At 64.2% G+C, this 112,006-nt stretch carries 85 protein-coding genes and 2 riboswitches; of the genes, 35 read left to right on the forward strand and 50 right to left on the reverse strand.

Going from position 1 to position 112,006, the window contains the following annotated elements:
* Positions 1 to 274: 274 nt before the first annotated feature.
* Positions 275 to 2,692 (reverse strand): glucose/quinate/shikimate family membrane-bound PQQ-dependent dehydrogenase, encoded by a 2,418-nt coding sequence (locus BVH03_RS19355; RefSeq protein ID WP_075962706.1) that lies wholly within the window; start codon positions 2,690 to 2,692, stop codon positions 275 to 277.
* A 224-nt stretch (positions 2,693 to 2,916) separates the two neighbouring features.
* A complete protein-coding gene (locus BVH03_RS19360; protein ID WP_075962707.1) occupies positions 2,917 to 3,693 on the reverse strand; it encodes an AraC family transcriptional regulator in 777 nt (258 codons plus the stop codon).
* 501 nt (positions 3,694 to 4,194) lie between these two features.
* Here BVH03_RS19360 and BVH03_RS19365 point away from each other — a divergent pair.
* From BVH03_RS19365 to BVH03_RS19395, 7 genes are all read left to right on the forward strand, one after another.
* Positions 4,195 to 5,829, forward strand: coding sequence for an APC family permease (locus BVH03_RS19365; RefSeq protein WP_075962708.1), 1,635 nt, complete (start codon positions 4,195 to 4,197; stop codon positions 5,827 to 5,829).
* 28 nt (positions 5,830 to 5,857) lie between these two features.
* Complete coding sequence (locus BVH03_RS19370) at positions 5,858 to 6,871, forward strand: Ldh family oxidoreductase (RefSeq protein ID WP_075962709.1); 1,014 nt, start codon at positions 5,858 to 5,860, stop codon at positions 6,869 to 6,871.
* Positions 6,872 to 6,897: 26 nt separating this feature from the next.
* Positions 6,898 to 7,824 carry a 4-hydroxyproline epimerase gene (locus BVH03_RS19375; protein ID WP_075962710.1) on the forward strand — a complete coding sequence of 309 codons (927 nt, stop codon included), beginning with the start codon at positions 6,898 to 6,900 and terminating at the stop codon, positions 7,822 to 7,824.
* An 81-nt stretch (positions 7,825 to 7,905) separates the two neighbouring features.
* Positions 7,906 to 8,853: a dihydrodipicolinate synthase family protein gene (locus tag BVH03_RS19380; RefSeq protein ID WP_075962711.1), complete on the forward strand. Its 948-nt coding sequence runs from the start codon at positions 7,906 to 7,908 to the stop codon at positions 8,851 to 8,853.
* A 77-nt stretch (positions 8,854 to 8,930) separates the two neighbouring features.
* On the forward strand, positions 8,931 to 10,214 hold the full coding sequence (locus BVH03_RS19385) for an FAD-dependent oxidoreductase (RefSeq protein WP_075962712.1): 1,284 nt from the start codon (positions 8,931 to 8,933) through the stop codon (positions 10,212 to 10,214).
* Positions 10,215 to 10,328: 114 nt separating this feature from the next.
* Positions 10,329 to 11,909 carry an aldehyde dehydrogenase (NADP(+)) gene (locus BVH03_RS19390; RefSeq protein ID WP_075962713.1) on the forward strand — a complete coding sequence of 527 codons (1,581 nt, stop codon included), beginning with the start codon at positions 10,329 to 10,331 and terminating at the stop codon, positions 11,907 to 11,909.
* Between the two features lie 403 nt (positions 11,910 to 12,312).
* Positions 12,313 to 13,626 (forward strand): MFS transporter, encoded by a 1,314-nt coding sequence (locus BVH03_RS19395; RefSeq protein WP_075962714.1) that lies wholly within the window; start codon positions 12,313 to 12,315, stop codon positions 13,624 to 13,626.
* A 4-nt stretch (positions 13,627 to 13,630) separates the two neighbouring features.
* On the opposite strand, the gene BVH03_RS27095 is transcribed toward BVH03_RS19395, so the two are convergent.
* Together BVH03_RS27095 and BVH03_RS19410 are read right to left on the reverse strand one after the other, a co-directional pair.
* On the reverse strand, positions 13,631 to 17,134 hold the full coding sequence (locus BVH03_RS27095) for a TonB-dependent receptor domain-containing protein (RefSeq protein WP_305883694.1): 3,504 nt from the start codon (positions 17,132 to 17,134) through the stop codon (positions 13,631 to 13,633).
* Positions 17,118 to 17,507: a hypothetical protein gene (locus BVH03_RS19410; RefSeq protein ID WP_075962716.1), complete on the reverse strand. Its 390-nt coding sequence runs from the start codon at positions 17,505 to 17,507 to the stop codon at positions 17,118 to 17,120. The genes BVH03_RS27095 and BVH03_RS19410 overlap by 17 nt, the downstream gene beginning before the upstream one ends.
* A 143-nt stretch (positions 17,508 to 17,650) precedes the next feature.
* On the opposite strand from BVH03_RS19410, the gene BVH03_RS19415 reads away from it, so the two are divergent.
* Together BVH03_RS19415 and BVH03_RS19420 are read left to right on the forward strand one after the other, a co-directional pair.
* The gene (locus BVH03_RS19415; protein WP_075962717.1) at positions 17,651 to 18,604 is read left to right on the forward strand and encodes an AraC family transcriptional regulator; all 954 of its coding nucleotides are present in this window, start codon (positions 17,651 to 17,653) and stop codon (positions 18,602 to 18,604) included.
* A 63-nt stretch (positions 18,605 to 18,667) separates the two neighbouring features.
* Complete coding sequence (locus tag BVH03_RS19420; RefSeq protein WP_075962718.1) at positions 18,668 to 19,426, forward strand: hypothetical protein; 759 nt, start codon at positions 18,668 to 18,670, stop codon at positions 19,424 to 19,426.
* Positions 19,427 to 19,437: 11 nt separating this feature from the next.
* Here BVH03_RS19420 and BVH03_RS19425 read toward each other — a convergent pair whose 3' ends face one another.
* From BVH03_RS19425 to BVH03_RS19435, 3 genes are all read right to left on the reverse strand, one after another.
* Positions 19,438 to 20,805 (reverse strand): leucine-rich repeat-containing protein kinase family protein, encoded by a 1,368-nt coding sequence (locus BVH03_RS19425; protein ID WP_256574759.1) that lies wholly within the window; start codon positions 20,803 to 20,805, stop codon positions 19,438 to 19,440.
* A 67-nt stretch (positions 20,806 to 20,872) separates the two neighbouring features.
* Positions 20,873 to 21,622, reverse strand: coding sequence for a VWA domain-containing protein (locus tag BVH03_RS19430; protein ID WP_256574760.1), 750 nt, complete (start codon positions 21,620 to 21,622; stop codon positions 20,873 to 20,875).
* Positions 21,547 to 22,554, reverse strand: a complete 1,008-nt coding sequence (locus BVH03_RS19435) for an ATP-binding protein (RefSeq protein WP_075962719.1) — start codon at positions 22,552 to 22,554, stop codon at positions 21,547 to 21,549. The genes BVH03_RS19430 and BVH03_RS19435 overlap by 76 nt, the downstream gene beginning before the upstream one ends.
* Before the next feature lie 112 nt (positions 22,555 to 22,666).
* Here BVH03_RS19435 and BVH03_RS19440 point away from each other — a divergent pair, with 112 nt between their 5' ends.
* From BVH03_RS19440 to BVH03_RS19445, 3 genes are all read left to right on the forward strand, one after another.
* On the forward strand, positions 22,667 to 23,245 hold the full coding sequence (locus tag BVH03_RS19440) for a TIGR00730 family Rossman fold protein (protein WP_075962720.1): 579 nt from the start codon (positions 22,667 to 22,669) through the stop codon (positions 23,243 to 23,245).
* Positions 23,246 to 23,505: 260 nt separating this feature from the next.
* Positions 23,506 to 23,637 (forward strand): hypothetical protein, encoded by a 132-nt coding sequence (locus BVH03_RS26975; protein ID WP_256574761.1) that lies wholly within the window; start codon positions 23,506 to 23,508, stop codon positions 23,635 to 23,637.
* 271 nt (positions 23,638 to 23,908) lie between these two features.
* Complete coding sequence (locus BVH03_RS19445) at positions 23,909 to 24,997, forward strand: 3-deoxy-7-phosphoheptulonate synthase (protein WP_075962721.1); 1,089 nt, start codon at positions 23,909 to 23,911, stop codon at positions 24,995 to 24,997.
* Between the two features lie 92 nt (positions 24,998 to 25,089).
* Here the strand turns inward: BVH03_RS19445 and BVH03_RS19450 are convergent, their stop codons facing one another.
* From BVH03_RS19450 to cobW, 3 genes are all read right to left on the reverse strand, one after another.
* On the reverse strand, positions 25,090 to 26,700 hold the full coding sequence (locus BVH03_RS19450) for an ATP-binding cassette domain-containing protein (protein WP_075962722.1): 1,611 nt from the start codon (positions 26,698 to 26,700) through the stop codon (positions 25,090 to 25,092).
* Positions 26,701 to 27,049: 349 nt separating this feature from the next.
* A complete protein-coding gene (gene cobN / locus BVH03_RS19455; protein ID WP_075962723.1) occupies positions 27,050 to 30,775 on the reverse strand; it encodes a cobaltochelatase subunit CobN in 3,726 nt (1,241 codons plus the stop codon).
* A gap of 12 nt (positions 30,776 to 30,787) precedes the next feature.
* Positions 30,788 to 31,837: a cobalamin biosynthesis protein CobW gene (gene cobW, locus BVH03_RS19460; protein ID WP_075962724.1), complete on the reverse strand. Its 1,050-nt coding sequence runs from the start codon at positions 31,835 to 31,837 to the stop codon at positions 30,788 to 30,790.
* 95 nt (positions 31,838 to 31,932) lie between these two features.
* Positions 31,933 to 32,115: riboswitch (cobalamin riboswitch) on the reverse strand.
* Between the two features lie 346 nt (positions 32,116 to 32,461).
* Positions 32,462 to 32,664: riboswitch (cobalamin riboswitch) on the forward strand.
* Between the two features lie 94 nt (positions 32,665 to 32,758).
* Between cobW and BVH03_RS19465 the strand changes: the two genes are divergently transcribed.
* The 4 genes from BVH03_RS19465 (at position 32,759) to cobM (ending at position 34,970) form a co-directional block, all read left to right on the forward strand.
* A complete protein-coding gene (locus tag BVH03_RS19465) occupies positions 32,759 to 32,944 on the forward strand; it encodes a CbtB domain-containing protein (protein ID WP_075929053.1) in 186 nt (61 codons plus the stop codon).
* Positions 32,945 to 32,954: 10 nt separating this feature from the next.
* Positions 32,955 to 33,665 (forward strand): CbtA family protein, encoded by a 711-nt coding sequence (locus BVH03_RS19470; RefSeq protein ID WP_075962725.1) that lies wholly within the window; start codon positions 32,955 to 32,957, stop codon positions 33,663 to 33,665.
* A complete protein-coding gene (locus BVH03_RS19475; RefSeq protein ID WP_075962726.1) occupies positions 33,662 to 34,069 on the forward strand; it encodes a cobalamin biosynthesis protein in 408 nt (135 codons plus the stop codon). Before BVH03_RS19470 ends, BVH03_RS19475 begins: the two co-directional genes overlap by 4 nt.
* Before the next feature lie 127 nt (positions 34,070 to 34,196).
* The gene (gene cobM / locus BVH03_RS19480; RefSeq protein WP_075962727.1) at positions 34,197 to 34,970 is read left to right on the forward strand and encodes a precorrin-4 C(11)-methyltransferase; all 774 of its coding nucleotides are present in this window, start codon (positions 34,197 to 34,199) and stop codon (positions 34,968 to 34,970) included.
* On the opposite strand, the gene BVH03_RS19485 is transcribed toward cobM, so the two are convergent.
* Positions 34,933 to 35,238, reverse strand: a complete 306-nt coding sequence (locus BVH03_RS19485; protein WP_075962728.1) for a hypothetical protein — start codon at positions 35,236 to 35,238, stop codon at positions 34,933 to 34,935. The genes cobM and BVH03_RS19485 overlap by 38 nt on opposite strands.
* Positions 35,235 to 37,967, reverse strand: coding sequence for a PAS domain-containing protein (locus tag BVH03_RS19490; protein WP_075962729.1), 2,733 nt, complete (start codon positions 37,965 to 37,967; stop codon positions 35,235 to 35,237). The genes BVH03_RS19485 and BVH03_RS19490 overlap by 4 nt, the downstream gene beginning before the upstream one ends.
* 53 nt (positions 37,968 to 38,020) lie before the next feature.
* Here BVH03_RS19490 and BVH03_RS19495 point away from each other — a divergent pair, with 53 nt between their 5' ends.
* Positions 38,021 to 38,533, forward strand: coding sequence for a prepilin peptidase (locus tag BVH03_RS19495; RefSeq protein WP_256574762.1), 513 nt, complete (start codon positions 38,021 to 38,023; stop codon positions 38,531 to 38,533).
* A gap of 168 nt (positions 38,534 to 38,701) precedes the next feature.
* Positions 38,702 to 39,424: a response regulator transcription factor gene (locus tag BVH03_RS19500; RefSeq protein WP_075962731.1), complete on the forward strand. Its 723-nt coding sequence runs from the start codon at positions 38,702 to 38,704 to the stop codon at positions 39,422 to 39,424.
* A gap of 101 nt (positions 39,425 to 39,525) precedes the next feature.
* Here BVH03_RS19500 and BVH03_RS19505 read toward each other — a convergent pair whose 3' ends face one another.
* Genes BVH03_RS19505 through cpaB form a run of 8 tightly spaced genes read right to left on the reverse strand, consistent with a single transcriptional unit; the run spans position 39,526 to position 47,646 of the window.
* Entirely contained in the window at positions 39,526 to 39,804 is a 279-nt protein-coding gene (locus BVH03_RS19505) for a DUF3613 domain-containing protein (protein WP_075962732.1), read from the reverse strand.
* 35 nt (positions 39,805 to 39,839) lie between these two features.
* The gene (locus BVH03_RS26575) at positions 39,840 to 41,222 is read right to left on the reverse strand and encodes a tetratricopeptide repeat protein (RefSeq protein WP_075962733.1); all 1,383 of its coding nucleotides are present in this window, start codon (positions 41,220 to 41,222) and stop codon (positions 39,840 to 39,842) included.
* Positions 41,219 to 42,109 carry a type II secretion system F family protein gene (locus BVH03_RS19515; protein WP_075962734.1) on the reverse strand — a complete coding sequence of 297 codons (891 nt, stop codon included), beginning with the start codon at positions 42,107 to 42,109 and terminating at the stop codon, positions 41,219 to 41,221. Before BVH03_RS19515 ends, BVH03_RS26575 begins: the two co-directional genes overlap by 4 nt.
* The gene (locus BVH03_RS19520) at positions 42,109 to 42,990 is read right to left on the reverse strand and encodes a type II secretion system F family protein (protein ID WP_075962735.1); all 882 of its coding nucleotides are present in this window, start codon (positions 42,988 to 42,990) and stop codon (positions 42,109 to 42,111) included. Before BVH03_RS19520 ends, BVH03_RS19515 begins: the two co-directional genes overlap by 1 nt.
* Positions 42,991 to 43,020: 30 nt before the next feature.
* On the reverse strand, positions 43,021 to 44,262 hold the full coding sequence (locus BVH03_RS19525; protein WP_075962736.1) for a CpaF family protein: 1,242 nt from the start codon (positions 44,260 to 44,262) through the stop codon (positions 43,021 to 43,023).
* Positions 44,262 to 45,428: a pilus assembly protein gene (locus BVH03_RS19530; RefSeq protein WP_075962737.1), complete on the reverse strand. Its 1,167-nt coding sequence runs from the start codon at positions 45,426 to 45,428 to the stop codon at positions 44,262 to 44,264. Before BVH03_RS19530 ends, BVH03_RS19525 begins: the two co-directional genes overlap by 1 nt.
* A 9-nt stretch (positions 45,429 to 45,437) precedes the next feature.
* Positions 45,438 to 46,676, reverse strand: a complete 1,239-nt coding sequence (locus BVH03_RS19535) for a type II and III secretion system protein family protein (protein WP_075962738.1) — start codon at positions 46,674 to 46,676, stop codon at positions 45,438 to 45,440.
* Between the two features lie 19 nt (positions 46,677 to 46,695).
* On the reverse strand, positions 46,696 to 47,646 hold the full coding sequence (cpaB, locus tag BVH03_RS19540; RefSeq protein ID WP_075962739.1) for a Flp pilus assembly protein CpaB: 951 nt from the start codon (positions 47,644 to 47,646) through the stop codon (positions 46,696 to 46,698).
* A 392-nt stretch (positions 47,647 to 48,038) separates the two neighbouring features.
* Between cpaB and BVH03_RS19545 the strand changes: the two genes are divergently transcribed.
* From BVH03_RS19545 to BVH03_RS19555, 3 genes are all read left to right on the forward strand, one after another.
* Positions 48,039 to 48,257 (forward strand): Flp family type IVb pilin, encoded by a 219-nt coding sequence (locus BVH03_RS19545; protein ID WP_075962740.1) that lies wholly within the window; start codon positions 48,039 to 48,041, stop codon positions 48,255 to 48,257.
* 18 nt (positions 48,258 to 48,275) lie between these two features.
* The gene (locus BVH03_RS19550) at positions 48,276 to 48,665 is read left to right on the forward strand and encodes a response regulator (RefSeq protein WP_075962777.1); all 390 of its coding nucleotides are present in this window, start codon (positions 48,276 to 48,278) and stop codon (positions 48,663 to 48,665) included.
* Between the two features lie 117 nt (positions 48,666 to 48,782).
* The gene (locus BVH03_RS19555; RefSeq protein ID WP_075962741.1) at positions 48,783 to 51,497 is read left to right on the forward strand and encodes a DEAD/DEAH box helicase; all 2,715 of its coding nucleotides are present in this window, start codon (positions 48,783 to 48,785) and stop codon (positions 51,495 to 51,497) included.
* A gap of 12 nt (positions 51,498 to 51,509) precedes the next feature.
* Here the strand turns inward: BVH03_RS19555 and BVH03_RS19560 are convergent, their stop codons facing one another.
* The 3 genes from BVH03_RS19560 to hexR form a co-directional block, all read right to left on the reverse strand.
* On the reverse strand, positions 51,510 to 53,693 hold the full coding sequence (locus tag BVH03_RS19560; RefSeq protein ID WP_075962742.1) for a patatin-like phospholipase family protein: 2,184 nt from the start codon (positions 53,691 to 53,693) through the stop codon (positions 51,510 to 51,512).
* An 86-nt stretch (positions 53,694 to 53,779) separates the two neighbouring features.
* Complete coding sequence (locus tag BVH03_RS19565; protein ID WP_075962743.1) at positions 53,780 to 53,968, reverse strand: PA3496 family putative envelope integrity protein; 189 nt, start codon at positions 53,966 to 53,968, stop codon at positions 53,780 to 53,782.
* Between the two features lie 90 nt (positions 53,969 to 54,058).
* The gene (gene hexR, locus BVH03_RS19570; RefSeq protein ID WP_075962744.1) at positions 54,059 to 54,931 is read right to left on the reverse strand and encodes a transcriptional regulator HexR; all 873 of its coding nucleotides are present in this window, start codon (positions 54,929 to 54,931) and stop codon (positions 54,059 to 54,061) included.
* Between the two features lie 154 nt (positions 54,932 to 55,085).
* On the opposite strand from hexR, the gene zwf reads away from it, so the two are divergent.
* From zwf to BVH03_RS19610, 8 genes are all read left to right on the forward strand, one after another.
* Complete coding sequence (gene zwf, locus BVH03_RS19575; RefSeq protein WP_075962745.1) at positions 55,086 to 56,540, forward strand: glucose-6-phosphate dehydrogenase; 1,455 nt, start codon at positions 55,086 to 55,088, stop codon at positions 56,538 to 56,540.
* A 486-nt stretch (positions 56,541 to 57,026) separates the two neighbouring features.
* Entirely contained in the window at positions 57,027 to 67,373 is a 10,347-nt protein-coding gene (locus BVH03_RS19580; RefSeq protein ID WP_075962746.1) for an Ig-like domain-containing protein, read from the forward strand.
* 20 nt (positions 67,374 to 67,393) lie between these two features.
* Complete coding sequence (locus BVH03_RS19585; protein WP_143486013.1) at positions 67,394 to 68,644, forward strand: TolC family protein; 1,251 nt, start codon at positions 67,394 to 67,396, stop codon at positions 68,642 to 68,644.
* A complete protein-coding gene (locus tag BVH03_RS19590) occupies positions 68,634 to 70,790 on the forward strand; it encodes a type I secretion system permease/ATPase (protein WP_075962747.1) in 2,157 nt (718 codons plus the stop codon). Before BVH03_RS19585 ends, BVH03_RS19590 begins: the two co-directional genes overlap by 11 nt.
* Positions 70,777 to 71,955 carry an HlyD family efflux transporter periplasmic adaptor subunit gene (locus BVH03_RS19595; protein WP_075962748.1) on the forward strand — a complete coding sequence of 393 codons (1,179 nt, stop codon included), beginning with the start codon at positions 70,777 to 70,779 and terminating at the stop codon, positions 71,953 to 71,955. The genes BVH03_RS19590 and BVH03_RS19595 overlap by 14 nt, the downstream gene beginning before the upstream one ends.
* Positions 71,956 to 72,355: 400 nt before the next feature.
* Positions 72,356 to 72,823 carry a TadE/TadG family type IV pilus assembly protein gene (locus BVH03_RS19600; RefSeq protein WP_075962749.1) on the forward strand — a complete coding sequence of 156 codons (468 nt, stop codon included), beginning with the start codon at positions 72,356 to 72,358 and terminating at the stop codon, positions 72,821 to 72,823.
* Positions 72,824 to 72,873: 50 nt separating this feature from the next.
* Positions 72,874 to 74,901, forward strand: coding sequence for a pilus assembly protein TadG-related protein (locus BVH03_RS19605; RefSeq protein WP_168175649.1), 2,028 nt, complete (start codon positions 72,874 to 72,876; stop codon positions 74,899 to 74,901).
* A gap of 8 nt (positions 74,902 to 74,909) precedes the next feature.
* Positions 74,910 to 75,458: a TadE family protein gene (locus BVH03_RS19610; RefSeq protein ID WP_075962751.1), complete on the forward strand. Its 549-nt coding sequence runs from the start codon at positions 74,910 to 74,912 to the stop codon at positions 75,456 to 75,458.
* 11 nt (positions 75,459 to 75,469) lie between these two features.
* Here the strand turns inward: BVH03_RS19610 and BVH03_RS19615 are convergent, their stop codons facing one another.
* The 5 genes from BVH03_RS19615 to BVH03_RS19635 form a co-directional block, all read right to left on the reverse strand.
* The gene (locus BVH03_RS19615; RefSeq protein WP_075962752.1) at positions 75,470 to 77,362 is read right to left on the reverse strand and encodes a PhoX family phosphatase; all 1,893 of its coding nucleotides are present in this window, start codon (positions 77,360 to 77,362) and stop codon (positions 75,470 to 75,472) included.
* A 360-nt stretch (positions 77,363 to 77,722) separates the two neighbouring features.
* Positions 77,723 to 78,568 (reverse strand): alpha/beta hydrolase, encoded by an 846-nt coding sequence (locus BVH03_RS19620; protein ID WP_256574763.1) that lies wholly within the window; start codon positions 78,566 to 78,568, stop codon positions 77,723 to 77,725.
* Entirely contained in the window at positions 78,565 to 80,940 is a 2,376-nt protein-coding gene (locus tag BVH03_RS19625; protein WP_075962753.1) for a TonB-dependent siderophore receptor, read from the reverse strand. The genes BVH03_RS19620 and BVH03_RS19625 overlap by 4 nt, the downstream gene beginning before the upstream one ends.
* A gap of 176 nt (positions 80,941 to 81,116) precedes the next feature.
* Positions 81,117 to 82,043 (reverse strand): DUF4880 domain-containing protein, encoded by a 927-nt coding sequence (locus tag BVH03_RS19630; protein WP_075962754.1) that lies wholly within the window; start codon positions 82,041 to 82,043, stop codon positions 81,117 to 81,119.
* Entirely contained in the window at positions 82,040 to 82,558 is a 519-nt protein-coding gene (locus tag BVH03_RS19635) for a sigma-70 family RNA polymerase sigma factor (RefSeq protein ID WP_075962755.1), read from the reverse strand. Before BVH03_RS19635 ends, BVH03_RS19630 begins: the two co-directional genes overlap by 4 nt.
* 206 nt (positions 82,559 to 82,764) lie before the next feature.
* Between BVH03_RS19635 and BVH03_RS19640 the strand changes: the two genes are divergently transcribed.
* Both BVH03_RS19640 and map read left to right on the forward strand, forming a co-directional pair.
* Positions 82,765 to 82,974, forward strand: a complete 210-nt coding sequence (locus tag BVH03_RS19640; protein ID WP_075962756.1) for a ParD-like family protein — start codon at positions 82,765 to 82,767, stop codon at positions 82,972 to 82,974.
* Positions 82,971 to 83,738 carry a type I methionyl aminopeptidase gene (gene map, locus BVH03_RS19645; protein ID WP_075962757.1) on the forward strand — a complete coding sequence of 256 codons (768 nt, stop codon included), beginning with the start codon at positions 82,971 to 82,973 and terminating at the stop codon, positions 83,736 to 83,738. Before BVH03_RS19640 ends, map begins: the two co-directional genes overlap by 4 nt.
* A gap of 61 nt (positions 83,739 to 83,799) precedes the next feature.
* Here the strand turns inward: map and BVH03_RS19650 are convergent, their stop codons facing one another.
* The 22 genes from BVH03_RS19650 to rpmH form a co-directional block, all read right to left on the reverse strand.
* On the reverse strand, positions 83,800 to 84,447 hold the full coding sequence (locus BVH03_RS19650; RefSeq protein WP_075962758.1) for a YitT family protein: 648 nt from the start codon (positions 84,445 to 84,447) through the stop codon (positions 83,800 to 83,802).
* A complete protein-coding gene (gene glmS / locus BVH03_RS19655; protein WP_075962759.1) occupies positions 84,447 to 86,285 on the reverse strand; it encodes a glutamine--fructose-6-phosphate transaminase (isomerizing) in 1,839 nt (612 codons plus the stop codon). Before glmS ends, BVH03_RS19650 begins: the two co-directional genes overlap by 1 nt.
* 10 nt (positions 86,286 to 86,295) lie before the next feature.
* Positions 86,296 to 87,069 carry a DeoR/GlpR family DNA-binding transcription regulator gene (locus BVH03_RS19660; protein WP_075962760.1) on the reverse strand — a complete coding sequence of 258 codons (774 nt, stop codon included), beginning with the start codon at positions 87,067 to 87,069 and terminating at the stop codon, positions 86,296 to 86,298.
* A 135-nt stretch (positions 87,070 to 87,204) separates the two neighbouring features.
* Positions 87,205 to 88,569, reverse strand: coding sequence for a bifunctional UDP-N-acetylglucosamine diphosphorylase/glucosamine-1-phosphate N-acetyltransferase GlmU (glmU, locus tag BVH03_RS19665; protein WP_075962761.1), 1,365 nt, complete (start codon positions 88,567 to 88,569; stop codon positions 87,205 to 87,207).
* A gap of 198 nt (positions 88,570 to 88,767) precedes the next feature.
* Positions 88,768 to 89,196, reverse strand: a complete 429-nt coding sequence (locus BVH03_RS19670) for a F0F1 ATP synthase subunit epsilon (protein WP_070884871.1) — start codon at positions 89,194 to 89,196, stop codon at positions 88,768 to 88,770.
* 42 nt (positions 89,197 to 89,238) lie between these two features.
* Positions 89,239 to 90,615 carry a F0F1 ATP synthase subunit beta gene (atpD, locus tag BVH03_RS19675; protein WP_013793552.1) on the reverse strand — a complete coding sequence of 459 codons (1,377 nt, stop codon included), beginning with the start codon at positions 90,613 to 90,615 and terminating at the stop codon, positions 89,239 to 89,241.
* 46 nt (positions 90,616 to 90,661) lie between these two features.
* The gene (atpG, locus tag BVH03_RS19680) at positions 90,662 to 91,522 is read right to left on the reverse strand and encodes a F0F1 ATP synthase subunit gamma (RefSeq protein ID WP_027904139.1); all 861 of its coding nucleotides are present in this window, start codon (positions 91,520 to 91,522) and stop codon (positions 90,662 to 90,664) included.
* Positions 91,523 to 91,572: 50 nt separating this feature from the next.
* Positions 91,573 to 93,117, reverse strand: coding sequence for a F0F1 ATP synthase subunit alpha (gene atpA / locus BVH03_RS19685; protein WP_013793554.1), 1,545 nt, complete (start codon positions 93,115 to 93,117; stop codon positions 91,573 to 91,575).
* A 21-nt stretch (positions 93,118 to 93,138) separates the two neighbouring features.
* Positions 93,139 to 93,675 carry a F0F1 ATP synthase subunit delta gene (locus tag BVH03_RS19690; RefSeq protein ID WP_075962762.1) on the reverse strand — a complete coding sequence of 179 codons (537 nt, stop codon included), beginning with the start codon at positions 93,673 to 93,675 and terminating at the stop codon, positions 93,139 to 93,141.
* 14 nt (positions 93,676 to 93,689) lie between these two features.
* Positions 93,690 to 94,160 carry a F0F1 ATP synthase subunit B gene (locus BVH03_RS19695; protein ID WP_075962763.1) on the reverse strand — a complete coding sequence of 157 codons (471 nt, stop codon included), beginning with the start codon at positions 94,158 to 94,160 and terminating at the stop codon, positions 93,690 to 93,692.
* 58 nt (positions 94,161 to 94,218) lie between these two features.
* Complete coding sequence (atpE, locus tag BVH03_RS19700) at positions 94,219 to 94,476, reverse strand: F0F1 ATP synthase subunit C (protein WP_003097235.1); 258 nt, start codon at positions 94,474 to 94,476, stop codon at positions 94,219 to 94,221.
* A 152-nt stretch (positions 94,477 to 94,628) separates the two neighbouring features.
* Positions 94,629 to 95,498 (reverse strand): F0F1 ATP synthase subunit A, encoded by an 870-nt coding sequence (gene atpB / locus BVH03_RS19705; protein ID WP_075962764.1) that lies wholly within the window; start codon positions 95,496 to 95,498, stop codon positions 94,629 to 94,631.
* 31 nt (positions 95,499 to 95,529) lie between these two features.
* Positions 95,530 to 95,922, reverse strand: a complete 393-nt coding sequence (locus BVH03_RS19710; protein ID WP_075962765.1) for a F0F1 ATP synthase subunit I — start codon at positions 95,920 to 95,922, stop codon at positions 95,530 to 95,532.
* A 157-nt stretch (positions 95,923 to 96,079) separates the two neighbouring features.
* A complete protein-coding gene (locus tag BVH03_RS19715) occupies positions 96,080 to 96,952 on the reverse strand; it encodes a ParB/RepB/Spo0J family partition protein (protein ID WP_075962766.1) in 873 nt (290 codons plus the stop codon).
* Positions 96,953 to 96,963: 11 nt separating this feature from the next.
* Complete coding sequence (locus tag BVH03_RS19720; RefSeq protein ID WP_075962767.1) at positions 96,964 to 97,752, reverse strand: ParA family protein; 789 nt, start codon at positions 97,750 to 97,752, stop codon at positions 96,964 to 96,966.
* Positions 97,753 to 97,765: 13 nt separating this feature from the next.
* Positions 97,766 to 98,410, reverse strand: a complete 645-nt coding sequence (gene rsmG, locus BVH03_RS19725; RefSeq protein WP_075962768.1) for a 16S rRNA (guanine(527)-N(7))-methyltransferase RsmG — start codon at positions 98,408 to 98,410, stop codon at positions 97,766 to 97,768.
* Positions 98,410 to 100,302: a tRNA uridine-5-carboxymethylaminomethyl(34) synthesis enzyme MnmG gene (mnmG, locus tag BVH03_RS19730; protein WP_075962769.1), complete on the reverse strand. Its 1,893-nt coding sequence runs from the start codon at positions 100,300 to 100,302 to the stop codon at positions 98,410 to 98,412. The genes rsmG and mnmG overlap by 1 nt, the downstream gene beginning before the upstream one ends.
* 716 nt (positions 100,303 to 101,018) lie before the next feature.
* Positions 101,019 to 102,386: a tRNA uridine-5-carboxymethylaminomethyl(34) synthesis GTPase MnmE gene (gene mnmE, locus BVH03_RS19735; protein WP_075962770.1), complete on the reverse strand. Its 1,368-nt coding sequence runs from the start codon at positions 102,384 to 102,386 to the stop codon at positions 101,019 to 101,021.
* Positions 102,387 to 102,461: 75 nt separating this feature from the next.
* Positions 102,462 to 104,237 (reverse strand): membrane protein insertase YidC, encoded by a 1,776-nt coding sequence (gene yidC / locus BVH03_RS19740; RefSeq protein WP_075962771.1) that lies wholly within the window; start codon positions 104,235 to 104,237, stop codon positions 102,462 to 102,464.
* A gap of 2 nt (positions 104,238 to 104,239) precedes the next feature.
* Positions 104,240 to 104,485: a membrane protein insertion efficiency factor YidD gene (gene yidD / locus BVH03_RS19745; protein ID WP_075929009.1), complete on the reverse strand. Its 246-nt coding sequence runs from the start codon at positions 104,483 to 104,485 to the stop codon at positions 104,240 to 104,242.
* Entirely contained in the window at positions 104,478 to 104,879 is a 402-nt protein-coding gene (rnpA, locus tag BVH03_RS19750) for a ribonuclease P protein component (RefSeq protein ID WP_177344925.1), read from the reverse strand. The genes yidD and rnpA overlap by 8 nt, the downstream gene beginning before the upstream one ends.
* Before the next feature lie 15 nt (positions 104,880 to 104,894).
* A complete protein-coding gene (gene rpmH, locus BVH03_RS19755; protein WP_003213577.1) occupies positions 104,895 to 105,029 on the reverse strand; it encodes a 50S ribosomal protein L34 in 135 nt (44 codons plus the stop codon).
* A 522-nt stretch (positions 105,030 to 105,551) separates the two neighbouring features.
* Between rpmH and dnaA the strand changes: the two genes are divergently transcribed.
* The 4 genes from dnaA (at position 105,552) to gyrB (ending at position 111,854) form a co-directional block, all read left to right on the forward strand.
* A complete protein-coding gene (dnaA, locus tag BVH03_RS19760) occupies positions 105,552 to 107,054 on the forward strand; it encodes a chromosomal replication initiator protein DnaA (protein WP_075962780.1) in 1,503 nt (500 codons plus the stop codon).
* A gap of 35 nt (positions 107,055 to 107,089) precedes the next feature.
* On the forward strand, positions 107,090 to 108,193 hold the full coding sequence (dnaN, locus tag BVH03_RS19765; protein ID WP_075962773.1) for a DNA polymerase III subunit beta: 1,104 nt from the start codon (positions 107,090 to 107,092) through the stop codon (positions 108,191 to 108,193).
* Between the two features lie 136 nt (positions 108,194 to 108,329).
* On the forward strand, positions 108,330 to 109,433 hold the full coding sequence (gene recF, locus BVH03_RS19770) for a DNA replication/repair protein RecF (RefSeq protein WP_075962774.1): 1,104 nt from the start codon (positions 108,330 to 108,332) through the stop codon (positions 109,431 to 109,433).
* Between the two features lie 3 nt (positions 109,434 to 109,436).
* Positions 109,437 to 111,854, forward strand: coding sequence for a DNA topoisomerase (ATP-hydrolyzing) subunit B (gene gyrB / locus BVH03_RS19775; protein ID WP_075962775.1), 2,418 nt, complete (start codon positions 109,437 to 109,439; stop codon positions 111,852 to 111,854).
* Positions 111,855 to 112,006 lie beyond the last annotated feature (152 nt).

Below are 112,006 nucleotides of genomic sequence, written 5' to 3' on the forward strand. Positions count from 1 at the left end.
GGCGCAGCCCTGTGGAAGCGGGCGAGGACGCCTGGTCCATGCCCGCCATTTTTCGCGCGCATGGCGCGCTCCCAAAATGGATCGGGGAGCGGCCGCCTTTGCCTTGTAGTTGCCGCAAAGACGCATACAAGACGTTAAGCAGGCTGTTACGGGCTGTGGATAACTCGACCACCTGCGCTTCGAGGTAGATTCCCGCCAATACCGAGCAAAAATCGCCGACATGAAAAAGGCCGCATCCCATTAGGGATGCGGCCTCTGCCACTGCGCGTTGAGCTTACGGCAGCGCGTAAGCGATCACGTAGTCACCGCGATCCGGCGACTGCCGCGCGCCGCCGGCGGTCACCACGATGAACTGCTTACCGGTCTTCGGCGACACGTAGGTCATCGGTGTGCCCTGGCTACCGACTGGCAGGCGCTGTTTCCAGATTTCCTTGCCCGTGCCGCTATCGAAGGCGCGCAGGTAGTAATCCTGGGTACCGGCAAAGAACACCAGGCCGGACTGGGTGGCCAGGGAGCCGCCCAGGGTCGGCATGCCGACCGGCATCGGCAGGCGCATCTTGATGCCCAGTGGGCCAGTGTCCTGGACGGTGCCGACCGGTACCTGCCAGGCGATCTTCTGGGTCTTCATGTCGATGGCGGTCAGGGTGCCGAACGGCGGCGCCTGGCAGGGAATGCCGGCCAGCGACAGGAAGCGGTTCTTGTTGACCGCGTATGGCGTGCCCTTGAGCGGTACCGCGCCCATGCCGGTGTTCACCGCTTCGCCGCCGGACGAAGCCGGGCCACGGTTCTCTGCCGGAATCATCTGCACCCACAGGCCCAGGCGCATGTCGTTGACGAAGATGTAGTCATTGACCGGGTCGGTGGACAGGCTGCCCCAGTTCATTCCGCCCAGGGAGCCGGGGAAGCTTAGCGACACATCGGTGCCCGGCGCGGTGTACAGGCCCTCGTAACGCATCTGCTTGAAGCTGATGCGGCAGAGCATCTGGTCAAAGGGCGTGGCGCCCCACATGTCCGATTCGGTCAGGGTCTGCGCGCCGATCTGCGGCATGCCCACCGACCGCGGCTGCTCGAGCGCATATTGCTCGCCCTTGATGTCCGCGGCCTTGACGGGCACGTTGCGCACTTCGGTCAGCGGCTGGCCGGTGGCACGGTCGAGCACGTAGATCTGCCCGGCCTTGGTGCCGATCACCACGGCCGGCACCTTGCTGCCGTCGGCCCTGGGGAAGTCGATCAAGCTGGGCTGCATCGGCAGGTCGAAGTCCCAGAGATCGTTGTGCACGGTCTGGTAGACCCACTTCTGCGCGCCGGTGGTGGCGTCCAGCGCGAGGATGGATGCGCCGTACTTGTGGTTCAGCTCGGTACGCTCGGCGCCATACAGGTCGGTCGAGGAGCTGCCCATGGGCAGGAACACGGTGTTCATCGCCGGATCGTAGGACATCGGCGCCCAGGAGTTCGGTGTGCTGCGCACGTAGGTCCGATCGCCTTCCGGAGCCTGGCGTTGCTCGGGGTTGCCCGGGTCGAAGGCCCAGCGCATGGCGCCGGTGACCACGTCGAAACCGCGAATCACGCCGCCGGGCATGTCGGTCTGCACGTTATCGGCCACACGGCCGCCCACCACCACGGTGGTACCGGCCAGCAACGGCGGCGAGGTGAGCTGATAATGCGGATCCGGCGCGGCACCCAGGCCGGCCTTGAGGTCGACCTCGCCGTTGTCGCCAAAGCCTTCGCACAGCGCGCCGGTATCGGCGTCCACCGCGATCAGGCGGGCATCGATGGTATTGGTCAGCAGGCGGCGACGGCAGTTGGCGCCTTCGGCGATGGCCACGCTCGGCACCGCGGCAGCGCCCGCAGCGCTAGGCTGCTGCAGCGGCGCGTCGGCATCGAAGTAGGCCAGGCCACGGCAACGCTGCCACACCGAGGACTGGGCGTTGATGTCGTTGCGCCACAGCTCGCGACCACTGTCGGCATCGAGGGCGATAAGGTTGTTGTGTGGCGTGCAGATAAACACCTTGTCGCCGACCTGCAACGGTGTCAGCTGATCCTCGGCGCCGTTGCCATTGCTTTCGGCCACGTCACCGGTACGGTAGGTCCAGGCAACCTGCAGGTCCTTCACGTTGGCACGGGTGATCTGATCGAGCGCGGCGAAACGGCTGCCGCCCGCGGTATTGCCGTAATGCTGCCAATTCTTCTGCGCCTGGATCGGGTCGACCGGCTGCACGGCCGGGCCATCACCCGTGGCCGCCACGGTGGGATGGGGCACGAAGGTCGCCCCGAACCCGGCGACCAGCGACACTGCCAGTACGGCGGCCAGCGCATAGGCACCACGCCCGCCGTTATCGCCGGCGGCCTTTTTCAGCGCCGGATAGATAAGCGCCACGACCAGGGCGATCACCCCGAAGGTGAACAGGCGCGAGAACAGCGGCCAGAACACCAGGCCGACATCAGCCAGGGCCCAGGCGACGGTGGCGAGCATGGCCAGCGCAACTACCCAGGCGCCTGCCGGTTTACGCGCGGCGATCAAGCCACCTCCGACCAGCAGCGCCAGGCCCATGAGCAGGAAATACCAGCTACCGCCAAGGCTGGCGAGGTAACCGCCGCCACCGACCAGGACGACGCCGACCAGAGCGGTCAGCACGCCGACGATCAGCAGCACGGCCCGTGTGCCACGAGAGGCACCTTTACCATCGTTCATTTTTTGAGCGTTCCATTGATTTATAAAAACGAAGGCGCAGCGATGCCGCGTCTCGACCAGCAAAGAGCCAGCGCTACCGTTTTTTTGTAGTTGTGATGTGCAGAGGCGGCTTGCACCGAGGTGAATCGGACTGCGCGAGCAAATTAACCAAATGGTACATTTTATGCGACAGCTTGTCGCGGGCAGTCGCCAGTTGATGGCGCAAAGCGGTCGATAATCGAACGCTAGCGTTCGCCGGTGGCTTGCCGATATTGGCGCGGCGTGAAACCCGTGAGGGTCTTGAATTGCCGGGTGAATGCGCTGTGGTCGGTGTAACCGCACTGCATGGCCACTTCGGTGATCGGCAGATCGCCGAGCAGTAGACGATGGGCGTGTTCCAGGCGCACCTTGTGGATCATCTGCCGTGGCGTGAGGTGGAACACCCGCTTGCAGTAGCGCTCCAGCTGCGCCACGGACATGCCTGCGATTCGCGTCAATTCCTGCATGGTCACCGGCGCGTTGAAGTGGTTGCGGATGTAATCGTCCACAGCCGCCAGCCGGCCATAGGCCGGGTGGGTGTCGCCGGCGGCCTGCAGGTCGACCGAGATACCGACCAGGCCGATGATCCGCTCCTGGCGACCGCGGATCGGCCTTTTGTGCGTCAGGCACCAACCGGGCTCTCGGCTGCCGAACAGGTGCAGTTCCAGCTGATCCTCCAGCACCACGCCCTGTTGCAACACCCGGCGATCCTGCTCGGTATAACCGGGGCCTAGTTGCGCGGGAAACACCTGGGCACTGGTTTTGCCCAGCAAGGGCTGCAGCTGTTTCAAGCCGCAGCGCTGTACCAGTGTGCGGTTGGCCATCAGGTAACGCGCTTGTGCATCCTTGATGAAGATCGCGGCATTGGGGATGGCATCCAGAATCGGCAATAGCGGCGCCATGCCGGCGATCATCTGTTCGATGTTTTCCGGGCGATGTCGGGCATCGTCCAGGTTCAGCATTTCCAGCGGATTGAGCGTCATCGATGACCGGTCCCGAGCCATGGGTTAGGCGAGATTCGCCCTGCAGGCGGCTGCCCTCACCGTCTCGGACGCTCTGGGTCGCTCTGGGTCGCTGGCGAGCATTTTTCCGAGAGTTCTACAGAGCCCTTGCAGGGCGTGGCCTCCAGCGATCTGAAGCTGCACCGAAGACTAACCAAGTCGGATGCCGCAAGGAAGTACCGAGCCTCGGCAAAAGACGGACTATGCCAATTTCGTCATTGAACACGACGAAAACCATCAAGCCTCCGTTGGCCGACAGGTTCACTGTATGAGCCCTGTACGGGCCGCTGCAAAAACCGGTTTTCAGCGCCGAGTAAGTGCCGGGGCATGGGTGAGTTTCGCGCCGCCCTGCCCGGCGCTATCGATTGCAACTTCGAACAATTGAGCAGCCTCGATGCTGCCGCGTCATTGCGCTCTATCGCGATCCTGACGCATGCCACGAAATTACGACTGCCTATCCAATAACCCCAAGAAGGCGATGCGATGTCCAGCTCTGGCAAGTTCAAGAAACAGCTGTCTCTGACAGACCTCACGTTCATTGGCCTGGGAGCCATTTTCGGTTCGGGTTGGTTGTTCGCCGCCAGCCATGTGTCTTCCATCGCCGGCCCGGCTGGCATCTTTTCCTGGCTGCTCGGTGGCTTCGCCGTGCTGCTGCTCGGCATCGTCTATTGCGAGTTGGGCGCCGCCCTGCCACGCGCCGGTGGCGTGGTGCGTTACCCGGTGTTCTCCCATGGCCCGCTGCTCGGCTACCTGATGGGCTTCATCACCCTGATCGCCTTCTCCAGCCTGGTGGCCATCGAAGTGGTGGCGGCCCGTCAGTACGCAGCGGCCTGGTTTCCCTCGCTGACCCAGCCTGGTTCGAGCAACCCGACGGCCATCGGCTGGCTGGTGCAGTTCGCGCTGCTGTGTCTGTTCTTCGCCCTGAACTACTGGAGCGTGAAGACCTTCGCCAAATCCAACAACTTCATCAGCCTGTTCAAGTTCATCGTGCCGTTGCTGGTGATGGCCGTGCTGTTCAGCTTCTTCAAGCCGGAAAACTTCAGCGTGCAAGGCTTCGCCCCGTTCGGCCTGTCGGGCATCGAAATGGCGGTGTCGGCGGGTGGCATCATCTTCGCCTACCTGGGCCTGACGCCGATCATTTCCGTGGCCAGCGAGGTGCGTAACCCGCAGCGCACCATCCCGGTGGCGCTCATCCTCTCGGTGCTGCTGTCCACCGCCATCTACGCGGCGCTGCAGATCGCCTTCCTCGGCAGCATTCCCACCGAGATGCTGACCAACGGCTGGGCCGGGATCAGCAAGGAATTCTCCCTGCCCTACCGTGACATCGCCCTGATTCTGGGGGTCGGCTGGCTGGCCTACATGGTGGTCGCCGATGCGGTGATCTCGCCCAGCGGTTGCGGCAACATCTACATGAATGCCACACCGCGCGTGGTCTACGGCTGGGCACGCACGGGCACCTTCTTCAAGGTCTTCACCCGGATCGACGAGAAATCCGGCATCCCGCGCCCGGCGCTGTGGCTGACCTTCGCCCTGTCGGTGTTCTGGACCCTGCCGTTCCCTTCCTGGGAGGCGCTGATCAACGTGGTCTCCGCTGCCCTGATTCTCAGCTACGCCGTCGCCCCGGTGAGCGTTGCCGCGCTGCGTCGCAGTGCACCGCAGCTGGACCGTCCGTTTCGGGTCAGGGGCTTTGCGGTGATCGGCCCGCTGTCGTTCATCATCGCTGCACTGATCGTCTATTGGTCGGGCTGGAAAACGGTGTCCTGGCTGCTCGGCCTGCAGATCCTGATGTTCGTCGTCTACCTGGCCTGCAAGCGCCTGGTGCCCACCGACCACCTGAGCCTTGGTCAGCAGGTGCGCTCATCGGCCTGGCTGATCGGTTTCTACGCGGTGACCATCCTGCTGTCCTGGCTCGGCAGTTTCGGCGGGCTGGGGGTGATCGCTCATCCGCTGGATACCGCCGTGGTGGCTGCCTGTGCGCTGGTCATCTATTACTGGGGAGCGGCTACTGGTGTACCGGCGGCGCTGGTTCGCCTGGACGCCGACGAGGTGGAAAGCGACGGCGACGTCCCTGCCCCCCGCACCTTCGGCCAGCAGCCCGTGGCCGACGCCGTACGCTGATGCCCTTGCCGACTCTGGAGAACGACGCATGAACCCGTCCATCAACCTCAGCCTCGATCAGGTTCACGGCCTGGCCCTGGATGCACTCACCGCCAACGGCATGGGCGCCGATCACGCCGAGGCCGTGGCCGGGGTGATCACCCAGGGGCAGCGCGACGAGTGTCACTCCCACGGGCTGTACCGATTGCTGGGCTGCGTGCGTTCGCTGCGCTCGGGCAAGGTCGACGGGCATGCCGTGCCCGTCGTCAGTCAGCCGGCGCCTTCGATCGTCAAGGTCGATGCCCGGCATGGTTTTTCCCTGCTGGCGCTGCAGACCGGGTTGCCGCTGCTGTGCGAGCAGGCTCGCCATCTGGGCGTTGCAGCCCTGGTGATCCGCAACTGCTACCACTTCTCGGCGCTGTGGCCTGAAGTCGAAGCCATCGCCGAGCAGGGCCTGGTCGGCCTGGCGATGACGCCCAGTCACGCCTGGGTCGCGCCGGTCGGTGGCAGCAAGGGGGTATTCGGCACCAACCCGCTGGCGTTCGCCTGGCCACGGCCTGCAGGCCAGCCGTTCGTGTTCGACTTCGCCACCAGCGCCATCGCCCGGGGCGACATCGAACTGCACGCCCGGCAGAACAAACCCATCCCGCTGGGTTGGGCGGTAGATGCCCAGGGGGCGCCCACCACGGATGCCCAGGCGGCGCTGGCGGGTGCCATGCAGACCTTCGGCGGGCACAAGGGCTCGGCTCTAGCGGCGATGATCGAGTTGCTGGCTGGCGCGCTGATTGGCGACCTGACCAGCGCCGATTCCATGGCCTTCGACGACGGCGCCGGCGCTGCGCCCTTGCATGGCGAACTACTGCTGGCCTTCGACCCGGCCCGTTTTCTCGGTGATGACTTGGCGCCTGGTTTGCAGCGTGCTGAAAACCTGTTCGCCGCCATCACCGGCCAAGGTGCGCGACTGCCTTCGCAGCGCCGTTTCGAAGCGCGTCAGCGCAGCGAACGCGACGGCGTGTGGATCGACCGCGCGCTCTACCAGGACATCCAGGCCCTGCTGGCCTGACACTCTTCTTTGCATTGGACGATTACATGAAACAGATACGCGTCATCGACTCCCACACCGGCGGCGAACCCACGCGCCTGGTGATGCAAGGCTTCCCCGAGCTGCCCGCTGGCAGCATGGCAGACCAGCGCAATGCCCTGCGCGAGCAGCATGACCAATGGCGCCGCGCCTGCCTGCTGGAGCCGCGTGGCAACGACGTGCTGGTGGGGGCGCTTTACTGCGTGCCGGTCTCTGCGGATGCCACCTGCGGCGTGATCTTCTTCAACAACACCGGCTACCTGGGCATGTGCGGCCACGGCACCATCGGCCTGGTCGCCTCGCTGCATCACCTGGGCCTGATGGCACCGGGCGAGCACAAGATCGATACACCGGTCGGCCAGGTCAGCGCCACCCTGCACGACGATGGTGCGGTGACCATCGGCAACGTGCCGTCCTACCGCTACCGCCAGCAAGTGGCGGTGGAGGTGCCGGGCTACGGGCGTTTTCTCGGTGACATCGCCTGGGGCGGCAACTGGTTCTTCCTGGTCAGCGAACATGGCCAGGACCTGAGCCTGGGCAACGTCGAGCTACTCACCGATTTCACCTGGAAGATGCTGCGCGCCCTCGAAGACCAGGGCATCCACGGCGAAGGTGGCGAGCTGATCGACCACATCGAACTGTTCGCCGATGACGCCAGCGCCGACAGCCGCAACTTCGTCATGTGCCCTGGCAAGGCCTACGACCGCTCGCCCTGCGGCACCGGCACCAGCGCCAAGCTGGCCTGCCTGGCCGCCGACGGCAAGCTGGCCGAAGGCGAGCGCTGGGTGCAGGCGAGCATCACCGGCAGCCAGTTCGAAGGCCGCTTTCAGTGGGACGGCGAACGCATTCGCCCGTTCATCACCGGCCGCGCCCACCTGACCGCCGACGCCACCCTACTGATCGACGAGCAAGACCCCTTCGCCTGGGGCATCTGAATCTCAACGCACAGGCTGCATGCCACCTCTCTCAAGGCCTGCAGCCGGACATACGAACCTTCTGAACGACGGAGCAGCACCATGACCCGCAACATCTTTACCGGCACCATCCCCGCCCTGATGACCCCTTGCACCGCCGAGCGCAAGCCGGACTTCGACGCCCTGGTGCGCAAGGGCAAGGAGTTGATCGAAATCGGCATGAGCGCGGTGGTCTACTGCGGCTCCATGGGCGACTGGCCGCTGCTCACCGAGGCCGAGCGCCAGGAAGGCGTGGCGCGCCTGGTCGCTGCGGGCGTGCCGACCATCGTTGGCACCGGTGCGGTGAACAGCCGTGAAGCCGTGTCCCACGCTGCCCACGCGGCCAAGGTCGGCGCCCATGGCCTGATGGTCATCCCGCGCGTGCTGTCCCGCGGTGCTTCGCCGGCCGCTCAGGAAGCGCATTTCTCCGCCATTCTCGACGCCGCACCGAACCTGCCGGCGGTGATCTACAACAGCCCGTACTACGGCTTCGCCACCCGCGCCGAGCTGTTCTTCAAGCTGCGCCGCAAGTATTCCAACCTGATCGGTTTCAAGGAGTTCGGCGGCGCCGCCGACATGCGTTATGCCGCCGAGCACATCACCTCGCAGGATGAAAACGTGATCCTCATGGCCGGGGTCGACACCCAGGTGGTGCACGGCTTCGTCAATTGCGGCGCGACTGGCGCCATCACCGGCATCGGCAATGCCCTGCCGCGTGAAGTGCTGCAACTGGTGGAATTGAGCAAGCAGGCGGCCAAGGGCGACGCCGTTGCCCGCCGCCAGGCCTGGGAACTGTCCGAGGCACTGAACGTGCTGTCGTCGTTCGACGAAGGCACCGACCTGGTGCTCTACTACAAGCACCTGATGGTGCTCAACGGTGACCGGGAGTACGCCCTGCACTTCAACGAAACCGATGCCCTCAGCGATGCCCAGCGCAACTATGCCGAGACTCAGTACAAACTGTTCCGCCAGTGGTACGCCAACTGGACGGCGGCGCAGAACGTCGCCTGACCCACGCAGGCCGGGCAGGCATCGTCTGTCCGGCCACGTCTTTTTCTGTTCTATCCATTAGCTAGGCGGCCTTCTCGATGAGCACCACCCCGAGCACCGATGGCACATCGGCTCCCGCAGATATCGCCGTGATCGGTGCCGGCATCGTCGGTCTCACCTGCGCCCTGGCGCTGGCACGTCAGGGCCGGCGCGTGACCGTCATCGACCGCCAGGAACCGGGCATGGGCGCCTCCTACGGCAACGCCGGGCACCTGGCCACCGAACAGGTGTTTCCCATCGCCGACCTGTCGATCCTCAAGCGCCTGCCGGCCATGCTGCTGGACCCGATGGGCCCGCTGCGCCTGGACTGGAAGTACCTGCCCCAGGCGCTGCCCTGGTTCGTGCGCTTGCTGCTCAATCTGCGGCCCGCGCCGTTCCAGCGCAGCGTCGCCGGTATTCGTGCACTGAATGAAGGGAGCCTCGCCGCCTGGCAGCGTCTGTTGCACAGCATCGGGCGCAACGACCTGTTCAAACTCGACGGCTCACTGCTGGTGTTCGAGCGCAGCGAATCGCGCCAGGCGCTCGAAGCGCTGCAGGCGCGCATGGCTCAGCAGCAGGTGCCGGTGGCGTTCTGGGATGCCCAGGCGATACGCCAGGCGGCGCCGCAGCTCAGCGAACACCTGCAGGGCGGCTTGTTCTTCCCCGCGACCGGGCACTTCATCGATCCCTACCAGGTGATCCTTGCCCTGGTCGAGGCGTGCAAGAACAGCGGCGTGCAGTTTGTCCAGGCCCAGGTGAACGATGGCCGATTGGTCGCAGACGGCGTTTCGCTGATTACCGACCGTGGCGGCGTGAGCGCCGGCCAGGTACTGATCGCCTGTGGCGCCCATTCGGCGACGCTCACGGCCAGGCTCACCGGCAAGCAGGTGCCACTGGACACCGAGCGTGGCTATCACCTGATGCTGCCCGAGGAACACGAACGTTTGCCGTTCGCCGTCACTTCGCTGGAGCGCAGGTTCATCATGACGCCCATGGCGGGCGGCTTGCGGCTGGCCGGCACCGTGGAGTTCGCCGGCCTCGAGGCCGCGCCGAGCATGCAGCGGGCCTGGCAACTGCAGCGTTTGAGCGAAGGCCTGTTCAAGGACGCGCTGGATGTCGGGGGTGCGAGCCCGTGGATGGGCTTTCGGCCGTCGCTGCCGGACTCGCTGCCGATCATCGATCGGGTCTGCGATGGCAGGGTGTTGCTTGCCTTCGGCCATCAGCACCTGGGCCTGACCCAGGCGGCGGTGACGGCCGAGTTGGTGGCGAACATGCTGACGCCATCCCCTACGCTGGCATCGACATTGCCGAGTTTGACGCCTTACCGGATGTCGCGGTTCTGATGGCCAGACGCGCGTGATACCGCTCCGTGCATGGCAGACTTGCGCAACTTATCAGACATCGTACAATCAAAGCCTTTCCGTACGTGTTCATTACGTCCTCAACAGGAGCTAACAATGCCCGCTACCATCGGCCACAACATCATCGGCGGCGCGTTCAGCGCAGCCGGCTCCGTTATCCACAAGAGCCACGACGCCAGCACCGGCGAAGCGCTGCCCTACGACTTCATCCAGGCCACGCCCGAAGAAGTCGACGCCGCTGCCAAGGCAGCCGCTGCTGCCTACCCGACTTACCGCAGCCTGTCCGCTGCCAAGCGCGCCGAGTTTCTCGACGCCATCGCCGACGAGCTGGACGCCCTGGGTGACGAATTCGTCGCCACCGTAACCCGCGAAACCGCTCTGCCGACCGCCCGTATCCAGGGCGAGCGTGGCCGCACCAGCGGCCAGATGCGCCTGTTCGCCAAGGTGCTGCGCCGCGGCGACTTCTACGGCGCTCGCATCGACCGCGCCCTGCCGGATCGCCAGCCGCTGCCACGTCCGGATCTGCGCCAGTACCGCATCGGCCTGGGCCCGGTCGCGGTGTTCGGCGCCAGCAACTTCCCGCTGGCCTTCTCCACCGCCGGCGGTGACACCGCCGCCGCGCTGGCCGCTGGTTGCCCGGTGGTATTCAAGGCCCACAGCGGCCACATGACCACTGCCGCCCACGTTGGCGAAGCCATCCTGCGCGCCGCCGAGAAAACCGGCATGCCCAAAGGCGTGTTCAACATGATTTACGGCTCTGGCGTCGGCGAGGCGCTGGTCAAGCACCCGGCCATCCAGGCCGTCGGCTTCACTGGCTCGCTCAAAGGCGGTCGCGCCCTGTGCGACATGGCCGCGGCACGTCCGCAGCCGATCCCGGTCTTCGCCGAGATGAGCAGCATCAACCCGGTTATCCTGCTGCCAGAAGCCATCAAGGCTCGTGGCGAGAAGATCGCCGGCGAGCTGGCCGGCTCCGTGGTCATGGGCTGCGGTCAGTTCTGCACCAACCCGGGCCTGGTGATCGGCGTTCGTTCGCCTGAGTTCAGCACCTTCCTGGAAAACTTCACCGCCAAGATGGCCGAGCAGCAGCCGCAAACCATGCTCAACGCCGGCACCCTGAAGAGCTACGTGAAGGGCTTGGAAGCGCTCAACGCTCACTCGGGCATCACCCACCTGACCGGCGCCAAGCAAGAAGGCAACCAGGCCCGTCCGCAGCTGTTCAAGGCTGACGTAAGCCTGCTGCTGGGCGGCGACGAGCTGCTGCAGGAAGAAGTCTTCGGCCCGACCACCATCGTCGTCGAAGTGGCCGACAAGGCCGAACTGCTGGAGGCCATCGATGGTCTGCATGGCCAGCTGACCGCCACCCTGCTCACCGAGCCGGGCGACCTGGCCGGCAGCGAAGAGCTGTTCGCGCTGCTCGAGCAGAAAGTCGGCCGTGTACTGTTCAACGGCTACCCGACCGGCGTGGAAGTCTGCGACTCCATGGTGCACGGCGGCCCGTACCCGGCGACCTCCGATGCCCGTGGTACCTCGGTCGGCACCCTGGCCATCGACCGCTTCCTGCGTCCGGTGTGCTATCAGAACTGCCCGGACGCCCTGCTGCCGGAGGCGTTGAAGAACGCCAACCCGCTGCAGATCGCCCGTCTGGTGGATGGCGCCAGCAGCCGCGACGCGCTGTAAGCGCCCGCTTCGCTGCGACGAGAAAGCCGACCTCAGGGTCGGCTTTTTTGTGGGCGTTTGATCGGCGGTGGTTTTCCCGGGTGTCGCTGCGCTCGGCCCGGGCTACTCTGATTAATAGACCACCTCACGTGGAGCGCGCCAGGCGCGCGAATCGCGGGCATGGCCCGCTCCCACAATTGCTGCGTGCATTAATCAGACAGCCCGTAGGGTGGATAACGCGCAGCTTATCCACCACAACACTTGCAGCTCCAAGGCTGCCAAGGCCTGCGCTGTCGCTCACGACTACCCCCAGGTCGCACTCGAACCCCGCCATACCCGGCGAGCCACGTAGGTTATCCACAGATGGACGCCATGACCCGAACCAGGCGCGTCCGCACGTTGGAGCAATCGCGCGGAGGCTGCCATGAGCGTCACGACTTATCCACAATCGGCAACACCGGTCGACCTGCGCATCCTGCGCAAAGTGATCGCCGCCTCGGCCATCGGCAACTTCGTCGAGTGGTTCGACTTCGCGGTCTACGGCTTTCTTGCCGTGACCATCGCCTCGCTGTTCTTTCCGCCGGGCAACCCGACCCTGGCGCTGCTGCAGACCTTCGCAGTGTTCGCCGTGTCGTTCGCGCTGCGCCCGCTGGGCGGCATCGTGTTCGGCATTCTTGGCGACCGCATCGGCCGCAAGCGCGTGCTGTCGATCACCGTGCTGCTGATGGCCGGGGCCACTACCCTGATCGGTCTGCTGCCCACCTATGCCAGCATCGGCCTGGTCGCCCCGCTGCTGCTGGCCCTGGCGCGCTGCCTGCAGGGCTTCTCAGCCGGCGGCGAATACGCTGGCGCCTGCGCCTTCGTCATGGAGCACGCGCCCACCGAGCAGAAGGCACGCTATGGCAGCTTCGTGCCGGTCTCCACCTTCGCGGCCTTCGCCTGCGCGGCCGGGTTGGTGTTCGGCATGGGCATCTGGCTGGACGAAGCGCAAATGCAGGCCTGGGGCTGGCGCGTACCCTTCCTGATCGCCGCACCGCTGGGCCTGGTGGGCCTGTATATGCGCCTGCGCCTGGACGAATCGCCGGCCTTCCAGGCCCTGGCGGCGCAAGCCCATCCCGAACATTCGCCGCTGCGCGAAACCCTGCGCGAGCATGGCGGCACCGTGCTGTGCCTGTCGGCCTTCATCTCCGCCACGGCGCTGTCGTTCTACATGTTCACCACTTACCTGACCACCTACATGCAGGTGGTCGGCGGCGCAGCCAGGCCTACCGCGCTGCTCGCCAGCCTGGTGGCACTGTTCTTCGCCGCCCTGCTGTGCCCGTTCGTGGGCCGCTACTCGGATCGCGTCGGCCGCCGGCGCACCATCCTCACCGCCGGCATCGCGCTGATCGTCGCGGTGTACCCCGCCTTCACCCTGGCCGCTTCCGGCACCCTGTGGGCCTCGGCCATCGGCGCCATGCTGCTGGCCGTCGGCGCGGTGATCTGCGGGGTGGTGACCGCCGTGCTGCTCTCCGAGCAGTTTCCCACCCGCGTGCGCTACACCGCCTCGGCGTTTACCTACAACCTGGCCTACACGGTGTTCGGCGGCACCGCGCCGCTGGTCGCCACCTGGTTGATCGAGGTGACCGGCAACCGCATGTCGCCGGCCTTTTATCTGATCGCCATCGCCCTGCTGGCGCTGGCAGGCGGCCTGGCGCTGCCGGAGTCGTCGAAACGCTCGCTCGACTATCAGCCCTGAACGATCAGTACGCCACCGAGTAGCTGAGGCCGAAGGTACGCCCCTGCGCCGGCAGGCTGGAGATAGCGCCGTAAGTGGCTGCCGCCTGCTGGCCGTAGACGGTCTTGTAATCGCGATCGGCCAGGTTGTAGATGCCGAAGCCGACCTCGCCGCCAAGCCAGGGCGCATGGGCGATCAGGTCGACCACGGTGTAGCCCTGGATCTTGGTCGCCGGGGTGGCGCGAGTGGTCGGGCTGATCGCGGCGGCCTGGGCATCGTCGTAGGCACGCTCGCTACCGCCCACGGTAAGCGTCTGCAGCCGTAGGCCATAGCCGTCGGCGAAACGCCAGTCACTGTAGAGGGTGGCCTTGAGCGGCGAGACCCGGAAGGCGTTCAGTTCGCGCCAGTCGCCGGCAGCGTCCTTGTACTGGCCACGGGTGTAGGCCAGGGTGCCGCCCAGGGTCCAGCGCTCGGTGACGGGCACCTGCAGGTTGCCCTCGGCACCCCACACGCGCTCGTCGGTGTCGGCCACCGACACGCTGAAGTCACGGTTGAACTGCACCACCTTGTCGGAGGTGTTGTAGAACGCGGTCACCCCGGCATTCAGACCGCGGGCTTCGCCGAAGCGCCAGCCCAGCTCGTAATTGTTCACCTTGATCGAGTCGATGCTGCTGCTATCGATCACGAAGTTGGCCGGCACGTCACGCAACATGCGCTGGGTGTCGGGCAGGCTGAAGCCCTGGGAGAAGTTGGCGAACACCTGCTGAGCATCGGTCAGCGCGTACACGGCGCCGAGGTTGAACAGCGTTTCACTGTGGCGCACGTTGCCGCCCTCCAGGGTGCGCGCCCGGTAGCCGGCCACGGTCGCCGCGGTGACCGCCTCGCCATAGGGGATGGAAGCGTCGACCTCGTTGCGGATGGTTTCGCGGCGTACCCCGGCTTGCAGGCTGAGGCGCTCGGTGAGCGGGTAGTCACCCTGCAGGAATGCGCCGGTCTTGCTCACTTGCACGTCCGGGCCCATGGAGGAACCGAAGGTCTCGCGGTAATTCAGGCCATTGCTGGCAAAGAAGCGGTTGAAGTCATAGAACTGGCCGTCCTGACGATCCTGCTCACGCTCGTAATCGAGGCCATAAGTCAGTTGCAGGTCGCGTCCGCCCAGGGTGAACCCCTTCTGCAACGCGGTGCGCAGACCCCACACATCGATATCGGTGCTCGATTGCAGCACCACGTTGGCCACACCGCCGGGCAATGCGGTATTCGCTGCGCGACTGGCAAAGGGGAACCAGCGCGACTTCTCCTTGCGGTAGTAGGCCTCGGCCGTCAGCTGCTGGCCGCCAAACAGGTCGCGGTTGCGGTATTGCAGGTTGGCGCCGTAATGGCGGGTGCGTGGCTGGTCGTCGAGCTGCAGGCCATCCACCGCGGCATGACTAGGCTGGTAGTTGGGCACCAGCAACGCCGACAGGTTGGGGCCGTAGTCCGGGCCATAATCGCTATCCTGCTCGTCATCGTAGTAGCGCACGCCGCCGCTCAATTGCTGGTCGTCGTCGAGCTGCCAGGTCAGGCGGCCGTTGAAGTCGAAGCTGGTGGTGTCCTGGCGGTCGGTCTGGGCGATTTCCGGGCCGACGCGATCACCATGGGCATCACGGATCTCACCCTGCTTGGTGTAGCCCAATCCGGCGAAGCCGCTGACTGATCCCTGGTGGAAGGCGGCGGTCTGCGACGCCTCGTAGGCCATGGCGTCACGGGCGGCCTTGCCTGGTGTACGCATGCCGATTCGGCTGCTGAAATCGCTGGTCTCTTCGTCGGCATTGCGGGTGATGATATTGATCAACCCGCCGATGGCTCCTGCCCCATAGATGCTGGTAGCGCCGGAGATCACTTCGATGCGTTCGATCATCGCCGGGCTGATGCTGTTGAGCTGGCGCGAACCGTCACGCGAGCCGGTCAACGGTACGCCGTCGATCATCACCTGTACGGTACGCCCACGCATGGTCATGCCGTAGTTGCTGGTGGTGCCGCTGCTCGGCGCCAGCGACGGCACCAACTGGCCGAGGATATCGGCGGTGGAACGGCCAGCCGCCGCTTGCTCGGCGATCTGCTCACGTTCGATGCCGTAAACCGTGCCGGCGATCTCGGCGATGCGCTTGGCCGAGCGCGTGGCCGTCACCACCATCGGCTCCAGCTCCTGAACCTGGCTGCCGCCAACTGCCGGGCGCTCACCACTCTGCGCGAACACCTGGGCACTGACCGCCAGACTCAAAAGCGTGACCTGCATGGATGCCGAAAGATGCCGCATGATGTTCCCCTGTGGATAAGTTACAAAGCGAAGCCGGACGAGAGTTTTTTGATGAGCGGTTTGCAGACCAGCACGCTGAGCACCGACAGGCCCCCCAGCAGCAGGTAATAGCTTGCGTAGCCCAGGCCCTTGGCCAGGAACCCGGACAGCGAGCCGCCGATGAAGAACACCAGCAGCTCGAAACACACCAGCACGGTGAAGTCGGTACCGGCCTGCTGACGCGAACACAGGCGCATGAACAGGGCATAGAGGCTGGTCATCGCGCAGCGCCAGGGTGGCCAGCATCACCAGGCCGAGCCAGGGCGTCGCGGTGGCCGCCAGGCCGCTGGCCAGCAACGCGGCGAGCAGCAGGTAGATGCCGCTGCGCCACCAACCGGCGCGAATCAGCAATACCTCCGGCGCCTGGGTCTTCAGGGCCCTGGCGGTCAGCACTGCCGCCAACAGACCGATGCTGGCACCGGCCACCGACATCAGCACGCCGATCTGCGCCAGCGACCACTGCTGGTCCACCAGCAACGGCGTGAGCATGGCCATGGCCGGTGCTTCGACCGCCCGGTAGAGCAGGATCAGCAACAGCGCCCAGCGCATTTGCGGGCGTCGCAACGTGTGGATGAAGCTGGGCCGCTCGGCGCTCGGCGAATGACGTTCTTCGACGCGTGCCACTGCCAGCATGGGCAGTGCGGCCATCACTGCCAGCGTCAGCAACGCGGCCTGCCAGCCAGCGGTCGGGTACAGCCAGAGCACGCCGGCACCGCCGAACAGGCTGCCCAGTGCAACGCCCATGCTCTGCGCCATGCTGCCCAGGCGGTGATCTTCGGCTGCCAGCGACTCGACCGTATAACCGTCGATGGCGATGTCCTGGGTCGCGGCGAAGGTGGATATCCACAGGCCGATCAGCACGAACAACAGCAGGCCATGCTCGAGCCCGCTCACCGCCAGGGCCAGCAGGCCGGCCACCAGGGCGGCCTGGGTCAGCCACAGCCAGCTGCGGCGCCGGCCGAGCGCATGCAGGTAGCAGCGGTCGACCAGCGGTGCCCAGAGAAACTTGAAGGCCCAGGGGATGTACAGCAGGGCGAGCATGCCGATCCAGCGCAGATCGACGCCCTGGCTGCGCAGGATGGCTGGCAGCGCCACGTTGAAGAAATACAGCGGTAACGCGTGAGCCAGGTAGAGCACGACGATGACCGCCAGGCTCAGCCGCGTTACCGGCGTGAAGTCATTGGGCTGTTGCATCGCTCACCATGCGCTCGGTGATCCACTGAAAACCCTGCTCACGTTCCAGGGTCACGAAATACGGTACGCCCCAGGCGGCGTGCAGCGCCGGTGTATCCAGGCGCTCACGCTCCTTGGCGTCGGCGGCGATACGTACCAGGCCACGGCAGCAGCTCTGGAAGTCCGCCTTGTGGCGCTTGTACCAGGCCCCCTGCACGGCGCGGTAACCCTCGGCCAGACTGGCGCCGGCCTGGGTACTGGAGATGAAGTAGAACGCCTGGCGACGGGCGATCAGGCGCTCGATGCGCGCCAGCCAGTCGCGGATATCGTCAAGGCTGACGTCGCCTGCGAAAACCGCCTCGACCACGGCCTTTTCCGTGATGAACAACCCCATGGCGACACGATTCCCTTGAACGACTCGACGCAACCCCATCGGCTGCGACTGCATTGCACATGAGAATAATTCCGAACAAGCTTGCCCGCTTAGTCAAAAAAAAGGAAAAATTAGCCGCAAGCAAACTTCCCGAGAGACCCGCCATGACGGTCTTCACCTGCGGTCAGCTCAGCGATGTCGCCCATACCCTGGGTGGCAATCTGCATTTCCAGCGCGAGCTGCCAGGCGAGCAGCCGGTGCTCGATGGTGAACAACAGGTGCAGGTACTGAGCGATGGCCTGGTGCTGTACTTCAGCCAGAGCCGCGACCTGGTCGACGCCAACAGCGACAACCGCCTGGCACCGGGAATCACTGCAGCCTTCCTGCTCGGCGGCGAGGCCGAAGTCAGCCTGCCACGCCAGCGCCTGCACTTCGACGCCCGCCCTGGCGGCCAGCGCGCCATGCTGGTCAACCTCACCGCTGCCGATCAGTTTCAGCGCCACTGGCAACGCGAGCGTCAGGAAACCAAGGTGTGCCTGAGCATCAGCCCCGACTGGCTGCAACACTTCGCCCTCGGCAGCCAGTTGCGCAGTGACAACCTGCTGCGATTCAGCCGTAGCCACTGGCAAAGCCTGCTCTGGCAACCGTCTGTGGATATCTTGCAGCGTGCCCACCAGTTGCTCGAACGTGACGCGGGCTTGCCGCCGCTGCTGCAGCGCCTGCAACGGGAGAGTTTCGCCCTCGATCTGGCCAGCGACATCCTGCGCGGTATCGATGCGCCGCCGGAGAAACGCCTCGGCAGCCACCTCGAACGCTGCCTGCTGCGCCTCAGGGATTGGCTCGACAGTGGCGAAGCGAACGACCTCAGCATCGCCGAGATGGCCCGCCAGCTCGGCACCAACCCGGTCGATCTACAGAACGCCTTCCGCAGCCGCAACGGCATCACCATCGCCGCTTATCTGCGCAAACGCCGTCTGGCGCAGGCTTATCACGCCATCTGTCAGCAATCACTGTCGATCGAAGACGCTGCCAGCCTGGCCGGCTATGAACACCTCAGCAGTTTCAGCGCCGCCTTCAAGCGTCAGTACGGGTTTCCCCCCTCGCAAGCCAGGCACTGAGCAGGCCCCGGGCGGCAAGGGGACGCTATGATGGCGCCCTTCCTCGTTCCAATGGGTGCCCCCATGCGACTCGATCCCGTACCTGAACCCGACGGACGCCTGCTCGGCCAATGTTTTCAGCTGCACCAGCCGGCCTCGCTGCAGGCGCTGCTGAGCGCCTATGACGACGTGCCCGACGGGCATCGCCATCTGTTCACCCTGGACGATCTCGCCCAAGCGCTCTACACCGCGATGCATGCGAGCCACTGTCACGACCTGGACAGCGGCGACTGGCTGCAGGAGGCGGGGATCGCCGCGAGCTGGCTGCAAGACGGCTATCCACGCGACGACCTGTCGCTGCAGCAGCGTCTGCATATTCGCCGCATCGGCTTCGAACGTGCCCTGGAGGGAGTCTCTTTTGACGATCTATTCGACAAGGATCTGCGTCTGGACGACGACAGCCTCGCCGATCTGGTAGCAGCCAATACCGACCTGCTTTCAGTGCTCGATGGCGAATGCTACCTGCTGCGCATTCCGGTACAGCGCGCCTGCGAAGCAATTTACGGCTTCGCCAATGGCTACTTTTCCAGCGACCTGTCGCCTCAGGAGAACTTCCGCCTGGCCGAGCATCTGGAACACCACTACGGCTACGCCCTGTTCGGCATCGGCGCCAGCTTCGTCGCCTTCCGTCGCTCACGAGCGCTTGATGAGCACCAGACCGCCAGCCTGCTCGACCTGTTGAACCGCCTGTACGCTCGCGAGGATAACGGCGCTCAGGTTCGGGCACTGTTCGCGGACAGCATCGCCAACCGCGAGCTGCTGGTGCTGCGCTACACCGAATGACCGGGGGGAAATCAGATCGGCAGCAGATCCTTCCCGGCATCTGCGTTCGGCTCGTCACGGTTACTCGATTGCATGGCCAGCACGCGCGCCAGCGTCGTATCGATCTCCATGAAGTCCGGGCGGGCACCGACCTCCGGTTGCTGGCAGCGCCGCACCAGCTCGGCCAGCTGCGCGGCGTGCCCAGCCGGCACGTCGCAGCGCTGCAGCAGTTCCTCGAGCAGAATGCCGAACGCACGCACCTCGATGCGCTGCAGCAACGCCTGTTTTGTGGACGCGGCGGCAGGCAAGAAAGACGCCGCGCCGAAGTCGCCGAGCAGCGCATTGCCGGCCTCGTCGATCAGGATGTTATGGCCGTAGAGATCGCCATGGGTGACGCCGCGTTCGTGCAGGTGACGCAGCGCGGAGGCGATGCCACCCGCAGTGCGCAGCGCCTTCACGAACGGCGCACGCCAGTCGCTCGGATAGACATCGCGGCTGCAACTTTCCAGACTCGGCGGCCCGGCGAGAATGCTGAAACGCGGCTCGACCAGGCTCAGCAACAGGCCCTGCTCGCCTTGCGGATGGTCGACGACGCGGCCAATCGCGCCGATCAGATTGGCATGCTGGCCGACCGTGAGGCACGCGGCCATTTCGCTCTGCGGCGTACCATCGCTGGTCATCTGCCCCTTGAACAGTTTCAGGGCCACAGCTTCGCGCTGACCGTCGGGCCGCTGCCAGTCGGCGCGGTGGATGATGCCCGAAGCGCCCTGACCCAGCACCTCGCCCAGCTGCAAATCGGTGCAACGCACATCGGGCGTGTGAGACGCGGCGGCGCCCGCTGCATCGAAGAGGTTTCCGGCATGGGCCAGCCAGGCCAGGCTGGGCATTTGCAGCAGGAAATCCGGCAAGGTGGGCAGTTGGTTGGCGGCGATGCGCAGCAGCTCCAGCTTGTGCAGCCGCGCCAGGCTGGCCGGTAACTCTCGCAGGCGATTACCGGCCAGCATCAGCTTCTGCAGCTCGCTACAGTCGCCCAGCTCGGCAGGCAGGGTTTGCAGGCAGTTGTCGGTGAGAATCAGCCAGCGCAGACGTGGCGGCAGCGCCCTGGCGGACAGCTCGCGAATACGGTTGGACTTGAAACCGACCATGCGCAGTGACGGGCAGCGCCCTAAGGATTCGGGCACCTGCTCGAAGCGGTTGTTCGAACAGAACAACACCTGCAGGCGGTGCAGCCGGTGCAGATCCTCGGGCAGCTCGCTGAGCTGGTTATCGCTGAGGTTGAGCACTTCCAGGCTGTCGGCCAGGGTGAATATTTCCTCGGGAAAATGCGTGAGCGACGCGGACAGGTCGAGGCGGCTGATGCCCTTGAGCTGACCGGAGCGCAATTGATCGAGGGTGTGCATCGAGAAGCGGCCTGGTTGCGGAGTTGGCGTGCCAGTCTACGTCAACGCCAGGTGGCCAAGGAAACGCTCAGAGTCGCGGCAGTTGGGGCAGCGACTCGATATGGCAGTAGTCCGCACCCAGCTCACCCGCCAGTTGCACGGCGCGCCCCAGACGGATTGGCGCGCACTCGATATCCACCAGATTGGCCGGGCATGGGCTGGGCGCCAGCGTCGGCCATTCGCGCAAACGCCCGTCGGTGACCACCAGCAGGCGTTGCGACTCGCCGGGCTTGAGGCGTTGGCGGCGCTGCAGCCAGTCGTGGGCCTGCTGCAGCGCCGGGATCAGCGGGCTACCACCGCCTGCGCCGAGTCCGCTCAACCAGCCTTGCAGGGCGCCAGAGGCTTTCTGGCCCTGCCAATGCCATTGCGGCTGCTGGCCGTGGGCGTCGAGCACGGCGATGCGAGCACGCGCCCGGTAGGCGCGCTCGAACAGCTCGGCGAGCAGGCCCTTGGCTTTGCTCAGGGCGCCGTGGCGACGGGTCGAGGCCGAGGCATCGACGACGATCAGCCACAGCGGTGTAGGCGCACTGCTGCGCGGGCGGTGTTGCAGGTCGGCACGGCGCCTGGGCTTGCCTTGCAGCAAGGTGGCGAGCCAGTCGATGGCGCCGCTGTCGCCGCGCCGCTTGGCGCCGCTGCGCCCGCCTGCCTGTTTGCCTGGTGTCGGTCTGGCATCCGTCCCCGCCTTGGCACGCGGGGGAATGCCTAGGGCTTTTTTACCCAGCGTGGTGGCTCGCGGCGCTCGCTGGTACGTTGCGCCTGCACGGGCAATTCGCCCCATTGCCCTTCGCCTGCAGCGGGTTGCTCGCTTGGCGCCTGGGGCGGTGGGCTGGCTGGTGGCTGCGCCTGCTGTTGCGGCGGCGTGTGGCGACGACGGTGGCGCAACACGAAATCGGCCACGGCCTCGATATCTTCCTCGCTGATGGCGTCGGCACCGCGCCAGGCGGCATGGGCGCGGGCGGCGCGCAGCCAGACCAGATCGGCACGCAGGCCATCGACGCCGGCCGCGAAGCAGCGCTCGGTGATGGCGTCGAGCGCCCTGTCATCGAGGGCGATGCTCGCCACGCGCGCGCGCACCTGCCCGCAGCGCGCGACCAGGGCTTGCTGCTGCTCGGCCCACTTGGCACTGAACGCCTGGGGGTCGGCATCGAAGGCCAGGCGACGGCGGACGATCTCGGCGCGCGCGCCCGGCTGCGGCTGGCCATCCAGGGCCAGGTTGAGGCCGAAGCGGTCGAGCAGCTGCGGGCGCAGCTCGCCTTCTTCGGCGTTCATGGTGCCGATCAGGATGAAGCGCGCATCGTGGCGGTGGGAAATACCGTCGCGCTCGACGTGGTTGACGCCACTGGCCGCCGCATCGAGCAGCAGGTCGACCAGATGATCGGGCAGCAGGTTGACCTCATCGACATACAGCACGCCGCCATCGGCCTTGCTCAGCAGACCCGGCGAGAACTGCGCACGGCCTTCGCCGAGCGCCGCGTCCAGGTCGAGGGTCCCGACGATGCGCTCTTCGCTGGCGCCCAGTGGCAGGGTGACCAACACCCCGCTTTGCAGCAGCGCGGCCAGGCCACGGGCCAGGGTCGACTTGGCCATGCCCCGCGGGCCTTCGATCAGCACGCCGCCGATCGCCGGATCGACCGCCACCAGGCACAGCGCCAATTTCAGGGAGTCGGCGCCGACCACGGCGGCAAGGGGGAAATGGACGGTGTCGGTCATGGGACGATCCGGGCTGGACAAAGGCGGCATTGTAGCAGCGAGCGGTCGTGCGCTGCCCCGCTCGTCTGCTAAGGTCGCTGGTTTGGTAGGCCGAACCATCAGGGAGATTTCGATGCGCCTGTGTATTTTCTGTGGCTCCAACGCGGGCTCCAATCCCGTTTACCTCGAGGCCGCCACGCGCCTCGGCAAAACCCTCGCCGAGGCCGGCATCGGCCTGGTGTACGGCGGCGCGTCCGTCGGCTTGATGGGCGCCGTGGCCAACGCCGCGCTCGAAGCCGGTGGCGAAGTGATCGGGGTGATCCCGCGCTCGCTGTGGGAGAAGGAAGTGGCCCACACCGGCCTCGACGACCTGCGCATCGTCGACTCCATGCACCAGCGCAAAGCGCTGATGGCCGAGCTGTCGGATGGCTTCATCGCCCTGCCCGGCGGCGTCGGCACCCTGGAAGAACTCTTCGAGGTATGGACCTGGGCACAACTGGGCCATCACCAGAAGCCCTGCTCGCTGCTCAATATCAACGGTTACTACGACCGCCTCGCCGGGTTCCTCGATCACATGGTCGACGAAGCCTTCGTCAAGGCGCCACACCGCGAGATGCTGATCGTCGAACAGGATATCGACGCGTTACTGGCGGCGATCGATGGCTATGAGGCGCCGCAGGTGGGCAAGTGGATCGGCAGGCAGGAAACCTGAGCACCTGCCGGGCCTGAGCACAGCCCTGGCCAATGCAAGGCGATAACGGCCCTCCGGCGATCCACTGTGGGAGCGGGCCACGCCCGCGATTTCGCGCGCCTGGCGCGCTCCCACAAAAGCAGGCCGATGGCCGCTTGCGCCTTTTTGCGGCCATACATGAAACGGCGGCAAGCGGCACGCAGCAGATCGTGAGTCGACCCCAAGGCTTGCAATCGACCACCGCGATGAATTAACGTCGAGTCCATTCAACGGAGCCGCACATGTCCACATCCCCGATCCTGAACGCCACTCGCCTCGATGCAGCCTGCATCGTGATCGCGCGTGCCCAGGCATCCGTGGTCGCCGCAGCCGCGTATTTTTATGGGTATTGGTTTAGCCACAGGCGCGCCTGATACCCCACAGGCGCCCTAGCAACTCAGGGTCGCCACCAGACAGTTTCTCGAAACCCCCGGTCGGCCTCCCGACCGGGGGTTTTGTTTTTTCCGGCACATCGATCGTTCACAGAGGATTTCACCATGACTGCATACACCACCTACCAGACCTATTACCGCTATAGCTGGCGATTTACCGGCGCTCACGCCGCTCAACCACTCAATCGAACATCCCATCGAGCCCGATAGTGCGCCGCGCGCGGTAACGTCCGCGCCGGCCGAGGAAATCACCATGTCCGTAGCCGTCAATTCCCGCTCCACCGCCAAAGCCGTCGACCTGCATCTGGTCGCCGCCCCGAGCCGTCGCCACACCTCGCCTCTGCCCAGCGCCGCCCAGTTGCGCGAAGAGCTGCCACTCTCGACCGCCCTCGCCCGCCAGGTGCAGCAGCAACGCCAGTCGATCCGCGCCATTCTCGATGGCCACGACCCGCGCCTGCTGGTGGTGGTCGGCCCCTGCTCCCTGCACGACGATGCCGCCGTACTCGAATACGCCGAGCGCCTGGCCGCACTGAGCCAGCGCGTGGGCGATCGCCTGCTGCTGGTGATGCGCGCCTACGTCGAGAAGCCGCGCACCACGGTGGGCTGGAAGGGCCTGGTCTACGATCCGGCGCTGGATGGCAGTGGCGACATGGCCGAAGGCCTGCGTCGTTCGCGCAACTTGATGCTCAAGTTGCTGGAGCTGGGCCTGCCACTGGCCAGCGAGATCCTCCAGCCGCTGGTGGCCGGCTACTTCGACGACCTGCTCGGCTGGGCGGCCATCGGCGCGCGCACCAGCGAGTCCCAGGTGCATCGCGAGCTGGTCAGCGGCCTGGAGATGCCAGTGGGCTTCAAGAACGGCACCGACGGCAGCCTTGGCATCGCCTGCGACGCCATGCGCTCGGCGGCCCATACGCACCAGCACTTCGGCGTCGATACGCAGGGGCGCCCGGCCCTGGTACAGACCCACGGCAACCCCGACACCCACCTGGTGCTGCGCGGCGGCCACGGCGCGCCGAACTACGACGCCGCCAGCGTCGCCAATGCGCGGGCCGAGCTGGAGCGCCAGGGCATCGCGCCACGGATCATGGTCGACTGCAGCCACGCCAACAGCGGCAAGAACCCGCTGCGCCAGCCCGCGGTACTCAGCGACGTGCTCGACCAGCGTCTGGCCGGTGACGGCTCGCTGCGCGCGGTGATGATCGAAAGCCACCTGTTCGACGGCGCCCAGAGCCTGGGCGGCGAGCTGCGCTACGGCGTGTCGATCACCGATGGCTGCCTCGGTTGGGCCGGCACCGAACGCATGCTGGTCGACGCCGCCATCCGCATGCGTCATCTGGTCTGACCTCGTAGCCTGGCGTTGAGCGTAGCGATACCCAGGACAGCTTTCCCGGGTATCGCTGCGCTCAACCACGGGCTACCACGTGGATTTACGGATCACGCCCGCTCGTACCGCCAGGCCTGGGCCGTCCACTGCAGGCGGTCGGTGATCGCCAGGGCGTCGACGAAGGCGGCGTCATGGGACACCAGAATCAGCGCCCCGCGGAAGTCGCGCAGCAGGATTTCGACGGCCAGCAGCGAGTCGAGGTCGATATGGTTGTCGGGCTCGTCGAGCAGCAGCAGAGGCGCAGCCGATTCTCCGTCTATCACCCCGGCCAGGGCCAACTTGAGGCGCTCACCGCCGCTGAGCTGGCGGCACGGCAGCACGGCACGCCGGGCATCGAGCCCCAGGTGAACCAGTCGCGTACGGGCCAGTGCCTCGAGCAGCCCGGGGCTGCGGCGACGCAGGTGATCCAGCGCCGTTTCATCGCCCGGCAGGCAGGAAAGCTGCTGATCCAGATAGGCCAGCGGCACCTCGACCCGACACTCGCCGGCAACGGCGGCCAGCCGCCCGGCAAGCATCGCCAGCAGGCTCGACTTGCCACAACCGTTGGGCCCGCTGATGGCCAGCCGGCGCGGGCCGAACAACTCGATGTCCGGCAAGACGGCCCCTGAGTAGGGCGCCCGCACACCCCGCAGGCTGAGTACCCGCTTGCCCTCGGCCAGACCATCAGCCTTGCCGTGCAGCTGGATGGCCTGGCCTTCGTCCACCCGCTGCGCCGCATCGCGCACGGCATCGTCGAGGTCGCGGCTAGCCGCTTGCAGGCGCTGCTGCAACCGCCCGGCGCTGGCCTCGCTGCGGCCCTTCTGGCGATCCAGCAGAATCTGCGCCTGATTGGCATGCCGTGCATCTCGACCGGCGCTGGCGGTACGGCGCTGCTGGCGTTGCTGCTGGGCCTGCAGTTCACGCTCGCCGCGTTTGCGTTCGCTACGGGCATGCGCCAGGGCCTGCTGGGCAGCGTGCTCATCGCGTTGTCGCACCTCGCGGTAAAAACCATAGTTGCCGCCATACGTGCGCAGCCCGAGAGGCGACAACTCGACGATGCGCTGCATGCCCTCCAGCAACTCGCGATCGTGGCTGATCACCACCATGCCACCCGCCCACTGCTGCAGGCGCTGATAGAGGCGCAGCCGGCTGGCCCGATCAAGGTGGTTGCTGGGTTCGTCGAGAACCAGCAGGTCGGCATCGCCGAGAAATGCGCCGAGCAGCGCCACCCGCGTACGCTCACCACCGCTGAGCTGGGCGGCCGGGCCATGCAGAGCCAGATGCGCCAAGCCGTCGTCTTGCAGCGCCAGATGCAAGCGCTCGGCGATGTCCCAGCGGCCTTCGAGCAGCTCGATATCGTTCTCCCCCATGCGCCCGTCGGTCACCCGACACAGCGCATCGTAAGGTGCCGCGAAACCCATCAGGTCGACGACGCGTGTGGTGTCGTCCACGTCGACAGCCTGGGGCAGATAGGCAACCCGAGCCTGCCGCACGATGCGCCCGGCGCTTGGCTGCAAGAGCCCAGCGAGCAGCCGGCCGAGCACGCTCTTGCCGGCACCGTTGCGCCCTACCAGGCCGGTGTGGCGGGCATCGAAGGTTTCGCTCAGCTCATCGAACAGTGGCTGGCCATCAGGGAAATGAAAGGACACGCGCTCGAGCGCGATAACAGGCGAGTTCGTCATGAATGACTCCAGGCAATGCCGTGAAAACGCGCGGCACGAGGCCACGGCGGACGATCACAGGTCGTGCGAACACGACGGCATTACTGGCGCATTGGACGAAACTCCGGCGGGGAATGGACGGTTAGGCTAACCCCAAGGACAGGCCGGGGCAACCGAGGCGATTGGTAAAAACCGAAAAAGCGCTGAAGGTGGCTTCACGGCAGAAGCGGACATCGTTGCTTTACTTGTGGGAACGGGCCATGCCCGTGATTTTTAGCGGGCATGGCCCGCTCCCACAGATAATCACCAGTCCATCCCACGAGAACGACCGGCCGCTTGCGCCACTTTCCGGCCAATGCGCCAACAGGCCTCAGCTTTCTTCGCTATCGAGCAGCAGGTTTTCCAAGGCTTCGCGGTACTCGCCTGGCTCCTGCCACAGGCCGCGCTGCTGGGCTTCGAGCAGGCGTTCGATGATGTCCTGCAGGGCGCCGGGGTTGTGCTGCTGGATGAAATCGCGGGTGTCTCTGTCCATCAGGTAGGCGTCGGTGAGCAGGGCGTACTGGTGGTCGTCGACCAGCTCGCTGGTGGCGTCGAAGGCGAACAGGTAGTCGATGGTCGCGGCCAGTTCGAAGGCGCCCTTGTAGCCGTGGCGCTTCATGCCCTCTATCCACTTCGGGTTGGCCGCACGGGCGCGTACCACGCGGGCCAGTTCCTGCTTGAGGGTACGGATGCGCGGCGTGTCGGGCTGGCTGTTGTCGCCGAAGTAGCTGGCCGCCTTGCCCCCGCGCAAGGTTTCCACCGCCGCCAGCATGCCGCCCTGGAACTGGTAGTAATCGTTGGAATCGAGGATATCGTGCTCGCGGTTGTCCTGGTTGTGCAGCACCGCCTGCATGCGCTCCAGGCGCTCGGCGAACTGCTCGCGGGCCGGTGCGCCCTCGACGCCCTTGCCGTAGGCGTAGCCGCCCCAGTTCAGGTACACCTCGGCAAGATCCGCACGGTTTTCCCACAGGCGCTCTTCAATGGCGTTCTGCACACCGGCCCCGTAGGCACCTGGCTTGGAGCCGAAAATCCGCCAGCCAGCCTGGCGCCGCGCCTGGTGTTCGTCCAACCCGCCATCCTGCAGCGCCAGGGCTTCTTCCCAGACCCGGGCGGACAGCGGGTTCATGTCCGGTGCTTCGTCGAGGTCGGCAACCGCCTGCACGGCGTCATCGAACAGGCGGATCAGGTTGGCGAAGGCATCGCGGAAAAAGCCGGACACCCGCAGGGTCACGTCCACCCGCGGGCGACCGAGCTGCTCCAACGGCAGCACGTCGAAACGCTCGACCCGCCCGCTACCGGCCTGCCACACCGGGCGCACGCCCATCAGCGCCATGGCCTGGGCGATATCGTCGCCGCCGGTACGCATGGTCGCGGTGCCCCATACCGACAGGCCGAGCTGGCGCAGGTGGTCGCCTTCGTCCTGCAGGTGGCGTTCGAGCAGGCGATCGGCAGCTTGCACACCGAGGCGCCAGGCGGTGGGCGTGGGCAGGTTGCGCACGTCCACGGAGTAGAAGTTGCGTCCGGTGGGCAGCACGTCGGTGCGCCCGCGGCTCGGCGCACCACTGGGGCCGGAGGGCACGAAGCGGCCCTCGAGCGCGCTGAGCAGGCCGCGTATTTCAGCGTCACCGCAGGCGTCCAGCAGCGGGGCGATATGGCCGTGCAGACTGTGCAGCACGCGTTCGCTGAGCGGGCCAACCGACCCGGCCCCTTCGATCAACCGTAATCCGAGCAGCTCAAGGCGTTCGCGAGTATCCCCCACCGTGCGCCAGGGCTCATCGCCAAGGCTCACCAGTATTTCCGGCCGTGGGCCGGCCCAGGGCGCCGCCATGTCGCAATCGAGCGGATCGAAATCGAGTGCCAGGTCGCTGGCCAAGGCGCGCAGCAGGCTGGCATTGCCGCCCTGCCCGTCGCCACGCGGGATGCGCAGCAGCGCCAGCAGGGTGTCGCGGCGCAACGTGCCGGCTGGCGACTCGCCGAATACATGCAGGCCGTCACGAATCTGCGATTCCTTGAGGTCGCACAGGTAGGCGTCGAGCTGCGGCAACCAGCTGGCAGGGTCGTCACCCTGCAGGCCCAGTTCCCGATCGAGGCTGGACTCGCGCACCTTCTGCAGGATCTCGCCACGCAGCTCGCTGGCGCGGCGCAGGTCGAGCTGGCTGGCGTCGTAGTATTCGTCGGCCAGGCGCTCCAGATCGCGCAGCGGGCCGTAGCTTTCGGCGCGGGTCAGCGGCGGCATCAGGTGGTCGATGATCACCGCCTGGGTGCGGCGCTTGGCCTGGGCGCCTTCGCCGGGGTCGTTGACGATGAACGGGTAGATGTTCGGCAGCGCACCGAGAATCGCCGTAGGCCAGCAGCTTTCGGAAAGCCCGACGCTCTTGCCCGGCAGCCATTCCAGGTTGCCGTGCTTGCCGACGTGGATCACCGCGTTGGCCCGGTAGACGTGGCGCATCCAGAAATAGAAGGCCAGGTAGCCGTGTGGCGGCACCAGGTCCGGGTCGTGGTAGACCGCCGCGGCATCGACCTGATAACCCCGGGCCGGCTGGATGCCGACGAAGGTCAGGCCGAAGCGCAGGCCGGCGATCATCAGCCGACCCTCACGGAACATCGGGTCGCTTGCCGGCGAGCCCCAGCGCTCCAGCACCGCCTGGCGATTGGCCTCGGGTAGGGCCGCGAAGCAGCGCTGGTAGTCGTCCAGCGCCAGGCTCTGGGCGCAGGGCCGCAGGTCGAGATTGTCGAGGTCGTTGGTCACGCCGCCGAGCAGTTGGTGGATCAGCGCGGTGCCGCTGTCCGGCAGGCCCTCGACCGGATAGCCTTGGCTTTTCAGGGCGCGCAGGATATTCAGCGCCGCTGCCGGCGTATCCAGGCCGACCCCGTTGCCGATGCGGCCATCGCGGGTCGGGTAGTTGGCGAGCACCAGGGCAATGCGCTTATCCACAGTTAGCAGGCGCTGCAGGTCGGCCTGACGACGTGCCAGTTCGGCGACGAAATCCATGCCGGGCAGGTGCGCGCGGTAACAGACCACATCGCTCTGGCTGCGCTCGCTGCGCCAGGCCAGGCCCTTGAAGCTGATCGGCCGAGTGATCAGTCGGCCATCCAGCTCCGGCAGCGCGATATGCATGGCCAGGTCGCGAGGGCCGAGGCCCTGGGCGTTGCCTTGCCACTGCTCTTCGCTGTCCAGGGCGCAAAGCGCCTGCAGCACCGGCACGTCGCGGCGGAACGGACGCGCCTGGGGCGACTCCGGGTTGGACTGGGCGAAACCGGTGGTGTTGAGAATCACGCTGGCGCCCGCTTCATCGAGCCAGTCCTCCACCTGCGCCAGGCAGGCCGCCTCCTTGAGGCTGGCCACGGCGATGGGCAGCGGGTTGAGGCCCTGGGCCTGCAGGCGCTGGCAGAAGGTGTCGACGAACGCGGTGTTGGCGGCCTGCACATGGGTGCGATAGAACAGCAAGGCGGCAACCGGTGCATCCGCTTGCCAGTCGCCGCGCCAGTCCTGCAGCGAGATGTTGCCAAGACGCGGGTGGTAAAGGCCGACCCGCGGCAGGGCTTGCGGCGGCTGCCAGCCGTAGTCACGGCCCAGGTAATGATCGGCGATGCACTGGAAGAACTGCCGCGCGTTATCCACACCGCCCTGGCGCAGGTACTGCCAGAGCCGCTCGGCGTCCTCGACGGCCACATTGCCCAGCCCGGTCAATTGGGGATCGGGACTGTCGTCGCCGGGCACCAGGATCAGCGTCTTGCCCTGCCCCGCCAGCTCCACCAAGCGCTGAATGCCGTAGCGCCAGTAGCTGACACCGCCGTGCACGGAAATCAGGATGACCTTGGCGTGCCTGAGCACCTGCTCGACGTAGAAATCCACCGAGGCGTTGTTGCTCAGCTGCGCCGGGCTGGCCAGGCGCAGGCTGGGGTAATCCTCGGGCAGGTGCCGGGCAACCTCGGCCAGCAGCGACAGGTGCGAATCACCGGTGCACAGCACCACCAGCTCGGCGGGCGTCTGGCCGAGGTCGGCGATGCTGTCGGCCGGCAGCGACTGGCCGGGCTGGGTACGCAGCAGGTGCATGACGGGCGCCGGTTACGCCAGCGCCGCTTTCAGCTCGGCGGCGATGGCGGTGTGATCCAGCTCCTGGCCGATCACGATCAGGCGGGTCACTCGTGCTTCGTCAGGCTTCCATGCACGGTCGAAATGTTTGTCGAACCGCTGGCCGACGCCTTGCAGCAGCAGGCGCATGGGTTTGTTCGGCACGGCGACGAAGCCTTTCACGCGCAGAATGCCGTGTTTGCCGACCACATCCTTCAGCGCAGCGAGTAGTCGCGCCTCGTCCGCTTCCGGTAGTTCCACGTGGAACGAGTCGAATTCGTCGTGATCGTGATCGTCGTCTTCATCGTCGTGGTGAGTGCGGCGGCCCTCGATATGCAGCTCGGTCTCGCTGTTCAGACCCAGCAGCACATTGAGTGGCAGCGAGCCGCCATGGGCCTCGACCACCTTCACCGCTGGCGGCAGCTCCTCGGCCACTTCGGCGCGCACGGCGGCCAACGCGTCGGCATCGAGCAGGTCGGCCTTGTTGAGGATCACCAGGTCGGCGCTGGCCAGTTGGTCGGCGAACAGCTCGTGCAGCGGCGACTCGTGGTCGAGATTGGGGTCGAGCTTGCGTTGGGCATCGACCTGATCCGGGAAGGCGGCGAAGGTGCCGGCTGCGACGGCCGGGCTGTCGACCACGGTGATCACCGCATCGACGGTGCAGGCGTTGCGGATTTCCGGCCAGTTGAAGGCCTGCACCAGTGGTTTGGGCAGGGCCAGGCCGCTGGTTTCGATGAGGATATGGTCGAGGTCGCCGCGACGCTCCACCAGCTCGCGCATCACCGGGAAGAACTCTTCCTGCACGGTGCAGCACAGGCAACCGTTGGCCAGCTCGAACACGCGGCCGTTGGCTTCTTCCTCGGTACAGCCGATGGAGCACTGCTTGAGGATCTCGCCGTCGATGCCCAGCTCGCCGAATTCATTGACGATCACCGCGATGCGCCGGCCCTCGGCGTTTTCCAGCATGTGGCGCAGCAAGGTGGTCTTACCGGCACCGAGAAAACCGGTGACGATGGTGACGGGAAGTTTGGCGAGCGTTTTCATGGAAGCCCCTGGCGTCTGGAGAAACGGCGAGCGGGCAATAGGATGGCAGGCGCGGGCAACCCCATGCCGAGCATCACCGGATCACCCCGCCCGGTTGTCGAAAGCGTTATCGAGGCAGGTCTCCTGGCTGGCAGGTCATGGCGCGCGGCCGGCCTTCCCGGTTGCCCAGTGGCGATTGGCGACGCACTCGCTGCTTACAGTTGCGGGGGCAGCCACGGCGGTCCGTGTTCCCTCTTAGCTGCCTGATGACAAGCAGCACCTCGAAAACGCAAGGCTACGCAGAGCCTGCCGTACGGTCAATCGCAAGGGTCTGTGGACGTTTCAACGCGACCGCGCCGGAGCCAGTTTTAGCGCGAGGCAAGGCACGAGGTGCGAAGTTTAGCTAGCTAAATGAGTCACCGAGAAACGCAGCATCGCGCTAAAACTGGCCCGGCCCTTCGGGTGGGGCCGCCTAGGTTGCGCGGGAAATCTCGCCATGCGTCGTTAGAGGAATTGAAAAGGGAGCGCCATTTCCTGCGTCCTCCGCCTAGCCTGGCGGGATTTCTCGCAGCAACACGGTTCGCGCTGGAACGTCCACAGACCCTATACCTGCAACATATTGACGCACTTGCCGCTTCGTGGTGTTCTTGCCCGGTTGTTTCAGGTGTCTCACGCCGCCGTGCGTGAGGTGAAACGGGAAGCCGGTTCGAGTCCGGCGCTGCCCCCGCAACGGTAAGCGAATGCCAGGATCGTTTTGGCCACTGTGCGCATGCATGGGAAGGCCGATCCCCATCGCCGCAAGGTGATCATCGCGAGCCCGGAGACCGGCCTGGATCGTCTGTTTGGCAACCCGCGGTGGGCGGGCACGCGCCGATCGCTGCCTGCCTGTGCGGGCCGTCTCGCCGTGTTCTGCTGTGCCGTTTACCCCTGAGGTCTACGATCATGTCCAGCAGCGTCATTTCCACCTCCAGCGTTTCCACATTGCCCCTCTCACAGCGCATCCTGCTTGCTGTCGGCAGCTGCGTGCTGGGCGCCGTGCTGATTTTCTTCGCCGGCTTCTCCCACGTCGAAGCCCTGCACAACGCCGCCCACGACACCCGCCACAGCGCCGCGTTTCCGTGCCACTGAGGGCTTCGTGATGATCAAGCGTATTGCCCAGACCGCCGGCTTCGCCGGCCTGCTCGCCGCCATCGTGCTGACCCTGCTGCAGAGCCTGTGGGTCACCCCACTGATCCTGCAGGCGGAAGGCTTCGAGGTTGCGGAGTCTGCCGCCATCGAACACAGCCATGATGCCACCGCTACCCACGACCATGGCGCGAGCGGCCGTAGCCACGACGGCGAAGCCTGGGCGCCGGAAGACGGCTGGCAGCGGCTGCTATCCACAGGCCTGAGCAATCTGGTCGTCGCTGTCGGCTTCGCGCTGATGCTCGCCGGCCTGTTCACCCTGCGCGCCCCGGAAAAAACCTGGCAGGGCCTGCTCTGGGGCCTGGCCGGCGTCGCCACCTTCGTCCTGGCGCCCGCCAGCGGCCTGCCGCCGGAGCTGCCGGGCACCGCCGCAGCGGAACTGCTGCTGCGCCAGTACTGGTGGATCGGCGCGGCCGCTTCGACCGCTGCGGGCCTGGCGCTACTAGCGTTTGGCAGCAATGCACTGCTGCGTATTCTCGGTGTGGCGATTCTCGCCTTGCCGCACCTGCTCGGCGCGCCGCAGCCCGAGGTGCATGAAAGCCTGGCGCCCGAGGCGCTGGAGCATCAGTTCATTCTCGCCTCGCTGCTGACCAACGCTGCGTTCTGGGCGGCGCTGGGCCTGGCTGCCGCTTGGTTCCACGGCCGTGGGCGCCGGCAGCAGTGAGTGAGCGGCCTGCTCTCGTCGCCGGCCTGGGTTGCCGGCGCGAGTGCTCGCTCGAAGAGTTGCTGAGCCTGCTCGACAACACGCTGGCTGAGCATGGCTCGAGCACTGCCGAGCTGACAGCCCTGGCCAGCAGCGACCACAAGGCTGACGAGCCAGGCTTGCAGCAACTGGCTGCCCAGCTGAACCTGCCGATCCACTTCCTGCCCGCCGAGGTGCTGGCGGGTTACCATGGGCGCTTGAGCCAGACCTCGGCCATCGCCCAGCGTATCACCGGCAGCCCGAGCGTTGCCGAAGCCAGCGCCCTGGCCCTGGTCGAACAGCTGAGCGACCGACCCGCTCGCCTGTGGATAACCAAGCGCAAGAGCGCCAACGCAACACTGGCCGTTGCCCGCAGCGATCCGTAGGGTGGATCGGGACGCGTAGTCCACGCTTTCTCGATCCACGGGATGGCGATCCCCGCCTAACGACTGGATAAGCCGAACACCACGGTGGAAGAGAAAAGCGCCTTCCACCCTACAACTCAGGACTCGCATGACCGTCTATTTCATCGGCGCCGGCCCCGGCGACCCCGAGCTGATCACCGTCAAGGGCCAGCGCCTGATTCACAGCTGCCCGGTAATCCTCTACGCCGGCTCGCTGGTGCCCGAAGCGGTGCTGGCCGGCCACCGGGCCCACCAGTTGGTGAATACCGCCGAGCTGCATCTCGATGAAATCATCGCTCTGCTGCAGGCGGCCCATGCACGTGGCGAAGACGTGGCGCGGGTGCACTCCGGCGACCCTTCACTGTACGGCGCCATCGGCGAGCAGATTCGTCACTTGCGTGCGCTGGGCATCCCCTTCGAGATCATCCCTGGCGTCACCGCTACGGCGGCCTGCGCCGCGCTGCTGGAAAGCGAGCTGACGCTGCCCGCAGTGTCGCAGACGGTGATCCTCACCCGCTACGCCAGCAAGTCGCCGATGCCGGCGGGTGAGCAGTTGCATGATCTCGCCCGCCACGGCGCGACCATGGCCATCCACCTGGGCGTGCAGCACCTGCCAGAGATCGTCGCCGAGCTGCTGCCGCATTACGGCGCCAGTTGCCCGATCGCAGTGGTGCATCGCGCCACCTGGCCGGACCAGGACTGGGCGGTCGGCACCCTGGCGGATATCGAGGCCAAGGTCAGCGCCAAGGGCTTGCGGCGTACCGCGCTGATTCTCGTCGGCCGGGTGCTGGGAGCAGAAGACTTCGCCGATTCGGCACTTTACAACGAAGGCCACCGCCACCTGTTCAGGACAGGCGCTGCAGACGATACAGGCTCTCGCTGACCTTGCCGCGATTGTCGGCGATGACGATCTGCGCGCCGTAGCGGGCGAGGCGCCCATTGAGATCGCTGGTGTACAGCTGTTTGAGAAAGGCCGGGTACTCGAGGGCAACGCGCTCGCCGAACAGCCAGACGTGCAGCGCCGGCAGGCGGAAACTCCAGTGTCCTTCATCGCAGTCGAAACCGGACTCGCGCAGCCGGGCGATCACCTGCTGGTCGCCATGCAGCACCGCTTCGCAGCAGTTGTGCAGGGTGTCGAGCCAGGCACTCATTCGCCTGCAACCACTGGCAATTCGATGCGGAAGCAGGCCCCACCCTGCTGATTGCTCACGCTCAGCTTGCCGCCCATCTGGTTGACCAATCCATAGCTGACCGACAATCCCAGGCCTGTGCCCTTGCCCACCGGTTTGGTGGTGAAGAACGGGTCGAACACCCGATCCAGCAGCAGCGGGTCGATGCCGCCGGCGTTGTCCTGCACCTGCACGATCACCTTGTCGTCCTCGCGATGACTGCGCAGGAGAATGCTGGGCTCGAGCTCCGGGTGCTTGTCCCGCGCGCTGATCAGTGCGTCCTTGGCGTTGACCAGCAGGTTGATGATGACCTGTTCGAGCTGGTCGGCATGCCCGCGCACCTGGGGCGTGCCGCATAGCTGCAGGGTCAGGTCGATGTCGCGTACCAGTTCGCCTTCGCGGATCAGTGTCATGGCGCCTTCGATGGCTTCGTCCGGGCTGAACAGATCGTCCTCGACCTCGGAGCGCCGGCCGAAGATGCGCATGTGGTTGATGATCTTCGCCGCGCGGGTGATCTGCTGCTCGATACGGCCGAGCTTGTTCTTCAGGTACTCGGGGTTGGCCGAGCCGTTCTCCACGCCCTTGAGGGTGTTGGTGAGGGCGATGCGCATGACGTTGAGCGGCTGGTTGATCTCGTGAGCCAGCCCCGTGGCCATTTCGCCGAGCACCGCCATCTTGGCACTCTGGTTGAGCATCTGCCGGGCCTTCTGCAGCTCGGTATCGTCGCGACCGACGGCCTGCACCTCGATCAGCTTGCCCTGCTCGTCGAACACGCCGCGCTCGGACAATACCCACCAGATGTGCTCGCGGCCCGGCAGGTCCATGCGCACCAGCGCCGTACCGACTGGCTCACTGGGGGTCATCTGGCGGTGACGTTCGCGAAACTGGGTCAGTTCCTGGGCGGAAAGATAAGTGGCCAGGCTGGTGCCGGGCAAATTTTCCTGGCGAATGCCCAAGTACTGGGCCAGCGGTCGGTTGGCGTAGACCAGGGTGAGATCGGGGCGATAGCGGCAGATGATCGCCGGCGAATCTTCGACCAGGATGCGGTAGCGCTCCTCGCTCTCGCGCACCCGCTCGGCGGCCTGGGCGGCGTCGGTCACGTCCAGGCACAGGCCGACCGCTTCGATGGGGATGCCGCGCTCGTCGCGAAGCAACTTGGCCTCGTCCTGCAGCCAGTGGTAGCGACCATCACGGTCGATCAGCCGGTAGCGGCAGCTGGCCACGCCCTGGCTGAGCAGCGTGCGGGTGTGGGCGAAGTAGATGTCGCGATCATCGGGGTGGATGAAGTCGGCCACGCTGCGCTGCACGAAGTCATCCAGCGTCCAGCCCAGCAGCGCGCTACAGCTGTCGCTGCAGAACACCGGCACGAATACACCGTCGTCGTAGCGGTTCACGTAGATCACCGCCGGCGCGCTGGCGACCAGGCTTTTCAGGCGCGTGGTGGCGGCGTCGGCCTCGACCTCCTTGAGCTTCATGTCGTTGATGTCCAGCACGGCGCCGACGATGCGCCGCTGACCATTGGCATTGAGGATGCGCGTATGGATGCGGAACCAGCACAGCGCATCGTCGGCGTCACGCAGGCGCACCACCTGCTCGAACGCTCGGCCGCTCAGCTCGGCGTCACCCAGGCGGATGCGGAATTCGTCGCGATCCACCGGGCTGAGCAGTTCCAGCCAGTCGGCGAGGGTCACCGCCGCGTCCTGGCTGAAGCCGAAACGCTGGGTCAGGCAGGGCGCCAGCAAAAAAACACCGCTGCGCGGCACGTATTCCCACCAGCCGGTGCCCAGCAGGCTCTGCAGGATATCCACACGCTCGCCGTGCACCTTGCGATGCTGCTCATCGAGGCGTTGCAGCAACGGCGCGGCGATATGGGCGAAAAGGTCCAGCCAGTCACGAGTATTGAGCTCGGGCATGCTCTGGTGGGCGACGTACGGCGAGCACAGCAGCCAGGCGCGGATGCCCTGGTAGTCGGCGTATGGCACCAGCCACACCGAATCCGCGGCATGCCATTCGGCAACCCCGGCATCACCACGCAACCACTGCACCGGCTGGTCGCCAGCGTAATGCTGCAACTCCCGCGGCAGGTGCTGGCCGTCGTCCCAGAACACTGGCGTCAGGGCGTCGCGGTAATGGCCGACGACCTGCCAGCCGCCGCGCAGGGTATCCGGCAGGGCCAGGGCCACGCAGGCCAGGCGCAGCGCCTGAGCCATGGCGCCCAGCCAGTCATGGATATGCCGCGGAAATTCCACCCGCTCGGTGCCGCGCACGGTCTGCGCCACGGCGCTGATCTGCGAGAACACCTGCAGGCGCTGTTCGCAGGCATGCAGCCTGGCCAGAAAATCCCCCACCTCGAACGCCTGTAGCGACCAGCCCTGTATTTCCGCCTTGAGCCAGCCACGGGTGTGCAGGATGCCGCCATCACGGGTCACGAACGACAGATCGAGCATCTGCTGCACGAAGGCTGCCAGGTCAGTGACCAAGTAGCGGCTCTGCCCGTGCAGCAACTGCTCCAGCGGCACGACCTGGGAAATCGCGATCGGCAGGCGATCGGACAGGCTGCCGGACACCTCGAACACGCGCCCCAGGGCGTCGATGGACAGGTTCAGGCAGGGGCTGTTGGCCGATACGGGGGGCGCTGACGAGACGATACCTGTCTCGGGCGGCGCCTGGGGCTCCTCGCCGCGTTTGAACCAGTCCTTGAACACTTGCATTGTCCGGCCCACCTACCATGATTAGCGCCGCGGACGGATGAAACTCCGCCAACATGAATTGGGCTGCCACGCCCTTCTTTCCCTGGATGCCCGTTGTCGCCATGTCCTACTTCGTACTGCTCGGCTGGCTGGCCGCCTGCGCCTGGCAAGATGCCCAGTACCGCCGGATCAGCAACCTGCTGACCCTGGGCGCCCTCGCCGCCGCCCTGCTCCATCTGCTGGCCGTTGGCAGCAGCCTTGTTGGCGCCTCGGTTCCGGGCGCCACCCTGGCGATGAGCGTGGCCTGTCTGCTGTCGCTGCCCGGCTATCTGACCCGCCAGATGGGCGCCGCCGACGTGAAGATGCTGCTCGCCCTGGGCGCCGCCAGCGACAGCAGCCATGTATTGTTCAGCGTGATCGGCGCGGCCCTGGCGCAAATCGCCTGGCTGATGCGGCTGCATGCAAGACCAGGCATCGCTGCGGCACTTCCCGAGAAATGGGTATTCCTCAGAACGGCCACCGCGAAAAAGGCGCCCTACGCACCCTTTCTATTTGCAGGCTTCGCACTGACAGGTATCTGGTTATAGTAGTAGCAAATAGTCAGTGAGGATAACCAAGGGTTACACGTTCTCCTATTACACTAAAGTGATAGCTCAACTTTTGCGAAACCGGTACAACCGATAACTTTTGACACTAGTTTGGCCGCTGACTACGCTGCAGATTGGTACCTTTAACCCAATAGGCAGATGCCTCGCATGGAACGCATTGAAACCTTGCGAATAATGATCGTCGATGACGAACCCATCATTGTCGAGGAGCTCGCCGAGTTTCTTGACCAGTTGGGTTACGACGTGACCTCATGCCATAACACCCACGACGCGCTGAAGGCCTTTCAGGAGGATGAGCGCATCGCCATCGTGCTCAGCGATATGCACATGCCTGGGCTGACCGGCGTGCAGCTGGTGGGCGAGCTAGCCAGGCTGGCCCGCCCCGGGCGCCTTTATGAAACGGCCATCTTCACCGGCAGCACCAACAAGCAGGACGTGATCCTCGCCTTGCGCGCCGGGGTGAGCGACTACTACCAGAAGCCGGTGGACCTGCAGGAGCTGCAGGCGGGGGTGAAGCGCCTGCAGGAGCGGGTCGAGCAGAAAATCAAGGAACAGCAGATTCGCCAACAGATCCAGGACCTTGTCGCTTCGCTGCATGAAATGCACAGCGAGTTGATCCCGACCATAGCGATCAAGAACGTCGCGCAGATGAGCGCAACGGCCGACTCCATTCCCGAACCTTTCGACAAATTGTCACGTCGACAACTCGCCGTTGCGCAACTTATCGCCAAAGGAATGACCAATTATCAAATATCCTGCGAACTGGGTATTACCGAAAACACCGTCAAACTTTATGTTTCCCAAATATTGAGACTGACCCGGGTTCACAACAGAACTCAGTTGGCCCTCTCTTACCCTTCCCACGGGTAAAGTGTGTAAATACCTGTCCAACTTCCAGCGCTGTGCTGGTTATCAACTTGCCAAGACCGCTTGGCCGTAAACTTCGACCATGTCGATTACGGCCACTCGTTCTACTCGCCCAGTTTGCCTCCGGCATCCTGCTCGAAGAACTCCGGAATGGGATGCTTGTGGCCCTCCAGCCACCGCTGCAGCGCCAGCTCGCGCTCGGCAGGCGTGGAAACCTGCGGGTGAGGCGACGCCAGTTGCCCTTCACGCTGCAGCCGCAACCAATGACCGGTCTGGGTTTGCACCTCATCGCCCACCAGGGGGCGTCCCTGCCCTTCGTCCGCTGCCAGGCAGAAAGCCGGCAGGGCCGCCAGCACTACACAGCCGATGATCGATCCTTTCATGGTGCTTTCCTCCTGGCAGCCGGCCCGTGGCCGGTTCAGTTGACGCTGGCGGACGCTTCTTCGATCGGTACCACGCGCACGAAGCCGCCATCGTCCGGCACGATCAGACGGCCTGCACGCATCTCGATACCGGCGCGCACGGGCGGCTGCACAGTGGCGACAGGCGCTGGAGCGCTCGTCCTAGCGGGCGCACTGGCAACTACAGGTGCAGCGGGGGCAGGTGCTGGAGCGACTGGGGCACTAGCCGGTTTGGGCGCTGCCACCACCTGGCGCGGCGCTGGAGCGGCTGCCGGGGCGGGCCAAGGAGCTGCAACCGGAACCGGAGCCGGGGACGCGACAACCGGTGCTGGCGCGCGGGCGACAATGGGAGCGGTCGCTGCCGGAGCAGCTGGAGGACGAACGGCCGCAGGAGCTGGCGGCGTGACGGCGACCGGCGCCGGCTCGGCCTTGGCCAGAACGGTTCCCTGCGTGGCTGCCGGCTTCTCCGCATTACTGGCCAGCGACAACGGCACCACCGGGGTCGGTCGGAAATTGGACAGGCGTGGCGCCGGAACGGCAGGTGTCGCCTGCGCAACGGCTGGCTGCACGACGACCGCCGGCTCGGGCTTGCTGACTGGCGCTGCTTTTACCGGCGGCGGCGCAGCAGGGGCGAGCGGCGCAGCGCTGGCCTGCACGGTCGGCATCTGTGGAACCCCCCGCGCCACCGGCGCCTTGGCGGGCACTGCCGCGGGCGGCGGCGGTGTGGTGGCGTTCTTGCTACGCATCGCCTGGGCGCGTTCTTCGGCGGCGCGCAGCTGGCTGGCCGAAAAGCCCATGCGCTGGGCCAGGGCATCGGCCTGCGGGCGCATGCCCTGGTAGATCAACAGGGTCAGCAGGTTCAGCGCCGGCTGCTGTTCGGTTTCATTGAGTTCCAGAGCGGTCAGCAACTCGAAACGGGCTTCGTCCAGACGCCCAAGATTCATGTACACCACGCCGAGGTCGTTGCGAATCGCCGCACTGGTCGGGTCCAGGCTGGCGGCCAGGCCCAGGTGCTCGAGCGCCTCGGGGTAACGTCCCGCGGCGCTGGCGAGCTGGCCGAGGCCCTGTTCGCCCTGAGCCTTGAGGCAGGTGCGGGTCAGGCTGGCATACAGGTCGCCAGCTTCCGGGCGATTCAGCGAGCGCAGGATGCGCGCCTTGGCCAGACGCGCTTGCGGCAGGTTGCCGGGCAAACGCTCCAGGTTGGCCAGCGCCGCGTGCAGGCGCCCCTCCTCGGCGGTCTTCTGCGCGAGGTTCAGCGCCAGTTCCTGCTCCTGGCTCAACGGCGCACAGGCCATCGGGGTCGCATCGGCCTTGCTCGTCAACCAGGGCGACTGGGCCGGGCTGCTCGCGCACCCTGCCAACAGCCCCATCACCCCCACCACGGTCACAACACGTTTCATCTCAACTCCCCCAGAGCCCCGACGATTGCAATGAAGCCGGGCCCCGCCAATACGATCAACAACGCCGGAAACAGAAACATCATCATGATGACGGACATCTTGCCGGACAGTTTGGAAACCCTTTCCTCGAGCGCCGTGTGGTGGCGGTCGTCGATCAGCTCCTTGAGCCGCAACAACGAGGCCATGGCGCCGCCGCCCTGGACGATAAGCTGTTCGAGGATCACCACGCAATCGGTGACCTCATAGACTTCCAGCGCGGCCCCCATGTCACGTAACTCGCGGCCCAATTCGAGCCCCGCATCGACCCGCGCCAGCACCTGGCGCAGTTCGGCGCTGAGGTTGGGCAGGATGCTCTCGGCCTCCTTGGCCAACACCCGCAGGCCCTGCTCGACGGTCATGCCGACATCGAAGAGGATGCGCAGCAGCGGAATGAAAGTGGTCACCTCCTCGGCGAGCGCTTGCTGGCGATGCTTGGCGGCCCAGGCCAGCCAGCGCTTGGGCAGCAGGTAGCCGATGCCCAGGGCGAACACCGGCGCCAGCCAGACCGGCTGCGGCGGCCGGCTCATCAGCAGCTGGACGATCAGCACCAGCGCCAGCAAGACGATCGGCGTGCCCAGCTGGATGGCCGAAAACATCGACTGCTGGCTGCGCTTGCGCCAACCCAGGCGGTTGAGCAGCTGCAGGGTTTCGCTGTCCATGCTCAGGGTACGACGGCCCAGGGAGCTGCCGCCGATGCCGCGCATGACGCCGCCCCCGGAAACCCGCGACAGCGTACCCATACGCTGGCTGAACTGACGCCGCGCGCGCAGATCGGCATAGGCCAGGTACAGGAACAGCAGCGCCAGCGCCAATTGCAGCAGGGCACTGAGTATCAGCAAGGCGCTCATCACAGGCTCCTCAGCATGCGCCACAGCGCCAGGCTGCCGAGGGCCTGCAGGACGAACGCAAGAAACAGCACCATGCGCCCGGAGGATTCCTGCCACATGCCGAGCATGAACTGCGGGTTGGTGATGAAGATATAGAGCGCCAGGGCCAGAGGCAGGCCGCCCATCACGTAGGCGCTGATACGCGTTTCACCGGTCAGCGCGCGCAGCCGGCGAGCGCTGTGCTCGCGCTCGCGAATCAGCCGGATCAGGTTTTTGAGCAGCTCGCTGCTGTTACCGCCATAGCGCTGATTGACCCGAACCCCCAGGGCCAGCACCTGGAATTCGTCACGTTCGTAAAGGTCGGCGAAATCCTGCAGGGCCTCGCCCAGGCTCATGCCGCGCTGCACGTTGCGCCGGGTGCGGGCCATGGCGCCGAGCAGCGGTTGCGGGGCGGTTTCCATGGCCAGTAGCAGGGCATCGCCCAGCGGCCGGCCGGACTTGAGGCTGCGAATCACGTGATCGAGAAACACCGGCAACTGCTCGATCATGCGCAGCACCCGGCGTCGGTAACGCAGCGCGATGAACAGGCGGCCAACCAGCAGCGGGCCCAGCAGCATGATCAGCAGGCCCAGCCAGTGCCCGACGATCAGGCCCAGCACAGCGCCCAGCAACCAGACGAACAGCCACAGGCCCAGCCCCTGGCGCGGCTTGCTGAAGCCGGCACGCAGCAAGAGCCTGTCGAGGTGACTGATGGCGGCGCCCTGCAGGGGCTCCGGCTGATCGGCCAGCAGGCGCTGGATCACCTGCTCCGAGGCGGCCTGCTCGCGGCTCCTGCGCAGCATCAACAGGCCCAGCGCCAGCAGCGTGAGGCAGATACCGCCCAGCAGCATCGATGCGGTCATCACGGTACTCCTTTGCCCAGCGAATCGGCCTCAGTCACGGCGCAGCTTGTGCCCGGCCGGGTTCGGCGCATCGCGGCAGAAGGTGCCGCTGCCCGCACGGTCGAGACGGAACAGGGTATTGGTGACGTACTGGTCTTCGCGCAGGCCGAGCACTTCCACCACCTCGCTGATGCAGCGCCGACCATCGGGCAGGCGAGTCAGCTGGATCACCACGTCCAGCGCCGCGCAGATGGTCTGCCGCAAGGTGCGTTCGCCCACCTTGGCGCCGGAGAAGCCAACCAGGGTTTCCAGGCGCAGCAGGGCATCCTGGGCGTTGTTGGCGTGTACCGTGCTCATCGAGCCGTCGTGGCCGGTGTTCATGGCGGTCAGCACGTCGAGCACCTCGGCGCCGCGGATCTCGCCCAGCACGATGCGGTCCGGGCGCATGCGCAGGGCGTTGCGCACCAGTTCGCGGGCGGCGATCTGCCCGAAGCCCTCGGCATTGGGCGGCCGGGTTTCCAGGCGCACCACGTGGTCGTGCAGCAGTTCCAGCTCGGCAGTGTCCTCGATGGTGACGATACGCTCGCGGGGGTCGATCATCTGGCTGAGCATGTTCAACAGCGTGGTCTTGCCGGTGCCGGTGCCGCCGCTGACCATGATGTTGCAGCGTCGCCTGACCATCAGCTCCAGGCAGCTGAGAATCGCCTGGTCCAGCGAATTGCTGGCCAGCAGGTCGGCGCTGCGCAGCATGTCCTTGCGGAACTTGCGCACCGAAATGCACGGGCCGTCCAGCGCCACCGGCGGAATGATGGCGTTGATGCGGCTGCCATCGGGCATGCGCGCGTCGACCATCGGCGAGGATTCGTCCAGGCGCCGGCCCACCGGCGCGAGAATGCGCTGGATGACCCGCAGCACGTGCTGGTCGTCGATGAAGCGCAGATCGCTGAGCTGCAGCACGCCGCCGCGCTCGACGAACACCCGATGCGGACCGTTGACCAGGATTTCGCTGACCGCTTCGTCCTTGAGGAGAATCTCCAGCGGGCCGAAGCCGGTGAGTTCGTCGACCAGCTCCTCGGCCAGGCGATCCACCTCGTAACGGGAAATGGCGATCTGCCGGCGGCTGACGTATTCGCTGACCTGCTCAGCGACGAACATGGCCAGCGAGGTGCGCGTGCCCTCCAAGAGGTTTTCGCCCTTCTCTTCCAGCGCGTCGATCAGGTAACGGTGCAGCACCGGTTTGAGATCGTGCACGCCGATGCGCGCACTGGTACCGCCAAATGGGCCTATGGGCATCAGCTGTTCCTCAACAAGCGGCGCCACCATTGCCCTGCCGCAGTGTGGCGGGGCTCGAACAGCCCGTTGGCCAGTGTCAGCAGGCCCTGGGTCAGGCCGTCACGGGGGGCGAACTCGAACAGCGGTACGCCCTGATTCTTGGCCTTGAGCCGGGTGACCGGGCTCAGCGGCAGACCGGCCTCGAGCGGTAGCACGAAGGTCTTGCTCAGCTCCGACAGGCCGGGCGCCACGGCCGGCTGGTAGCGGTCGACCAACAGCCGCGCATGGTCGAGCTTAATGCCCTTGCTGCGCCACAGGTTGAGCAGCGCCAGGTTGCGCCGGCAATTGGGTACGCTCTGGTCGACGCACCAGAACAGCCGTTGCGCATGGTTGATGAACGAGCGCAGGCCGTCGCAGTCCGGTTGCCCACACAGGTTCACCAGCACATGCTGGAAATGCTGACGCAGGCTGCCCAGCAGCAGGAACAGCTCGCCCAGGCTGAAGCGATCCAGGGCGTCGTCATCCGGGCCGTGGGGCAACACGCGCAAACCATCGGGGTGACGGGCGAAGGCGCTTTCGATCAGGTTGGAATCCAGGCGGCGGATATGCCGCAGCGCATCGCCGAAGCAGAACGACGACTCCATGCCGAACAGCTCCAGGCTTTCGCCACGGGGAACGCCCAGATCGACGTACAGCGTGCGCTGGCCGCGGGCCTGAATCTGCAAGGCCAGGTGCACGGCCAGCAGCGCGGCGTCGGCATCGGGTTGCAGGCCGTAGAGCAGGGTCAGTTCGCCCTGCTCGCGGGACGGCGGCAGTTGCGGCAGGCGCTGGGTCAGGCGGCGCACCAGCCCCAGCACCTCGCTGCTGCGCGAGCCGTAGGCGATGAAGTCCCGCGCGCCAGCGCGCATGGCGTTGAGCACCAGCTGGTTGTCCAGGCCGTCACCCAGGGCCACCACCACGACCATCGGGCGCATGTCGAGCAGCGCCTCGATCAGGGCGCATTGGCCGGTTTGCCCCTCACGGCTGAGGCCGACGAACACCAGGCAGCTGCCGGTCATGTCCATCAGGCCCAACACCTCGTCGAGGGTTTCGCCGACGTTGAGCACCTGGCCCTGACCGGCCAAGGCCGCCTGCAGCCACTCCAGGTCCTGCTTGCGACGGGTCTGTGCGAGAAAGATCTGCTCCATGACCACTCCCTAGCGCGACAGGCCGTCAGCGCGATGAAAATCACCGTTTTCGAGAAACAGCTGGCGAAACACACCCGGGTCGTAATTGCGCAACTGCTCGCCCGGCAGGTCCGGCAGTTGCACGTTGGCTGCCAGGGGCTGCACCAGGTGCGGAGTGACCACCATCAACAGCTCGCGCTCCTCACGCTCGATGCGCGACGAACGAAAGAACGCACCCAGCACCGGCACGTCGCCGAGAAACGGCAACTTATCCACAGTCGAGATACTGTTGGTGGAGATCAGCCCGCTGATCACGAAGCTTTCGCCATCGGCCAGGGACACGCTGGTATCGCTGCGTCGTACATTGAGCGCTGGAACCTGGGTACCGGCGATGGTGATGCCAGCGGTGAAATCGAGCTCGCTGACCTCGGGGGCCACCTTCAGGCTGATACGATTGCGCCCGACCACGGTGGGCGTGATGGTCAAGCGCACACCGAACTCCTTGTACTCGATGGACAGCGAATCGCTGCCGCTACTGGGCACCGGGATCGGGAATTCGCCGCCGGCCAGGAAGCTCGCGCTCTGGCCGTTGAGCGCCACCAGGCTGGGCTGCGCCAGGGTGTAGGCGAAACCGCTGTTTTCCAGGGCGTCGAGGCCGAGCAGGAATTTGCTGCTGCCACCGCCCCAGAGGATGTTGAAGCCGTCCCTGACCAGCGGGAACGGCGCCCCGGAACCCACGCCGCCGACACCGCCAACCGGCACCGTTGCCGGCCCGGTACCAGGCGCGCCGATCAGAAAGTTGTTGGAGCCGGTGCCGAAGATGCGCATGCCGACCTCGCGCAGCTTACTGCGTCGCACTTCGACGAAGCGGATATCGGTCTGTACCTGGCTCGGCACGGCTTCCTCATCGAAACGCACCAGCGGCTCGGCCATCGCCGCGGTGGCGGCGCCCTGCACAATTACCTGAGTTTGCCGTGGCTCGCGGTCGCAGGCAGTCCAGACCATCAGGCTGGTGATGCCGCCGCGCTTGCCGACCAGCAGAAAGCTGTCCTTGCTGTGGAGGCTGACATCCGCTACCTCCGAGTCACCGATCGCCAGCCGGGTGATGGCCACGGGGAAGCGCAGCTCGCGCTGCATGCCCTGGGTCACGTCCAGCACCGCCGGCACCGGCTCCAGCCCCGCACAGGAAGCGAACGCCGCACCGGGCAGGGCGAGCATGAGCGTCACCAGGCTCGTCAGCAGACGGGAAATACGCAGGCCATCGTTCATCGCGTTGCATCCTTGCCGATCAGGGAGTTTGCCGGGTGGCGTCATTGCCGCGATACACCGGTATGCCGGCTGGCGCCTGCCGGGCCGGCTCGGGTTGCGCCTGCGGCGCGGGCGCCGCGCCGCGCACGGCCAGTTGCTCGAACTGGAACAACTGCCGTTGTGCCTCGCCGACATCGGCGACTGGCTCTTTTCCAGCGTAGTAATCAGCCAGGCGTTTTTCATCCACACTGCGAACCGCCAGACGCAGGCTGCCCACCTGGGTGGCGAGCATGAAACGCGTGAGCAGGGCCTCGGGAACGGCCAGCACGGCGGTCGATGGAGCGTTACGACGGCGCCGGCGCTCCTCGTCGGCATCGGTCGGCAGCTGGGCGGGCTCCCCTTGGTTGGTGATCCCCAGGGTGTCGCCGACGCTCAACAGGCGCAGCGCCGGAATCACCACCTGAGCGGTCTGCTCGGCATTGCCTTCGCCCTGGCGCAGATAGAGCAGCACATCGACGTAGTCGCCCGGGCTCAGGTGACCGCCGCCGCCGATCACTGCATCGACCGCCACGGCCAGGGCGCGCTCGTGGGGGCGAATCATTCGCGCCAGCGGGCCGGCCATGTCGAAGGCGGCCTGGTTCAGTACCGTGCCGGCCGGCATGGGCTGCCATAGCGTGCGACCGATCAATTGCTCGGGGCTGGCGAAACTGCCCGGCGGCGCAATGCGCAGGCGCTCCACGGCAAGATCGTCTCGGCTGATGGCCACCAGCGGCTGCACTGCCCTGGCCAGCACCACCACGTTGACGCGCTGCTGTTCATCGACCTGGGTTTGCAACTGATTACCGACCGCTGCAGCTGGCGTCACCCCAGGCGCAGATGGCAAGGCTACCGGCTGTGCGCTCTGACGACCGAGGGTGACGCCCCAATAGCCGGTAATCACTGCACCCACCAGCAGCACGCTGGCCAGCACCAGCGTTAATCGACTATTCATGACAGCACGCTCCTTGTTGCCTTACGCCGGCAAGCACCCGGTACAACCCGCCATGGATGGTGATCAATCAGAGACGACGTAGAAGTTCGCCTCATGTATCGGCACTTGGTTATTCTGGTTTAGAAACTTTTATTGTGAAACTTATAGCGGACTTCACCGTCAAGATAGAACATGCCGTTCGTCGCAATTGTCCTTCTACACCCTCCGCCATTAACTTGGCAGGCCGCCCGATAGTGCCTTAGTCCTTGAATTCACTAGAAGTAATAGTTGTATTTAATACTTTGTATGTAATAACAAGGTAAATTTGCGGACAGCACTTCTCCCTTTCAAACTTTCCCTGCAAGTCCCTGACACAGGCGTCCCTGCCTACCCTGGCTACAGAGGAAGTACCCATGTTCAAGCTCATCATCCTTCGCGAAAGAATTCGCGCCTTCTTTAAAAACGAAGAAGGCGCGTCGGCGATTGAGTATTCAATCATTGCGGCGTTGATTGCGGTGGTTATCGTTGGCGGCGCTACGACGGTCGGCACCGATATCAATAGCGTGTTCGGCTCGATATCGGACGCCCTGCAAGGCGCCACTTCAGCGGGCGGCGCAGGAACTGGCGGCTAATTATCAGGGGCGAAGATGATGCGTGAGCACATCCTATTGGTAGACGACGAGGCCGACGCGCTCGAAGAACTCGCCGAGTTGCTCGAGGGCGAAGGCTTCCAGTGTCATTGCGCCGACAACGTCGCATCCGCCATGGCCTGCCTGAGCAAATGGCCGAATATCGCGCTGCTGATCACCGACCTGCGCATGCCGGACGAAAGCGGCCTGCGCCTGATCCAGAACCTGCGCACCACGCCTCGTTACGCCACGCTGCCGATCATCGTCATGTCCGGACATGCCGACATGAACGACGTGATCGGCCTGCTGCCCTTGCAGGTCGTGGATTTCCTACCCAAGCCCATCTATCAGGAACGCCTGATCGAAGTGCTCAACCAGCGCTTTCCGGTCGCCAAGGTTGTCAACGCCTAGCAGCGCCTCTGCTGCCGTTCGACCTATCCCGTAGCGGCAATGCCCCATGCAGCGATGACATCGATGCCCGAGCAGCGGTAGAGTCGCCGGCTGAACCCCGGCCGCCACGGACACACGATGCAGGACCACGACGCACGGATCGCACGCCTGCTGGCCTTCTACCGCAGCGCTTACCTGGCCGACAGCCGCGACCTGAACCTCGACAATCTTTCCACGCTGCCAGCCGGTCGACTGGCCTGGCTCGAGGGTCGCGAAGAACTGGCCAGCGGTGCCCTGCCGCTGCTGGCCCTGGCGCCGGGTATCGGCGCCGAGCTGGAGCGTCAGCAGCGCCTTTATCAGCGCGAACTGCAGCTGGTCTACGGCGTGCTGCCGGTATGCGGGCGGCTCGCTGGCGCTGAGGGGCCAGCCACGGCGTTCTGTGCGCCGCTGGTTTACTACGAAGCCACCCTGAATAACGGCAGCGAAGGCGACGCCCACCTGCTGGCCATCGACCCGGGCCAGCCACTGGCGAACTGGCGCCTGCTGCGCCAATTGCTGATCGACGGCGACAACGCTTCGCTCGACGATCTGCCCCTGGCCGATGCGCCCATCGATGCCCATGTACTCGGCGACCTGCTGGGCTGGATCAGCCAGCGCACGCGAGTCGCCGACGTGCTCGCCGCCAGCGGTTTCCCGGCGCTGGAGGGCCAGGATGCGATGGCCAAAGCACAGCGCCGCCGTAGCCTGTCGCTGCGCGCTGCTGCCATCGTCGCTCTGGTGCCCCGCGGCAGCGGTAGCCGCGGCATCGTCCATGAGCTGCAGCAATTGCAGGAAGCCGGGGACTGGTCAGCGCCCTTGCACCAGTTGCTCGGCGAGTCCCAGCCGGTCCTGCGCCAAGGTGCCAGTGCCCCCCATGCGCTCCCGGCCCAACTCAGCAATGCCCAGAGCCAGGCGCTGGCCAACGCCGCACGCTACCCGCTGAGCCAGATCTCCGGGCCGCCCGGCACCGGCAAGAGCTATACCCTGGCGGCCCTGGCGCTGGATCGTTACCTGCATGGTGAATCGGTGCTGCTGGTCAGCCGCAGCACCCAAGCCGTGCGGGTCATCGGTCAGAAGCTGCGTGAAGACTTCGGCTTGCGCGACGCGGTGCTGGAAAGCGACGGCGGCAGCCTGCAGCAAACCCTGCGCGATCGCCTGGCCAGCCTGTTGCAGGGCCAGCTGCCGAATGCGCCAGCCGAGACCGAGGTGAATCTGCAACACGAGTTGCGCCAGCTGATCGATCAGGAACGTCGCCAGGCCAAGGCACTGGCCAGACGTGGTGAACAGGCGCTGCGCTGGAGCCGGCTGATCCTGCGGGCCGAACGCGGCACTCTGTGTTTCTGGCGCCGCCACCTGCTGCTGCACTGGGTCAGGCGCCGGGTGCGCGGCAGCGTGCGCCCCTGGGCGCTGCTCGATGAGCTGCGCGATTGCCAGCAGCGGCGTGAACGCCTCAGCCGTGACTACCTCAATACCCGTCGCGCCACGAGCCTGAGTGGCCTGCTGGCCGGCAACCGGCAGCTGTTCGTGCAGTATAACCAGGCGATTCGCGCGCGCCAGTCGCAACGGCAGCTGGCGCTGTTCGACGACATCGATCCACAGTTGCTGCTGACCGCTTTTCCGATCTGGGTGGTGACGCTGGACGAGCTGCATCGCCTGCTGCCACTCAAGGCCGGCCTGTTCGACGTGATGGTCATGGACGAGGCCACCCAATGCGATATCGCCTCGGCCCTGTCGGCCTTCCAGCGCTGCCGCCGTGCGGTGATCACCGGTGACGCCCGGCAGCTGCGCCACCTGTCGTTCCTGTCGCGCAACCGCGAGATCCAATTGCTCCAGCGCAGCGGCCTGCCAGGCGAGGAGCGTGAGCGCTGGAGCTACCGCGACAACAGCGTGCTCGATCTGGTGGGCCTGCACCTGCCGGAGCAGAGCGCACTGACCTTTCTCGACGAGCACTTTCGCAGCCGCCCGGCGCTGATCCGCTTCAGCAACCAGCGCTTCTATGGCAACCGCCTGCGGGTGATGAAGGAGCGCCCGGGCCTGGCCCACTGCGACAGCCTGCAGGTACAGCGGCTGGCAGGTGAACGGGCCGGCAATGGCGTCAACCAGGTGGAGCTCGAACGTGTGCTGCAGCTGATCGACGAACACATCGCCCGCTACGCCGACAGCCCGGTCAAGCCGAGCATCGGCGTGGTGTCGCCATTTCGCGATCAGGTCGAAGCCATCCGCCAGCGCGTCGCCGGCCTCGACTTGCAGCGCCTGCGCGACTTTCGCGTGCTGGTGGATACGCCCTATGGCTTCCAGGGCGAGGAGCGCGACCTGATGATCATCAGCTTCGCCCTCGACGCCCGTGCCAGTCAGGCCGCGGTGTACCTGAATCGTCCGGACATGTTCAACGTGGCGATCACCCGTGCCCGCGAACGCCAGGTGCTGCTGTTCAGTGGCGACGAGCGCCAGTTGCCAACCGACCACCTGCTGCGTCGCTACCTGGAAAGCGCCGCCGAACCGCCAGCGGCCAGTCACCAGCAACCCGAGCAGGACGATTTCGAACGCGCCCTGTGCGCCGCGCTGGCGGCACACGGGGTGGTCACCTGGACGCGCTATCCACTGGCCGGCCTGCTGCTGGACGTGTTCTGCCAGCGTGGCGACAGATGCCTGGCCATCGACCTGATCGGTTTTCCCGGCGACGGCGAAGGGTTTCTCGAACTGGAGCGCTACCGCGTGCTGGCGCGCGCCGGCCTGGAGGTCGTGCCGCTGAGCTACGGCCTGTGGAGCCAGGCGCCGGCGCGCGCGCTGCAGGCCTTGCTGCAGCGGTTATAGGCGCGGGCGCCCTCAGAACGTGTGCCCCAGGTTCAGGTACAGCGCCTTCTCGTTCTCGTCATTGAGGCCATAGCTGAAATTCAGCGGCCCCAGTGGCGTCTCGTAGCCCAGGAACACGCTGGCGGCGTTGATGTAGCCGCTGTCGAAGGCGTTGTCGTTGTTCCATGCCCGACCGCGCTCCAGAGAAGCGCCGAGGTAGATCGGGAAGTCCAGCGGCAGGAACGAACGTGGGGTCATGCGCCGGTAGTAGACCACCCGCCCGAGGCTGATGTTCTGCCCGGCCAGGGCATCCTGGCGAAAGCCCGACAGTTGCCGTGCGCCGCCAATCTGGAAGCTGGAGGTGACGATTTCGGCGTTATCGAGGGTGCGCCCGTAACGCCCGCCGATCACCAGGCTGTGCGGCCCCTGGCTGAACGCCTTGTTGAGCTTGATCTGCCATTGCCTGTAACGATCGTCGGCACCGAGGCTGGCGTCGTACTGGCGCAGGTTCAGGCTGATCTCCTCGCCCTCGTGGGGAAAGTCGACGTTGTCGAGGGTGTCGAAGGCGTACTGCAGCTCGTAGTAGCCCTCGGTGAAACTGAACTCCGGCTGATCGCGCTCGCCGATACGCACCTTGGCGTCGCCCCAGGCCTGGCCGACGCCGAAGCGCAGCTCGCCGTTGTTGGCGATCTGCCGGCCGATGTCGAATCCGTAGCCGTAACGCTGCACGCGGTATTCGGCGATCGGGTCGTTGTCCAAAAGCGACTCGACGTTCCACGCCTCGACTCGCAGGTTGGGCGCCACGAACCACCGTGAGCCGACGTCGAGTGGCTGGTAGAACTCGCTGAACAGCTCCTGGCGGTCGCCCAGTTGCACCCGGGTGAGCCACTCGGCGCCGAGCCGGTTGATGCCGTTCTTGCGGAAGCTCGCGCCCAGGTTGAAGACGCTGTCGCCGTTGAAATCGTCGGAGAGGTTGAGCCCCAGGCGCAGGTAGTCGGTACCGGTACGCTTCTCCCGCGCATCGATCACCAGGGTGTTGCGCTCCTCGCTGTTGACCACCCGATACTGCACGCGCTCGAAGTAATCGAGGCCATACAGGGTGCCCATGTCACGCTGCAGCGTCGCCATGTCCAGCGGCTCGCCGATGGGCTGGCGGATGTAGTTGCGGATCACCTCGTCGCCGACCTTGGAGTCGTTGTCCACCTGGATGGCGTGGATCACCGGAGTGCGCTGCTGGGCACTGCGCGCCAGAGTCAGCGCGGGATTACCACCACCACGCCGAACCAGCTCCGCGAGGCGCGGCTGCAGCGCGCGGGCCGCCTCGTAGCCCGCCTCGATCAGTTCTTCGCCGCGACCGAAATCGGTGACCCCGAAGCTGGCCATGTCCGGCTGGACCAGCACGTCGCCGTCACGCAGGGTCGCCAGCTGCTCCTCGGAATTGCGCCGGGTCATCATGGTGATCGACTGGTTGAGCACGTCGACCACGGTGAGCAGTTCCTTGCGCGGCTTCAGCGGCGTGCCGATGTCGACGACGATGACCCGGTCGACGCCCATGTCGCGGGCCACGTCCACGGGAATGTTGTCGACCATGCCGCCATCGACCAGCAGGCGGCCGTCCAGCTCGACCGGTGCGAACACCGCCGGAATCGACATGCTGGCGCGAATCACCTGCGGCAGGTGGCCGCTGCGGAACACCACTTTCTGATCGTTGGCGATATCGGTGGCCACGGCGCGGAACGGGATCGGCAGGCGGTCGAAATCACGCACGTCGCTGCTGCGCACCAGCAGCCGCTCGAGCAGCAGGGCCAGGTTCTGGCCCTGAATGACGCCTAGCGGCAGGCCGAGGCTGCCGTCGTCGCGAAAGCTCAGGCGCTGCTTGATGAGAAAGTCGCGGTCGTCCTGCTTGCGGCGAAATGGCACGTCGGTACGCGGCGGATCGTCGGAGAGCACCTGGCGCCAATCCATGGTCAGTGCCACGTCTTCGAGCTCGGCGATGCTGTAACCCGAGGCGTACAACCCGCCGATCACTGCCCCCATGCTGGTGCCGGCGATGGCATCGACACGCACGCCCTGCTCTTCCAGGGCCTTGAGCACCCCGATGTGCGCCAATCCACGCGCGGCGCCACCGGACAGCACGACACCGACCTTGGGCTGCGCCTCTTGGGCGATGCCGATAAGGGGGAAAAACAGCAGTAGCAGAATGAGCAGACGGCGCATGGCACATCCCTGGCGTCGGGTCGGAGGAGCGCCATTATAAGAGCCTCCTCGCCAGGGATGCGCGCGGCGAAACGTTCGGTTTGTAATCAGTGCAGGCGGCGCGCTTCGCCCATGAACGAATCGTGGAAGCTGGAGATTTCCGATTGCAGGCGACGATTCTCGCCATAGGCCTCGATGGCGCGGCGATAACGCATGCGCTGCTCGTCGAGCAGCTTGCGGCGGGCTCTCACCACGCTCTGTTCCGGGTGCAACGCTTCATCCACATGGCGAGCCATGGCAGGTCTCCAGGTTGAATTACGGGAGACCAGCTTCAGCGAAGGCGATGACAGTTTGAGGAAAAAAGCGTGACGCCGGGGTGACCGGACTCAGGCGCCTTCTTCGTGGGCTTTCACCGACTTGGCCGACAACCGCAGGCTACGCAGGCTGCGTTTGACGCTCTTGAGGTGATTGACCAGGCTCGGCCCTCGGGCCATAGCCACCCCCATGGCGAGTACGTCGATCACCACCAGGTGGGCGATGCGCGAGGCCAGGGGCGTGTAGATCTCGGTGTCTTCCTGCACGTCGATGGCCAGGTTCACCGTGGCCAGGTCGGCCAGCGGCGTCTGCCCAGGGCACAGGGCGATCAGCGAAGCGCCGGCCTCGCGCACCACGTTGGCAGTGATCAGCAAATCCTTGGAACGACCGGATTGGGAAATGCACACCGCTACGTCGGTAGGCTTCAGGGTGATCGCCGACATCGCCTGCATGTGCGGGTCGGAATAAGCCGCCGCGTTGAGCAACAGGCGGAAGAACTTGTGCTGGGCATCGGCCGCCACTGCGCCCGAGGCGCCGAAGCCGTAAAAGTCGATGCGCTGCGCGTTGGCACACAGGGCGATGGCTTTTTCCAGCGCCACCGAGTCGAGCTTTTCGCGCACTTCGATCAGGGTGTGCAGGGTAGTGTCGAAGATCTTCATGCTGAAGTCGGCGACCGAGTCGTCTTCATGGATCGCGAACTGACCGAAGCTGGCGCCGGCGGCCAGGCTCTGCGCCAGCTTGAGCTTGAGATCCTGAAAACCGCTGCAACCGATGGCGCGGCAGAAGCGCACGATGGTCGGTTCGCTGATGCCTACCGAGTGCGCCAGCTCGGCCATGGAGCTATGCATGACCGCTGCAGGATCGAGGAGCACATGATCGGCCACCTTGAGTTCCGACTTACGCAGGAGGTGACGTGACTGGGCGATGTGCTGCAACAAATTCACGGGCAGGGACTCGACTGGCAAAGGATGGTTACGTCGGCTGAGGTTGGAGCGCCATGACTCGGTTATGATCGAGGAACGCCGCCGGGCTGTAGCGATCTTGTAGTTATACTACAAGCCTGGCGACCTCGCACGGACAAACCGAATCGGAGTTCCCATGCAGAGCAATTGTTGCGACATGCTGGTTTTCGGTGGCACGGGCGACCTCGCCCTGCACAAACTGCTACCGGCCCTCTATTACCTGCATCGCGGTGGTCGTTTGCACCGCGACACGCGCATCCTCGCCCTGGCCCGCAGCCCCCACACACGCGCCGCCTACCAGGCCCTCGCCGAGCGCCATTGCCGCGCCCAGGTGGCCCGTGCCGATTTCGACGACGACACCTGGCGCAGCTTCGCCGAACGCCTGGACTACTTCCCCATGGACGCGTCGCAAAGCGCCGACTTCGGCCGTCTGGCCAAGGCCCTGGGTGCTGACCGGGAGCGCGTCAGGGTCTATTACCTGGCCACTGCACCGGACCTGTTCGAGGCCATCGCCTCGCATCTCAAGGTCGCTGGCCTGGCGGGCGCGGGTGCGCGCATCGTGCTGGAAAAGCCCATCGGCCATTCGCTGGCATCCGCCCAGGCGATCAATGCCGGTATTGGTGCGATGTTCGATGAGCCCCAGGTGTTTCGCATCGACCATTATCTGGGCAAGGAAACCGTGCAGAACCTGATGGCACTGCGTTTCGCCAATGCGTTGTTCGAGCCGGTATGGCGGGCCGCGCACATCGACCACGTGCAGATCAGCGTGTGTGAAACCCTGGGTGTGGAGAACCGCGGCGCCTACTATGACAACGCCGGCGCGATGCGCGACATGATCCAGAACCACCTGTTGCAGCTGCTCTGCCTGGTGGCCATGGAGGCGCCGGTGCGCTTCGATGCCGAGTCGGTGCGCAACGAAAAGGTAAAGATCCTCGAGGCCCTCAAACCCATCACTGGCCAGGACGTGCGCGACAAGACCGTGCGCGGCCAATACACCGCCGGCAAGATCGGCGGCCAGGAAGTGCCGGCCTACTATTTCGAGAAGAACGTCGACAACGACAGCGATACCGAAACCTTCGTCGCCGTGCAGGCCGAGATCAACAACTGGCGCTGGGCCGGCGTGCCGTTCTACCTGCGCACCGGCAAGCGCCTGGCTCGCAAGACCTCGGAAATTCTCATTCAATTCAAGCCGGTGCCTCACCAGCTATTCGGTAACGGCCAGGCCAACCAGTTGTTGATTCGTCTGCAGCCCGAGGAGCGCATCAGCCTGCAGCTGATGGCCAAGAACCCGGGCAAGGGCATGCGCCTGCAGCCGGTCGAGCTGGACCTGAACCTGGCCGATGCCTTTAACAAACAGCGGCGCTGGGAGGCCTACGAACGGCTGCTCCTGGACGTTATCGAAGGCGATTCGACGTTGTTCATGCGCCGCGACGAGGTCGAGGCGGCTTGGCAATGGGTCGACCCGATCATCAAAGGCTGGCAGCAGCATTATCAGAGCCCGCGTCCCTATGCGGCAGGCAGCAACGGCCCGGAACAGCTCCAGCATCTTCTGGAGCGGCATGGCCGCCAGTGGATTGAAGAGTCCGAATAAGTCAAATTTGCGGGCTGATACTTTCAGCCCGCACTTTTATGCAACCCGCCAATTAAGGCCATTAGCTGTAAGCCATTCGCTATCAATAGCGACGGATAAACCAGTCATCCGACCAAAATATCTGAACTCATTCGTCCCGCCGAGATGCATGAATAAGTTCAATTGTTCGCATCGAATCAGTGTCTACGGTGATAGTTAAAATTCATTAAATCTCGAGCCTATTTCACATTTACCTATAAACACATAAAATAATAACTTGCGTAAGTTTTCCTAACTACAGGTGACTATCTATTTTGTTTTAAATAACCTAATAGTAATCTTAATATATTTTTAAGCTCTAAAAGTTATTAATTTTTACTTTTCAAATGCCTCTCCGCCGCTAAGTTGAAAAATTGTCGAGTTCCATCCAGCGCAACTTCATATCGATATTGCCTGTGCAGGAAAGCAACTCGCTGAAGTTTCAAATTAGACAAAGGGAGATGCCTCATGGCAGTACAGGCGAAAGTCGCGCCCATCGGCCAACAGGTCGCTCAGGCAACCGAGCAGGTGGTCAGCAATACGCTGCCATTGTCCGAAAGCAGCCATGTAGCGCTCAATATCCCTCCCGAGGCAGTCACCCGTTATACCCGCGAAGAATCGGATCTCATCGTGCAGATGCACAACGGTGAGGTGCTGCGTATCGGCAATTTCTACGCACCCGCCGAGCAGCCCAGCCAGCTGTATCTGGTAGGCGAAGAAGAGCAGCTGGTCGCTGTGGATCTTTCCCAGGCCGCGGCAAGCGACGGCATTCTCGCTGCCTCCTACGCATCCGAAGGCACCCTTTCCGGCTTCACCTCGCTGACATCGGTGGCCGGCGCCGCAGGCGGTACCCTTGGCCTGGGCACGGCAGCGATTATCGGTGGCGTGGCCATCGTCGGCGGCGTCGCCGTGGCGGATGAAATCGACCGGCGCAGCGATAGCGGTAGCAACGATGGTGGTAGCTCGCAGCCTCCCGTCGATCCTGTGGATAACCAACCGCCGGCCGCTGCGACCAACCTGCAGCTCAGCCAGGACAGCCGGTTCCTCACCGGCAACGCCGAGCCCAATGCCACCGTCAGAGTGGACGTGAACGGCACGCCCTACACGGCGACTGCCGATGAAAACGGCGACTTCACCATTGCGTTCAACTCACCGCTGACAGGTGGCGAAACCATCACCGTGGTGGTCGTGGATGCTGCAGGCAATGCCAGCACACCGGCAACGCTGAATGCGCCGACGGTTGCCCAACCTTCGACGGTGGAGCCCAGCAACGGCGAGGAGCTGAGCGGCTCGGCAACATCTTTCTCGACGATTACCTTGATGCGCCCGAACGGCGAAGTGCTGGCCGTGACCACTGCCGATGCCAATGGCAACTGGTCGTGGACGCCGTCGCCAGCCTGGCCGGATGGCACCCTGATCGATATTCATACGGTGGCGCCTGGCGGCTTCCGGCCTCCGGTGATCCGCATAGTCATCGACAAAACGCCCCCAGCGGCACCCACCGTCGAGGCCAGTAATGGCGCTCAGCTCGTCGGCACTGCCGAAGCCAATAGCACCGTCAAGATCACGATCAACGGGAACACCGTTTCCGTCACCGCGGCGGCAGACGGCACCTGGTCTTATCAACCCGGCTCCACCCTGCCCGACACTACGTCCGTGACCATCACCGCCACCGACCGCGCCGGCAACGTCAGCCCGCCAACGAGCCTGACGATCGACGGCCAAGCGCCTAATCCGCCAACGGTCGGCAACAGCAACGGCACGGTTTTCAGCGGCACCGCGGAAGCAGGCAGCACGGTCATCCTGAGCAACGCCAATGGCGTCCTCGGCCAAACGCGGGTGGATGCCAACGGTAACTGGCATTTCACGGCCAGCCCGGCGATCGCCAATGGCGACGAGGTGAGCGTGGTGGCCCGTGACCCGGCCGGCAACACCAGCCCGCCGCAAACGGTGGTTGTGGATAACGCCCTACCCAACGCGCCGGTATTCACGACGAGCAACGGCACGGTGATTTCCGGCACGGCGGACGCCGGCAGCCTGGTCGTTGTCAGCGCGAATGGCGCCGAAATTGGCCGTGCCACAGCCGGCCCGGATGGTACCTGGTCGATTACACCATCACCCGCCCAGCCAAACGGCACGGTCATCACCGCTGTCGCCAGTACCTCCGCCGGCACCAGCGCCGCCGCCACGCTGGTCATCGACGCCGCGCAACCGCTGCCTCCCGACGTTCAACCAAGCAACGGCACGGAACTGAGCGGCACCGCCGAGCCCGGCGGCAAGATCATCCTCATCTACAACAATGGCGACCTGATCGGACAGACCGTCGCCGATGCGGACGGCAACTGGAACTTTATCCCTACCACTGCGCTTGCCGATGGTGCCAGCATCGAAGTCGTGGTGCGCGATGCCGCCGGCAACACCAGCGAGCCTACTGCGGTACAGATCGATCGGACACCACCGGCCGCTCCTCAGGTCGAGCCCAGCAATGGCAGCGTCCTGAGCGGCAGCGCCGAGGCTGGCAGCACCGTGGTGATCACCGGCCCAGGGGGAATCGTCCTCGCCGAGGTGCTGGCCGACGGCAATGGCGACTGGCGTTTCACACCGGATGCCCAACTGGGCAACGGCACGCCGCTGAGCATCACCGCCCGCGACCCGGCTGGCAACGTCAGCCCGCCCGGTACTGTGGTGATCGATTCCCAGGCGCCAGCGGCGCCAACATTGAACCCCACCAATGGCAACCTTCTGAGCGGCACCGCCGAACCGGGCAGCACGCTGATCATCCGCATCGGCACGTCACCCGCCACCGTGGTCGAAGTGCTCGCGGACGCCGACGGAAACTGGAGCCATGCCCCCAGCGAACCGTTAACCAACGGCACCTACCTGGAAATCAGCGCCCGAGACGCCAGTGGTAACGAAAGCGCCTCGACGACGGGCAGCATCGATGCTGCAGCGCCCGCAACCCCGGTGATAAATCCCAGTAACGGCGGCCTGCTCAGCGGTACCGCCGAGCCTGGTAGCACCATCACGATCAGCATGCCCGGCGCCCCCGCCCAGACCACGACCACCAATGCCGATGGTATCTGGACGTTCACACCGGCAACGCCAATTGCCAACGGCACGAGCGTCACCGTCACCGCTACCGATGCAGCCGGCAACCAGAGCCCCACCGCCAGCCAGACAGTCGATACCACGCTGCCGGCGAGCCCGACCATCGAGCCCAGCAACGGCAGCCAGTTCGGCGGTACGGCCACGGCAGGCGCGCTGGTGGTGCTGACCGGCCCTGGCGGCGTTGCGCTGGGCCAGGCTACTGCTGACGGCAATGGCAACTGGACGATCACGCCGCCTACCCCACAGCCCAACGGCACCAGTGTCAGCGCAACCGTGGTGGCCAACGGCGCCAGCAGCGCGCCAGCCACCACGGTGACCGACAATGTCGCGCCGCCCGTACCCACGCTGCAACCCAGCAACGGCAGCCTGCTCAGCGGAACGGCCGAAGCTGGCAGCACGGTGATTCTGACCGGACCGGGCGGCGCCGTTATTGGCCAGGCGATTGCCGATGCTCAGGGCAACTGGAGCTTCCAGCCGGCCACACCACTGGCCAATGCAACGCTGGTGAGCGCCAGCGCTCGCGATGCGGCGGGCAACGTGATCGGTACGGTCAGCACCACGGTGGATAACCTCGCGCCTCAAGCGCCGGTCATCCAGCCGAGCGATGGGACCCGGCTGGCAGGTACCGCCGAGGCCGGCAGCACGGTGATCATCAGCGATGCCAGCGGCCGGGTGATCGGCCAGGCGACTGCCGACGCCAACGGCAGTTGGTCGCTGACTCCGTCACCAGCACTGGCCGACAATGCCAGCCTCAGCGTGGTGGCCCGCGACGCCGCCGGCAACACCAGCGCACCTGCCAGCCTGACCATCGATGCGACAGCGCCCTCGATGCCCATCATCGAGCCCAGCAATGGAATCGTCCTGCGCGGTTTCGCCGAACCGGGTAGCACCGTTACCCTGCGCGACGGCGACGGCAACCTGATCGCCGCAACCACGGCCGCGGCCGACGGCACCTGGAGCACGACCCTCACCGCGCAACTCCCGGACGGCACCCGCGTCACCGCCACCGCAACGGACGCTACCGGCAACATCAGCCCTGCGGCCTCCCTGACCATCGACGGCGTGCCACCGGCGGCGCCCGCCATCAACCCCAGCAACGGTACGCAGCTGAGCGGCAGCGCCGAGCCCGGCAGCACGGTGATTCTTAGCGGTGCCAATGGTGCGGTGCTCGGCCAGGTCAGCGCCGACGCAGGCGGCAACTGGTCGTTCACCCCGGCCAGTGCCTTGCCCAACGGCACCCAGGTCAACGCCGTGGCCCGCGACGCAGCCGGCAACACCAGCGCCTCCAGCGGCGTGACCACCGACAGCGTCGCGCCCGCGGCGCCCACCATCGTGCCCAGCAATGGCGAACAACTGAGCGGTACCGGTGAAGCCGGCAGCCTGCTGATCATCAGCGTTGGCGGCGTGGTGGTCGGCCGGGTGCAGGTCAATGCCCAGAGCTCCTGGAGCTTCACACCCGACACAGCGTTGGCAGACGGCGCCGCGGTGAGCATCGTCGCCCGCGACCCGACTGGTAACCAGAGCGCTGCCGTCGGCATCACCATCGATGCCATGGCGCCCGACACGCCCACCATCCAGCCCAGCAACGGCGGCCTACTCCGCGGCAGCGCCGAAGCCGGCAGCACCGTCATTCTCACCGGGCCCGGCGGCGTCGCCATCGGCCAGACGACGGCCGACGCCAATGGCAACTGGTCCTTCACGCCGCCGAGCCCGCTGCTCGATGGCACCCAGGTCAACGTGGTGGCGCGCGACGCCGCCGGCAACACCAGCCAGCCCGGCAGCACCGTGGTGGATGCTCAGCCTCCCGCTGCGCCGACGATCTCGCCGAGCAGCGGATCGGGCGCGTTGAGCGGCATTGCCGATCCTGACAGCACGCTGTCGCTGACCATCGGCAATGCCGCGCCGGTAATCGTCCAGGTCAACGCGAACGGCACCTGGAGCTATCCCATCAACGGCCAATTGGCCAATGGCACCCAGGTGTCCGTGGTGGCCCGCGATGCGCTCGGCAACGCCAGCCCGGCGGCCATCACTACAATCGATGCCCAGGCGCCCGCTGCACCGGTAATCGACCCCAGTAACGGCACGCAGGTGACCGGCACTGCCGAAGCCGACAGCCTGATCACCATCACCGGCCCCAATGGCTTCAGCCAGACCACCACTGCCGATGCCAACGGCAACTGGTCGATCACCCCGGCCAGCGCCCTCCCCAATGGCGCCCGGCTGACGGTGACGGCCACCGACGGCGTGGGCAATCAGAGCCCACCGGCCAGCGTGACGATAGATGCAAGCCTGCCACCGCGCCCGACCATCGAGCCCAGCAACGGTGGCGAACTCAGTGGTACCGCCCTGGCGAGTGCCACCGTGCAACTGACCGACGGGACGGGCGCCGTCATCGGTCAGGCCGTCGCCGACGGCCAGGGCAACTGGACGTTCACCCCGCAGACGCCGCTGGCCAACGGCACTACCGTCAACGCCACGATTACCGTGGCTGGCCTGAGCAGTGCGCCGGCCTCCACGGTGGTCGACGGCGTCGCCCCCGACGCGCCGACCATCGCGCTCAGCAACGGCACGCAACTCAGCGGCAGCGCCGAAGCGGGCGCTACGGTGATACTCACCGGCTCGGGCGGCGTCAGCATCGGCCAGGTAATCGCGGACGCCAATGGCAACTGGACCTTCACGCCCACGCCCGCCCTGGCCGATGGGCTGGTGGTAACCGCCGTGGCACGGGACGCCGCCGGCAACAGCAGTGGCTCGGCCACCACCACCATCGATGCACAACCGCCGGCCACTCCGACGATCGATGCCAGCAATGGCGTACGGGTCACCGGCACCGCCGAGGTGGGCATTACCGTGGTCGTCAGCGATGCCAGCGGCCGGGTGATCGGCCAGACCACCGCGGCAGCCGATGGAACCTGGACGCTGTCACCCTCGCCGGCCTTGCCCAATGGCACGGTGGTCAATGCGGTCGCCCGGGACACGCTCGGCAACGCCAGTGGCTCGGTCAGCACCACCGTCGACACCGTGGCGCCAGTAGCGCCGACCATTTCGCCCAGCAATGGCGTCGAACTCAGCGGCACGGCAGAGGCCGGCAGCACCGTGCTGATCACCGGCCCTGGTGGGGCGACCAATGGCCAGGTAACGGCCGACACGGCGGGCACCTGGAGCTTCAAACCCTCTCCAGCCCTCGCCGACAGCACCGAGGTAACAGTGGTGTCACGTGATGCTGCCGGCAACACCAGCCCATCCGCCAGCACCGTGATCGATGCCCAGGTGCCCGAGCACCCCACCATCGAGCCGAGCAACGGCCTGACTCTGAGCGGTACGGCGGCGGCCGGCAGCACCATCATTCTCACCGGCGCCGGTGGCGTGCCGATCAATAGCGGCCCCATCACGGTTGGTGCCGATGGCAAGTGGAGCGTTATCCTGAGCCCGGCCCTGCCGGACGGCAGGCTGGTTACCGTGGTGGCCCGCGACACACTGGGCAATGAAAGCGCGCCAGCCAGCATCCTGATTGATGGTGTTGCACCGCTTGCCCCGGTGATCGCGCCGAGCAACGGCCAGGTCATTACCGGCACCGCCGAAGCTGGCAGCACCGTGACGATCAGAGCCGGGGGCACCGTGATCGGCACGGCGGAAGTCGCCGCCAACGGCAGTTGGACGTTCAATCCGGACAGCCCCCCAGGCAACGGCACCAGCATCACCGCGACGGCGACGGATGCCGCAGGCAACGTGAGTTCACCGTCGGCCGCCGTCACCATCGACACCCAGGCACCGCAGCCGCCCACACTACAACCCAGCAACGGCATCGTCCTGAGCGGCACGGCGGAGGCCGGCAGCACGGTGATCATCTCCGCTGTGGGCGGTGTCGTCATTGGTCAGGCGGTGGCCGATGGCAGCGGCAACTGGTCGTTCGTACCGCCAGTGGCCCTCACCAATAATACCCAGGTCACCGTGGTGGCCCGGGATGCGGCCGGCAACACCAGCGCGGCGGCGAGCCTGGTGATCGACACCGTACCGCCTGCCGCTCCGGTCGTTCAGCCGAGCAATGGCGTGCTGCTCAGCGGTACGGCCGAAAGCGGCAGTACGGTGATCATCACCGGTCCGGGCGGCGTGGTCATAGCCGAAGTCGCGGTGGGCCCAGGCGATGCCTGGAGCTTTCCTGTCAGCACGCCCTTGCAGCATGGCGCGGTGATCAGCGTCAGCGCTCGTGACGCGGCGGGCAATACCGGCCTGGCCGCGACCATCATCATCGATGCGCTCGCCCCCGTCGCACCGACCATCGAGGTCACCAACGGCTTGGCGTTGCGCGGTACCGCCGAGGCGGGCAGTACGGTGACGCTCACCGCCAATGGCAACACCATCGCCACCTTGACGGCCGACGCGGGCGGCAACTGGAGCTTCACGCCGGGCACTGCGCTGGCCAACGGCATAGTGGTGAGTGTCAGCTCGCGGGATGCAGCCGGCAACCAGAGCCCGATCGCGACTACCACGGTCGACAACGTCGCCCCGCTCGCGCCAGTCATCGCCGCCAGCAATGGCATGGAAGTCAGCGGCACCGCCGAGGCCGGCAGCACGATACGGCTGAGCGTGGGCGGGGTGCAGATCGCCACGGTGGCCGTGGACGCCAATGGCAATTGGTACTACCAACCCACGCTGCCGCTGGCCGACAACACCGTGGTCACGGCTATCGCCGTGGACGCTGCCGGCAACCTGAGCGGCGCCGCCAGCGTGACCGTGGATGACAGCGTGCCCGACCTGCCCGTTGTGCAGTCCAGTAACGGCAGCGTGCTCAGCGGCACGGCGGAGCCAGGCAGCATCATCACCATCCGCATCGCCGGTCAGGCAGATGTACAGGTCAACGCCGATGCCACCACGGGCGCCTGGTCACAGACCTTCTCACCCGTCATCCCCAATGGCACCTCGGTCAGCATCACCGCTACCGATGCCAGCAATAACGTCAGCGCGCCGGCCATCGTGGTGATCGATGGCGTGGCACCTGCTTTACCGACCATCATGCCCGGTAACGGCACCGTGCTGAGCGGCACCGCCGAAGCGGGCAGCACGGTGATTCTTACCGGACCGGGCGGCGCCGCTATCGGCCAGGCAATCGCTGACGCTCAGGGCAACTGGAGCTTCACACCGCTGGCGCCGCTGACCAATGGCACGCAGGTAAGCGTGGTAGCACGCGATGCTGCCGGTAACAGCAGCCCGCCCGCCAACACGACCATCGATAACGTGGCACCTGCCGTCCCGACCATCCAGGCCAGTAACGGCGTGGTGCTGGCCGGCACGGCCGAAGCCAACAGCACGGTGATCCTTACCGGCCCCGGCGGCATCCGCATCGGTACGGCGAGCACCGACGGCGCCGGCAACTGGACTTTCACATCGAGCCCGGCCCTGGCCAACGGCGTGGTGGTGACCGCCGTCGCCCGTGATGCCGCCGGCAATACCAGCGCCTCGGTCAGCACCACGGTCGATGCCGTGGCGCCCAACGCGCCGCTGATCCAGGCGAGCAATGGCACCTCACTCAGCGGTAGCGCCGAGGCCGGCAGCACGGTGCTTCTCACCGGCCCAGGCGGCACGCCCATCGGGCAGGCAACCGCCGCGGCCAACGGCACCTGGAGCATCACGCCATCCAGCCCACTTGCCAATGGCACGGTAGTCAACGCGGTAGCTCGCGATGCAGCTGGCAACACCAGCGGCTCGAGCAGTACCACCATCGATAGCGTCGCGCCTGCCAACCCGACCATTCAGCCTAGCCGAGGCCTGGTGCTCACCGGCACCGCCGAGGCAGGCAGCACGGTGATCCTCACCGCCAGCAACGGCGCAGCCATCGGTACGACCACCGCTGCCGCCAACGGCACTTGGAGTGTCACGCCGCCGGCACCACTGGCCAATGGCACGGTGGTCAACGCCGTAGCGCGCGACGCGGCTGGCAATACCAGCGGCTCGACCACCACTACGATCGACAGCCAGGCGCCAACTGCACCCAGCAACCTGTTCGTCAGCGCCGACGGCACCCTGCTCACCGGTAGCGCCGAAGCGGGCAGCCAGGTGCGTATCGTGGTCAACGGCAACGTGGCCAACCCGATCACGGTCACGGCCAACGCCAGCGGTACCTTCGCCGCCGTGCTGATCCCCGCGCTGGTGGCAGGCCAGGCGATCGCCGTGACCGCAACCGATGCCGCGGGCAACGTCAGCGTGTCGGCGGGCACCAATGCGCCCAACCTGTCGGCACCGATCATCAGCGTGCCGGAAGCCCTCGACACCTACATCAACGCGGCCGAGGCCGCCGACGGCATCCAGGTGCGCGTCGGGCTGGCCACAGGCGTGCGCGCCGGTGACACCGTCACCCTCACCTACACCGGTGCCGGGGGCTACACCTTCAACCAGACCCACACCGTTACCGCGGCCGAAGTGCTGGCCGGCAACACCGTGGTGTCGGTAGTGCCACCGGCAGGAAGTTTTCCACAGGGGGCCGCGTCGGTCACCGCACATATCAACAACGGCGCCAACTCTCAGGCCGCGAACTTCACGGTCGACACCATCGCGCCGTCTTCACCGGTACTGAATCTGGTTGGCAACCTGCTGACCATCTCGGGCGAACCGAACAGCGAGCTGACCGTGCGCATCGATCTCGGCGGCACGGTGGCCACCGCCACGGTCACCGCCAACAACGCCGGGATCGCCTCGGTGAACCTGTTGAGCGGCCTGAACATCGGCCTGACCTGGGACCAGTTGCTCAGCGCCCAGGTGTCCGTATCGGCGCAAGACCAGGCCGGCAACCAGAGCAACGTGGTAGCCCTGGGGCTGGGTAGCCATCTGCAGCAGCAGCCGATCACCCTCGGTAACCTGGCAGTGGACGCCAATCTCAGCCTGCTGAATCTGCCGGCCGCCCGGCTCGGCATCAGCGGCAAGACCGTGGCGGGCGCCGCGCTGGCCGTCGAGGTGCTGACCCCGGCGGGTTACATCGGCCTCACGCCACTGGCGGCCGATGCCAATGGCAACTTCTCCATCAACCTGCTCAGCGCCAGCGTGCTCAACCAGCTTGGCCTGTCGCTGACCAACCTGCTCAACCTGGGCCCCGACCTGGCATTGCGCATCACTGCCACGTCCGCCGGCAAGACCACCGGCCTCTACACCGTGGACCTCGACCCGCTCGGCCTGTTCGGCCTGACCATCGGCACCGTGCGCGTCGACGGCACGGCAGCCGACGACATCCTCTCCGGCAGCGCCACCATCGCCAATGAACGGATCTTCGCCGGCAATGGCAACGACCTGATTCTCAACGTGGGGGCCGGGGATCGCGTGGACGCCGGGGCCGGCAACGACACCATCCAGATCCGCGCCACCAATTTCGGCAGCATCGACGGCGGCGCCGGCTTCGACACCGTGGTGTTCGACGGCGGCATCGACATCAACTACGGAGCCGCCGGCATCGGCACGTTCAGCAATATCGAGCGCATCGACCTGGGCACCGGTGACTCGGGCAGCACCCTGACGCTGACCGCGGCGGCGGTGGACGCCATGACCGATTCGCGCAACACCCTGCAGATCACCGGCGAGAGCAACGACGTGCTGAACATCGGCAACAGCGCTGCCAAGACCGGAACGCAGTTGATTGAAGGCATCGTCTACGACGTCTATACCTACGCAAACACCACGTTGCTGGTGGAAGAGAACACAGTACAGGTCGTGGTCAGTTGATAGGGAAATCGTCGTACCGCATGCACAGGCCTCATTGTCGATGGGCCGCGCGCCTGGCACTCACCCTGTGGCTGCCGGCGGCGGCCATGGCCATGCCGCTGGACCAGGCCGTACGCAGCGGCCTGGCGATCCACCCGCAAGTGCGCGCCGCGGTAGCGGATGCGGCGCGTGCCGAGACCGAGGTGAAGATCGCCAAGGGCGGTTACTACCCCTCGCTGTCGCTGTCCGGCGGCCCGCAGGAGTTCGACATCGGCGAGACCGTCTACGACGTCACCGTCTCGCAGATGCTCTACGACTGGGGCCGCGTCGACAGCCAGGTGGACAGCGCCAGGGCGACCCAGCGCCAGCTGTCGGCCAGCGCCGAGGTGACCCGCGAAGACGCCGCCCTGGATATCGTCGAAACCTACCTGGACGTGCTGGTCGCGCAACGCCGTATCGATGCGGTACGCCGACACATCCGCCTGCTCGACGACATCCGTGGGATGACCGAAGCACGCGGCGCCGATGGTTATTCCGATCGCAGCGAACAGGACCGCGCCGGCCTGGAGATCGCCCGCGCCCAGGAGCAACTGGCTCTGGAAAAAGGCGCCCTGCTCGATGCCGGCAACCAGTTCGCGCTGCTCGTCGGGGCGCCAGCGCAAGGCCTGGCCGAACCGCGCCCACAGTCCATGCAGCGCTACCTGGCGACCCGCGATTTGCCAGGGCTGATCACCGGCTCGCCGCTGTACCAGCGCGCCCTTGAAGACACCAACCTGGCCCAGGCCGAGCTGCGCGGCACCAAGGCAGCGCTGCTGCCGCAACTGAACCTCGAGGCGTCGGCCACACGCAGAGAGATCGGCGGGCGCCTGCAGAACGATTCGATGGTCAACCTGCGCCTGCGCATGGACACCATCCAGGGCCTGTCCAACTTCCAGCGTCCCACCGCTGCCGCCCAGCGCCTGGAGTCCGCGAGCTGGGGCCAGGACGCCATCCAGCGCGACATTCGCCGCCAGTTGCAGAGCCTGTTCGACATCGGCGATTCGCTGCTCTGGCGCGAACATGCGCTGGCCGTGCAGGTGCGTGATTCCGAGCAGGTCGGCGGCCTGTACCGCGAGCAGTTCGAGGTGGGCCGCCGCGACGTCATCGACCTGCTCACCGTACAGCGCGAGCGTTTCGAAGCCGAGCGCCAGTTGATCGTCCTTCAGGTCGAGCGCCTGCGCCTGGAATACCGCGCTGCGGCGCAGATCGGCCTGCTCGGCCCCTTGCTGGAGAACGGCCTGAATGGATCCTGACACGCTGACCACGCCGGGCAAGAACCATGACCCGCTGCGCCAGGGCCTGGTGCTGCTGTGCCGGCAGCTCGGCCGCCCGCTGACCGACGCCGAACTGGCCGACGGCATCGCCCTGGAGCAGGGCCGCCTGCCGCTGCGCATGGTGCCGCGCGCCCTGCGCCGCGCCGATATCGTCGCCCAGGTCAGCGAAGAAAAGCTGCAACGTATCGACGACTACCTGCTACCGGCCTTGTTGCTGCTCAAGGACGCGCGCTGCGTGGTGCTGGTCGGCCAGCACGGTGAGCAGGCGGAGATCCTCGTGCCGCACAGTGACGGCGGCATGCAGCAATTGCCGATTGCCGATCTGGAATCGCTGTACAGCGGTATGGCGGTTTTCGCCAAGTGCCGCTATCGGCCAGATGGCCGCGCCGAAGAGTTCGCCAGCCCGACGCGCGAGCACTGGTTCTACGGTGCGCTCAAGCGCCTGCGGCGCTCCTATGTGGAAGTGGCCGTGGCGGCCTTCATCGCCAACCTGCTGGCCATCGCCGCCGCCCTGTTCGCCATGCAGGTCTACGACCGCGTGGTGCCCAACGCGGCCTTCGACACCCTGTGGGTGCTGGCCAGCGGCGTGGCCCTGGCCATCGTGCTGGAAAGCCTGTTGCGCGGGTTGCGCGCGCACCTGCTCACCACCCTGGGCAAGCGCCTGGATCTGCAGCTTTCGTCATTGCTGTTCGAGCGCGTGCTCAACACCCGCCTGGGCGCCAAGCCGGCCTCGGTCGGGGCTTTCAGCACGCAGATTCGTGAGTTCGAGTCGGTGCGCGAATTCTTCACCTCATCGAGCGCGGCGGTGATCAGCGACCTGCCCTTCGTGTTCATCTTCCTGTTGATCATCGCCCTGATCGGCGGCCATGTGGTCTGGGTGCCGGTGGTCGCCGCCGTGCTGATGATCCTCCCCGGCCTGCTCGCCCAGGGCCGCCTGGCACGCTTGTCGCGGCAGAACCTGCGCGAAGGGTCGGTGAAGAACGGCATCCTGCTCGAATCCATCGAGCACCTGGAAACGGTCAAGGCCAGCCGCGCCGAAGGCCGTTGCATGCACCTGTGGGAAACCCTCACCGCGCAGCTCGCCGGCAGCGCGATGAAAACCCAGAGCCTGACCTCGGCGCTCAGCTACGGGGTCAGCACCGTACAGCAGCTGTGCTACGTGGGTGTGGTGGTGTTCGGCGTGTACCGCATCAGCCACGGCTCCCTGAGCATGGGCGCACTGGTCGCCTGCTCGATCCTGGCGGCGCGCACCATCGCGCCGCTGTCGCAGATCGCCGGCATTCTCGGCCGCTGGCAGCACACCAAGGTCGCCCTCGAAGGCCTCGACCAATTGATGACCGGCCCGGTCGAGCGCCCGGCCGGGCAGCGTTTCGTGCGCAAGGAACACCTGGCCGGTGACTACCGCCTCGAGCAACTGCGCCTCGCCCATGACGACGCACCGCCCATCGTCGACATCAACGCCCTGAGCATCCGTGCGGGCGAGCGGGTCACCTTGCTGGGCGGCAACGGCGCCGGCAAATCCACCCTGCTGCGCTTGCTCGCCGGGCTGCTCGACCCGAGCGCCGGGCGGTTGATGGTCGACGACATCAGCCTGACCCAGATCGACCCCGCCGACCGCCGCCGGCATATCGGCTATCTGCCCCAGGACATCGCCCTGTTCTACGGCACCTTGCGCGACAACCTCAATCTGGAAGGCGCAGCGGTCAGCGACGAGGAGCTGTTCGAAGCCCTCGACGGCGTCGGCCTCGGCGCCTGGGTGCGCAGCCATCCGCTGGGCCTGGACATGCCCATCCAGGGCAATGCCAGCCTGTCCGGTGGCCAGCGCCAGGCGGTCGGGCTGGTGCGCGTGCTGGTGCAGGACCCGCCCATCGTGCTGCTCGACGAACCCACCTCGTCCTTCGACCAGACCAGCGAAAAGAACGTGGTCGAATACCTGCAGCACTGGGTAGACGGCCGTACCCTGATCCTGGTGACCCACAAGAAGGTCATGCTCTCGCTGGTCGAGCGTGCGGTGGTGATGCGCCAGGGCCGAGTGATCATGGACGGCGCGCTGGATCAGGTGGTGCAGGACAACGCGGTGAGCGCGCCGCAGGAGCCGAGGGGAGGCAACCATGCCGTCCAATGACCGCCTGCGCCGGCAGCTCGACGATCCCCTGCTGAGCGCCACCCACCCGCTGTTCAGGCCCTTGCTGTGGACGGTGCTGGCCACCGTGCTGCTGTTCATCGGCTGGGCCGCCTGGGCCGAGCTCGATGAAGTGACCCGCGGCGACGGCCGCGTGGTGCCCTTTACCCGTATCCAGAAGATCCAGAGCCTGGAGGGCGGCATTCTCGACCGCCTGCTGGTCGGCGAAGGCGATCTGGTCGAAGTCGGCCAGCCCCTGGTACGCCTCGATGAAACGCGCTTTCGCACCGCCTTCCAGGAATCGGCCAACCAGTCGGCGGCACTACGCGCCACCATCGCGCGCCTGGATACCGAAGTGCTGGGCAAGGAGCGCATCGACTTTGCCGAGGATATCGACCCGGCCAGTCCCCTCGCCCGCTCCGAGCAGGAGTTGTTCAAATCCCGGCGCGACAAGCTGCAGGACGGCATCAGTGCGATCAACCGGCAGATCCGCCTGGCACAGCAGCAGCTCAACCTGGTCGAGCCGTTGGTGGCCAAACGCGCCGTGAGCCAGATGGAGGCGCTCAAGCTCAGCCAGGAAATCGCCACGCTCAACGGCAAGCTGACCGAGCTGCGCAGCACCTACTTCCAGGACGCCTACACCGAGCGACAGAGCAAGAAAAGCGAGCTCAGCGCCCTGGAGCCCATCGTCGCGCAGCGCCAGGATCAGCTGCGCCGTACCGAGATCCTGTCGCCGGTACGCGGCCGGGTGAACACCGTGCTGATCAACACCCGCGGCGGGGTGATCCAGCCCGGCGAGCCGATCATGGAAGTGATTCCGGTCGAGGACCAGTTGCTCATCGAAGCCCGCATCAAACCGCGCGACGTCGCCTTTCTGGTGCCGGGCATGCCCACCAAGGTGAAGATCACCGCCTACGACTACAGCATCTACGGCTACCTGACCGGCACCCTGGAGCAGATCAGCGCCGACACCATTTTCGAGGAAACGGCCCAGGGCAAGGAGTTCTACTACGAGGTGCTGATCAAGACCGACGGCAGCCAGCTCAAACGCCGTGATGAAATCCTGCCGATCATTCCCGGCATGGTCGCGGAGGTGGACATTCTCAGCGGCAAGCGCACGGTGCTGAACTACCTGCTCAGGCCGCTGCTCAAGGCACAGCTTTACTAGAACCCGCTCACGATCTTTCTGGGCGTGCGTAATGGCAACTACGAGGCGGAAGCGGCCAGTGAGAATGTAGGAGGGGCTTTAGCCCCGAGCTTTATTAGCGCGCAAAGAGCTCGGGGCTAAAGCCCCTCCTACGGATTACGCGAACGACTCTCCCGCCACATAGCAGTCGATATGGATAAAGCCCGGCATAAAGACCGCGAACAGGTTCTTGGGCTCAAAAAGGAGAAAAACACCTCGCCGGATTAATCACAAAGTGCGGTGGAGAGTTGCATTCGCGCGTGCTATTACGAAGTCAGTGGCGCGTGCATCAGGCTTTTGGCAGTCGGCTTCGGGCCGATTATCCACAGGCTGATCACGCCGCCGGAACGCGTGGATCTAACCGCTTTCGGGGATCAGGGAAGTGCCTCACTCAGCTGGGACTGGCTCGGCTTACAGGCAGCGAGGCGCTGCCGCCGTCGAGTTCTCGATCGCCTTTATCATCTTTTTCCTGATTCTCTACGGGCTGGTCGGCTACAGCATCCCGTTTCTGCTCGGCGCCACCTATCAGGAGCTGGCCACCGAAGCCTTGCGTGACGCCATTCGCTCGCCCGATACCCGTGCCCCGTCACCCGAACAGATCGTCCTGTATCAGCAGCGCGTGCAACAGAGCGTGCACAACTCGTGGTTGCCGCCAGCCTGGGCACAACCGTGCGAAGGTTACGACGGCTTCCTGAAGACCGGGGCGGTGTGGAGCGTGTGCGTGCGCCATGGCGACCCGGAAAGCATCCTGCCGCCCTTCTCGATTCTCGGCTGGAAGGTGCCTCAGTTGCCGGACGAGATCCGCGGTGAAGCGAAGATCCGTCTGTACAGCAATGGCGCGGGGGGCTGAGCATGCATCGCGGTACGCCTGACCTTCACCGCCAGCGAGGCGCCTTCAGCATGCTGAGCGCGGCGACCCTGGTCATGGCCATCCTGTTTCTGGCCCTGGTGATCGACAGCGGCCGCCTGTACCTCGAACAGCGCAACCTGCAGAAGCTGGCGGACACGGCAGCCCTGGAATCCATATCGCGGCTCGCTTCCGGCAATTGCTCGCTGGATACCGCCCTTGCCCAGGTCTATGCCGTCGAGAATGCCGCGTCCTATGGTTTCGTCCAGGGCGCCGGGCGCACGCTGAGTTCGTCCTGCGTGAGCGTTTCGATCGTCGACGGCCTGCGCGCTCCAGTCGCCGACGCCGCCAATGGCCGGGCGGTTCGGGTGGTCACCAGCAGCCAGGTACCCGCCAGCCTCGTGGTGCGCACCGGCAGCCTGTTCGGGCTGACCGGCAGCGACAGCGTCAGGCTGCAAGCCGTTGCCGTGGCCGAGAAGGATAGCGCCCCGTTGACGGTGTTCAGCGTCGGCGCGCAATTGCTGGATCTCAATGCCAACGGGCTGGTGCCGAAGTTACTCACAGCCGCCGGCGCAAACGTCAGCGGGCTGACGGTGCTCGATTCCCAGGGCCTGGCGAACGCGCAAATCACCCCGGCTGGCTTGCTGCAGGCGCTGGGTGTGGAGGTCGGTATCAATCAGTTGAAGGCGCTTACGCCTGAAGGCCTGGCGAGCCTGGTGGATACCCGGGTCGGTGCGGTGGGCATCCAACGGCTGGTCGACGTTTCGGCCAATCTGGTGAATCACGATCAGGCATTGGCCGCCGACGTCAATGCACTGGGCGCCACACTGGGGAACTCGCAATTGAAGAATGCCACGGTAAATCTGCTGGCGACCGAGGAGCGCCCCGGCCTGCTCAAGCTGATAACCGGCCCCGGCCAGGCCGTAGGCTCCGCCCTGGACGCCAGGCTGGCGCTGGGCGAGGTGTTATCCACAGGCCTGATGACCGCGGTTCAAGGGCGTGGGTTGCTGGTGGATGAGCTCAATCTGCTCGGTGCAGTGAAGGTGAAGCTCGGCGTCGTGGAGCCACCGGCCATTGGCATCGGGCCAGTGGGCACCACGGCCTTCAATGCACAGACTCGCCTGCATATCGATATCGACAGCAACAATGTGCCCCTGGCGAGCTCCCTGCTGAATTTGCTCGGCACCTCGATCAAGCTGCCGATAATCGTCGATCTGGTCAGTGCCAAGGGCGAGCTAACCGCCATCGACTGCTCGCGCGCGGAGCCCGAGGCGACCATCGAAGTCGAGTCCACGGTCGGCAACATCTGCATCGGCGAGATGCCTGGCGGCGCGCTGTGGTCGACCCGAACCAGCTGCACCGAGTCCACCCTTCAGGACGCCAGTATCGTCAGGCTGCTGAACGCCGACCTGATCAAGGGCAAGGCCGCCGTGCCTCTGATCGCCACCGGCAACAATCCCGTGCGCGACGAACTGACCCTCGCCGAAGATGAATCCGACATCACTCAGGTCAATAATCTGAAGATTGGCGACTCGGTCGCCAACCTGCTCTCCCAGGTCAGCCGCATGATCGGTGTCGGCGCACCAAAGGACGCCAATGGCTATCCCCGCCTCACTTCTGGGCAAGCAACCGAGATCGCGGACAAATACCTGGCCACCTACCCCAACAAGGACGCCATTCGCGCCGCCATGAAAACGGACGGGTTGACCTGGCCCCGCCCGGTAGCACTGTTGCTGGACACGACGATGCCCGACGAGTGGCACAACAAGTTGCTGCTGAACAACTGCACCACGAACAAGATGCAATGCCGCACCGAACTGATTTCCTCGTTACAGACGCAACCGCAGGGCGGCCTGCTCAGCAGTGTCCTTACCGGCCTGGCCTCGTCCCTCGGCTTGAGCAGTAACTCCCAACCCCTTCTACTCACCATCCTCAATCCGGTTCTCGATGCGCTCAAGCCCGTGCTCAACGCCGTGGGCAGTGCCGTCAGCAGCCTGCTCACCAGCCTCGGCCTGGATCTCGGCAAAACCGAAATCAAGGTACACAGCATCAGCTGCGGCATCCCGCAGTTGATCCGCTGAGGTGAGTGATGAAACGTCCAGGGAAAAGCAGCCAGCAGGGCGCCGTGGCCATCGAGTTCGCCATGTTGTTCGCGGTGTTCTTCGTGGTGGTGTACGGGATCATCGCCTACAGCATTCCCATGCTGTTGCTGCTGACCTTCAAGCAGGTCAGCGCCGATGCGGCCCGCGCGACGTTGCAGGTCGACCCGGCCAATGCCGCCTATATCCAGCTGATCAGCCGGGAAGTCACAGCGGTTGTGCAACGCAGCTGGCTACCGGAAAGCTGGCGCGGTGGCCATTGCCCGGCACCCGAGCAGGATGCCGCCGGCCTGAACTGGAGCCCGTTGCCGGGCCACGCCGGCCAGCCGTCCTACGGCAACATCGCCCTCGATAATCGCGACCCGGCCGCACCGCGCTACGTGCTGCACGTCTGTCTGCAACGCGGCTACAACCACGACGGGCCCAGCGGCCAGCGAGCCATCGTGCCTACGCTGCGGCTGCTGGGGATAACGATTCCCAGCCTGCCCGAGGACGACGGTGAAGTGGTCATCCGTGGCGCCACCACCGTCACCCTTTGAGCTGGCCGTGATCAGGCGCCGATCACGCCGCCGTCGTCACGGGTGATGACCACCACCGTGGAGCGGGGATGCACGCCGGCCTGATGATCAGGGAAGCTCGAGCCGCCCTCTTCGCCCGGGTGCTGGATGCCCACGAACATGCTCGTGTAGTCCGGCGAAAAGGCCAGGCCGGTCACCTCGCAGCCCACCGGGCCGACCATGAAACGGCGGATCTCGCCCGTGTGCGGGTCGGCGCAGAGCATCTGGTTATTGCCCATGCCGGCGTAGTCACCCTTGTTGCTGTACTTGCCGTCAGTCTGGATCCACAGACGACCGCCGCCGTCGAAACCAACGCCATCCGGGCTGTTGAACATGTTGTCGGCGTTGATTGCATGGCTACCCGCCTGGGGCGTACCGGCATGCACCACCGGGTTGCCGGCGACCACGAACAGATCCCACTCGAAGTCCAGGGCGGCAGCGTCGTCAGCATGCTCGCGCCAGCGCAGGATCTGCCCGTACAGGTTGTTGGCGCGCGGGTTCGGGCCGCCGACCGGCTGCCCCGGCTCACCGCGCTTGCTGTTGTTGGTGAGGGTGCAGTAGACCTGGCCATCCTTGGGGCTGACGGTGATCCACTCGGGGCGATCCATGCGCGTGGCGCCGACGTGGGTGCCGGCCTGCCGCGCGCGAATCACCACCTCGGCCTGTTTGGCGAAGCCGTGCTCGGCGGTCAGGCCATGCTTGCCGGCGGTCAGCTCGATCCAGCGGCCGCGGCCTTTGGAGTGATCGGCATCACCGTTACCCTCGTCGAAACGCGCCACATACAGCGTGCCCCTATCGAGGATATGCCGATTGGCCTTGGCATCGCTGCGGTCCAGACGGTCGCGGGTGATGAACTTGTAGATGAACTCGCCACGCTCGTCGTCGCCCATGTACACGACCACGCGGCCATCGCGGGTGGTGGCCAGCGCCGCGTTCTCGTGCTTGAAACGGCCCAGGGCGGTGCGCTTGATCGGCTTGGCTTGCGGGTCGAACGGGTCGATCTCGACGATCCAGCCGTGGCGGTTCAGCTCATTGGGGTTCTTGGCAATATCGAAGCGCGGGTCGAAACGGTGCCACTCGTTCTCGGCGCTGGCGTGCAGCACGCTGAAACGCTTCTGATCAGGGCTGAATTGCAGGTTGGCATCACTGCTGCCAAAGCAGTCGCTGAAGTTCTCTTCGCAGGTCAGGTAGGTGCCCCAGGGCGTCTGGCCACTGGAGCAGTTCTGGAAGGTGCCCAGCGCCTCGATACCGGCCGGGTCGGCCTCTGTCTTCAGAAGCTCGTGGCCGCGTGCCGGGCCGCTCACCTCGATCGGCAGGTTGCCATGCACACGTCGGTTATAGGGCGAGCCCTGCACGAAGGCCCAGCCGGTACCACTGCGGCGCACCTCGATCACCGTCACGCCCTCGGCGTTCTGCGCCTTGCGCACGTCCTCGGCGGATTTCGGCAGGCCGCCATGGGCCAGCAGATAGCGGTAGTTCACGTATTCGTTGTTGATGGCCATCAGTGCGCGATCGGAGTCGCCCGGCCAGGGGAAGAAGCTCATGCCATCGGTGTTGTCACCGAACTGCAGCAACTGCTCGGCCGCGCTGTTGCTGCCATCGCCCTTGAAGGCCGGGCCGCCGGCCTGCAAGGGCTGGCCCCAGCTGATCAGCGGGCGGAACGAATAGCCTGGCGGCAGGGTGATGGTATCGGCCGTGGAGGCCGCCAGGTTGGCGAAACCCAGCAGAGGGCTGGGGACCGTGGCACTGATCGAATCGGCCAGTACGCTACGGCTCAGCAAGCCGCCGCCAAGAAACAACGCCGCGCCGGTCAGCGCTCCGGCTCCGATGAACCGGCGACGGGAGAGGGTCAGGCGTTCGAGGTCGGTCAATTGATCATCATGCATCACGGCGCTCCTGCGTTCTTCTGATGCGCAGGGACGCTATGTCACTGATGTGACGCTTGCATGACAGTTGATGCTACGCGCCTGGAATGCCGACAAAGTTATCGACAGGTAGGCCATGTTCACAAATACGGTTATCCAATCTGTGGATAACCTGGTAGCTCTCTGCCACAGGCCTCACAGCGAGGGCCTCTCAGAAGATTGTACAGAATTTGATCAGTAGCCAGGGTTTGTTCACAGGAGCCCTGGATAAAACCCATGAGTATTTGTGGATAAACCTTCAGGTGCCTTTTATTCCGCGCTTTACAGGGACCTGGACAATTTTTGCATACCCATATTCGTAGCGACCTGCCCTATTCCAAATCAGAATCGTCGTGTGCCGATCAGCTCGTCGAGTACCTGGGACGTTAGCCGGAACATTATCGATGTGTGGTCCTCGCCGGCCTCAATCTGGAAATCACTGCGCAACCCGTACTGCGAAAGAGCCTGCAAGCGCAGTTGTAGAGCGCGGGCATCCTGGATGCCCTGAGGTGCCTCGCGGTCACCGATCAACAAGGTAAGGCTGCTGTGGATAAGATTCAGCTGACCCGCGTGGGCGCGCTCGAAGAATGTCCGCTCGGGCGCCAGCAGATAGCGATCACGCCACCATAGCGTTGGGCTGACCGCTACCACGTGCTGGAACAGCGCGGGCCGAGTGAACAGCGTATAGATGCCGAACATCCCGCCAAAGGAGTGCCCCACCAGGCTGCGCTGGTCCTGGTCGACCTCGAAGCGCTTGGTGACCTCCGGCATCAGGCGCTCCTCGATGAAGTCGAGAAACAGGTCCTGCCCACCCTGAGGCGGCGTGTTGCGCTCGGGGGGTTGCGGCGGAGAAAGCTCGAATGCACGACGCTCGAAGTCCAGCGGCGTGTCGCTTGGATAGCCGATGGCCACCAGAATCGCTCCGCGCAGCCGCTTCTGAGCACGTTTGGCTGCGTGGAAGGCCGGAAAGTAGGCATTGTCGTCGAGCAGGTAGATCACCGGGTAGCCGCCGGTGTAGGGCATGTCCCCCTCCGGCAGGCTGATCATGATGCGGTACTCGCGCCCTTCGGCGCTTTTCATCTTCCATTGCTCGGTAGCGTCCAGCATCACCGGCTCGGCCTGGGCGGCCGCCAGGCTAGCCAGCAACAGTGCGCCGAACAACGCAACCCGTACGCCGATTGCGATCACCAGCTGTAACTCAGGCTGGTGACCACGCTGCGCGCTTCGCCGCGGTAGCAATTGCTGTCCTGGCAATTGATGTAGCGCTTGTCGGTCAGGTTGCGCGCATTGAGCGCCAGGCGCACGCCATCCAGGCCACCGCCGAAGTCGTAGTGCACTCCGGCGTCGATCAGGGTGTAGGCCTCGTTCTTCAGGGTGTTGTCACCGTTGCCATAGGTGCTGCCGGTGTAACGGGCACCGCCCGAGACACCGAGCCCGAACGGCAGGCGGTAATCCAGCCACAGCGACGCCAGATGGCGCGGTACGTTCTTCGGGGCCTTGCCCTGGTAGTCGCTGTCCTTGGTGACCTCGGCGTCGTTGAAGCTGTAGCTGGCCGTCATGCGCAGGCTGTCGCTCAAGTCGGAGACCGCTTCGAGCTCGAGGCCGCGAGAAACCTGCTCGCCGGTCTGCACCTGAAAGCTGCTGTTCGCTGGATCTCGCGTCACCACGTTGGTCTGGGTCAAGTGATACAACGAGGCCGTAAGCAGGGTGCTGGTACCCGGCGGCTGGTACTTGAGGCCAACCTCGTACTGCTCGCCCTCGCTTGGGGAAAATGGGTTGCCGGCGGAGTCGGAACCGCTTTGCGGCAGGAACGAAGTCGCGTAGCTGGCGTAGGGCGCCAGGCCGCTATCGAACAGGTAGAGCGCGCCGACCGAGCCGGTGGTGGCCGAATTGGTGATCTTGCTGTTGATGTCGCTACCGAACTGGTCGCCATTGGAGCGGGCATGCACCCAGTCGCGACGCAGCCCGGCGGACAAGCGCCAGCGATCGAGCTCGATCTGATCCTGCAGATAGACACCGGCGCGATGCTCCAGGCCATCCCTGTCGACCAACACGGTGTCGGGGCGAGAGATCGGTTGATGATAGTCGGGGGCATCGAGGTCGAGCGACGGTGCGCTGCCTGTGGCATACAGCAACTCGGTATCGAGCCAGGCATAGTCCACACCGCTGACCAGCGTGTGTTGCAGGTTGCCAGTGTCGAAACGACTGATCAGCCGGGTGTCGGTGGAGAGTGTGGCCATGTCCTCGTAGCTGCCTGCGGTGCTGCGAGGGAGTATGTTGTCGGCGCTGACCGGCCCAACATCCAGGTATTGATTGGTGGTGTCCAGCTGACCGTAACGCAGGTTCTGCTGCAGGCTGAAGGTGTCGTTGAAGGCGTGCTCGAACTCGTAGCCGACCGTCCACTTGCGCTGTTCGAGCTTGTCGAAATACTCGTCGCCCTGCCAGATGCCGGTGAGGTGATCACCATCCTGATAGAGCATCGGCGACGCCGCCGTCTGCCGCTCCTGGTACTGGGCCAGCAGCGTCAGGCTGGTATCCGGGTCGATCTGCCAGCTCAGCGAAGGCGCCAGCAGGCGCGTGTTGTTGTCCATCTGCTCGATGGAGTACTCGGCATCTCGATAGATGCCCACGGTGCGAAACAGCACATTGCCCGCTTCATCCAGCTTGCCGCCCACATCGAACTGGCCCTGCCGATGATCGTAGTTGCCAACCTGCACTTCTACTTCATTCTTCGCCAGCAGGCTTGGCCGCTTGCTGACCCGGTTCACCATGCCGCCGGGGCTGATCTGCCCATACAATACGGAGGCCGGCCCCTTGAGCACTTCGATGCGCTCCAGGCTATACGCCTCGAGGGTGGGCAAGGCCAACCAGCCACTGCCAGCCTGACGCAAGCCGTCCAGAAAATCGGCGGACTGGGTGGTCTCGAAGCCACGCACGTTGATGGTGTCGAAGCGCGGATCCAGGCCCGACCCGCCGACCCGCACACCCGCCGTGTAAGCGACCGCGTCCTCGACCCGGTTGACCTTGCGAGCGGCGATCTGCTCGGCCGTCACCACACTGATGCTTTGCGCGGTTTCCAGGATTGGCTTGTCGCTCTTGGTGGCACTGCTGGCGTTACTGGCGAAATAACCACCCGCCGGCTCGAAGGCATTCGGCGTCGCTGCCGCTTCGATGCTGGTTGCCTCGAGCTGCATACTGGCCTCGACCTTGCCCGGCAGCACCACGTAGCCCGACGTCGTCTTGTGGGCGACCAGGCCGCTACCATCGAGCAGCTTCGCCAGCCCGTCCTCCAGCGGGCCGCCACCTGAAAGGCCCGGGCTGCTAAGGCCACGCACCGTATCCGGCGAGTAGGACAAGGTGACCCCGGTGCGCTCGGCAAAGGTGCTCAGCGCCTGCTCCAGCGGCCCGGCCGCGATAGGCGGGGCGACGACTGCAGCGACTGGCTGGGCAGCCTGCACCGTCATGCTCGCCGTTGCACCAAGCAAGGCCAGCGCCAGGCAGATGGCGCCTGGCAACGTACGGGGCTGAAGCTGAAATGGCAGGGGGCTGGCAGCACGCATGAGGGTATCCATTGAGGGAGTGATTCCCTCTAACCGGATGAGCCGGAAAAGTCCGACATTCGATTTAGAAATCGGGGTTTCATTGGCGGTTATGGGGCGGTAGCGGACGTTTCCCGCTCCCACAGGTACTGCATCGATGGCCGCTTCTACCTTCGAACAGCCACTCGCGGTAGGCCTCAGGCCACCGGCACCACGCGTACCCACCAGCGCGTGCGCTCGACGATCCTCACCGGCAACAGGTGAGCAATGTTGCCCAGCATCGCGTCGGGCTCATCCAGGCGGAACACCCCGGAAAGGTGCAGTTCGGCAACGGCGTCATCGCAGGTCAGCCAACCCTTTCGATAACGACCTGCTTCGGCCAGGAAGTCAGCCAGGCGAATATCGCTGACCACCAGCAGGCCACGCGCCCAGGAGAAGGGATCGACAGGCCCCTTGCCGAGAGGCGTCATAGCCGCTGCGGACACCCCCAGCCCCTCGCCATCGCTTAGCCGCACCTGGCCGACCGCGGTGGACACCAGCGCCTCGCCACGCTGTACATGGATCTCGCTGTAACCATCATGTTCGCGCAGCAGCACGCTGGCGTTGCGGCCCTGGCAGGTGGCGAAACGGCAGCGGGCCTGCCAGTGCACGCCCTCCACCAACGCTTCGCCAGCACGCAGAATCAACTCCTGCCCCGCTACGTCCAGGGCACTTCCGGTGTTGAGCATCACCTCCGCCGCCACGCCCAGACTGATGCGGCGGCGCTCACCCGTCGCCGTGGCGAAATCGGCCCGCCAGGTAGGCGAGGTTTGCGCCACCAACGCCGTCGCACCACCCACCACCAGTCCAAGACCGAGCAACTTCAGCGTGCGTCGCCGGCTCAGGTCCGCTTCGGCACGGCGCAACAAGGGGATTGTTTGCGCCGCATCCGGCAACCGGCTGGCCTGGAACAGCCCACCCATCTCCTGCAAGCGCTGCCAGGCCAGACGATGGCGGGCATCGCACTCCAACCACTTTTGCAACTGCTGTTGCACATCGGTAACGGCGCCATGGTCACGCAAGCGCATCTGCCACTCGATGGCCGCGCAGACGATGGCCTCCGGCAAGCGCTCCGTCGTACTCACTGCGTGGTCTCGAAGCAGGCGCGATAGCAGTGCAGCAATGCACTCGCTACATGGCGCTCGACGGTACGGCTGGTAACCCCCAGTTGCTCGGCAATCTGCCGGTGAGTGAGGCCGCCGAGCTGGTAGAGCAGAAAGGCCTCGCGTATGGCGGGCTTGAGACCGTCGAGCAAGCCAGCGATTCGCTCCAGGCATTCCAGCGCCTCGTGACGCACGTCCGGCGGCGGGTAACTGGCTTCGGGCAACTGCGCCAATGCGTCGAGGTAGGCCCGCTCCAGCGCATCACGACGCCAGTGATCGATCACCAGGCCACGGGCGACACGAACCAGCAAGGCACGCGGTGCCTGATCGCTGATCGGCTTGCCACGCATCAGCAACCGCACGAAGGTGTCCTGAGCCAGATCCGCCGCCTGCTGCGAACAGCCGAGCGAACGCCGCAACCAGCCATTCAGCCAGCGGTGGTGCGTGCCATAAAGCACATCGAGCGGGACGATGGAATCCGTTTCAGGTAGCGACATGGACGCCCTCCGAGGCCGACAAGCGCGAAGAACAGCGTGGACAAGCTGGCGACCGCGCACATTATTCGCGAATCATTCTTATTACAACCTCTGGTGAGGATCAATCGACGGGCAGCCGCCATTAGCGCCGTCATTCGCACCCCGACATGACAGAAACGCGCGTATGGATATATGATCCATATATATTTCGTATATCAGGATTAACCATGGGTATCGTCAATATCGAAGACGAGCTGCACGACCAGCTTCGCCGAGCAAGCAGCGTGTCGCACCGCTCCATCAATGCCCAGGCCGGGTTCTGGATTCGCATCGGCATGCTCTGTGAAATGAATCCAACCCTCAGCTTCAACGAAGTGATGGCCGCCGAGCTGCGTGCTGCCGGCGTATCGGCGCCCGGGCTGGCGAACGCGTCATGATCAAGACGCCGGAGGAAATCACCTTGATGGCCGAAGCCGGCCGGCTATTGGCCTCGGTCTTCACTCACCTCGATCAGCTGAACCTGTGCGGGATGTCGACCCTGCAGGTCGACGGCTTTGTGGATAACTTCATTGTCCACAACCTCAAGGCGCGCCCGGCCAGTAAAGGCCAGTACGGTTTCGCCTATTCGCTCAACGCCTCCATCAACCAAGTGGTGTGCCACGGGGTACCGAGCGGCAAGGACATCTTGCAGAACGGCGACCTGGTAAATGTCGATATCACTCTGGAAAAGAACGGCTATATCGCCGATTCGAGCAAAACCTACCTGATCGGCAGCGTATCGCCGGAAGCGCAGCGCCTTACCCGCGTGACCTACGAGGCGCTGTGGAAAGGGATCGCGGCGGTACGACCCGGCGGCCGGCTGGGCGACATTGGCCATGCCATCGAACGCCACGCCCGCGCCCACGGCTATTCGGTGGTACGCGAGTATTGCGGTCATGGCATCGGCAAACAGATGCATGAAGCACCGGAAGTGCTGCACTGGGGCAAGGCCGGAACCGGCCTGACCCTGCGCGAGGGCATGACCTTCACCATCGAGCCGATGATCAACCAGGGCAAGCCCGGTACCAGGACCTTGCGTGACGGTTGGACGGTAGTCACCAACGATGGGCTGCTGTCCGCGCAGTTCGAGCACACCGTTGCCGTCACCGCCGATGGCGTCCGCGTGCTGACCCTACGACCGGATGAGACGCCGCTGCGCTGATACAGGTTTAACGTCAAAACCGGCCGGTCTACCTATTCAGCCGATGGCCGCATAAGTTCAATCAGCTATCGAGCCTGACCAGCACCCAAGGCAGCATCAGTTGGGTCAGCGGCCCAATGCCAAAGGCGAACAGCACGGTGCCGATGCCCAGCACTTTGTAGCCGGCGAGCAAGGTGCCGACCAGCAGCACGGCCAATTCGATGGCGGTGCGCATGGAGCGCAGCGAATAACCGGTTACCCGATGCAGGCCGGTCATCAGGCCGTCACGCGGGCCACGCCCCAGCTGGGCGCCGATATACAGTGCCGAGCCGAAACCGCAGAGCAGAACGCCGCCCAGGGTCAGCAGCAGGCGCCAGACGAAGCCTTCCGGCGCCACCAGCATCTGCAGGGTGAAGTCCGCCACCACGCCGATCACCACGGCGTTGGCGATGGTGCCGAGGCCGGGAATCTCCCGCAGCGGAATCCACAGCAGCAGCACCAGGAAGGACACGCCCACCACGATCCAGCCAAAGCTCAACGGCAGCAACTTGGCCAGCCCGACATGCAGCGCATCCCAGGGCGACAGCCCAAGGTTGCCGCGGATCATCATCGCCATGGAAATGCCGAAGAAGGCCAGGCCGACGAACAGCTGCAGCAGACGCTGCGGCAGGTGGCCGGCACGCAGTTGGGCGAGTGGCCCGAGCTGGGCCAGCACAGCCTTGTCGCCCATCACTCCACCGTGACCGACTTGGCCAGGTTGCGTGGCTGATCGACGTCGGTGCCGCGCAGCACGGCAACGTGGTAGGACAGCAGCTGCAACGGCAGGGTGTAGAGAATCGGGGCCAGGGCGTCGTGGATGTGCGGCATGTTCACCACGTGGGTACCCTCGCCATTGCTCATGGCCGCACTGGCATCGGCGAACACGATCAGCTCGCCACCCCGGGCGCGAACCACCTGCAGGTTGGATTTGAGCTTGTCGAGCAGGTCGTTGTTGGGCGCCACGGTGACGACCGGCATGTCGGCATCGACCAGGGCCAGCGGGCCGTGCTTGAGCTCACCCGCCGGGTAGGCTTCGGCGTGGATATAGGAGATTTCCTTGAGCTTGAGCGCGCCTTCCATCGCCACCGGGTACTGGGCGCCACGGCCGAGGAACAGGGTGTGGTGCTTTTCGGCGAACAACTCGGAAACCTTCTCGACGACCTTGTCCATCGCCAGGGCTTCATCCAGGCGCGCCGGCAGGCGGCGCAGCTCGTCGACCAGCTCGGCGGCAACGCCGTTTTGCAGCGTGCCCTTTACCTGACCGAGGGCCAGGGTCAGCAGCATCAGGCCGACCAACTGGGTGGTGAAGGCCTTGGTCGAGGCGACGCCGATTTCCGGGCCGGCATGGGTCAGCAGGGTCAGGTCGGACTCACGCACCAGCGAGCTGATGCCGACGTTGCAGATCGCCAGGCTGGCCAGGTAACCGCCATCGGCCTTGGCGTTACGCAGCGCGGCCAGGGTGTCGGCGGTCTCGCCGGACTGCGAGATGCTGACGAACAGGGTATCTGGCTGGACCGCGACACGGCGGTAGCGAAACTCGCTGGCCACCTCGACCTGGCAGGGAATGCCCGCCAGCCCTTCGAGCCAGTAACGGGCGACCATGCCAGCGTGGTAACTGGTGCCGCAGGCGACGATCTGTACGTTGCGCACCTTGGCGAACAGCTCGGCAGCCTGAGGGCCAAAGGCCTGCACCAGCACATGGTCACTGCCGAGGCGGCCTTCCAGAGTGCGTTGCACGACGGTGGGCTGCTCGTGGATTTCCTTGAGCATGAAGTGGCGGAACGCGCCCTTGTCGGCCGCATCGGCGCCTTCGTGGTATTGCACGGCTTCGCGCTGTACCAGGTTGCCGGCGGCATCCCAGATCTGCACGCTGTCGCGCTGGATTTCGGCGATATCACCCTCTTCCAGGTACATGAACCGGTCGGTGACCTGGCGCAGGGCGAGCTGGTCGGAAGCGAGGAAGTTCTCGCCCAGGCCCAGACCGATCACCAGCGGGCTGCCACTGCGCGCGGCCAGCAGGCGATCCGGGTTGGCCGCACTGATCACCGCCAGGCCATAGGCGCCGCGCAGTTGCTTGACCACGGCCTTGAGGGCGCCGGCCAGGTCGCTGTGGCTTTTCAGGGTGTGATCGAGCAGGTGCACGATGACTTCGGTGTCGGTATCCGAACTGAAGGTATAACCCAGGCCTTGCAGTTGCTCACGCAGCGGGCCGTGGTTTTCGATGATGCCGTTGTGCACCACTGCCAGTTGGTCACCGGAGAAATGTGGATGGGCATTGTTTTCGGTCGGCACGCCGTGGGTGGCCCAACGGGTGTGGGCGATACCCAGGCGGCCCGGCAGCGGTTCGCTGTCCAGTGCCGCTTCAAGCTCGCTGACCTTGCCGACGCGACGACGGCGCTGCAGGCTGCCCATGTCATCGAGCAGCGCCACGCCGGAGCTGTCATAGCCGCGGTACTCGAGGCGCTTGAGGCCCTCGACCAGCACGGCGGTGATGTTGCGTTCGGCAATGGCGCCTACGATGCCACACATAGCGTTCTCCTCAGGATGCGTCAGTGGCCGCGCAGATCAGCTGGATCCCGCGGGCCAAGAGTTGTTCGCGCGCCTCGCTGTCGAGACGCTCGTCGGTAATCAGGGTATGCACGCTGCCCCAGGGCAGCTCGAGATTGGGAATGCGCCGGCCGATCTTGTCGCTCTCGACCATGACGATCACCTCACGGGCCACCTCGGCCATGACCCGTGACAGGCCCAGCAATTCGTTGAAGGTGGTGGTGCCGCGCTGAAGGTCGATGCCGTCGGCACCGATGAACAGCTGGTCGAAATCATAAGAGCGCAGCACCTGCTCGGCGACCTGGCCCTGAAAGGATTCCGAATGCGGATCCCAGGTACCGCCGGTCATCAGCAGCACCGGCTCGTGCTCGATATCGCGTAGCGCATTGGCCACGTTCAGGGAATTGGTCATCACCACCAGCCCAGGCTTGTAGCCCAGCTCGGGAATCATCGCTGCCGTGGTGGTGCCGCTGTCGATGATGATCCGCGCATGCTCGCGAATCCTCGCTACGCCCGCCCTGGCAATGGCCTGCTTGTAGCGGGAAACCGGCTGGCTGCTCTCGACCATCATTTCCTGCGGCAGCGGCACCGCGCCGCCGTAACGGCGCAGCAGCAGGCCATTGGCTTCCAGCGCGGCAAGATCCTTGCGAATGGTGACTTCGGAGGTGGCGAAACGCTTGGCCAGGGCGTCGACGCTCACCTCGCCCAGCTCGGCGAGCAGGGCGAGAATGGTGTGGCGACGTTGCGGCGTGTTGCGTTTTGACATGCTTAAGTTTCGATTCGAAAGATAATTTCGCGAATCAAAACCTAACGACGCTTTACTGTCAAGCAGCTCAAGGGGTGTGGATAACGCATGGAGCTATTGTACTAGACCAGTTGTCAGGTTATCCACAGGCTGCGATCAAGGCTTCTTCTTGGTCGGACGCTGCCAACCATCGATATTACGCTGACGACCACGGGCAACGGCCAGGTTGTTGGCGGGCACGTCCGAGGTGACGACCGAACCGGCGGCGGTGGTGACACCATCACCCAGTGTTACGGGCGCAACCAGCGCGCTGTTGGAGCCGACGAAGACATCCTCGCCCATCACGGTCCTGTGCTTATTGGCACCGTCGTAGTTGCAGGTGATGGTGCCGGCACCGATGTTGCTGCGCGCACCGATCTCGGCATCACCCAGGTAGCTCAGATGACCGACCTTGGCACCCTCGCCGAGCACGGCGTTCTTCAACTCCACGAAGTTACCCACATGGGCCCTGGCGCCCAGCACGCTGCCGGCACGCAGGCGGGCGAATGGACCGCAATCGGCACCTTCACCCATTTCAGCGCCTTCCAGATGGCTATTGGCCTTGACGATGGCGCCCTTGCGCAGGGTGCTGTCCTTGATCACGCAGTTGGGGCCAATCTGTACATCGTCCTCGATCACGACACGACCTTCGAGGATCACGTTGATGTCGATGGTCACGTCACGGCCAACGGTCACTTCACCACGCACGTCGAAGCGGTGCGGGTCACGCAGGGTTACGCCCTGGGCCATCAGCCGACGCGCCATGCGCTGCTGGTAATGGCATTCGAGCTGGGAAAGCTGGATACGATCGTTGGCGCCAAGCACTTCCATCTCGTCGGCAGCGGTGGCGGTGGCCACTACCAGGCCGTCGGCGACTGCCATGGCGATCACATCGGTCAGGTAGTACTCGCCTTGGGCGTTGCTGTTCGAGAGGCGCCCCAGCCAGTCGCCCAGGCGCTTGCCGGGCACGGCGAGAATGCCGGTGTTGCCTTCGCGGATCTGCCGCTGTACCTCGCTGGCATCCTTGTGCTCGACGATGGCCTGCACGTTGCCCTGCTCGTCACGCACGATGCGGCCGTAGCCGGTCGGGTCGGCCAGCTCGACGGTGAGCAGGCCCAGCTGGTTGTCGTTGACCAGCTCCAGCAGGCGTTGCAGGGTCGCCGGCTCGATCAGCGGCACGTCGCCGTAAAGGATCAACACCGTGTCGGCACTCAAGGCCGCTTGTGCCTGGGCCACCGCGTGGCCGGTACCCAGCTGCTCGGCCTGAATGACGAAATTCAGATCATCGGCCGCCAAGCGCTCACGTACTTTCTCGGCACCATGGCCGATCACCACCTGGATGCTCTGCGGCTGCAGGCTGCGGGCGGTGTCGATGACGTGGCCAAGCATGGGCTTGTGAGCGACCGGGTGCAGCACCTTGGGCAGCGCAGAACGCATGCGGGTGCCCTGGCCAGCGGCGAGAATGACGATATCGAGGGACATGGCAGATCCAGATAAACGAGAGCGGAAAGAAAGAGGGTTCACAGCAATCCGTTGCGCGAGTGTCGATCAGAAAAGGGGTCATCGCGGCTGAAGCCGCTCTCACCTGATCGGGTTATCCACAACCTTGGTTAAATCGCAGGCAAGAAAAAGGGTAGCCAAGGCTACCCTTTTTCCAAGCAACGATGAAGAGCGTCGGTATCAGCTACCGCCGAACTTCTTGCGCATTTGCTGGACGGTGCGCAGCTGGGCTGCGGCCTCGGCCAGACGAGCAGCGGCGGAACCGTAGTCGAACTCGGCTCCCTGCTCGCTCAACGCCTTCTCGGCAGCCTTGACGGCTTCCTGAGCGGAGGCTTCATCCAGATCGGCAGCGCGTTGCACGGTATCGGCGAGTACCTTGACCATGCTCGGTTGCACTTCCAGGAAGCCACCGGAGATGTAGAACACCTCGGTATCGCCACCCTGCTTGACCAGACGAATCGGGCCCGGCTTGAGGTCGGTGATCAACGGTGCGTGGCCTGGGGAGATCCCCAGATCACCCAGGTTGCCGTGGGCGATCACCATTTCGACCAGACCGGAGAAGATCTCGCCTTCTGCGCTGACGATGTCGCAATGGACTGTCATAGCCATATCTAGCCTCACGTAAGCGCCCGTTGCCGGGCGCACGGGTGATTACAGTTTCTTCGCTTTCTCGATGGCTTCTTCGATGCCACCGACCATGTAGAACGCCTGCTCCGGCAGGTGATCGTACTCACCTTTGAGGATGCCGCTGAAACCAGCGATGGTGTCCTTCAGGGAAACGTACTTGCCTGGCGAACCGGTGAACACTTCAGCAACGAAGAATGGCTGGGACAGGAAGCGCTGGATCTTACGAGCACGCGATACCAGCTGCTTGTCTTCTTCCGACAGTTCGTCCATGCCGAGGATCGCGATGATGTCCTTCAGCTCTTTGTAGCGCTGCAGCACGTACTGAACGCCGCGAGCGGTGTCGTAGTGCTCCTGGCCGATCACGTTCGGGTCCAGCTGGCGCGAAGTCGAGTCCAGTGGGTCGACCGCCGGGTAGATACCCAGGGAGGCGATGTCACGGGACAGTACGACGGTGGCGTCCAAGTGGGCGAAGGTGGTCGCCGGGCTCGGGTCGGTCAGGTCGTCCGCAGGTACGTATACGGCCTGGATCGAGGTGATCGAACCGGTCTTGGTGGAGGTGATGCGCTCTTGCAGAACACCCATCTCTTCAGCCAGGGTCGGCTGGTAACCTACTGCCGACGGCATACGGCCGAGCAGTGCGGATACTTCGGTACCGGCCAGGGTGTAGCGGTAGATGTTGTCCACGAAGAACAGCACGTCACGGCCTTCGTCACGGAACTTCTCGGCCATGGTCAGGCCGGTCAGGGCGACGCGCAGACGGTTGCCTGGTGGCTCGTTCATCTGACCGTAGACCAGGGCTACCTTGTCGAGAACGTTGGAGTCCTTCATCTCGTGGTAGAAGTCGTTACCCTCACGAGTACGCTCACCCACACCGGCGAACACGGAATAACCGCTGTGCTCGATGGCGATGTTACGGATCAGCTCCATCATGTTTACGGTCTTGCCGACACCGGCACCACCGAACAGACCGACTTTACCGCCCTTGGCGAACGGGCAGACCAGATCGATGACCTTGATGCCGGTTTCCAGCAGCTCGTTGGAGCCGGATTGCTCGGCGTAGGTCGGTGCGGCACGGTGAATGCCCCAGCGCTCTTCTTCGCCAATCGGGCCCGCTTCGTCGATCGGGTTGCCCAGCACGTCCATGATACGGCCCAGGGTCTTGACCCCGACCGGTACCTGGATGCCAGCGCCGGTGCTGTCGACGTTCAGACCACGCTTGAGGCCTTCGGTCGAACCCATCGCAATGGTACGCACCACGCCGTCGCCCAGCTGCTGCTGAACTTCCAGCGTGGTTTCGGCGCCGACTACTTTCAGCGCTTCATAAACACTCGGCACCTTGTCACGCGGGAATTCCACGTCGATGACGGCGCCGATGATTTGAACGATACGTCCGCTACTCATCTTTGATTCCTCTGACTTGTTTCAACCGTTCTAGACGGTTGAACCGTTAAACCGCGGCAGCGCCGCCGACGATTTCCGAAATTTCCTGGGTGATCGCTGCCTGACGTGCCTTGTTGTAGATCAACTGCAGGTCTTTGATGAGGTCGCCCGCGTTATCGGTGGCGTTCTTCATCGCGATCATCCGTGCGGCCTGTTCGGCTGCATTGTTCTCGACCACTGCCTGGTACACCTGCGACTCCACGTAGCGCACCATCAGCCCGTCAAGCAGCTGCTTGGCGTCGGGTTCGTACAGGTAGTCCCAGTGGTGTTTCAGTTCCTGATCCGGATCGGCCACCAGTGGAATCAACTGCTCCACGGTCGGCTTCTGGGTCATGGTATTGATGAACTTGTTGGAAACCACGGACAAACGGTCGATGCGCCCTTCCAGGTAAGCATCGAGCATCACCTTGACGCTGCCGATCAGATCGTTGATCGACGGCTCTTCGCCGAGGTGGCTGATCGCAGCGACCACGTTGCCACCAAAGTTGCGGAAGAACGCCGCACCCTTGCTACCAACTACGCAGAGATCGATCTCCACGCCGCGCTCGCGGTTTGCCGACATGTCCTTGACCAGGGCCTTGAACAGGTTGGTATTCAAGCCACCGCACAGACCACGGTCCGAACTCACCACCACGTAACCGACGCGCTTTACTTCGCGTTCGATCATGAAGGGATGACGGTACTCGGGGTTGGCGTTGGCCAGATGACCAATTACCTGGCGGATACGCTCCGCGTAGGGACGGCTAGCTGCCATGCGCTGTTGTGCCTTGCGCATCTTGCTGACCGCCACCTTTTCCATGGCGCTGGTGATCTTCTGCGTGCTTTTGATGCTCGCAATCTTGCTGCGAATCTCTTTTGCGCCTGCCATTTCACACCTATCGGGTTAGCAGGCGGGCGTCTGGCGACGCCCGCTGCGGCTTACCAGGTTTGGGTGGCTTTGAACTTCTCGATACCGGCTTTGAGCTGGCCATCGATGTCGTCATTGAAGTCACCCTTCTCGTTGATCTTCGCCATCAGATCGGCGTGATCACGGTTGAAGAAGGCGATCAGAGCCTGCTCGAAGCTGATGATCTTGGCGACTTCGATGTCGGTCAGGAAACCACGCTCGGCGGCATACAGCGACAGCGCCATGTCCGCGATGGACATCGGAGCGTATTGCTTCTGCTTCATCAGCTCGGTAACGCGCTGACCATGCTCGAGCTGCTTGCGGGTGGCTTCGTCCAGGTCAGAAGCGAACTGGGCGAATGCCGCCAGTTCACGGTACTGAGCCAGAGCGGTACGGATACCACCGGAGAGCTTCTTGATGATCTTGGTCTGCGCAGCTCCACCCACACGGGATACCGAAATACCGGCGTTGACGGCCGGACGGATACCCGAGTTGAACATGGCCGATTCCAGGAAGATCTGACCGTCGGTGATGGAAATCACGTTGGTCGGAACGAACGCGGAAACGTCGCCAGCCTGGGTTTCGATGATCGGCAGAGCGGTCAGGGAACCGGTCTTGCCAGTCACGGCGCCATTGGTGAACTTCTCGACGTACTCTTCGGAAACGCGCGATGCACGCTCCAGCAGACGGCTGTGGAGATAGAACACGTCGCCTGGGTAGGCTTCACGGCCTGGCGGACGGCGCAGCAGCAGGGAGATCTGACGGTAGGCGACGGCCTGCTTGGACAGGTCATCGTAAACGATCAGTGCATCTTCACCGCGGTCGCGGAAGTACTCGCCCATGGTGCAGCCGGCGTACGGTGCCAGGAACTGCAGCGCAGCGGACTCGGAAGCCGAAGCAGCGACGACGATGGTATTGGCCAGAGCGCCAGACTCTTCGAGTTTGCGAACCACGTTGGCGATGGTCGATTGCTTCTGACCAACAGCGACGTAGACGCAGAAGATGCCGCTGTTCTTCTGGTTGATGATGGCGTCGACGGCCAGGGCAGTCTTACCGATCTGGCGGTCACCGATGATCAGCTCGCGCTGGCCACGGCCTACCGGGATCATGGCATCGACCGACTTGTAGCCGGTCTGTACCGGCTGGTCGACCGACTTACGCCAGATCACACCTGGAGCCACTTTCTCGACAGCGTCGGTAGCGGCGGTATTGATCGGGCCTTTGCCATCGATCGGGTTGCCCAGTGCGTCGACGACGCGGCCCAGCAGTTCCGGACCAACCGGAACTTCCAGGATGCGGCCAGTGCACTTGGCGCTCATGCCTTCGGCCAGGGTGGTGTACGCACCCAGGACAACGGCACCGACGGAGTCTTGCTCCAGGTTCAGTGCCATACCGTAGACGCTGCCCGGGAACTCGATCATTTCACCGTACATGACGTCGGCGAGACCGTGAATACGCACGATACCGTCGGATACGCTGACGATGGTGCCTTCGTTACGGGCTTGGGAAGAGACGTCGAGTTTCTCGATACGTCCCTTGATGATTTCACTAATTTCGGAAGGATTGAGTTGCTGCATAGCTCTGCTGCCCCTTCAAACTCAAGATTTCAATGCTTCGGCCAGCTTCGCGATCTTGCCGCGAACTGAGCCATCGATAACCAGGTCGCCGGCGCGGATCACGACACCACCAATCAAGGCGGCGTCCTCCGCAGCGTGCAGGCGCACTTCCCGGCCGAGCCGTGCACTGAGAACCTTGGCGAGTTTGTCTTGCTGTTCATCGCTCAATGCGAAGGCACTGGTAACGTCCACGTCGATCGACTTCTCCTGTTCGGCCTTGTACAGCTCGAACAGTGCGAAGATTTCCGGCAACAGGGCCAGACGATCGTTGTCTGCGACAACGTGGATGAAATTGCGTACCTGGGCGTCGAACTTGTCACCACACACCTCGACGAAGGTGGTGGCCTTGTCTGTACTCGTCAAACGCGGGGCCTTGAACACGCTCTGCAGGGTGGCGTCCTGAGACACCGCCGCTGCCAGGCCGAGCATGGCTGACCAAGAGGCCAGCTGCTGGTGGGCCTGGGCGTATTCGAAAGCCGCCTTGGCATAAGGTCGGGCCAACGTGGTCAGTTCTGCCATGATCGCGCCCTCGCTTAAATTTCGGCGGCCAGTTTGGAAACCAGCTCCGCATGCGCGTTTTGGTCGATGGATGCGCCCAGGATCTTCTCGGCACCGCCGACGGCCAGGGCACCCACTTGGGCACGCAGGGCGTCTTTGATGCTGTTGATTTCCTGTTCGATCTCGGCCTGAGCCTGAGCCTTCACACGATCCGCCTCGACGCGAGCCTGATCACGGGCTTCATCGACGATCTGGTTCGCGCGTTTCTTGGCTTGCTCAATGATTTCAGCAGCCTGTGTCTTGGCTTCGCGCAGTTGCTGACCCGCTTTCTCTTGGGCCAACTCCAGGTCACGAGCCGCACGACTGGCAGCGTCCAGACCTTCAGCAATCTTCTTCTGACGTTCTTGCAAAGCCGCAATGACCGGAGGCCATACGAACTTCATGCAGAACAGCACGAAGATGAAGAAGGCAACGGACTGGCCAATCAGGGTTGCATTAATGTTCACGCCAACACCTCGCTCGTTCGTTGTCCATCACACCAATCAACTCGAAAAACTCGAGTGATTAGCCAGCGATTTGACCAACGAAGGGGTTCGCGAAGGTGAAGAACAGTGCGATACCAACACCGATCATGGTCACGGCGTCCAGCAGGCCGGCGACGATGAACATTTTGACTTGCAGCATCGGAACCATTTCCGGCTGACGCGCAGCGCCTTCCAGGAACTTGCCGCCCAGCAGGCCGAAGCCGATAGCGGTACCCAGAGCGCCCAGGCCAATCAGCAGAGCAACAGCGATCGCGGTCAGACCAACTACAGTTTCCATCTTTCCTCCCGACTTTTTACGTCGTATTGGTTAAGGTTTTTCTAAGGGTAAAGCGGTAAAGCAAAACCGTTACTTCCAGTGCCCTTGCGGGCGTTCCAGCCGAGGCCGGATCCATCGACAACGCCGCGCGTCGGTGACGCGCGACACGTCCATCAATGGCTGTCTTCGTGCGCCATCGACAGGTAGACGATGGTCAGCATCATGAAGATGAAGGCCTGCAGCGTGATGATGATCAGGTGGAAGACTGCCCAGGCCCACTGCAGGACGCCTGCCAGTGCTGCCAACAGAATGCCGCCGCCGAACATGACCGCGATGAGGATGAAGATCAGCTCGCCGGCGTACAGGTTGCCGAACAGTCGCAGGGCCAGGGAAACCGGCTTGGCGATCAGGGTCACGAATTCCAGCAGGAAGTTGACCGGGATCAGCAGGATCTTGACGAAGATGTTCTTGGCGCTGAACGGGTGCAGGGTCAGCTCGCCCAGGAAGCCGCCGATGCCCTTGACCTTGATGCTGTAGAAGATGATCAGCGCGAATACCGACAGGGCCATGCCCAGGGTGGCGTTCGGGTCGGTGGTCGGTACGGCGCGGAAGAACAGGTGATCATCACCAGCGATCTTGGCGGCTGCAACCGGAATCCAGTCAACCGGCACCAGGTCCATCAGGTTCATCAGGAAGATCCAGACGAAGATGGTCAGAGCCAGCGGGGCGATCAGGGCGTTACGGCCGTGGAAGGTGTCCTTCACGCTGCCGTCGACGAACTCGACCAGCACTTCGACGAAGTTCTGCAGACCGCCGGGCTGACCGGAAGTGGCGCGCTTGGCAGCTGCCTTGAACAGGAAGATGAAGATCAGGCCCAGCACCACCGAGATACCCAGGGTATCGAGGTGGAATGCCCAGAAACCCATTTCTTTGGCTTCCTGGGCCGTGTGGGCGAACCCCCAGCCATTGACCGGGTGCTGACCGAAGGTCAGGTTCTGCAAGTGATGCTGGATATAACCCGAAGCGGTTTCTGCAGCTGCCATAAATTCCTCAAACGCTCTAAGGCTTTAAAAATCATCTCTTCATCAGCAAGGGTGCGAACCAGTTGACCAATTGGGTCAGCAGGAATACGCCGAACAAGGCCGCCGCATCCAAAGGCTTCACACCTGCAAACACCAGTGCGAAAAGCACCGCTGTCAAAACCAGTTTCCCTGCTTCGCCGGCGTAAAACGACCGGACGATGGCCTGGGCTGCCCGCGCTCCGGAAAACCGGAATGCCTTGTGGGCAAAGTACAGATTCGGCAGCCAGGCGATCAGCCCGCCGCACAATCCGGAATATCCTGCCGTCGTGCCCTTCCAGTACCAACAGGCAACAGCAAGAACCAACAGCACCAGCAATTGCTTCACGAGAATCGGAAACACCGGCAAGCGATGGAGCGGCAGGCGTTTTGGCGTGCGGATATCCATCAATTTTCCCGGGAAACACTCTGAGATATCGTTGCCAAGCTATTCAATAACTTGGCACATTTTGTGCCGTCGAAATGCGCGCAGAGTATAGGGGCGGTTCCCACCCCATTCAACTGCCCGAAAGTCTTTTCGCCGTGGTGCTCGAAGAGCAATTGTTTCAGCGAATGTGGGCTAGAACGCCCTGAAGTTCGTCGAGGGAATTGTAGCGAATCACCAGTTGGCCTTTGCCTTTCTGGCCATGCTTGATCTGCACCGGAGAGCCCAGCCGCTCAGCCAGGCGCTGTTCGAGCCGGCTGATATCCGGATCGACCTTGGTAGTGGCAGTTGGCCGCTCCTGGGTGTTCAACCACTGGCGTACCAGCGCCTCGGTCTGACGTACGGTAAGACCCCGTGCGACAACGTGTCGCGCACCTTCGGTCTGCTGTTCGACCGGCAGGCCGAGCAGCGCGCGGGCATGGCCCATTTCCAGGTCGCCATGGGAGAGCAGGGTTTTCACCTCCTCGGGCAGGGCGATCAGGCGCAACAGGTTGGTGATGGTCACCCGCGATTTGCCGACGGCCTCGGCGACCTGTTGCTGGGTCAGCTGGAATTCCTGCTGCAGGCGCTGCAGGGCCATGGCTTCCTCGATGGGATTGAGGTCCTCGCGCTGGATGTTCTCGATCAGCGCCATGGCGATGGCGGCTTCGTCCGGCAACTCGCGTACCAGTGCCGGGATGCGATCCAGACCGGCCTGCTGGGTAGCACGCCAGCGGCGTTCACCGGCAACGATCTCGAAACGCCCTTCGCCCACCGGACGCACCACGATCGGCTGCATCACGCCGTGGGCCTTGATCGACTGGCTCAGTTCCTCAAGCGCGGTGACGTCCATATCGCGACGCGGCTGGTACTTGCCGCGCTGAATCAGGTCCAGAGGCAGGTGCTGCAGCTCACGGGTATCGGCCTTGACCGCTTCCTGCTCGAGCGTATCGACGCTGGTGCCTCCCAGCAGGGCGTCCAGGCCTCGACCGAGCCCACGTTTCTTGGCAGCCATGCACAGTTTCCTTATACGGTTGCGGTGTGGGCGCTCGCGCGCTGGCGGCGAACCAGTTCGCCAGCCAGTGCCAGGTAGGCGATCGCACCACGGGATTGCTTGTCATAGACCAGCGCCGGCATACCGAAGCTGGGCGCTTCGGCCAGTCGCACGTTGCGCGGGATCACGGTTTGATAGAGCGTGTCGGGGAAATGTTCCTTGAGCTGGGCAGACACGTCGCTGGTCAGGCTGATGCGCGGATCGTACATGGTACGCAGCAGGCCTTCGATCTTCAGCGTCGGGTTGAGCAGCTTGCCGATGCGCTGGATGCTGTTGACCAGATCGCTCAGCCCCTCCAGTGCGTAGTACTCGCACTGCATGGGAATGATCACCCCGTCGGAGGCGACCAGGGCATTGATCGTCAGCATCGACAGTGCCGGCGGGCAGTCGATGAGAATGTAATCGTAGTTCTCGCGGATCGGCGCCAGTGCATAACGCAGGCGGCTCTCCTTCATCTTCATTTCCAGCAGGGATACTTCTGCGGCGGTCAGGTCGCGGTTGGCCGGCAGCAGCTGATAGCCGCCATGCTCGGAGAACTGCATGGCTTCGACCAGGTTGCAGTCGCCGACCAGCACGTCGTAGATGGAGTGTTCCAGCGTCTGCTTGTCGATGCCGCTGCCGGTGGTGGCGTTGCCCTGCGGATCGAGATCGATGAGCAGCACACGGCGTTTGGTCGCAACCAGGGAAGCCGCCAGGTTGATGCAGGTCGTGGTCTTGCCCACGCCGCCTTTCTGGTTGGCGATTGCGAATACTTTAGCCATGTTGCCGTTCCCCTTAAACCGAGCGACGCAGTATCAACAGATGGCGCTGGCCTTGGCAACCGGGAACCTTGAGCACGTGGGTGGCGGTGAGACGGAAGTCCGCCGGCAGCGCCTGCAGCTCATCGTCCGGGTGCACGCCTTTCATGGCCAGCCACTGGGTGTGGCCATCGCCCAGTTGGCGCGTCCAGTTGGAGAAATCTTCCAGCGAGCTGAACGCCCGCGAGCAGATACCGCTGAACGGCTGCTCGGGCGTGAATGCCTCGACGCGGCTGTGGATAACATCGAGATTGCTCAGCTTGAGCTCGAGCTTCACCTGCGTGAGGAAGCGCGTCTTCTTGCCGTTGGAATCGAGCAGCGTGAAGCGCCGCTCGGGAAACAGGATAGCCAATGGAATGCCCGGCATCCCGCCGCCACTGCCGACGTCCAGCCAGTTATCCCCAGCCTCGGCGACGAAGGGCACCACGCTGAGGCTGTCGAGCAGATGCCGCGACACCATCTCGTCCGGATCGCGCACGGCGGTCAGGTTGTAGGCCTTGTTCCACTTGATCAGCAGCGCCAGATAACCGAGCAGCTGCGTCTGCTGCTGATCGGTCAACTCGACGCCCAGTTCACGGGCGCCTTGTTGCAGTTCTTCGGCGTGGCGAGCGGTAACGGACATCAGGCGCTCTGCTCCAGCTGGCGACCAGCGCCGCGTTTTTTCAGGTGGATCAGCAGCAGCGAGATGGCTGCCGGGGTGACGCCTGGAATCCGCGAGGCCTGACCGAGGGTCTGCGGTCGCGCGTTGCCGAGTTTGTGCTGGATTTCCTTGGACAACCCGGAAATGGTCGCGTAGTCGATATCCACAGGCAGCTCGGTTTCCTCACTGGCGCGCAGGCGGGCGATCTCGTCCTGCTGACGCTCGATGTAGCCGGCGTACTTGGTCCTGATCTCGACCTGCTCGGCGACCTGGGGATCCTCGGCGCCTTCGCCGGTCACCTCGACCAGGCCGGCATAATCGATTTCCGGCCGCGACAGCAGGTTGAGCAGGTTGTACTCGTGGGTCAGCGGCGTGCCGAAGCGCTCGACGATGGCCTCGCCCTGAGGCGTGTTCGGGCGCAACCAGGTACTTTTCAGGCGCTGCTCTTCCCGGGCGATGCCTTCGCGCTTGGCTTCGAACGCCGCCCAACGCCGGTCGTCGACCAGTCCCAGCTCGCGGCCTTTCTCGGTCAGGCGCAAGTCGGCGTTGTCTTCACGCAGGATCAACCGGTACTCGGCCCGCGAAGTGAACATGCGGTACGGCTCCTGGGTACCCAAGGTGATCAGGTCGTCGACCAGCACGCCGATGTAAGCCTCGTCACGGCGCGGGCACCATGCCTCTTTGTCCTGGGCGCGCAGCGCGGCGTTGGCGCCGGCGAGCAAGCCTTGAGCGCCGGCTTCTTCGTAACCGGTGGTGCCGTTGATCTGGCCGGCGAAGAACAGGCCAGCGATGACCTTGGTCTCGAGGCTGTACTTCAGGTCACGGGGGTCGAAGTAGTCGTATTCGATGGCGTAGCCCGGGCGCACGATATGCGCATTCTCCATACCGCGGATGCTCTGCACGATCTGCAACTGAACATCGAACGGCAGGGACGTCGAAATCCCGTTGGGGTACAGCTCATGGGTGGTCAGGCCTTCCGGCTCGATGAACACCTGGTGGCTGTCCTTCTCGGCGAAGCGGTGGATCTTGTCCTCGATCGACGGGCAATACCGCGGGCCCACGCCTTCGATCACCCCGGAGTACATCGGCGAGCGGTCGAGGTTCGCAGCGATGATCTCGTGGGTGCGCGCATTGGTGTGGGTGATCCAGCAACTCACCTGGCGTGGATGCTGCTCCTTGTTGCCCATGAACGACATCACCGGAATAGGTGTATCGCCTGGCTGTTCGGTCATCTGGGTGAAGTCCACCGAACGACCGTCAATGCGTGGCGGCGTGCCGGTCTTCAGGCGACCGACGCGCAGCGGCAATTCACGCAGGCGCTTGGCCAGGGCGATCGAGGGTGGATCCCCTGCACGGCCGCCGGAATAGTTCTGCAAGCCGATGTGGATAAGTCCGCCGAGGAAGGTGCCGGTGGTCAGTACCACGGAGTCGGCGAAAAAACGCAGCCCCATCTGAGTGACCACGCCTTTGACTTCATCCTGCTCGACGATCAGGTCATCGGCGGCCTGCTGGAATATCCACAGGTTGGGTTGGTTTTCGAGAATCTCACGTACTGCCGCCTTGTACAGAAGGCGGTCAGCCTGGGCGCGAGTCGCACGCACTGCCGGGCCCTTGCGGCTATTGAGCACGCGGAACTGAATGCCCCCCAGATCGGTAGCGGTCGCCATGGCGCCGCCGAGGGCGTCGATTTCCTTGACCAGGTGGCTCTTGCCGATCCCGCCAATGGCGGGGTTGCAGCTCATCTGCCCGAGGGTTTCCACGTTATGGGTCAGCAGCAGGGTTTTGACGCCCATGCGCGCCGCTGCAAGCGCAGCCTCGGTACCGGCATGACCGCCGCCGATGACGATCACTTGAAAACGGGAAGGGAAATCCACCACGCACCTCGTGCCTGTTGAGAAAGGGAGCTTTTAGGAAAGGGCGGCAAGTATAGGGATTTAGCCCAGCTGAAAGAAGCCTTTTGCACAAAAAATAGCCAACTGGTCCTTGCCTTGGGAGTGAGCCTTTGCCTGTGGGAGGTCTCTCATCGAGACGTTGTGCAGAGCTCGGAGGTAAATAAAGAAAAAAGAATGATTTTTTTAAAAGGCTTGTTTTTATGTTTATAAATGGTGTCGCCGACATCTGTGGATAGATTGCTAGAGGCCACTATTCATCGGATGTACAGCGATGTATGAAAGCGCGATTATCCTGGGCGGCCCGTGTGCGATGGCAGTGAGCACCCTGTGTGTAAAAGTGCAGGTTATTCACAGGGGTGTTTATCCCTGGCTTAGTCACCGGGTTATCGGCAAGGCTCAGGCAGGCTTTTCCACAGGGCTTATTTTTGCTGTGTAAGGTTCTGCAAGACCCTTTACAGGCACACCTGCGCGGGTGAAATCCGCAAGAACGCTCAAATGCAATCAGTTCTGTGGATAAAAGGCCGGGCCATACACGAATTGCGGGCAGCCGCTACCGCACGCCTGGCGTGTTTCTGGACGTTGAAGAGAGAATGGGGCGGCCTTGGATATCAGGCCGCTATCGGTTGGGCTGTGAGGGATTTCTGACAACAGCGGCTTAAGTACTGGGGAACCGGTTATCCACAAAGGATGGTGGTGAGCTATTTGCCGATGCAGAAGCTGGAGAAGATCCGTCCCAACAGGTCATCCGAGCTGAATGCCCCGGTGATTTCGCCCAGGGCTTGTTGAGCCTGGCGCAAGTCCTCGGCGAGCAGCTCTCCGGCGCCGGCAAGGGTCAGCTGGGTGTGGCCGTGGTCGAGATGGCGTTGCGCCTGATGGAGGGCGTCGAGGTGACGGCGGCGGGCGCTGAAGCCGCTCTCAGCGGTTTGCTGGAAGCCCATGCAGGCCTTCAGGTGTTCACGCAGCAGTTCCAGACCTTCACTGGACTTGGCGCAAAGCGCCAGGCTGGCTTGGCCATCGGCGGCGGTGTGCAGCGCCACTGGCTCGCCGGATAGGTCTGCCTTGTTGCGAATCAGGGTAACTCGGCCCATGTCTGGCCGTTGCTGCAGAAACTCGGGCCACAAGGCAAAGGGATCGGCAGCTTCCGGCGCCGTCGAGTCGACCACCAGCAAGACGCGATCCGCTTCGCCAATGGCCTTGAGCGCTCGCTCCACACCGATACGTTCGACCTGATCGTCGGTATCACGCAACCCGGCGGTATCGACCACATGCAGCGGCATGCCGTCGATGTGGATATGTTCGCGCAGCACGTCACGGGTGGTGCCGGCGATATCGGTGACGATGGCGGCCTCACGGCCGGCCAGGGCATTGAGCAGGCTGGACTTGCCGGCATTCGGTCGGCCGGCGATGACCACCGTCATGCCGTCACGCAGCAAGGCACCCTGCCCGGCTTCGCGCAGGACTGTGGATAACTGTTCGCGCACGCCTTCGAGCAGGCTGAGGACGTGGCCGTCGGCCAGAAAGTCGATCTCCTCTTCCGGAAAGTCGATCGCCGCTTCGACATAGATCCGCAGGGCAATCAGCCGCTCGGTCAGTTCGTGCACGCGCCGGGAGAACTCGCCCTGCAGCGAGCGCACGGCATTACGTGCTGCCTCGGCCGAACTGGCCTCGATCAGGTCGGCAATCGCTTCCGCCTGGGCCAGGTCGAGCTTGTCGTTGAGGAATGCCCGCTCGCTGAATTCACCCGGGCGCGCTTGGCGGGCACCCAGCTCCAGGCAGCGCTGCAGGAGCATGTCCAGCACTACGGGGCCACCGTGGCCCTGCAGCTCGAGCACGTCTTCGCCCGTGAACGAATGGGGGCCGGGGAAGAACAGCAGCAGGCCTTCGTCGATTACCTCGCCGGCATCGTCATGCCAGGCGCCGTGATGAGCATGGCGTGGCTTGGGCTCGATGCCGCTCAGGGTGATGGCGATCATCCGTGCGCGTGGGCCGGAGACTCTGACGATACCGACCCCGCCACGACCCTGGGCGGTGGCGACGGCGGCGATGGTTTCACGGGGGGTGGACATAGCATTCTCCAAACGCTGGATAGCAGAACGCCCCTCGAGGGGGCGTCTGTCATGTAGCGGGTGAAGCGCGAACGCTTAGGCCTCGGAAGGCTTGTTCGCGGCTTCGATCTTGCGGGTAATGTACCACTGCTGGGCGATGGACAGGACGTTGTTGACCACCCAGTACAGCACCAGACCAGCCGGGAACCACAGGAAGAAGAAGGTGAAGATGATCGGCATCATCTTCATCACGCGAGCCTGCATGGGGTCCGGCGGCGTCGGGTTCAGCTGTTGCTGGATGAACATGGTGGCACCCATGATGATCGGCAGGATGAAGAACGGATCCTTGATGGACAGGTCGGTGATCCACAGAATCCACGGTGCCTGACGCATCTCGACGGACTCCAGCAGCACCCAGTACAGGGCCAGGAACACTGGCATCTGCACGAGGATCGGCAAGCAGCCGCCCAGCGGGTTGATCTTCTCTTTCTTGTACAGCTCCATCATCGCCTGGGACATCTTCTGGCGATCATCACCGAACTGCTCTTTCAGCGCCTGCAGGCGCGGCGAGACGGCACGCATGCGCGCCATGGAGCGGTAGCTGGCAGCCGACAGCGGGAAGAACGCGAGCTTGATGATCAGCGTCAGCACGATGATCGAGAAGCCCCAGTTACCCAGCAGGTTGTGGATATGTTCCAGCAGCCAGAAGATCGGCTCGGCGAGGAACCACAGGATGCCGTAGTCGACGGTCTTGTCCAGGCCTGGCGACAGCGCGGCCAGATCCTTCTGGATCTTGGGGCCCGCGTACAGCGTGGTGCTGGTCTGGCCTTCCGCACCAGCCGGCACGCTCAGCGCAGGGCCGGTGTAGCCGATGATGTAATTGCCCTGGCTATCCTTGCGAGTTTGCACCAGGTTGGTGTCGTCCTTGGCCGGAATCCAGGCAGTCACGAAATAGTGCTGCAGCCAGGCGACCCAGCCGCCTTCCACAGTTACTTTGTACCAAGCGTTGGTGTTTCCTTCGCGGCGCTTTTCGTCCTGCTTGTCGATGTCTTTCATCGACACCTTGGTGTACGGCTTCTCTGGGGTCCACAGCGCGGCGCCCAGGTAGGTGGCAGTACCGGTAGCGGTGCTGGAGGACGGGTCACCACTGTTGTCGCGCTTGAGCTGGGCGAACAGGTTACCGGTCCAGGCATTGGCGCTCTGGTTGTCGATCAGGTAGGTAACGCCGATCTCGTAGCCATTACCGGTGATGCAACCGGTTTTCTTCTGCTCCACTTCCTTGGCCGAGCAGCTGGTGTCCAGGCCACGGTGGAAGGTGAAGCGCTTGGTGTAATTGACGCCGGCATCGCTGAATTTCAGATCGACTACCAGTTGGTCCTGGCCGTCAGCCAGCTGGTAAACGCGCTGTTCGCTGCTGTACAGCGGGCGGCCACCGGCGCGGGCGTCCGGGCCGTTGGCGCCGGTCAGGCCGCTCTGGGCCAGATACAGGTGCTCGTTGCCGTTGTCGAACAGCTGAAACGGAACGTCCGGGCGGTCCTGGCGACGCGGGTAGTGCGGCAAGCTCAGACTGACCACGTCACCACCACGGGGATCGATGGCCAGGTTCAGTACGTCGGTCTTGACCTGAATCAGCTCGTCGCTAACCGCAACGGTTTCCACCGGGCTTGGCTCGGGGTTGCCGGCATTGGCGGTCGGCACATCATCATTGCTGGCCGCCGCCGAAGCGGTTTCCGGCAGACTCGGTGCGGGTTTGCTGGTCGAAGCGGCCTGATTCGGCAGAGCGGCCTGGCCGTAGTCCTGGTTCCATTGAAGAACCATCATGTAGGACACGACTGCCAGGGCGACGATCAGGATCGTACGTTTGATATCCATGATTATTCGGCCATCGAAGAGGAACGGGAGTGTTTCGCGAGGGGCACCGGATCGTAGCCTCCGGGATGCCAGGGGTGGCAGCGTCCCAGACGACGAACGGTCAGCCAGCCACCACGCAGGACGCCATGGGTTTCGATGGCTTCAAGCGCGTAGCAGGAACAAGAGGGGTAGAAACGACAATGACTGGCCATCATCGGACTGATGGCGTACTGGTAAAACCGGATTGGAGCTTGAACCAGTTTACGCATGGGGATTGTCGTTCACCCCGATCTGGGCATTGGCCTGTTGGGCAGGTTTGCTGCGAGCCAGGCGCTTCCACAATTTGCCGAACTGTTGAGCCAGCTCGGCGTTCTGCAGATCACCCAGACCCTTACGCGCGACCACCACGATGTCCCAGCCCACCAGGTTGTCCTGATTGAGGCGGAACGATTCGCGGATCTGGCGTTTCAGGCGGTTGCGCTCAACGGAGAGCTTGACGCTCTTCTTGCCGATCACCAGACCTAGGCGTGAATGATCAAGCTCATTGTTGCGCGCAAGCAGCAGGACACTCTTGCCCGGCGCTTTGCCGCTTGGAGAGTCGAAGACTGCCTTGAATTGCCGGGGAGTGAGCAGGCGCTTCTCCCGGCCGAAGCCTCGACTCACCACAAGACTGGAAAATCAGACTGCGAGACGAGCGCGGCCCTTGGCGCGACGACGCGACAGGACGGCACGGCCGTTCTTGGTAGCCATGCGAGCACGGAAGCCGTGGGTACGAGCGCGTTTGATGGTGCTGGGTTGGAAAGTGCGTTTCATGATGCGGTTACCTGGTTGTCGACAACGGACCGGAATGGTCCCCGTTTTAAGAGACCGGCGATTCTAGAGAAAGCCGCAGGCCAGGTCAATTTCCAACCAGTTGTTTTGCAGATTGAGAAATATAAAGGAAGGAATCTTTTTAGAAAGGCTTGTTTTGTTTTTTATAAATGAGCTCGGCCTTATCTGTGGATAAGATGATCCAGGCCAGCTACCCAGGCCTCTGGCGAGATTCAAAAGTCTGTCATAAACCGGTGTTGCACCTGTTGGCGCGCTGGGTATCGCCTGGGGATGAAATGGTTATTTACCCACAGGGCAGATATCCATGTAGTTTTACCCAGGCTTTTCAACCCTGCTCACAGGGCGTTATCCACAGAGTACAGTCGCGCCATTTCCGACACGTGGCAAACTGCCTAACACCTTGATTTAACATGCAGTGATTGGTCTTCCTATGTGGATAACTCCACCTCATGAAGCTACAATAAGCGCTGTTTTTGCCTCAGCGCTTTCAATCAGGGGATGTCCGTGTCCGTGGAACTTTGGCAGCAGTGCGTGGAACTCTTGCGCGATGAACTGCCTGCCCAGCAATTCAACACCTGGATCCGTCCATTACAGGTAGAAGCCGAAGGCGACGAGCTGCGTGTCTACGCACCGAATCGTTTCGTTCTCGACTGGGTCAACGAAAAGTACATGGGCCGTATGCTCGAGCTCCTCGGTGAGCGAGCCACCGGTCTGGTGCCGGCGATTTCGCTGCTGATCGGCAGTCGCCGCAGTTCGGCGCCGCGTGCCGTGCTGACGCCCTCGCCATCGGCCTCCAGCTATAACAGTCCGTCGCCCTCCGCGCCCGCACCTGCTGCGCCTACGCCTCAGGTCAGTGCTCCACCGGCCAAGCTGCCGGTGCAGGCCGAGCCGTCGCGGGCCAGCTTCGATTCCATGGCCGGCGCGACGCCTGTCGCGGCGCCGGCGCGCACAGAGCGGAACGTGCAAGTAGAAGGTGGCCTCAAGCACACCAGCTACCTGAATCGTACCTTCACCTTCGACAATTTCGTCGAGGGCAAGTCGAACCAGCTGGCCCGTGCCGCTGCCTGGCAGGTGGCGGACAACCCCAAGCACGGTTACAACCCGCTCTTCCTTTATGGCGGCGTCGGCCTCGGCAAGACGCACCTGATGCATGCGGTCGGTAACCATCTGCTGGCGAAGAACCCGAACGCCAAGGTCGTGTACCTGCACTCCGAGCGTTTCGTGGCCGACATGGTCAAGGCGTTGCAGTTGAATGCCATCAATGAGTTCAAGCGTTTCTACCGTTCGGTGGATGCGCTGCTGATCGATGACATCCAGTTCTTCGCCAAGAAAGAGCGCTCCCAGGAAGAGTTTTTCCACACCTTCAACGCCTTGCTCGAGGGCGGCCAGCAGGTGATTCTTACCAGCGACCGCTACCCGAAGGAAATCGAAGGTCTGGAAGAGCGCCTCAAGTCGCGCTTCGGCTGGGGCCTGACCGTGGCGGTCGAGCCGCCCGAGCTGGAAACGCGCGTGGCGATCCTGATGAAGAAGGCCGATCAGGCCAAGGTCGACCTGCCTCACGATGCGGCGTTCTTCATCGCCCAGCGTATCCGCTCCAACGTACGTGAGCTGGAAGGCGCGTTGAAGCGGGTCATCGCCCATTCGCACTTCATGGGCCGCGACATCACCATCGAGCTGATCCGAGAGTCGTTGAAGGACCTGCTGGCCCTGCAGGACAAGCTGGTGAGCATCGACAATATCCAGCGCACCACGGCCGAGTACTACAAGATCAAGATCACCGATCTGCTGTCCAAACGTCGTTCGCGTTCCATCGCCAGGCCGCGTCAGGTGGCCATGGCGTTGTCCAAGGAATTGACCAACCACAGCCTGCCGGAAATCGGCGTGGCGTTCGGCGGTCGCGATCACACCACTGTGTTGCACGCCTGTCGTAAGATTGCTGAACTTAGGGGATCCGACGCGGACATCCGCGAGGATTACAAGAACCTGCTGCGTACACTGACCACTTGATACGCAACTCCATGCACGAGGCAAGGGACTAGACCATGCACTTCACCATTCAACGCGAAGCCCTGTTGAAACCCCTGCAACTGGTCGCCGGCGTCGTGGAACGCCGCCAGACCTTGCCGGTTCTGTCCAACGTTCTGCTGGTCGTCGAAGGCCAGCAACTGTCGCTGACCGGCACCGACCTGGAGGTCGAGCTGGTCGGTCGCGTGGCCCTGGAAGATGCCGCCGAGCCTGGCGAGATCACCGTGCCGGCGCGCAAACTGATGGATATCTGCAAGAGCCTGCCCGCCGATGCATTGATCGATGTCCGTGTCGACGAGCAGAAGCTGCTGGTCAAGGCCGGTCGTAGTCGTTTCACGCTGTCCACGCTGCCGGCTAATGACTTCCCTACCGTCGAGGAAGGCCCGGGTTCGCTGACCTTCAATCTGGTCCAGAGCAAACTGCGCCGCCTGATCGAACGCACCAGCTTCGCCATGGCCCAGCAGGACGTGCGCTACTACCTCAACGGCATGTTGCTGGAAGTGCAGACCGGTATCCTGCGCGCCGTCGCCACTGACGGTCACCGCCTGGCGATGTGCTCCATGGAAGCGACCATCCAGCAGGACGGCAAGCACCAGGTCATCGTGCCGCGCAAAGGTATTCTCGAGCTGGCTCGCCTGCTGACCGAACAGGATGGCGAAGTGTCCATCGTCCTGGGCCAGCATCACATCCGTGCCACCACCGGTGAATTCACCTTCACCTCCAAGCTGGTCGACGGCAAGTTTCCGGATTACGAGCGTGTGCTGCCCCGTGGCGGCGACAAGCTGGTAGTCGCTGATCGTCAAGGTCTGCGCGAAGCCTTCAGCCGTACTGCGATTCTTTCCAACGAAAAGTACCGCGGTATCCGTCTGCAACTGGCCGCTGGCCTGTTGAAAATTCAGGCCAACAACCCGGAGCAGGAAGAAGCGGAAGAAGAAATCGCGGTCGATTACAACGGTAGCTCGCTGGAGATCGGTTTCAACGTCAGCTACCTGCTGGACGTGTTGGGCGTGATGACCACTGAGCAAGTGCGTCTGATTCTCTCCGACTCCAACAGCAGTGCGCTGGTGCAGGAAGCCGACAACGACGACTCCGCTTATGTCGTCATGCCGATGCGTCTGTGATTCAAGCTGCTGAACGGCAGCTACCCAGTGTCAGATAATCAGCCTTGGTGTGTTCGGATGCAGCTCTGATCCGTAACATCCAAGGCTGATTTCGTTTCAGGCGGCGTGATCGCTGCCCTTCTCTCTCGGTCTGTTCATGTCCCTGACCCGCATCAATTTCACTGCCGTTCGCAATCTCGAGCCGTCGGCTCTACTGCCCTCGCCACGTATCAATATCCTGTACGGCGATAACGGCAGCGGCAAGACCAGCGTGCTTGAGGGCATTCACCTGCTCGGCCTGGCTCGCTCCTTTCGCAGCGCTCGCCTGTTGCCGGTGATTCAGTATGAGCAGCAGGTGTGTACCTTGTTTGGGCAGGTGCAGCTGAATGACGGGCGTCTAAGCAACCTCGGCGTGTCGCGGGGTCGCCAGGGTGAATTCCAGATTCGTATTGACGGGCAGAATGCACGTAGCGCTGCGCAGCTTGCTGAAACGTTGCCATTGCAGCTGATCAACCCGGACAGCTTCCGGTTGCTGGAAGGCTCGCCGAAGATGCGCCGGCAGTTCCTCGACTGGGGAGTGTTCCACGTGGAACAGCGGTTTTTGCCCGCCTGGCAGCGCTTGCAGAAGGCCCTCAAGCAGCGTAATTCCTGGCTTCGCCGTGGTACACTTGACGCCGTTTCTCAAGCGGCCTGGGATCGCGAGTTGTGCCTGGCCAGCGATGAAATCGACAGTTATCGGCGATCCTACATACAGCAATTGAAGCCCGTCTTCGAGCGTACCCTCAGTGAGCTGGTCGAGCTGCAGGGGCTCACGCTGAGCTATTACCGGGGATGGGATAAAGAGCGTCCCCTGAGTGAAGTGCTGACGTCGTCGCTGTTGCGTGACCAACAGATTGGGCATACCCAATCCGGACCGCAACGCGCCGATCTCAGGTTGAGACTGGGTGCGCACAACGCGGCAGATATCCTCTCCCGTGGCCAGCAGAAGCTGGTGGTGTGCGCCTTGCGAATCGCTCAGGGGCATTTGGTTGACCAGGCCAAGCGCGGCCAATGTATCTATCTGGTGGATGACCTGCCGTCAGAACTGGATGAGCAGCATCGCCGCGCTTTGTGTCGTTTGTTGGAAGATTTGAACTGCCAGGTATTCATCACCTGTGTAGACCACGAATTGTTGAGCGATGGCTGGCAAACGCATACGCCGGTATCCATGTTCCACGTGGAACATGGGCGTATCACCCAGACCCACGACCACCGGGAGTAAGGCATGAGCGAAAACCAAACGTACGACTCCAACAGTATCAAGGTACTGAAAGGCCTGGATGCCGTACGCAAGCGGCCAGGCATGTACATCGGTGACACCGACGATGGCAGCGGCCTGCACCACATGGTCTTCGAGGTGGTCGACAACTCCATCGACGAAGCCCTGGCTGGTTACTGCAGCGAGATCACCATCACCATCCATCCGGATGAGTCGATCAGCGTGCGCGACAATGGCCGTGGTATTCCGGTCGACATGCACAAGGAAGAAGGCGTCTCGGCAGCCGAAGTCATCATGACCGTGCTGCACGCCGGCGGTAAGTTCGACGACAACAGCTACAAGGTATCCGGCGGCCTGCACGGCGTGGGCGTGTCCGTGGTCAATGCCCTCTCCAAGGAGCTGGTGCTGACCATTCGCCGTAGCGGTAAGATCTGGGAGCAGACCTACGTCCACGGCGTGCCCCAGGCACCTCTGGCGGCGGTTGGCGATACCGATGGCACAGGCACACAGATCCACTTCAAACCGTCCGAAGACACTTTCGCCAACATTCATTTCAGCTGGGACATCCTCGCCAAGCGTCTGCGTGAACTATCGTTCCTGAACTCAGGTGTCGGCATCCTGCTCAAGGATGAACGCACCGCCAAGGAAGAACTGTTCAAATACGAAGGCGGCCTGCGAGCGTTCGTCGAGTACCTGAACGTCAACAAGACTGCGGTGAACCAGGTATTCCACTTCAACGTCCAGCGTGACGACGGCGTGGGTGTGGAAGTCGCCCTGCAGTGGAACGACAGCTTCAACGAGAATCTGCTGTGCTTCACCAACAACATCCCGCAGCGTGACGGTGGCACTCACCTGGCGGGCTTCCGCTCGGCGCTGACCCGTAACCTGAACAACTACATCGAGCAGGAAGGTCTGGCCAAGAAGCACAAGGTGTCCACCACAGGTGATGACGCCCGTGAAGGCCTGACCGCGATCATCTCCGTCAAGGTGCCGGATCCCAAGTTCAGCTCCCAGACCAAGGACAAGCTGGTCTCCTCCGAGGTGAAAACCGCGGTGGAGCAGGAGATGGGCAAGTACTTCGCCGACTTCCTGCTCGAGCATCCGAACGAAGCCAAGGCCGTGGTCGGCAAGATGATCGACGCTGCCCGCGCCCGTGAGGCGGCGCGCAAGGCCCGTGAGATGACGCGCCGCAAGGGCGCACTGGATATCGCCGGCCTGCCCGGCAAACTGGCCGACTGCCAGGAGAAGGACCCTGCCCTCTCGGAACTGTACATCGTGGAGGGTGACTCCGCGGGCGGTTCTGCCAAGCAGGGCCGTAACCGCAAGACCCAGGCCATCCTGCCGCTCAAGGGCAAGATCCTCAACGTCGAGAAGGCGCGCTTCGACAAGATGATTTCCTCCCAGGAGGTCGGCACGCTGATCACCGCCCTGGGCTGTGGCATCGGCCGCGAGGAATACAACATCGACAAGCTGCGTTACCACAACATCATCATCATGACCGATGCTGACGTCGACGGTTCGCACATCCGTACCCTGCTGCTGACCTTCTTCTTCCGTCAGCTGCCGGAATTGGTCGAGCGCGGCTACATCTACATCGCCCAGCCACCGCTGTACAAGGTCAAGAAAGGCAAGCAGGAGCAGTACATCAAGGACGACGAGGCCATGGAGGAATACATGACCCAGTCGGCCCTGGAAGACGCCAGCCTGCACGTCAACGAAGCGGCCCCTGGCCTCTCCGGCGAGTCCCTGCAGCGCCTGGTCGGTGACTACCGGACGGTGATGAAGACCCTCAAGCGCCTGTCGCGCCTGTACCCGGAAGAGATCACCGAGCACTTCGTCTACCTGCAAGGCGTTACTCAGGAGATGCTTGCCGACCAGGACGTCATGGAAGCCTGGCGCCTGAAGTTCGATGCCCGCCTGAAGACCATGGAGCGTTCCGGCCTGGCCTACAAGACCAGCCTGCGCGAAGACACCGAGCGCCACCTGTGGCTGCCCGAGGTCGAGCTGATCTCCCACGGCAACTCCAGCTACATCACCTTCAACCGTGATTTTTTCACCAGCAACGATTACAAGACCGTTACCAGCCTGGGCGACCAGCTGAACACTCTGCTGGAAGAAGGCGCCTACGTGCAGCGTGGCGAGCGCAAGAAACCGGTCACCACCTTCAAGGAAGCCCTGAGCTGGCTGATGGCCGAAAGCACCAAGCGCCACAGCATCCAGCGCTACAAAGGTCTCGGCGAGATGAACCCGGATCAGCTGTGGGAAACCACCATGGATCCAGAAGTGCGCCGCATGCTCAAGGTGCGCATCGAAGACGCCATCGCCGCCGACCAGATCTTCAACACCCTGATGGGCGACGAAGTCGAGCCGCGTCGTGACTTCATCGAGACCAACGCCCTGGCGGTGTCTAACCTCGACGTCTGAGTGCACACGCCACCCATAAAAAACCCGGCCTTGCCAGAGCGTGTGAAAACTCGCTGATGCAGGTAGTGATCCCATCAGACGCCCCGACATTGTTCGGGGCGTTTGCTTTTGTACGATTCGAAAGGTCGCGACCAACCTTTCAGGTGAGCAGC

This window comes from Pseudomonas sp. PA15(2017) (assembly GCF_001945395.1).
Taxonomy (GTDB): domain Bacteria; phylum Pseudomonadota; class Gammaproteobacteria; order Pseudomonadales; family Pseudomonadaceae; genus Aquipseudomonas.

Bases quoted from the DNA above. Each gene is read 5' to 3' on its own strand.
- BVH03_RS19505 (WP_075962732.1), bottom strand. From the start codon at position 39,804: ATGAAAGGATCGATCATCGGCTGTGTAGTGCTGGCGGCCCTGCCGGCT.
- BVH03_RS19370 (WP_075962709.1), top strand. From the start codon at position 5,858: ATGAACCCGTCCATCAACCTCAGCCTCGATCAGGTTCACGGCCTGGCC.
- BVH03_RS19690 (WP_075962762.1), bottom strand. From the start codon at position 93,675: ATGGCAGAACTGACCACGTTGGCCCGACCTTATGCCAAGGCGGCTTTC.
- BVH03_RS19465 (WP_075929053.1), top strand. From the start codon at position 32,759: ATGTCCAGCAGCGTCATTTCCACCTCCAGCGTTTCCACATTGCCCCTC.
- BVH03_RS19355 (WP_075962706.1), bottom strand. From the start codon at position 2,692: ATGAACGATGGTAAAGGTGCCTCTCGTGGCACACGGGCCGTGCTGCTG.
- cobW (WP_075962724.1), bottom strand. From the start codon at position 31,837: ATGAAAACGCTCGCCAAACTTCCCGTCACCATCGTCACCGGTTTTCTC.
- BVH03_RS26575 (WP_075962733.1), bottom strand. From the start codon at position 41,222: ATGAAACGTGTTGTGACCGTGGTGGGGGTGATGGGGCTGTTGGCAGGG.
- BVH03_RS19625 (WP_075962753.1), bottom strand. From the start codon at position 80,940: ATGCGTGCTGCCAGCCCCCTGCCATTTCAGCTTCAGCCCCGTACGTTG.
- BVH03_RS19435 (WP_075962719.1), bottom strand. From the start codon at position 22,554: ATGACCGACACCGTCCATTTCCCCCTTGCCGCCGTGGTCGGCGCCGAC.
- BVH03_RS19415 (WP_075962717.1), top strand. From the start codon at position 17,651: ATGACGGTCTTCACCTGCGGTCAGCTCAGCGATGTCGCCCATACCCTG.
- dnaN (WP_075962773.1), top strand. From the start codon at position 107,090: ATGCACTTCACCATTCAACGCGAAGCCCTGTTGAAACCCCTGCAACTG.
- yidC (WP_075962771.1), bottom strand. From the start codon at position 104,237: ATGGATATCAAACGTACGATCCTGATCGTCGCCCTGGCAGTCGTGTCC.
- BVH03_RS19425 (WP_256574759.1), bottom strand. From the start codon at position 20,805: ATGCACACCCTCGATCAATTGCGCTCCGGTCAGCTCAAGGGCATCAGC.
- gyrB (WP_075962775.1), top strand. From the start codon at position 109,437: ATGAGCGAAAACCAAACGTACGACTCCAACAGTATCAAGGTACTGAAA.
- BVH03_RS19495 (WP_256574762.1), top strand. From the start codon at position 38,021: ATGAATTGGGCTGCCACGCCCTTCTTTCCCTGGATGCCCGTTGTCGCC.
- BVH03_RS19710 (WP_075962765.1), bottom strand. From the start codon at position 95,922: ATGGATATCCGCACGCCAAAACGCCTGCCGCTCCATCGCTTGCCGGTG.
- BVH03_RS19525 (WP_075962736.1), bottom strand. From the start codon at position 44,262: ATGCCCATAGGCCCATTTGGCGGTACCAGTGCGCGCATCGGCGTGCAC.
- BVH03_RS19585 (WP_143486013.1), top strand. From the start codon at position 67,394: ATGCACAGGCCTCATTGTCGATGGGCCGCGCGCCTGGCACTCACCCTG.
- BVH03_RS19660 (WP_075962760.1), bottom strand. From the start codon at position 87,069: ATGTCAAAACGCAACACGCCGCAACGTCGCCACACCATTCTCGCCCTG.
- BVH03_RS19715 (WP_075962766.1), bottom strand. From the start codon at position 96,952: ATGGCTGCCAAGAAACGTGGGCTCGGTCGAGGCCTGGACGCCCTGCTG.
- BVH03_RS19410 (WP_075962716.1), bottom strand. From the start codon at position 17,507: ATGGGGTTGTTCATCACGGAAAAGGCCGTGGTCGAGGCGGTTTTCGCA.
- BVH03_RS19590 (WP_075962747.1), top strand. From the start codon at position 68,634: ATGGATCCTGACACGCTGACCACGCCGGGCAAGAACCATGACCCGCTG.
- recF (WP_075962774.1), top strand. From the start codon at position 108,330: ATGTCCCTGACCCGCATCAATTTCACTGCCGTTCGCAATCTCGAGCCG.
- BVH03_RS19565 (WP_075962743.1), bottom strand. From the start codon at position 53,968: ATGGCTCGCCATGTGGATGAAGCGTTGCACCCGGAACAGAGCGTGGTG.
- cobN (WP_075962723.1), bottom strand. From the start codon at position 30,775: ATGCACCTGCTGCGTACCCAGCCCGGCCAGTCGCTGCCGGCCGACAGC.
- BVH03_RS19580 (WP_075962746.1), top strand. From the start codon at position 57,027: ATGGCAGTACAGGCGAAAGTCGCGCCCATCGGCCAACAGGTCGCTCAG.
- BVH03_RS19515 (WP_075962734.1), bottom strand. From the start codon at position 42,109: ATGAGCGCCTTGCTGATACTCAGTGCCCTGCTGCAATTGGCGCTGGCG.
- atpA (WP_013793554.1), bottom strand. From the start codon at position 93,117: ATGCAGCAACTCAATCCTTCCGAAATTAGTGAAATCATCAAGGGACGT.
- BVH03_RS19520 (WP_075962735.1), bottom strand. From the start codon at position 42,990: ATGACCGCATCGATGCTGCTGGGCGGTATCTGCCTCACGCTGCTGGCG.
- BVH03_RS19545 (WP_075962740.1), top strand. From the start codon at position 48,039: ATGTTCAAGCTCATCATCCTTCGCGAAAGAATTCGCGCCTTCTTTAAA.
- zwf (WP_075962745.1), top strand. From the start codon at position 55,086: ATGCAGAGCAATTGTTGCGACATGCTGGTTTTCGGTGGCACGGGCGAC.
- BVH03_RS19385 (WP_075962712.1), top strand. From the start codon at position 8,931: ATGAGCACCACCCCGAGCACCGATGGCACATCGGCTCCCGCAGATATC.
- BVH03_RS19605 (WP_168175649.1), top strand. From the start codon at position 72,874: ATGCTGAGCGCGGCGACCCTGGTCATGGCCATCCTGTTTCTGGCCCTG.
- BVH03_RS19615 (WP_075962752.1), bottom strand. From the start codon at position 77,362: ATGCATGATGATCAATTGACCGACCTCGAACGCCTGACCCTCTCCCGT.
- cpaB (WP_075962739.1), bottom strand. From the start codon at position 47,646: ATGAATAGTCGATTAACGCTGGTGCTGGCCAGCGTGCTGCTGGTGGGT.
- BVH03_RS19380 (WP_075962711.1), top strand. From the start codon at position 7,906: ATGACCCGCAACATCTTTACCGGCACCATCCCCGCCCTGATGACCCCT.
- atpD (WP_013793552.1), bottom strand. From the start codon at position 90,615: ATGAGTAGCGGACGTATCGTTCAAATCATCGGCGCCGTCATCGACGTG.
- BVH03_RS19390 (WP_075962713.1), top strand. From the start codon at position 10,329: ATGCCCGCTACCATCGGCCACAACATCATCGGCGGCGCGTTCAGCGCA.
- BVH03_RS19635 (WP_075962755.1), bottom strand. From the start codon at position 82,558: ATGTCGCTACCTGAAACGGATTCCATCGTCCCGCTCGATGTGCTTTAT.
- BVH03_RS19670 (WP_070884871.1), bottom strand. From the start codon at position 89,196: ATGGCTATGACAGTCCATTGCGACATCGTCAGCGCAGAAGGCGAGATC.
- BVH03_RS19610 (WP_075962751.1), top strand. From the start codon at position 74,910: ATGAAACGTCCAGGGAAAAGCAGCCAGCAGGGCGCCGTGGCCATCGAG.
- BVH03_RS19375 (WP_075962710.1), top strand. From the start codon at position 6,898: ATGAAACAGATACGCGTCATCGACTCCCACACCGGCGGCGAACCCACG.
- BVH03_RS19500 (WP_075962731.1), top strand. From the start codon at position 38,702: ATGGAACGCATTGAAACCTTGCGAATAATGATCGTCGATGACGAACCC.
- BVH03_RS19490 (WP_075962729.1), bottom strand. From the start codon at position 37,967: ATGCAAGTGTTCAAGGACTGGTTCAAACGCGGCGAGGAGCCCCAGGCG.
- BVH03_RS19440 (WP_075962720.1), top strand. From the start codon at position 22,667: ATGCGCCTGTGTATTTTCTGTGGCTCCAACGCGGGCTCCAATCCCGTT.
- atpB (WP_075962764.1), bottom strand. From the start codon at position 95,498: ATGGCAGCTGCAGAAACCGCTTCGGGTTATATCCAGCATCACTTGCAG.
- mnmE (WP_075962770.1), bottom strand. From the start codon at position 102,386: ATGTCCACCCCCCGTGAAACCATCGCCGCCGTCGCCACCGCCCAGGGT.
- cobM (WP_075962727.1), top strand. From the start codon at position 34,197: ATGACCGTCTATTTCATCGGCGCCGGCCCCGGCGACCCCGAGCTGATC.
- BVH03_RS19560 (WP_075962742.1), bottom strand. From the start codon at position 53,693: ATGCGCCGTCTGCTCATTCTGCTACTGCTGTTTTTCCCCCTTATCGGC.
- BVH03_RS19485 (WP_075962728.1), bottom strand. From the start codon at position 35,238: ATGAGTGCCTGGCTCGACACCCTGCACAACTGCTGCGAAGCGGTGCTG.
- glmS (WP_075962759.1), bottom strand. From the start codon at position 86,285: ATGTGTGGCATCGTAGGCGCCATTGCCGAACGCAACATCACCGCCGTG.
- yidD (WP_075929009.1), bottom strand. From the start codon at position 104,485: ATGCGTAAACTGGTTCAAGCTCCAATCCGGTTTTACCAGTACGCCATC.
- BVH03_RS19530 (WP_075962737.1), bottom strand. From the start codon at position 45,428: ATGGAGCAGATCTTTCTCGCACAGACCCGTCGCAAGCAGGACCTGGAG.
- atpE (WP_003097235.1), bottom strand. From the start codon at position 94,476: ATGGAAACTGTAGTTGGTCTGACCGCGATCGCTGTTGCTCTGCTGATT.
- rpmH (WP_003213577.1), bottom strand. From the start codon at position 105,029: ATGAAACGCACTTTCCAACCCAGCACCATCAAACGCGCTCGTACCCAC.
- BVH03_RS19595 (WP_075962748.1), top strand. From the start codon at position 70,777: ATGCCGTCCAATGACCGCCTGCGCCGGCAGCTCGACGATCCCCTGCTG.
- rsmG (WP_075962768.1), bottom strand. From the start codon at position 98,410: ATGTCCGTTACCGCTCGCCACGCCGAAGAACTGCAACAAGGCGCCCGT.
- BVH03_RS19555 (WP_075962741.1), top strand. From the start codon at position 48,783: ATGCAGGACCACGACGCACGGATCGCACGCCTGCTGGCCTTCTACCGC.
- BVH03_RS19550 (WP_075962777.1), top strand. From the start codon at position 48,276: ATGCGTGAGCACATCCTATTGGTAGACGACGAGGCCGACGCGCTCGAA.
- atpG (WP_027904139.1), bottom strand. From the start codon at position 91,522: ATGGCAGGCGCAAAAGAGATTCGCAGCAAGATTGCGAGCATCAAAAGC.
- BVH03_RS19360 (WP_075962707.1), bottom strand. From the start codon at position 3,693: ATGACGCTCAATCCGCTGGAAATGCTGAACCTGGACGATGCCCGACAT.
- BVH03_RS19430 (WP_256574760.1), bottom strand. From the start codon at position 21,622: ATGGGGCGAATTGCCCGTGCAGGCGCAACGTACCAGCGAGCGCCGCGA.
- BVH03_RS19365 (WP_075962708.1), top strand. From the start codon at position 4,195: ATGTCCAGCTCTGGCAAGTTCAAGAAACAGCTGTCTCTGACAGACCTC.
- BVH03_RS19470 (WP_075962725.1), top strand. From the start codon at position 32,955: ATGATCAAGCGTATTGCCCAGACCGCCGGCTTCGCCGGCCTGCTCGCC.
- BVH03_RS19445 (WP_075962721.1), top strand. From the start codon at position 23,909: ATGTCCGTAGCCGTCAATTCCCGCTCCACCGCCAAAGCCGTCGACCTG.
- BVH03_RS19650 (WP_075962758.1), bottom strand. From the start codon at position 84,447: ATGGGCGACAAGGCTGTGCTGGCCCAGCTCGGGCCACTCGCCCAACTG.
- BVH03_RS26975 (WP_256574761.1), top strand. From the start codon at position 23,506: ATGTCCACATCCCCGATCCTGAACGCCACTCGCCTCGATGCAGCCTGC.
- map (WP_075962757.1), top strand. From the start codon at position 82,971: ATGATCAAGACGCCGGAGGAAATCACCTTGATGGCCGAAGCCGGCCGG.
- BVH03_RS19535 (WP_075962738.1), bottom strand. From the start codon at position 46,676: ATGAACGATGGCCTGCGTATTTCCCGTCTGCTGACGAGCCTGGTGACG.
- BVH03_RS19450 (WP_075962722.1), bottom strand. From the start codon at position 26,700: ATGACGAACTCGCCTGTTATCGCGCTCGAGCGCGTGTCCTTTCATTTC.
- BVH03_RS27095 (WP_305883694.1), bottom strand. From the start codon at position 17,134: ATGCAACAGCCCAATGACTTCACGCCGGTAACGCGGCTGAGCCTGGCG.
- BVH03_RS19420 (WP_075962718.1), top strand. From the start codon at position 18,668: ATGCGACTCGATCCCGTACCTGAACCCGACGGACGCCTGCTCGGCCAA.
- BVH03_RS19395 (WP_075962714.1), top strand. From the start codon at position 12,313: ATGAGCGTCACGACTTATCCACAATCGGCAACACCGGTCGACCTGCGC.
- BVH03_RS19640 (WP_075962756.1), top strand. From the start codon at position 82,765: ATGGGTATCGTCAATATCGAAGACGAGCTGCACGACCAGCTTCGCCGA.
- BVH03_RS19720 (WP_075962767.1), bottom strand. From the start codon at position 97,752: ATGGCTAAAGTATTCGCAATCGCCAACCAGAAAGGCGGCGTGGGCAAG.
- glmU (WP_075962761.1), bottom strand. From the start codon at position 88,569: ATGTCCCTCGATATCGTCATTCTCGCCGCTGGCCAGGGCACCCGCATG.